This is a genomic window from Nocardia sp. NPDC051756 (genome assembly GCF_040681495.1).
Lineage (GTDB): Bacteria > Actinomycetota > Actinomycetes > Mycobacteriales > Mycobacteriaceae > Nocardia.
In genome coordinates, this window is sequence record NZ_JBFAYV010000001.1 from 510639 (window position 1) to 625981 (window position 115343).

Genomic DNA, 115343 nt, shown 5'->3' on the forward strand with positions numbered 1-115343 from the left:
CGCCGCGATCAGCGGCTATTGCCTCGGCGGTGGCCTCGAGCTCGCGCTCGGCGCGGATCGGCGGATCATCGGCGACAACGTCAAGCTCGGCCTGCCGCAGATCAAGGCCGGGCTCATCCCGCTGGCCGGGATCCGGCGGCTGTCGCTGCTGATCGGTCCGGGACCGGCCAGGGACCTCGTCTACAGCGGCCGCTTCGTCGAGGCCGAGGAGGCGCGCACGCTCGGTCTGGTCGACGAGGTCGTGCCGCCCGACGACGTGTACACCGCCGCGCTGAACTGGGCCCAGCAGTTCACCGACGGCCCCGCTCGCGCGCTCGCCGCCGCGAAGGCGGTGTTCGAGGCGGGCCCACACGGCCTCGACCGTGCGCAGACCGAATGGTCTGATCTGTTCGGCACCGAAGACCGCCGGATCGGCACCGAGTCCTACCTGGCCGACGGCCCCGGCTCGGCGGCTTTCGTCGGTCGCTGAGCGGTCCCGGCGGTGATCTTCGCGACCCGGTTTGTGCCGGTCTGAGCAGCGGTTTGTCGTAGATCACCTGATCGGAACAGGTTCCTATCTGGCCGGCGGTCCAGCTGTGACCGGAAACCATGGGCCGACAGCAGGCCGGATCAGCGGGTTTGGGTAGGCTTGGCCTCCATGACGGTACGTCCCGACGACCCCGCGCCTAACCCGCACGCCACCGAGGCAGAGGTCGAAGCAGCTCGCAAGGATACGAAGCTCGCCCAGGTGCTCTATCACGACTGGGAAGCCGAGACCTACGACGACAAATGGTCGATTTCCTATGACGAACGCTGCATCGAATACGCCCGCGGCCGGTTCGACGCGGCCGTCGGCCCGGCGCCGCTGCCCTACGATCGCGCCCTCGAACTCGGTTGCGGCACCGGCTTCTTCCTGCTGAACCTGATGCAGGGCGGCGTGGCCAAGTCCGGCTCGGTCACCGACCTGTCGCCCGGCATGGTGAAGGTCGCGCTGCGCAACGCCGAGCACCTCGGCCTGGATGTGGACGGCCGGGTCGCCGACGCCGAGACCATCCCGTACGAGGACGACACCTTCGACCTCGTCTGCGGACACGCGGTGCTGCACCACATCCCCGATGTCGAACTCGCGCTGAAGGAATGCCTGCGCGTGCTCAAGCCCGGCGGGCGCTTCGTCTTCGCCGGCGAGCCGACCACCGCGGGCAACTTCTACGCCCGCTGGCTCGGCCGGATCACCTGGAAGGCCACCACCACCGTCACCAAGCTGCCGCAGCTGGCCGGCTGGCGGCGCCCGCAGACCGAGCTGGACGAGTCCTCCCGGGCCGCCGCGCTCGAGGCGGTCGTCGACCTGCACACGTTCGATCCGAGCGAGCTGGAGCGGATGGCGAGTTCGGCCGGTGCGGTCGAGGTCAAGGCCTCCACCGAGGAGTTCGCGGCGGCGCTGTGGGGCTGGCCGGTGCGCACCTTCGAGGCGGCCGTGCCGGACGAGAAGCTGACCATGGGCTACCGGCTGGCCATGTACAAGGCGTGGCTGCGCCTGAGCTGGCTGGACGAGAACGTCATGCGCCGAGTGGTGCCGCGTCAGTTCTTCTACAATGCGATGATCACCGGCGTGAAGCCGGGCACGTCTGCCAAGTAGTGGGCTACGGCTTCAGTCGAGAGGATGTCGCCTACCTCGGCAGCTCGGCGGGTATTGCCGCGCTGACCGAGGTGGATCGGCTGGAGCTGACCCAGGCGTCGCACCTGCGTGATCTGGCGTGGGTGCGGCGTGCCTACGCCGACCGGGCCGCGGCGCTCGTCGAGACGGTGCGGTTGCGGCGTAAGGCGGGGGCGAAGCTCGTCGACGCGGGGGACTGGTTGTTCACCGACGACGCGTTGCAGCAGGCGACCCCGACGTTGGTCGCCCGGCAGCGGGCCGCTCGATTGGCCGGGCGGGCCGTGCACGATGTGACCTGCTCGATCGGGGCGGAACTCGCCGAACTCGCACGAGTGTGCCCGGCCGTCATCGGCAGCGACCTGGATGACGCGCGGTTGTCGATGGCCGCGCACAACCTGGCCGGCCGCCGAAGTGTGTTGCTCGCCAAGGCTGATGCGCTCGTGCCGGTGAGCAGGGACACCGTCGTCATCGCCGACCCGGCGCGGCGCGCGGACGGAAAGCGCACACACGACCCGGCCAAGCTACAGCCGCCGCTGCCGGACCTGCTCGCCGCCTATCCCGACCGGGAAATCGCCGTAAAGTGCGCGCCCGGACTGGATTTCGACCGGCTCGACTGGTCCGGGGAAATCGAAGTGGTCTCGTTGGACGGCGCGGTGCGCGAGGCGTGTCTGTGGTCGCCTGGTCTGTCGGAAGCCGAGGTCACTCGTCGCGCGACCGTATCGTCCTCGGCCGGAACGTCTTTCACCCTCACCGACGCAGACCCCGACGACATCCCCGAGCAGGAACCCGGCGACTGGATCATCGATCCCGACGGCGCCGTCGTCCGCGCCGGCCTGGTCCGGCACTATGCCGCGAAATACGGCCTCTGGCAACTGGATCCACGCATCGCCTACCTCACCGGCAACGCCGTGCCGCCGGGCATCCGCGGCTTCCGCGTCATCGATCGTCTCGACTACCGCGAGAAGAGCCTCCGCGCCGAACTCCGCCGCCACGACTGCGGCCCCTTGGAAATCCTGGTCCGCGGCGTAGACGTAGATCCCGACAAACTCCGCCGCACCCTCAAACCCCAAGGCGCCCAACCCTTCACCCTGGTGATCACCCGGATAGGCCGCACCCCGACGGCGTTCCTGTGTACCGCCGTCGCCGCGACCCGCTGACCGAGGTCAGCGCTCGGGCTTGAAGACGAACAGCTCGCCGATGCGGGTGGCGACGATGACCTCACCCTGGGCGCCGATCGACGTGCCGGTGGTGCTGCCCTGCGCGCCGGGGAGCACATCGGAGTCGATGGTCGTACCGGTCTTGGTGTCGAAGGTGATGAGGTTCAGGCCCTCGCCGATCGCCGCGGCGGTGTAACCGGTGCCGCCCGCGGTCTGCACCGGGGTACCGCGCAGATCGAGATCCTTGCGCTCCCAAGCGACCTCGGCCGCGTCACCCTTGTCCCGCAGCGCGAGCAGATAACCTTCGTCGCCGGACGGAATGATCAGGCCGTCGCTGGACACCGAAATGCCGCCGCGCGGCGTGAATTCCAGCGGCTGCACCCATTTGGTGCGGCCGTCCGCAGCATTGACCGCCATCAACCGGTTCGTGTTGTCGCCCACGTAGACGGTCTTGCCGTCGGGGGACAGCGTCGGGCTGGTGGCGCTGCCGCCGAACAGCAGGTCAGCGCTCCATTCCTGCTGGATCTTGTTGTCCGCGTACCGAAGCGCGACCAGCGCGGCGGTCGGCTGACCCGGCTTCCATACCGTGACGAAGAAGCGTCCGGTCGCGGTGTCGACCGCGGAGATGTTCGCGACCGGGCACTGCGGTTCGCCGACGTGGCATTCGTCGAGGCCCTGCCCGGCAGCGGGCCAGGTGAGGTTCGGGTTGTTCAGGAAGTCCGGCTGGCCGAGCAGTTGCACGGTGGAGACGACGCGCTGGCCGGTCTGCCGGGAGAGCACGTCGACCTGACCGGATTGGGTGACGGTCAACAGGTTTCCGTCGCCGGTGAACTGGGTCGAGACCGGCGCGCCTGCCACCGTGGTGCGCCACCGCGGCTGACCGAGGTAGTTGAACGAGATGACCGCGCCGACGTTGTCCTTGTCGTCGCCGACGTAGACGTTCGTCATGCCGTCCACCACCGACGGCGTCGCGATCGCGGTGGGACCGAGCCCGCTGCAGAAACGCTTACGCCCGGTGGCCATCTGGAAGGAGTAGAGGGTGCAGGTCGGCGTGTTCGTGGTCAGGAACAGCTGCCCGTCGGGGCCGATGGTGACCGGTTCGGCGACCGGGCCGCCGATCGGGCGCGTCCAGCTCAACGCGATCTTCTTGGCGCCGGTCACCGGGCTGCTGCCGCCGTTGCGGCCGTCGTGATACGCGGCGGGCCAGCCCTTACCTGGGCCGACCGCGATGTCGTCGACATCGGTACCGCAACCGGCTAGGGCCAGCGCACCTACCGCGGCCAGCGACGCGACTACCCGCACCCGGGACGGCCGCCACATGGAACTAGCCAGTACGCCGCTTCGCACCTGCTGCACTCCTGTCGTCGTTTCCGCTCGCACGAGACTAAAGCGTGCCGACCCACAACTCTGGAGCGACCCGGTTCGGGTGTACGCGTGTGGATTCGGGGGGCGCCGCCCTCGGCGCAGCAGTCACTGTACGGTAGCGGTCCGCGCGGGTGTTCCGAGTCCTGCCGTTGTGGTTCGCGCGGGTGCCCGGTCGGTGGCCGGATCGAGCCGGACCGCGCCCGTTATGCTCTACCCGTCGCCGCTGACGTGGCGACCAGCCGTTGGACCACGACAGGAGAGCCGTTCGTGACGAGCATGTGGGGCGCACCGTTGCGCTCGCGCTGGCGGGGATCGCGCCGCCGGGATCCGCAGCAGGCGCGCTTTCTGACCGCGGCGTCGCTGCGCTGGGTGCTCGCGAACCGGGCCTACACGCCCTGGTACCTGGTGCGCTACTACCGGCTGCTCAAGTTCCGGCTGGCCAACCCGCACATCGTGTTGCGCGGCATGGTCTTCCTCGGCAAGCGGGTCGAGATCCACGCGACGCCCGAGCTGGGCCGGATGGAGATCGGCCGCTGGGTGCACATCGGCGACGGCAACGCCATTCGCTGCCACGAGGGTTCGCTGCGCATCGGCGACAAGGTGGTGTTCGGCAAGGACAACGTCGTCAACACGTACCTCGACATCGAGATCGGCGAATCCACGCTGGTCGCCGACTGGTGCTACATCTGCGACTTCGACCACAAGATGGACGACATCACCCTGCCGATCAAGGTCCAGGGCATCGTGAAGAGCCCGGTCCGGATCGGCCCGGACACCTGGATCGCGGCCAAGGTGACGGTGCTGCGCGAGACGCGCGTCGGCCGTGGCTGCGTGCTCGGCGCGCACGCCGTGGTCAAGGGGGAGATTCCGGACTACAGCATCGCGGTCGGCGCGCCCGCCAAGGTGGTCAAGAATCGCAAGGCCGCCTGGGAGGCGAGCGCCGAGGAGCGCGCGCAATACCTTGCGGCACTGGAAGATATCGAGCGCAAGAAGAACGGCGCGAAGACGGCGTGAACCGTTACGCGGCGTTGTTGCGCGGGATCGGCCCGGGCAACCCGAACATGAGCAACGAGAAGTTGCGCGGCGTGTTCGACGGGCTCGGGTTCCAGAAGGTCGCGTCGGTGCTGTCGAGCGGCAATATCGTGTTCCAGAGTGCGGACACCGATGTCAGCGGGCTCGAGGAGCGGATCAAGCAGGCGCTCAATGCCGAACTCGGCATCGCCGGCGGCACGATCATCCGTACGCGCGACGAACTCCAGGCGTTGCTCGACACCGATCCGTTCCCCGGTCTCACCCACGAGCGCGGCACCTACCTCGTCGCCACGTTCGCCAAGGACCGCAAGATGAAGCCTGGCACGCTGCCCGGCCAGCTCGATCCGCTCACCCGAATCGTCGGTTACGACAAGCCGTGCAGCGCGTTCCTCGCGGTGATCGACAACCGCGAATCGGGCAAGACGCCGGAATACATGGGCTGGCTCGAGAAGACCTATGGCAAGAACATGACCACGCGCACGTGGCTCACCATCCAGCGCATCATCAAGAAGATGGACGCCTAGAGCGGCTTCGGATCCCGTTCGGGGAGTGGGCGTTCGACGATGCTCGGCCGGCCGAGGGGATTACGGACGCGGCGCTTGGCGGAGTGGTAGACCTGCGCGGTTTCGGCGGCGACGACGTCCCAGGCGAAATCCGCGGTGAGGCGTTCGCGGGCGGCGTAGGCCCGGTCCTGGGCGGCGACGGGATCGTCGAGGGTGGCGCGGGCCGCGTCGACCAGGCCGTCGACGTCGGCGGGGTCGAACGAGGCGCCGGTGACGCCGTCGATGACCGCCTCACCGAGTCCGCCCGCGGTGGAGGTGATCAACGGGGTGCCTGCGGCGGCGGCCTCGAGCGCGACGATGCCGAAGGGTTCGTAGCGGCTCGGCAGCACGATGGCGTCGGCGCCGTGCAGCCAGCCGAGGAGCTGGGCATGGTCGAGCTGGCCGGCGAAGTTCACCGCGCGGGCCACCCGGTGCACGCGGGCGCGCTCACGCAGCCACTCGAACTGGGTGCCGATGCCGGCGATGGTGAGCGTGGTGCCGGGGTGGGCGCGGCGGATGCGCGGCAACGCGGCGATCGCGTCCTGCACGCCTTTCTCGTATTCGAGCCGGCCGACATAGAGCAGCCGCGGCGGGCCGGTGCGCGGCGAGCGCGGCCGAAAGGTCCACGCGCCCACGTCGATTCCGTTGCGGATCACCGTCATCGGCACCCGCTCCGGGCCGTAGAGGCGTTCCACCTCGTCCTGCATCGAGGTCGAGCAGGTGATCAGCGCGTCGGACTCGTTGGCCAGCCACCACTCGACCGAATGCACCTGCCGGTTGACCTTGCCCGCGACCCAGCCGCTGTGCCGGCCGGCCTCGGTGGCGTGAATGGTCGACACCAGTGGGACGTCGTAGTACTCGGCCAGCGCGATGCCGGGGTGCGCGACCAGCCAGTCGTGCGCGTGCACCACGTCGGGCGCCCAGCCGTCACCGATGCCCGGCTTGCCCAGCGCGATGCCGGCCCGCACCATGGCGTGCCCCATGGCCAGCGTCCAGGCCAGCATGTCCTCGCCGAAATCGAAGACCGGCGGGTCCTCCGCGACCGCGACCACCAGCACACCCTCGGCGATGAAGGAGTGGGTGGGATGGGTCGAGGAGTCGGTGCCGGAGGGGCGCCGCGCCAGCACGACCACCTCGTGGCCCGCGACGGCCAGCTCGGTGGCCAGGTGATGCACATGCCTGCCCAACCCGCCGACCACGACCGGCGGGTACTCCCACGACACCATCAAGATCTTCATGCATGTCCTTCTGCGCTGGACGCGGCGTGCTCGGCAGCCGCGGCGAAGCTTCCTCCGGACCCGGCGCTCCCGAGTCGTCGCGCGTCCACACCGGGGAAGAGTCCGTCAGCCGACCCCCATCCTGCCGCCAACTGCTGTGCTTTCGCGAGTTGACCCGCTCCGACGGCGGCCGCGATCTCCCGCACGGCATGCGCGTGCCGGTGCGCGCGGTCGCGCGCGTAGCCCGCGGCGGAGTCCTTGCTGACCATGAACGCCCAGTCGCTGGACACGGTGAGGATGGCCTCGCGCAGCAACTGATCGGCGACGTTGTCGCGCAGCGCGAGCGCGCCGTCGGCCGGGCGCATCTTGTCGACCGTGTCCAGGGTGAGCCGCACGATGTCGTCGTTGAGTTCGACCAGGTCCTGCACCTGATCCCCGGCCCAGACCCGCCAGTCCTTGCCCGAACCCCAGGACGAATCGGCCAAAGGCACCGGCTCTCCGACGAATCCGCGTTCCCGCGCGTCGGCCAGCGTGCCGACGTCGACGCCCGCTTCGGGCAGTGCCCGCAACACCTGGGCCAACCACTGCGGGCCCTCGTGCCACCAGTGCCCGAACAGTTCGGTGTCGAACGCGGCCACCACCAGCGCGGGCCTGCCGATCCGCGCGGATTCGCTGATCAATCGCTCGCGCACGGTCTGGACGAAGTCGTCGACGTCGCGGCCGATCGCCGCGGCCGCGAGTTCCGGGTCGTACGGGGCCTTGTCCGGTCCGGCCACGGTCTTGCCGGTGACCCGGGACGGCTTGAGACCCGTCGCGTGGTCGTAGTGATGAAAGTCACGGTAGGCGCTCTGGCCCGGGTAGCCCGATTTCGGCGACCAGACCCGGTAGCTCACCTGCAGGTCGCGGCCGAACGCGACCACATCGGAGTCCCGCACCGGGCGGCCGAGGGTGGTGTCGCCGCGCAGCGCGGGTCCGTCGACCATGAAATGGGTCACACCGGCCTCGGCGTAACCGATCTCCATGCCCGGTGTGTAGCCGCATTCCGGCGCCCAGATGCCGGTCGGCGTGTGCCCCCAGCGATGTCGCGCGTCGCTCAGGCCCTCGGTGAGCTGGAACTGGCGCAGTCGCGGATCGAGCAGCGGCTGGAACGGATGCGCCAGCGGACCGCCGAGCAATTCGATGGTCTCGGCGTCGATCAGCTCGCGCCAGACCGGCGCGGCGCCGTGCCGCCAGCGTTGCTCGAAATCCGCCAAAGCCGCTGTGGCCAAACGATGTTCGTGCCGGCCGAGGGCGACGTTGCCGGCCATCGCCGCCTCGTCGGCACGCAGCTGCCAGTTGCCGAGCCAGTGGTGCATGCCGGCCAGGCAGTGCGGGTCGTCCAGCTGGGCCGCCAGCACCGGCGTGATGCCCAGGCTGAGCAGATGCGAACGTCCTTCGGCGGCAAGCGTTCTCAGCACCTCGGCGACCGGAAGGTAAGACGCCGCCCAGGATTGGTAGAGCCATTCCTCGCCGACCGGCCAGCGGCCGTGGTGGGCGAACCAGGGCAGATGGGAGTGCAGGACCAGGCTGAACTGGCCGGGAACCGCCGCCTTGCTCAAGGCTTCACCGCGATGGCGACCAGGTCCAGGCTCGCGTCGATGTCGTCGGCGATCAGGGCGAAATCGTCGATGGTGACGGCGGCGACGTCGGCGGTGAGGTCGGCCGGCCACGGTTCGCCGGCCAGCGCGCGCTCGATCTGCGCGTCGATGAACGAGCCACCGTGCTTGGCGTCCAACGCTTTCAGGCTCGCGCCGTGGTGCACGCCGGTCATCTGCGCGACCTCGAAGCCCGCGTCGACCAGCAGTTCGGTCAGCTCGGCGGCGTTCAGCTCGCGGGTGTGGAACGGGTTGAGCGGGGTGTCGCGGCCGGGGGAGAAGGTGATCCGATTGGGCGTGCTGATCAGCAGCTCGCCGCCGGGTCGCAGCACCCGCAGGCACTCGCGCAGGAACTGGCCCTGGTCCCAAAGGTGTTCGATCACTTGGAAATTCACCACGACGTCGACCGAGGCGTCGGGCAGCGGCAGCGCGGCCAGGTTGCCCTGGATCATCTCCACCCGCGGGTACCGCGCGCGCACGTGCTCGACCGCGCCGGTGTCGTAGTCCACGCCGGTGACCTTGGTAGCCACCGAGGCGATCATGTCCGCGCCGTAGCCTTCGCCGGACCCGGCCTCCAGCACGGTTTTTCCGGCGCAGCGGTCGAGCAGGCGGGCATAGGCGATCTCGTGTCTGCGGAACCAGTAGTTCTCCTCGGCAATGCCGGGGACGGTCCGTTCGCCGGTCAACGGCAGCGGTTCGACGGCGCCGATGGTCGTCGCCGGGGCGCCGGTCATGCCCGTCGGGTCGTCCACTGCGGCAGGGATCACAGCCTCGCTCATCATTCCGACGTTACTGGTACTGAGTGTTTGCGGGATACCCGCACCCGGTCACCGGGATGCCCGTACCCAGTGTGGATGGACCGTTCGGTGGGGGTGGCGTGGGTGGGCTCCAGCCCGGCACGATATCGCTGGGTCTGGCGTTGTGAGAGAGAAGCGGTTAAGTTACCCACGAGTAACTTAACGTAGGGTAGTGTCACGCCCTGAGCTACTCACACGGACGTACGGCGCCGCCTGTGCGACCACTCCATACGTGTAACCAGAACAGGAGGTCGACGAAGACCGATGCCGAACATCGTCGTACTCATCAAGCAGGTTCCCGACACCTGGTCCGAGCGCAAGCTGACCGATGGTGACTACACCCTCGATCGCGAAGCCGCCGACGCCGTCCTCGACGAGATCAACGAGCGCGCCGTCGAAGAAGCGCTGCTGATCAAGGAGGCGCAGGGCGGCGAGGTCACCGTCCTGGCCGCCGGTCCGGACCGGGCCACCGAGGCCATCCGCAAGGCGCTGTCCATGGGCGCCGACAAGGCCATCCACATCAACGACCCGGCGATCCACGGCTCCGACGCCGTGCAGACCGCCTGGGTGCTGGCGAGCGCGCTCGGCCAGGTCGAAGGTGTCGAGCTGGTCATCGCGGGCAACGAGGCGACCGACGGTCGCGCCGGTGCGGTCCCCGCGATCATCGCCGAATACCTCGGCCTGCCGCAGCTCACTCACCTGCGCAAGCTCACCATCGACGGCGACAAGGTCACCGGCGAGCGCGAGACCGATGATGGCGTCTTCAAGCTGGAGGCCACCCTCCCGGCCATCGTCAGCGTGACCGAGAAGATCAACGAGCCGCGCTTCCCCTCCTTCAAGGGCATCATGGCCGCGAAGAAGAAGGAAGTGCAGACCTTCACGCTGGCCGATCTGGGCGTCGACCCGTCGACCGTCGGTGTCGCGAACGCGGGCACCACCGTCACCGGAGCCACCCCGAAGCCGCCGCGTACCGCGGGCGAGAAGATCGCGGACGAGGGCGACGGCGGCACGAAGATCGCCCAGTACCTCGTCGGTCAGAAGATCATCTGATTTCGCCGGTCTGAGACTGCTTAGGAGAGAACACAAATGGCTGAAGTACTTGTGCTCATCGAGCACGCAGACGGTGCGATCAAGAAGGTCAGCACCGAGCTCCTGACCGCCGCCCGCAACCTGGGTGAGCCGGCCGCCGTGGTGCTCGGCACCGCGGGCACCGGCGAGAAGCTGGCCGAGGCGCTCGCCGCGGCCGGCGCGGCGAAGATCTACATCGCCGAGTCCGACGACGTGGAGAACTACCTGCTCACCCCGAAGATCGACGTGCTCGCCGCGCTGACCGAGCAGGTCTCCCCGGCCGCCGTCATCGTCGCCGCCTCGGCCGAAGGCAAGGAGGTGTCGGGCCGCCTCGCCGCCCGCATCGGCTCCGGCCTGCTGGTCGACGTCATCGACGTGAAGTCGGACGGCACCGCCGTGCACTCCATCTTCGGTGGCGCGTTCACCGTCGACGCGAAGGCCACCGGCGACGTGCCGGTGATCTCGGTGCGCCCGGGCGCCATCGAGGCCTCCGCGCAGGCCGGCGCCGGCGAGAAGGTCACCGTCGAGGTGCCCGCGCAGGAAGACGGCGTGGTCAAGGTGACCGCGCGCGAGCCGATCGTCGCGGGCGACCGTCCCGAGCTCACCGAGGCGAACATCGTCGTCTCCGGTGGTCGCGGTGTCGGTTCCGCCGAGAAGTTCTCGGTCGTCGAGGAACTGGCCGACTCGCTCGGTGCCGCCGTCGGCGCCTCGCGTGCCGCGGTCGACTCGGGCTACTACCCGGGTCAGTTCCAGGTCGGCCAGACCGGTAAGACGGTCTCGCCGCAGCTCTACATCGCCCTGGGCATCTCCGGCGCCATCCAGCACCGGGCAGGCATGCAGACCTCGAAGACCATCGTCGCGGTCAACAAGGACGAAGAGGCCCCGATCTTCGAGATCGCGGACTACGGCATCGTGGGCGACCTGTTCAACGTCGCACCGCAGCTGACCGAAGCGGTCAAGTCCCACAAGGGCTAGATCGCAGCAGCTTGATCGAACGGCCCCTGGCTTCGGCTCGGGGCCGTTCGTGTGTCCGGAACCTGCTGTGCGGGAAGGCGTTCCGATTCGCCGCCGCGGGTGCGATAGCCTGCGAGTATGGCTGTTCCTACCACCCGGATGCTGGTGCTCGCCATCGTCCGGCTGCTGCAACCGGTGCACGGGTACGACGTTCGGCGTGAGCTGCTGTCCTGGCATGCCGACGATTGGGCGAATGTGAAGCCGGGGTCGATCTACGGTGCGCTGAACACCTTGCAGCGCGACGGGCTCATCGCGGTGGAGGGTGTCACGCAGGACGGTGCTCGCCCTGAGCGCACCACCTATCGGCTCACCGGCGAGGGGGAGAAGGAGTTCGGCGAGATGTTGCGGGAGGCCTTGTTCTCCGCCGAGCAGCCGAAGAATCCGTATTTCGCGGCGGTAGCGCTGTTTCCGTCCGCGCCGCGCGAGGACGTGATCGCCGCCCTGCGCAGCCGGATTCTCAAGTTCGAAGCCGAACTCGTCTTCATCGATCGAGACGTGGCCCGGATCTTGGCGGGCAGCGGGAACCCCGCCGAGATCGAGCCACATCACGTAGCCGACGCGATGCGACTGTCCGCCGACCACATCCGCGCGGATCTGAACTGGTCCCGAAAGACGTTGGAGCGCATCGAAACCGGTGAACTCGATGCGTGGGGCGGGGTCAACGACGCGATGAACACCTGGGAACCACCGATGTCATGATCAAGCCTGAATAGTAAAGCTTGACTATTTGGTCGGTCGTTCCTACCGTGAGTGGTGTGGAAACGATCGACACCGTTCGTGGCCGCACGCGTACCGCGGTCATCGAGGTGCGTGGGCTCGCCCGAACCTTCAAAACCAGAACTGGTCCCGTCGAGGCGGTCAAGGGGGTCGATTTCGCCGTGCACGACGGCGAAATCCTCGGTCTCCTCGGCCCGAACGGCGCGGGCAAGACGACGACGCTGCGGATGATCAGCACGCTGATCGCGCCGACCGCCGGCGCGGCGATCATCGCCGGCGCGGATCTACGCACCGAGGCGCGACTCGTGCGCTCGCGCATCGGCTATGTCGCGCAGGGCAACATGACCAACGATCTCGAGCTCGTGATCGACGAATTGGTCCTACAGGCAAGGCTTTTCGGCCTGAGCAAGCCGCAGGCGACGCGCAACGCCGAGGAACTGCTCGCGGCACTCGACCTGGACGGGCTCGGTGGACGCAAGTGCGCCCAGCTGTCCGGCGGACAGCGCCGCCGGGTGGACATCGCGCTCGGTCTCGTGCACGGCCCGAAGCTGATCTATCTGGACGAGCCGACCAGCGGCCTGGATCCGCAGAGCCGGGCCAATCTGTGGGAACACATTCGGGGACTGCGGGATCGGGGCACCACCATCGTGCTCACGACGCACTATCTCGAGGAGGCCGACGCACTCTGCGACCGGCTGCTGGTGCTGGATCACGGCGACATCGTCGCCGAGGGCGCGCCCGACGAACTCAAGCGCCGCATCTCCGGCGACGTGGTCAGCCTCGAAATCGCCGACGAGCAAGCCGATCTCGCACTGCGGGTGGCCGAGGACGTGCTCGATGTGCGGTCGGGGGTGCGCGCCGAGGACGCGGGCGCGACGGTGGTGCACCTGACGGTCGAACGAGGAGACGCCGCCGTGGTGCCCTTGCTGCGGGCGCTGGGCGAGCGGGGGATCACGCCGGGCGCGATCACGGTCAAGCGGCCGAGCCTCGACGATGTCTTCCTCACCATCACCGGACGTTCACTGCGCGAAGGGAATCGGTCATGAGGTTCGCCCACGACACCGGACTGATCTTCTGGTCCCAACTGCGGAGCAATCTGCGCAACCCGATGTGGGTGATGATCGGCCTGTCGCAGCCGGTGCTGTATCTGGTGCTGTTCGGCCCGTTGATCAAGGGCATCGCGCCCTCGCTGGGCGATGTCGACCCGTGGAAGATCCTCACGCCCGCACTGGTTATCCAGACCGGCCTGCTGGGGTCGCTGTACGCCGGTTTCGCCATCATCTCCGAGCTGCGCGCGGGAGCCATAGAGCGGCAACGGGTTACGCCCGCCGATCGCGGCGCGCTGTTGCTCGGGCGGGTGCTCAAGGACATGGTGGTGCTGATCGTGCAGGCCTTGATCCTGGTCGGGGTCGCGGTCCTGGCCTTAGGATTGCGCCCGGACCCACTGGGTTTGGTGCTGTCGGTGCTGTTGATCGCGGTGATGTCGGCCGGTCTCGCGGCCGCGTCCTACGCGCTCGGGCTCTGGGCGAGGGAGGAGGGCACCCTGGCCTCCGTGCTGAACAGCGTGACCCTGCCGATCATGCTGCTGTCCGGAATCCTGCTGCCGATGGCCGTCGGGCCGACCTGGTTGCAGAACATCGCGAAGGCGAATCCGTTCTCGCACACCGTGGATGCTGCGCGGGCGCTGTTCCGGGGAGATTTCGGCAGCACCGATGTCTACCTCGGCACCGGTATCACCGTGGCGGTTGCGTTGGTACTCATGGTGATCGGCGCACGCAGCTTCGCCCGGGAGAATGCCTGAGTGAAACCGACTCCGACACTGCGTGATTCATAGCGAACCACCTCGAGTTCAGGCTCGGGGTGGTTCGCCGTCGCTCAAGGCCGATGCAGTCCGGCGAGCAACGTGGTGAGAATCGGTGACCGGCGCACATCGCTGCGCAGCACCGCGGACACCGGAATGCGCAGCTTCTGCTCGGCCAGCTTCAACACGACCAAACCCTCGGTGGAACTCTCCGCATAGAGCACGGTCCACGCGTCGGGCCGGTTGATCAGCTCCAATGTCGCGGTGTGATCGGGCGGAATCGGCGGACCGAACGTCGGCCCGGTGGGCAGCTCGGCGAACGCGGACCGAATCACGGTGTGCAGCAACACCTGTTCCTGCTCCGGCGGCAGCAGCAGCGGATACCTGCTCAGGTCCGACAGCGTCACCGTCTCCCTGGTGGCCAGCGGATGCGCGCTGGAGGTGGCGATCACCAGATCCTCCACCCACAGCTGTTCCACCTCCAGCCCCGGCTGATCGACGCTGCCGCGGATCAGCGCGAGATCGCAGTCGCCGTCGGCCACCGCGGTGATCCGCTGCCGGAACGGCTTGATCACGAACTCGATCTCCGCCTCGGGATGCGTCGCGCGGGCGCCGGCGATCGCGGACAGCGATCGGGTCGCGAAGGACATGTTGGCGGCGAGCCGGATCCGCGGGCCCGCGGTGCGCACCGCCGCCCGGATCGCGGACTCGAGGCTCAGCATCTGTTTCGCAAGGGGAAGTAGCCGTGCGGTGGCGTCGGTGGCCACCACCGATCTTGTCGAGCGCTCGAACAACTGCACGCCGAGATCGCGCTCGAGCCGGGAGATCTGATGGCTGATCGCGGACTGTGAGATAAAGCACCTCGCGGCCGCTCCGCTGAAGCTGAGCTCCTCGCAGACGGCCACGAAGTAGGTGAGCTGCCGAAGTTCCACAGCGCCTCCGATTAATGACGGATCGAGATAAGAGTCATCTGAATTATGCGCCCTAACTCCTGAAATATCTTCGTTCCCGATGACGGTTGGTAATGAGAGAAGGAGGCTGTCATGCAGTACGTGGATGCGGGAATCGAAACCGCGGGTGTCGTCATCGTCGGATCGGGGTTCGGCGGACTTTCCGCCGCCAAGCAACTTGCCAAGTCGGGTATCGATTACGTGCTGATCTCCAGCACGCCGGAGCACCTGTTCCAACCGTTGTTGTACCAGGTAGCGACCGGTGTGCTGGCATCGGAGGAGATCGCGCCGCCGATCGCCTCCATTCTGCGCCGCCACCGCGAGGCGGACGTGCGCCTCGGCAAAGTGGTCGCCATCGATCCGGACAAGGCGATCGTCACCTATGAGCACGACGGCGAACAGCGCCGGATCCGGTACGGCTCGCTGATCGCCGCCACCGGCGCCAGCCAGTCCTACTTCGGCCGTGACGATTTCGCCGAGAAGACCTTCTCGCTCAAGACCATCGACGACGCCAAACTCCTTCGCGCACAGATCCAGCGGGTCTTCGCCGAGGCCGCGGGCGCCGACGAGGAGACCAAGCGCAGGCTGCTGAGCTTCGTCGTGGTCGGGGCGGGCGCGACCGGCGTCGAGGTGGCCGGCCAGCTGAAGGAACTCGCGAAAAGGTACTACCACCAAGAAGTTTCGGTCACCCTGGTCGAGGGCGCGGGCGAGGTGCTGCCCCCGTTCGGCGGCGGGCTGTCCGAGTACGCGAAGAAGTCGTTGACCCGCACGGGCGTCGACGTGCTGCTCGGCACCTTCGTCACCGACATCGAAGAGGGCAAGGTCACCGTCAAGGACAAGAGCGGCGTCGAACGCGGCATCGCGGCCGAGACCATCGTCTGGTCGGCGGGCGTGCAGGTCGGCGGGTTCGCGAAGGTCCTCGCCGAGGCCACCGGCGTCGAAACCGACCGCGCCGGAAGGCTGTTGATCAATCCCGACCTGACCGTCGGCGGCTACGCCGACATCTATGCGATCGGCGACATGACCTCCTTGAACGGCTACCCGGGCCAGTCGCCGGTGGCCATGCAGGAGGGCAGGCACGCCGCGGACATCATTCGCCGAAAGAAGCAGGCGGGCACCGCGTTCAAGTACTGGGACAAGGGCAGCATGGCGGTGATCAGCCGGTTCAGCGCGGTGACCAAGCTGAACGACAAGATCACCTTCCGCGGCCTGATCGCCTGGTTCATGTGGCTCGCCGTGCACCTGTTCTACCTGGTCGGCTTCCGCAACCGGTTCGCCGCGGTGGCGTCCTGGCTGGTCGCCTTCATCGGCACCGGACGTCCCGGCTTCGCCGAGGTGACCAAGGCCGCCGAGAAACCACGCGTCTCCGAGAAAACGGCCGCTTAACCGCCGTGCACCCGCCGAAAGCCGCAGCGCGAGCAGCTCGCGCCGCGGCTTTCGCGGTGTCGGCGAGATGTCGAAATGCGTTCCCCGCGAGGCGTTAAACAGCCAAAAGACGCGGTTGCGGCGCGCGGGCGCGAACGGGGCGCGACGGTCCGGTGAACGCTCGGTGTGATCATCGTCTCGTTCACTAAACCGGCATCGGCGGGACACTTCGAGGTCGCTCCAGCGCAGTGTCCGGCTGGGTTCATTGACGATATGACTATTACGTCCGTGTTGACAGCCCCGGCGCGCTCGACGGACTCCGGGGTGGAACGGTCACGGTACTCGCTGGTCGTTTCGTCCGATGCAGACCACCGCGCGGCGGCGCAGCGACTGCGCTACGGCGTCTTCGCGAGCGAGCCCGGATTCCACATCCCCGACAACGGCACCGGCCTCGACGCCGACCGGTTCGACGAGCACTGCGACCACCTGCTGGTTCGTGACGACCTGACCGAAGACTTCGTCGGCTGCTACCGGATGCTGCCGCCGGACAAGGTCGCCGCAGCCGGCGGCTACTACACCGCCACGGAATTCGATCTGACCCAACTGGATCCGGCCGGCCGCCGGATCGTCGAGATGGGCCGCGCCTGCGTCGTACCCGACCACCGCAACGGCTCGGTGCTGACCCTGATGTGGGCGGGCATCCTGCACTACATCCAGCTCACCGGTTACGACTGGGTGATGGGCTGCGTCTCGGTGCCGATGCAGGACAGCCCGGCCGACGAGCCCGGCGTGAACGTGCGCGGCGTGCGCGACCTGCTGCTCGGCCGCCACGGCTCGGACCCGGAACAGCGGGTGCACCCGCTGCGCCCGGTGGTCGTCGACGGCAAGACGCTCGACGAGATGACCCCGCCCGCGCGGCCCAAGCTGCCGCCGCTGCTGCGCGGTTACCTGCGCCTCGGCGCGGAGATCTGCGGCGAGCCCGCGCACGACCCGGACTTCGGCGTCGCCGACTTCGTCGCCATTCTCGGCCTCGACACGATCAACACCCGCTACCTGAATCGGTTACAGGACGCGGCCGCGACCTTCGACGGGGGACGGTGAGGACCGTGGTGTTCGACGCGCCGCCCGCCCAGGCCACCGCACACGCGTGGATGCCGTCGAGCCCGTGTGGGCCCGGCTGCATCGAGTCGATCGACCAGGTCGGTACCGGCCGGGTCGTCGGCAGGCTGCTCGGCGTCGCCGGGCTGCTGATCAGCTTCCCGATGGTGAATCTGGTTACGCCACAGGGCAAGCGCGAACGCGTGCAGCGTGGTTACGCGCGCACGCTGCTGAGTTGTCTCGGCATGGAATTGCGGATCGTCGATCGCCGGATCGACCGGAACGGGCGCGGTGCTGTCGATGAGGGCAGCACCGCGCCCGCCGTTTACGCGCCGTCCGGCACCGGGGCCATGGTCGTCGTCGGGCACATCGGCTGGACCGACATCGTCGCGCTGGCCGCCGTGCAGCCGCTCGGCTTCGTCGCCCGCGCGGACATGGTCGACTGGCCGGTGCTCGGCAAGCTGGCGACGCTGATGCGGGTCATCCCGATCGAGCGGGAGAAGCTGCGCGCGCTGCCCGGGGTGATCGCGCAGATCAGCGCCAGGCTCACCGCAGGAGAGCGGATCGCGGTGTTCCCCGAGGGGACCACCTGGTGCGGTCGCGCATACGGCAGCATGCGGCCCGCGCTGTTCCAGGCGGCCGTCGACACCGCGACGCCGGTGCAGCCGGTGCGGCTGCGCTACCTGGACCGGCACGGCGTCCAGTGCACGGTGCCCGGCTTCGTCGGCGAGGACAGCTTCGGCTCGTCCGCCCGCCGGGTGCTGCGTTCGCGCGGCATGGTCGCCGAGGTGGTGCTGGAAACGGTCCAGCAGCCGGGCACGGATCGACGTGATCTGGCCCGCCGCTGCGAGGCCGCGATCCGCGGCGCGGAACAGTCGCGGCACGGTGCGTTCGACGCCACGGTGTGGATCGAGGCGGGCAAGACCCGGGTCCAGGACCCGTCGGTCGGCGCGGACGCCCCGGAGGTGCGCAGGCCGCCCCGGCGACTGCGACCCATCCTGCGCGGGCGTGGCCGTCGCGTCGAAGAGGTCAGCAGCTGACCAAGCACGAACGACAAAGCAGCCGCAGGCATTGGCCTGCGGCTGCTTTGTCGCATGTCCAGTCGTCGCTACCGAGCGAGTTGCAGCGCCAGGGTGGCGGCGGCCGGGACGAGGTACAGCACCGGGAAGATCGCGGTCTGGTACGAGCGTGCCCGGATGGCGGTCGCCGAGGCCAACAGGAAGTACGCGATCAAGCACACCGCCGCCGCGATGCCGATGGCCGGGATGAAAAAGCCGACGATCAAGCCGAGCGCGCCTGCCGACTTGGCCAGGGCCAACCAGTTCCACCACGCCCGCGGCACGCCGTACTGCTCGAGCGGCTCCACAACGAACTGCTTCTGCGCGGCCAGCGAGTATCCCGAGAACCCGATCCACAGGGCAGCGAGCACACCGACGATGTAGTAAGCGACGTTCATTGTTCGATCCTTTGTTCGTTCGGCAGCGTGTCTGCCTGGTTGCCTGGTAGACGACGCGGTCATCCCGGGTGTGACATCCGAGGCGCGTGGTCTGGCCGAACGAGATGCAGGTCTCAGTCGAGGAGATGCCGGTCAGGCGGACACCTGGGTCTGATCGCTGACGCGGCCCCGGGTGCGACCTGCCCGAAGCAAGGCTGATCCAGCCGAGACACACGGCGGCCCGGTGTCCGGACGCGCCGGTTCCGGGAATATCGGCGGCCGGTAGGCCGGTTGCGCATCGTGGGTGAATCGAAGACAAATCGAAGGCAGCGAGGGGACACCCCCAAGATGCGCAGGTCAACGCTGGGATAGGCTTTATCGGTCATGAAGGCGGGTTTCTCGGGTGCGGTCCACGGTGCGGCGGCCCATACGGTCTACCTCGATCATGCGGCCACCACACCGATGTTTCCGGCCGCGATCGAGGCGATGACGGCTGCGCTGGGCATCGTCGGCAACGCGTCGTCGCTGCACGGCTCCGGTCGCGCCGCCCGGCGGACGCTGGAGGAAGCGCGCGAATCGATCGCCGCCGATCTGGGCGCCCGGCCCTCGGAGGTCATCTTCACCTCCGGCGGGACCGAGAGCGACAATCTGGCGGTCAAGGGCATCTACTGGGCGCGTCGCGACGCCGACCCGCGCCGGACCCGGATCATCGTCAGCTCGGTCGAACATCACGCGGTGATCGATGCGGTCGAGTGGCTGGAACGGCACGAGGGCGCCCGGGTGACCTGGCTGCCGGTGGACGACGAGGGCATGGTCTCGCCGCGCACGCTGCGCGCCGCGCTGTCGGCGAACCCCGACGATGTCGCGCTGGTGAGCGTCATGTGGGCCAACAATGAGGTCGGCAGCATTCAGCCGATCGGTGAATTGGCCGCCGTGGCACAGGAATTCGGCGTGCCCATGCACAGCGACGCGGTGCAGGCCGCGGCCCAGCTGCCGATCGACTTCGCCGCGAGCGGGTTGTCCGCGGCCAGTTTCGCCGGGCACAAGGTCGGCGGGCCGCACGGTGTCGGCCTGCTGCTGCTCGGCAGGCAGGTGCCGTGTGTGCCGCTGCTGCACGGCGGCGGGCATGAACGCGACCTGCGTTCCGGCACCTCGGATACCGCGGCCGCGGTCGGCCTGGCCACCGCGCTGCACCAGACGGCAACCGAATTGACCACGCGCACCGCGGAATTGACCGCGTTGCGGGACGCGCTGATCGACGGCGTGCTCGCGATCGCGCCGGCGGCGGTGCTCAACGGCGCGCCCGGCGAGCGGCGGCTGCCCGGCAACGTGCACTTCACCTTCCCCGGCTGCGAAGGCGATTCGCTGCTGATGCTGCTGGACGCGGCGGGGATCGAGTGCTCGACCGGTTCGGCCTGCACCGCGGGTGTCGCGTCGCCGAGCCACGTGTTGATCGCGATGGGTGTCGAACCGTGGCAGGCCCGCGGTTCGCTGCGTTTTTCGTTGGGGCACACCTCGACTCGCGCCGATGTGGACGCGCTGTTGGCGGTGTTGCCCCAGGTGGTAGATCGGGCCAGGGCCGCGGGTCTGGCCGGTGCGAAGGGAGGTGTTTGATGCGAGTACTCGCCGCGATGAGTGGTGGTGTTGATTCGGCGGTGGCGGCGGCACGTGCTGTCGACGCTGGTCACGAGGTGGTGGGCGTGCATCTGGCGCTGTCCGCGTCGCCGGGCACATTGCGTACCGGGTCGCGTGGTTGCTGCTCCAAGGAGGACGCGGGCGACGCCAGGCGGGCCGCCGACGTGCTCGGCATCCCGTTCTACGTCTGGGATTTCGCCGACCGGTTCAAGGAAGACGTGATCGACGATTTCGTCGCCGCCTACGCGGCCGGCGAGACGCCGAACCCGTGCCTGCGCTGCAACGAGAAGATCAAGTTCTCCGCCCTGGCCGATCGCGCGCTCGCGCTCGGCTTCGACGCCGTGGTCACCGGGCATTACGCGCGGCTCGACGACGGCGTGCTGCGCCGGGCCGTCGACGCCGACAAGGACCAGTCCTACGTGCTCGCCGTGCTGAACGCGCAGCAGCTCGCGCGCGCCATGTTCCCGGTCGGCGACACCCCGAAGCCGCAGATCCGCGAAGAAGCCGCCGAGCGCGGGCTGGCCGTCGCGAACAAGCCGGACAGCCACGACATCTGCTTCATTCCGTCCGGCGACACCCAGGCGTTCCTCGGCGCGAAGATCGGGATCCGGCCGGGCGCCGTGGTCGACGCGGACGGGCAGAAGCTCGCGGATCACGAAGGCGTGCACGGGTTCACGATCGGTCAGCGCAAGGGGCTCGGGCTGCCGGGTCCGGCCGCCGACGGCAAGCCGCGCTACGTGACCGGGATCGATCCGGACTCCGGCACCGTCCGAGTGGGCTCGGTCGAGGACTTGCAGGTGTGGACCGTCGAGGCGGAGCGCGCGATCTGGACCTCCGGCGTCACGCCGGAGGGGCCGATCGAGTGTGTCGCGCAGGTGCGGGCGCACGGCGGCATGGCTTCGGCGGTGGCCGAGGCGGTCGGCGACGGGCTGATCGTCCGGCTGCGCGAGCCGTTGACCGGTGTCGCGCGCGGCCAGGCGGTGGTGCTGTATCGCCCGGATGAGCTGGGCGACTTGGTAATCGGCAGCGGGACCATTTCCGGGACCGGTGGGGTCGGCAACGCGGCCGTCGGCAGCGACGCGGAGTCCGCCGCCACGCGGTGAACCGACGGTCACGCCGGCTCGCGCCGGTCGGCGAATCCGCCTGCCGCGCACACTGATCAGACCGCAACCGGGCTCCGGGTGCGCGCACCACGATCGATCGACGGAAGCTGACCACGGGTGTATCAGAACGCGAAAGGCACAGACATCGACGCAGCGGACCAGCCGGTGAGCGGATTGCGCGGTGGCATCGCGACCGGCGTCGGCTCCTGGCCGGGCACCGATGCCCGCGAGGCCGCCACCACCGTGCTCGGCGAACTGCCGGATCTGCCGCACCTGGTGGAACTTCCGGGACGCGGGCCCGGTGCGGACATGATCGGGCGGATGTCGCCGCTGCTGGTCGACATGCGCTTCGACACCACCACCCGCGGCTACCGTCTCGCGCCCCGGCCGGGGGGACTGTCCCGACGTGCCCGCGATCTGCTCCGCGGCGATCTCGATGCGCTCGAAGAAGCCTGGGAGACAGCGGGTTCGACCGGCTCCGGCCGCCCGATCAAGGTGCAGGTGGCCGGGCCGCTGACGCTCGCCGCGCAGGTCGAACTGTCCAACGGACACCTGGCGCTCACCGATCCCGGTGCGCTGCGCGATCTTTCGGAATCCCTCGCCGAGGGGCTGGTGGCCCACGTTGCCGAGATCCGCAGGCGGCTCGGCGCGGAAGTCCTTCTGCAACTGGATGAACCGTCCCTCACCGCCGTCCTCGAAGGCTCGCTGAGCGCTGTCAGCATGCTCGACAGCGTCCGCGCGCTGCCCGAACCCGAAGCCCTCACCATCCTGGACCGGGTCATCGCCACCCAGTCCGCCCCGGTCCTGGTGCACAGCTGCGCCGAATCGCCCGCGCTGCCCTTCCTCCGCAAAAGCACCGCCGCCGCAATCGGTTTCGACCTCGCCACCATCGCCACCCGCGACCTCGACAGCATCGGCGAACTCCTCGACGCCGGCAAACACGTCCTCCTCGGCCTGGTCCCGACCACCGCCCCCGCCACCCCGCCGACTTGGCGCGACATCGCCGAACCCGGCGTGCGCCTCGTCGATCGCCTCGGCTTTCCCCGCCGCACCCTGGCCACCCAAATCCTGGTAACCCCCGCCTGTGGCCTAGGCACTACCTCCCTCCCGTGGGCCCGCAAAGCCGTGTCCCTCGCCTCCGAGGTAGCCCGCGCCTACGCCGAAGACCCCGATTCCCTCACCTTCGACGAGCCCTCGGGCCGCGCCTGAGCTTCGCCTCCCGCCGGTCGCCCGACCAGCTCGGCCGACCGCGCGATCAGTGCGGCGACGTGCGGTAACACTGCCGGGAGATGTCGGTGGGCTCGGCTAATGTGCGTTGGGTGAGTGACAGCGGTGCGGTGAACAATGAGGCGGGCGCGGTGGCGGCGGCTACGGCGGAACAGCGCGTCGAGTGGCAGCGGCTGGCGGACGAGGTGCGCGAGCATCAGTTCCGGTACTACGTGCGGGACGCACCGATCATCACCGACGGTGAGTTCGACGCGTTGCTGCGGCGGTTGCAGGCGCTGGAGGAGGCGCATCCCGATCTGCTCACGCCGGATTCGCCGACGCAGCTGGTCGGCGGCGGGTTCGCGACCGACTTCACCGCGGTCGACCATCTCGAGCGGATGCTGTCGCTGGACAACGTGTTCGACTTCGACGAGCTGCGCACCTGGGCGAGCCGGGTCGAGGTCGAGACCGGGTCCGACCTGCATTATCTGTGCGAGGTGAAGATCGACGGGGTCGCGCTGAACCTGGTGTACGAGAACGGGCGGCTGGTGCGCGGGGCCACCCGCGGCGACGGGCGCACCGGTGAGGACGTCACGCTCAACGCGCGCACCATCGACGACATCCCGGGCGAGCTGACGCCGACCGACGAATTCCCCATTCCGACGCTGCTCGAGGTGCGCGGCGAGGCGTATATGCGGCTGGAAGATTTCGAGACGCTCAACGCCTCGATCGTGGCCGAAGGCAAACCGCCGTACGCCAATCCGCGCAACACCGCGGCGGGCTCGCTGCGGCAGAAGGATCCGTCGGTCACCGCGCGCCGCCGGCTGCGGATGATCTGCCACGGATTCGGCCGGATCGAGGGGTACTCGCCGGCCTCGCAGCACGAGGCGTACCGCGCGCTCGCCGCCTGGGGTCTGCCGGTGTCCGAGCACACCAAGCTGGTGCGGGGCATCGACGCCGTTATCGAGCGCGTCGAGTACTGGGGTGTGCATCGCCACGACATCGAGCACGAGATCGACGGCCAGGTGATCAAGGTCGACGAGATGGCCTTGCAGCGTCGCCTCGGCTCCACCTCGCGGGCCCCGCGCTGGGCGATCGCCTACAAGTACCCGCCGGAGGAGGCGACCACCAAGCTGCTGAACATCGAGGTGAACGTCGGCCGCACCGGCCGGGTCACTCCGTTCGCGGTGATGGAACCGGTCACCATCGCCGGTTCGACGGTCTCGATGGCGACCCTGCACAACGCCTCCGAGGTCAAGCGCAAGGGCGTGCTGATCGGCGACACGGTCACCATCCGCAAGGCGGGCGACGTGATCCCGGAGGTGCTCGGCCCGGTGGTCGACGCCCGCACCGGCGAAGAGCGCGAATTCGTGATGCCGACGCACTGCCCGGAATGCGGCACCGAATTGGCGCCGCAGAAGGAGGGCGACGCCGACATCCGCTGCCCCAACCAGCAGTTCTGCCCGGCCCAGCTGCGGGAGCGGGTGTTCCACGTGGCCGGTCGCGGCGCGTTCGACATCGAATCGCTCGGCTACGAGGCCGCCAACGACCTGCTGAAGTCGAACGCGATCACCGACGAGGGCGACCTGTTCGACCTCGACGAGGCGACCCTGCTGACCACCACGCTGTTCGTCAACAAGGACGGCGAGCTGTCCGCCAACGGCAAGCGGCTGCTGGAGAACCTGGACACGGCCAAGAACAGGCCGCTGTGGCGGGTGCTGGTCGCGCTGTCCATCCGGCACGTCGGCCCCACCGCGGCCCGCGTGCTCGCCCGCGAATTCGGCAGCCTCGACCGGATCCAGAACGCCTCGGTCGAGGAACTCGCCGCGGCCGACGGCGTCGGCCCCACCATCGCGGCCGCGGTCGCGGAATGGTTCACCGTCAACTGGCATCACGAGATCGTGGACAAGTGGCGCGATGCCGGCGTGCGGATGGCCGACGAACGCGACGAGTCCATCGAGCGCACCCTCGAGGGCCTGTCCATCGTGGTGACCGGCTCGCTGGACGGATTCTCCCGCGACGGCGCCAAGGAGGCGATCCTGATCCGCGGCGGCAAGGCCGCGGGCTCGGTGTCGAAGAAGACGGCGTTCGTGGTGATCGGTGACTCGCCGGGCACGAAGGCCGCGAAGGCGGAGGAACTCGGCGTGCCGATCCTGGACGAAGACGGATTCCGGTTGCTGCTGGAATCCGGGCCGGAGGCGGTGACGCCCGCGACGGCGAGCGAGGATGCCGCGGCGGAAGAGTAAGCGAGCAGGCGGTATTCGCCCGTCGGCGAACAGTGCTTGACCTGAACTTCACTTCAGGTATGAGGATGGGCCGGTAGGCAACTACCAGGAGGTTCTCATGGCTCGTCCCACCGCACTGATCACCGGTGCGTCCGCCGGATTCGGGCTGGCGCTCAGTCGCGCACTCGTCCAACGCGGTTGGCGAGTGATCGGCACCGGCCGCCGCGCCGATCGGCTGGCGCGGGTGGCCGAGGAACTCGGCACCGCGTTCCTCGCGATCCCCGGCGACGTGACCGATCCGGCGCACCGCGCGCTGCTGGCCGAAACGGCAAGCAGCGCGGGGGAACTCGCGCTGGTCGTGAACAACGCGAGCCGGCTCGGCCCGAGCCCGCTCGTCCGCCTCGCCGACTATCCGCTCGACGAACTCGAACGGGTCTACCGGACGAACGTCCTCGCCCCGCTTGCGGTCTTGCAGTTCGCCCTGCCGCTGCTGGCGCCGGGCGGCAGCGTGGTGAACATCAGCTCCGACGCCGCGATCGAGCCGTATCCCGAATGGGGCGGCTACGGTTCGTCCAAGGCCGCGCTCGATCAGCTCACCGCGATCCTCGGCGCCGAGCATCCGGACCGGTCGATCTACGCCTTCGATCCCGGCGACATGCGCACCGAGATGCACCAGGCCGCGTTCCCCGGCGACGACATCTCCGACCGGCCCGAACCGGACACCGTCGTGCCCGCGCTGCTGCGGTTGCTCCAGGAGAAACCCAAGAACGCGCGCTATGCCGCAGCCGATTTCGCGGTGGGACACGTCGCATGACGGTCACGCTGGCGCAGCGCTCCTTCGTCCTGCCGCCCGAACGCAATGCCGTCGCCCCACCGGAGGCGCGCGGCTTGGCCCGGGACGAGGTCCGGTTGCTCGTCGCCGGAGATCACCTCACCCATGCGCGGTTCCGTGAACTTCCGGGGCAGCTGAGGCCGGGTGACCTTGTGGTGGTTAACAATTCGGCGACCCTCGCCGCCGCGGTCGACGGCAGGCTGGCCGGCACGCCGATCGCGCTGCACTTCGCGACGTGGCTGGACGACGGCGGCTGGGTGGTGGAGGTCCGTACGACCTCACGCACTCCCTATCCCGCGGAACAGCTTTCGGCCGGAATGGTCATCCAGCTGCCGGAAGGTGCACGTGCCACGCTCCGCGCGCCCTGGCTGACCGGAGCCCGTCGGCTGTGGATAGTCGACGTCACCGCCGACCCACGGTGCCTGCTGGACGTTTACGGCTACCCGATCACCTATTCGTATGTGCCGCAACGCTGGTCCGCGTCCTACTACTCGACGGTCTTCGGCCGCATCCCCGGCAGCGCGGAAATGCCCAGCGCGGCAAGGCCGTTCACCGAACGCCTGGTCCTGGATCTGATCGCCGCCGGCGTCGGGATCGCGCCGATCACCCTGCACACCGGCGTCTCCTCACCGGAGGCGGGCGAACCGCCGAGCCCGGAACGCTTCACGGTCTCGGAGTCGACCGCCCGCACAGTGAACGACGCGAAGGCGGCGGGCGGACGCGTCATCGCCGTCGGCACCACGGTCACCCGCGCACTGGAAACCGCCGCCGACGAGTCGGGGCGCGTTCATGCCGCGGACGGTTGGACCGAGCTGGTGCTCGGCGCCGAACGCCCGGCACACGTGGTCGACGGGCTGATCACCGGCTGGCACGCACCCGGTGCTTCTCATCTGGATCTGCTGGTCGCCGTGGCCGGCGAGGCCACCGTCCACGAGGCATACTCGGCCGCGCTGGACACCGGGTATCTCTGGCACGAGTTCGGCGACAGCGCATTGTTGCTGCGCGGGCGGTGAGCCGAGTAGGTCAGTTGGGGGTGACGGACACGGTGGCGCTCTGCTGCCCCGAGATGTCGAACCGCCCGCAGCTCCCGTTGCTCAGCTCGTGCCGGGTCGTGACGATCTGCTTCTTGTAGTTCAGGTAGCCGGCCTCGGCGACCACGTCGGCCCCGGTCATCGAGCACACCTTCGAGATCGTCTCGGCGCTGTAGGTCGCGGTCCCCGTCTGACAGCGGGGCTCGGCGTTGGAGAAGAAGATGCGCGCGGAGCCGTCGGCGCAGGTCTCGGCGGCGGCATGCGGTGCGACCGCGATGACCGACCCCAGGGCGATGGCCCCGGCGATGGAGCTTCGGATTACCAGACGACGAACCGTCATATCGTTACCCATCAGTTTCGAACGTTTGTAGCGAGAACGGCACACGAACAAGTCGTGGCGTCCAGCATGCTAACCCGTAACCAGCGTCTTTGTCGGACGATCTACCCGCACCACTCGTGCGCACTCGCGCTATGCATATCGGCTATCAATCCTCTTCGGGCCGGTCGGCGCGGCATTCGGCACGCCCTGCTGTCGCGGCGTGGCGGCCGGGACGAAAGGATGACGGGATGCTGCGCAGTTTTCAGGTGACGAATCACAGATCGCTGGCCGAGGAGCAGGAACTACGGCTGACCAAGGGCGGGGGACCGGTGGCGGTGCCGGTGACCGCGATCCACGGTTCGGCCGCGGCGGGCAAGACGAACCTGATCGATGCGCTCGCGCAGATGCGCGACGCGGTGCTGCATTCGGTGACCGGCTGGGATCCCTACGCCGGACCGGCCCGATCGCCACACCTCGGATTCCCGGACCGCCCTTCGGAATTCGTGGCCGGCTTCGTCGCCGAGGGCGTGCCCTACACCTACGGCTTCCGGCTCGACAACGCCGATGTGACCGCCGAGTGGCTCTACACCCAGCCTCGCTCGCGCAAGCGAATCGTGTTCGAGCGCAACGGCGAACAGATCAAGATCGGTCCGATGTTCGAGGCCGCGCGCTACGGGATCGCCGCGCTGGTGCCGCTGGTGCGCCCGAATGCGTTGCTGCTCAGCCTCGCCGGGCAGATGTACGCCGATGCGCTGGTGCCCGCCTACCGCTGGTTCGAGTCGAGGCTGGAGGTGCAGCTCGGTCCCGCCGATCCGGCCGCCATCGCGCACCGACTGGGCGGTCACATCTCCCGCTCGCCGGAGAACGCCGCGCGCCTGCTCATGCTGCTGCGCACTGCCGAACTCGGCATCACCGATCTGCTCATCGCCGAGAACGACCCGATGTACGCGGACTACCTGCGCGACCTGGACGCCGACATCGCCGCGCTGGGCAAGCAGATCGAACTGTGCGCCACCTCGCCCGACTTCGCCGACCGGATGTTGCAGGAGAACGGCTTCACCCCCGTGTTGCTCGAGCGCGAGCTGACCAACCTGAAGGCCGCCAGGGACGCCCTGTACACGCGGATGGTGGCCCGGCGCGGCGTCGGTCTGGGCTTGGTGCACGACGGCATCGCCAACCCGTTCGACATCGGCGACGAATCCACCGCGACCCAGTCGCTGCTGCGGGTGCTGCCGACCATGCTGGACGCGCTCGACTCCGGCCGCGTCCTGGCCATCGACGACATCGGCGCGCACCTGCCCGCCGAGGAGACCGATCGCCTGATCCAGCTGTTCCAGAACCCGGAAACCAATGCCCAAGGCGCCCAACTGATCTACACCACGAACAACCGCGCGCTGATCGATCGGGGCAACGGCCGCTCCTCGCGCACCCGCAGCGCGGTCTGGCAGGTTCGCCGCACCGAACACGGCACGAGCGAGCTCGCCACGGTGTAGCTGCGCGTTCGGCCCGGCCGGGCGCAATAGCATGGGGCCATGCTGGAGTTCGGAATGCTGCTGATCATGATCCTCGCCGTGGCCGGGGTGGTCGCGGTCTATCTGCGCGGCCGCGGCACCTTCCGCTCCGCGCCGGGCGAGACCGGCACGCTCTACGTCACCGGCGTGAGCCCGCGACCGGACGACGCGCTGGGCGAGCAGTTCGTGACCATCACCGGCAACGTGACCGGCCCGACCGTGCAGGGCGCGGTCGTCTACGGCCGCTTCGCCTGGGACGTCGACGCGTGGCCGTCGATCGGCGATCTGATCACCATCGCCTACCCGCCGGGCAAGCCGGAACGCTGGCAGATCGTGCATCCCGGCGCGCGCCCCGGTCTCGGCTCCTGACGAAGGCATGTGTGACGTAGACCGTTCTACGTCGAATGGCACGATGCCTGGTATGGATGCGAACGCTGGTGTCGGTGGCGAGAACGTGGGATTGATCATTCGGACGGCCGAGCCGGCCGAGTACCCGGCGGTCGCCGAGCTCACCGTGGAGGTCTACGTCGGCGAGGGCTTCGTCCGCGCGGACACCCCGTACGCGGCCGAACTCGCGGACACCGAACACCGCGGCGCGTCCGCGCAACTCCTGGTGGCCACGCACGCCGATCGAATTGTCGGATCGCTCACCGTCGCCCGCCCCGGCACGCCGTACGCGGAGATCGCGCTCCCCGGCGAACTGGAGTTCCGCATGCTCGCCGTCTCGAAGACCGCGCGCGGACTCGGCGCGGGAACTGCGTTGGTACGCACCGTGATCGACATCGCCAAGGCCGAAGGCTTCGGCGCGGTGGCGCTGACGACGATGCCCGCGATGACCGACGCCCGCCGCATCTACGACCGCTTCGGGTTCGTCCCGGCTCCGGAGCGTGACTGGCACACTCCCGCAGGCGAACTCCTCACCGTGCTGCGCCTGGATCTCCAGGCGTAGTGGGTTATCCCAGTACGGTGGCGACGATTCCGGCGAGGTAGCCGAGGCGGGCGACTTCCGACGGGCGGAAGTCGGGGCCGCCGGGGCGGCCGAGCAGCAGCACCTTGCCGGTGTTGCCGAGGGGCGCGGCGGCGAGCTTGGTGTCCATGTCGCGCCAGATCTCCGGCACCCATTCGGATTCGGGATCGAGGATCGCGGGCTTCTCCAGCGGCATCCACGGCGCCGAACCCGCTTGTGTCTCCGGCGCACTCGGGCTGCCGACCACCCGGTAGGCGCCCTGCGGGCCCATGTCGATGATGGTGCTCCAGCCGACGCGCAGCACCCGCGGCACGCCGTCGACGAGCACCTGTAATCGGTCGTCCTTCGCGCTGGCGACCTGGTCGATCAGTTCGAGTTCGCGATGGGTGTCCAGCACGCCGGAGTACGGGCGGATGGAGTCGACGCGCACATCGCCGATCGATTCGGCGGCGGTGATCAGCGTGTCGGGCAGCGCGCCCTGCGGCACCTCGACGACGAGGTCGTCGACGGCGAAGCCGGCGCCGCGTTCCACCACGTCCAACGAGAGGATGTCGGCGCCGACGGAGCCGAGGGCGAGCGCGAGAGCACCGAGGCTTCCCGGTCGATCCGGAAGTTGCACGCGGAGCAGATACGACACGTGCGTTCCTTTCCTAGGGCGGCCGAGGCTCTCAACGGATACCCGGGTCACGCAATACTTACACCCCCGCGCCCCAGTAATCGACTCGAAGTACGGCCAGTGATGTACGCCACGCGGCGATTTCGGGACAGTACGGCGTGTCGAGCTAGTTGGGAAACCGTGTCGTCGAACCGGATCTATCCGAATCGGCGTCGTGCGCGGCACGCTCAGCCTACCGCCGGGCTCCGACACGAGCGGCGGGTGTCGCGCGGTTGTGGCTGGGCTGCGCCCGATATGCGATGTTCGACCGAATCGGCGGTATTCCTTTGTGTCCCTACGGCACGATCACACTGAGCAGCGCGGGAGCGGCGGGTGTCGCCCTGCGGCGGACCGGCCGCGCGCGCCCGATCGGAAATCGGATCACCGGGATCGCATTTGCGCCCGGGGGCGAGATCCCGCTGGGCCGAGGCACGGGCGGTCGGTGTTGCGCGGTGGCCGATGGCTAGGCTGTACCGGTTGGATATGTCGTATCCCATCGGATGCCTCGTATCCCATTGCGTCCCTATGACGCGATCCCGACTGTTGAAACCGAAGCCGAAAGGGGTCCCGCGGTGCCCGCCATCTCCCGTGACGAGGTAGCACACCTCGCCCGGCTGTCCCGGCTCGCGCTGTCCGAAGCCGAACTGGATCAGTTCGCCGGTCAGCTGGATTCGATCCTGAGCCACGTGCGGACCATTTCCGAGGTCGCCGCCGCCGATGTCCCGGCCACCGCGTCGCCGAATCCGACGACGAACGTGACCCGGCCCGACGTGGTCGTGCCCTGCCTGACCCCGGAGCAGGCGCTGTCCGGCGCCCCGGCGGCCGAGGAGCAGAAGTTCGTGGTTCCGCAGATCCTGGGAGAGTCCCAATGACCGACCTGACTTCGCTGTCGGCAGCCGAACTGGCCGGCAAGATCCACGGCGGCGAGGTGTCCTCGGTGGAGGTCACCCGCGCGCATCTGGATCGGATCGCCGAGGTCGACGGCGAGTACCACGCGTTCCTGCACGTGTCGGGGGAGCAGGCGCTCGAGGCCGCGGCCGCGGTGGATGCCGCGCTCGGCTCCGGCGCCGCGCCCGCGTCGGCGCTGGCCGGAGTTCCGTTGGCGCTCAAGGACGTTTTCACCACCACGGACATGCCGACCACCTGTGGTTCGAAGATCCTCGAGGGCTGGGTCTCGCCCTACGACGCGACGCTGACCACCCGGTTGCGCGCGGCGGGCATCCCGATCCTGGGCAAGACCAACATGGACGAGTTCGCCATGGGTTCGTCCACCGAGAACTCGGCCTACGGCCCGACCCGCAACCCGTGGGACACCACCCGCATCCCGGGCGGTTCCGGCGGCGGTTCGGCGGCCGCGCTCGCCTCGAACCAGGCGCCGCTGGCCATCGGCACCGACACCGGCGGCTCCATCCGTCAGCCCGCCGCGGTGACCGCGACGGTCGGCACCAAGCCGACCTACGGCACGGTCTCGCGCTACGGCCTGGTCGCCTGCGCGTCCTCGCTGGATCAGGGCGGCCCCTGCGGGCGGACGGTGCTGGACACCGCGCTGCTGCACGAGGTGATCGCCGGGTACGACCCGCGCGACTCCACCTCGCGCAACGTGCCGGTGCCGCCGGTCGTCGCCGCGGCCCGCGAGGGCGCCAAGGGCGACCTGAGCGGCGTGAAAGTCGGTGTGGTGAAGGAACTTCACTCCGACAGCTACCAGCCGGGCGTGCTCGAATCCTTCGATGCCGCGGTCGCGGTGCTGAAGGAACTCGGCGCCGAGGTGATCGAAGTGTCTTGTCCGCACTTCGAATACGCGCTGGCCTCGTACTACTTGATCCTGCCCAGCGAGGTGTCGTCGAACCTGGCCCGGTTCGACGCGATGCGCTACGGCATGCGGATCGACGACGACGGGCAGCACAGCGCCGAGCAGGTCATGGCGGCCACCCGCGCCGCCGGATTCGGCCCGGAAGTCAAGCGCCGCATCATGATCGGCACCTACGCGCTGTCCGCCGGTTACTACGACGCGTACTACGGCCAGGCGCTGAAGGTCCGCACGCTCATCGCGCGCGACTTCGACAAGGCCTACGAGCAGGTCGACGTGCTGGTCTCGCCGACCAGCCCGTTCACCCCGTGGAAGCTGGGCGAGAAGGTCGACGACCCGCTGGCCATGTACCTGTCCGACCTCTGCACCCTGCCCACCAACCTGGCCGGTCACCCGGCGATGTCGGTCCCGTCCGGGCTGAGTAAGGACGACGGCATGCCGGTCGGCTTCCAGATCATGGCCCCGGCCCTCGCCGACGACCGCCTGTACCGCGTCGGCGCGGCCTACGAAGCCGCCCGCGGCGCTATCTCCTGACAGATAGACGAACTCCGCACCCCCGCTTGGACTTCGCACACCGGTCAGCCAACTGACTCGTGTGTGAGTCCAAACGGGGGTGTGCGAAGCCTCGGGGGTGACCCACCATCACGCGGTTGAGCCGCGCCTCGGGTGGAGCCGCGCCCAGAAGCTGAGCCGAACCGCTCATGGAACCGATCGGCGAGACAGTGCAACTTCGCAGACCACCTCGAGACCTCGCACAGCCCTTCACCTGTTGAGGGCTGTGTGAAAGGCGATGTAGGTCTGCGAAAGCGGTTTTCGAAACTGCCGGGCCTCCTGAAACTTCAGGCAGGCCAGGTGAATTCGGGGTCGGCCGCATAGTCCAGCCGGCGCTGGTCCAATGCCATCGAGACCATCTGATGCGCACCGGGCCCGATGATCTTGCGCACCGGCGGATTCGGCTCGTTCACCAGTGCGATGAGCCCGGCCGCGCCGACCTCGGGAGCGGCCTCCTTCCATTCGGATTCGTAGTCCGTCGCCGACGGCGGCGCGCTCGGGTCCGGGTAGTCCGGCATACCGAGGATTCCGGTGCGCACCTGCTCGTAGGCGGGTAGGCCTGCGCCGAATTTCATGCTGGTCTTCGCCCAGTCGGTGTCGAAGCCGCCCATCTGCGCGAGGGTGACCGCGATGCCGAACGGGCGCAGTTCGTCGGCGAGCGAGGTGCTGAAGCCCTCCAACGCCCACTTGCTCGCGTTGTACAGGCCGAACAGTGGGAGGCTGCCGACCGCGCCGACGGTCGAGATCTGCACGATGTGGCCGGAGCCCTGTGCGCGCAGGTGTGGCGCGGCCGCCTGGGAAACCCACAGGGCGCCATAAAAATTGGTGTCCATCTGGTCGCGGATCTGCGCTTCGGTGAGTTCCTCGATCGCGCCGACCAGGCCGTAGCCCGCGTTGTTCACGATCACATCGATGGTGCCGGTCAGTGCGAAAGCCTTGTCCACGGTGGCGATTACGCCGTCCCGGTCGCGAACGTCCAACGGCAGCACGGTGAGTCGTTCGTTGGTGAGGTCGGCCATGGTGTGCGGGTCGCGAGCGGTCGCGACGACCCGGTCACCCTCGGCGAGCGCGGCCAGCGTGAAGGCCCGGCCGAGTCCGCGGTTGGCGCCGGTGATGAACCAGGTTCTGGTCATGGGTGGATCCTTTCGTCGCGAGACGCTCCGTCTCGTTTCAAGAGAATGCCAAGCTGGTCGCCCTCTGTCAAGACGAGACGGTTCGTCTCGTTGGTGTTATTCTGGCCAGGTGCCCGACACCCCCAGCGCCCTGCGCCGCAGCGAACGCGCCCGCGCCGCGATCCTCGCCGCCACCGCCGAGCTGATCCGCGAACTGCCCTACGGAAAGCTGAGCGTCGAGGCGATCGCCGCCCGCGCAGGCGTCGGCAAGCAGACCATCTACCGCTGGTGGCCGTCCAAGGGCGCGGTCGTCTTCGACGCGATGCTCGAACTCGATTCCGGCCCAGACGGTCTCGCGCTGCCGGACACCGGCGATATCGCCGCCGACCTGCGCCCCCTGCTTCGCGGCTCGATCACGGCCCTCACCGACCCCGGCTTCGAATCGTTCCTCCGCGCGATCTACATCGAAATCCAGCAGGACCCCGAAATCGGCGCCGCCTACCGCGAGCGCCTCCTGCTCCCGCAACGCGCCGCCATCGCCGACCGCCTCAGTGCCGCAGTGCAATCCGGCGAACTCCGCCCCGACCTGGACCTCGAACTCGCCACCGACCTACTACTCGGCCCGATCCAAATGCGCTGGTCCCTCGGCCTCGGCGGCCTCACCGACGCCTACGCCGACGCGGCCCTCGACGCGGCCCTCGCTTACCTGCGCGCCTGACCTCGATCGGTCGGCCGAAGCCGACCGGGTCCGCCGACCCGGTCCTGAGGCGGGATGTCCAGCTCCTCGATACCGGCTCGGCCTCGCCTCTCTGTGCATGACCGGCGGCTGATCTCCGCCGTCGTCAGCCGGTTCAGGCGGTGCTGTCCTCGGCGGTCAGGCGGTGCTGTGGTCGGCGGTCGGACGGTGCTGTCGCCAGCGGTCAGGTGGTGCCGGTCGTTCCCGCTCGTGTCACGGTCAGCCGACGTGCAGTGACTCGGCCTGCTGCTTGACGCCCGCGGTCATGCCGGCGAAACCGCGCTGGAGGTGCTTGCCGAGCAGGGCAACCACTACGGGGCGCAGCCAGCCGTCGAGTTCGAAGTGGGATTCGTAGCGGGTGCGGTCGTCGCCGAGTGGGGTGAGGGTGTGTGAGCGCAGGCTGTGCAGGGTGCCGAGGGGGACCGGCTTCATCGAGTAGCTCAGTTCGTGGCCCGGTGTGTGCGAGCGGATGAATTCGCGTTGGCGGCGGGGGCGCGGGCCGAGGTTGACCACCATGTCGATCGGCTCGCCGGGGACCAGCGAGCTGCGGCATTCGCTCACGAAGGGGTTCCACTCGCCGTAGCGGGGGAAGTCGGTGATCACCTGCCAGACGAGGTCGGCGGGTGCGTCGATGTCCACGGTGGCGTCGATGACAAAGGCCATGCGCAATTAGAACATGTTCTATGTAGCGCCGCGCTCAGCACGTGCCCAGTGCGGTGCCCTGGTCGGTGCCGTAGCGGTGGCCGTGGCCCGCGGGGGCATTGAGGGCGGCGAGCAGATCGGCGGTCGTCTGCACGAAGCTGAGCACCGGAAGCCATTGCGGTAGTGGCGCGTCCAGGCGAGCGCCGGTCAGGTCGGGCGCCCGCCACAGCAGGGCGGGGGACCAGTGCACCACCGGGTCGGAGCTGTTGGCCAGCACGGTCGCGCCGGCGTGATGCACCTGACCGGCGGGCGGTCCGGCCCAGAGCGCGGCGCAGGTGCGGCGATCCTGATCCGCGTCGTCGGCGAAGACCGAACTGCCGCCGATCGCGCCGAGGCTCTGCCCGTAGAGGTAGAGCTTCGGCTTGTGCGCGAGGGTGCGGATCCGATTCTCGACGGCGGTGAACAGTGCGCGGGCGGCGTCGACCGCCTGGTCGCGGCCGAAGACGAAGGTCACCCAGCTCGGCGCGTAGGAGTACTGCACGCCGACGAGGGCGACGTCGCCGCCGAAGCGCTGGTCGAACCCGCGCACGGCATTGCTGTCGATCCACCCCGAACCCGTCGGCACCATCACCACGAGGTTCGACCGCTCGAAGGCGCCGGAGCGTTCCAGTTCCCGAACCGCCAGCGCGACTCGGGATTTCAGGTCCGGCGCCGAATCCACGCCGACATAGACCCGGGCCGGTCCCGCACCGCTGACGAACTTGCGCCCCTCCGCGCCGAGCGAGGACCAGCTCACCGCCGACTGCGTGCTACCCGACACGGCCGTCGAGTCCGGTTGCACCAGAGCCGGATCCATCGTCGCATTGGCACCGGCGTAGGTCGCCTGCCGCCACCCGACCACCGCGGGCGCGGCGACCAGGTACAGAAATCCGGTCATCGCGACGACCAGTGAAACCCCACGCACCCAACCCAACTTGCGCAGCGCCCAGCTCACCCCGCGGGTGATCCCCACGACCACACCGACGATCAGCACCGCTTCGATCAGCCACCGCAGCCAGTAGTCGGCCCCGATCGGCGCCATGCTCATCGCCGCCCGCACCGTGTTCTGCCAATGCCCGGCCAGCGCGGCCGCTCCGACGATCAATGCCGACATCCCGCCCAGTAACGGCAGCCGAACCCGCGGCAGCCGCCGATTGATGTCGAAACCCCAGCGCCGCAACACTAATCGAACAATTCCCGCAACGCCCAGTGCGAGCGCCACCAGCAATCCGGTCAGAATCGCTTGCGCTCCTGGCGTCCGCGGCAGCAGTCCCGGCGACAAGGACGCCAGCGTGCCGACCCCGATGGCCAGCGTCGTCCCGATGCGTGGTCGCGAGAGACGCTGCACCGCAGTCGATGCCACGGTGCGGATCTGTCCCGGGCGAGCCTCGCGCTCCCGCAGTGGAGTTCGCGACCGCAGATCGTCGAACCCGAACGATGCGCCGGCCTCGATCCGTCTCGGCAGTGTGCTGGTCATCGCGCAACCCCCAGTACCCCAGTCGAATTCACCCGCACCGCGCCGATGACCGGCTGGACGCGCTTCTTGTTCCGAACCGTCAGCACCGCACCGAGACCGGCCAGCCCCGCACCGAGCACCCCGAGCAGCTTCCAGCTGGTCGTCGAATCCGCCTCGGCCACACCGAAGCCCGACTCGACGACCGGCGCCCCGTAGCCCTGCCGCCGCGAATTCAGATCGACGAACGTGCTCGCGATGGCGGCCATGGCATTGCACCGGGCCCGGGAGAACGGATCGACCCGGCTGTCGCACGACTCGTGCATGTGCCGGTCGAGGGTGCTGTCCAGCGCCTGCCGCGCCCACGGCCCGAGCGGCTCGCCGCGCTGCTCGGCGTAGCGCAGCAGGTCGTAGCCCAGGTCGTGCGCCTTGCACGCGGTCTCGAACTCGACCGGCAGCGTCACCGGTGACGAGCAGTCGCCCTGCGGATTCACCACCAGGCCGTCGAGCGTGCTCGGCCGGTAGCCGAACTGCGCGGCGAAGTCGTCCGGGATGGCGGCCAGCGAACCGGGGCCGCCCGAGGTCAGGTCGGTGACCGCCACGCCGGCGACAGCGCTCTCGACCGGCGCGGGCGCGCTCGCGGCCGCGGCGTGCGGCGCGGGCGCCAAGAAAACGGTGGCCGCCATGGTGGTCAGCGCCGCCGCGGTCAGCGCGGCGGCCCGACGCGTCCCGGAACCGGCTGCGGCGGAAGGAGAAAGGGAGGCGCCTGCGGCCTGTGCGGACCGCGCCGGTGCGGGTCCTGCGTTGGTCGGTGTGCTCATGATCTAGACGCTAGGAACCCGCCCCGCTCCCGGGCCTCACGCCGGGGACCGGTTTCGGTGGCCATGCCGCCGGGGGAGCCCGGTCACGGCCTCGCACCTGGGTACGGGGTAGGAAATCACCCAGGGGTATGACGTGGCAGCACGCTGGACTTTCTAGGGTCGTAGGTATGAAGCAGCGAAGCCGTGCCCTGAGAAAGCGGATGAACGGGCGGATGTGGTTCGACGCGTTGACGGTGGCGGTCGCGCTCATCTTCTTCGCGGTGGCCTGGCCGACGCTGCACCTCACCCACGCGGTGCCGGGCGCGGTGCAGCCGTTCATCGCCGCGCTCGCCGCGTTCCCGGTGCTGCTGGTGCGGATCAATCCGGCGCTCGGCTGGGCGATCTCGGCGGGCTCGGGCCTGCTCATCTCGCTGGCGATCGCGCATCAGCCGAACAACGACATGCCGATCCAGGTCGTGCACATCCTGTCGCTGTTCGTGCTGTTGCTCGCGGTGGCGGTCCGGGGGACGGTGCCGATCATCGGCGTCGCCTGGGTCGCGACCTCGCTGCTGCTCGGCACCACGATGGTGAGCGAGGGCGCGGGCTCGGTGTGGGGCTGGCCGATCGCGCTCGGCGCGGTGGTGCTGTTCGGCCTGCTCGTGCGCTGGCTGGTGCAGTCGCGCAAGCAGTTGGTGCAGCAGGAAGAGGTGACCGAGGTCGAGCGGGCCCGCCGGGCGATCCTGGAGGAGAAGGCCCGCATCGCCCGCGACCTGCACGACGTGGTGGCCCACCACATGTCGCTGGTGGTGGTGCAGGCGCAGACCGCGCCCTACCGGGTCGAGGGCGTAACCCCCGCCGCCCGTGCGGAATTCGAGTCCATCGGGGCCACCGCCCGGGAGGCGCTCAACGAGATCCGCGGCATGCTCGGCGTGCTGCGCAGCGACGGTCAAGCGCCCGAGCACGCGCCGCAGCCCAAGGCCGCCGACGTGCCGACCCTGTTCGAGGGCGCGCTGCGCGCCGGCGTGCGGATCGCGTGGACGATCGACGGCCAGCTGGAGACCGTGCCAGACGCCGCGGGCCTGGCGTTGTTCCGGATCACCCAGGAGTCGCTGTCGAATGCGTCACGGCACGCGCCGGAGGCCCCGGTCCAGGTGGACCTGCGGGTCGGGCCGATCGTGGAGCTCATCGTCCGCAACGGCGCCACCGCCACGGTCGCGCGGCCGGTCGGCAACGGCGGGCACGGCATCGCGGGCATGCAGGCCAGGGCACTGGCCGTCGGCGGCGATCTGACCGCCGGCCCGAGCGCCGACGGCGGCTTCGAGGTGCACGCGCGGATTCCGCTGAGCCAGTCGGTGACCCTCGACCCGGCGCTGCTGGGTCAAGCCGGTAACTGAGCCGTCTCGCTGATCGGGCGTATGCCCCCTTAGGGTAGGTCCGTGGCAATAACCGTGTTGATCGCCGATGACCAGGCGATGGTGCGGCAGGGCTTCGGCGCCCTGCTCGCCGCCCAGCCCGACATCAGCGTGGTGGGGGACGCGCCGGACGGCAAGGCCGCGGTGGCCGAGGCCAAGCGGCTGCGTCCGGACGTGGTCCTGATGGACGTCCGGATGCCGGAGATGAACGGACTCGACGCGGCCCGGCTCATCCTGGCCGCCGGGTTCGACCCGCCGGTGCGGGTGCTCATGCTCACCACGTTCGACATCGACGATTACGTCTACGAGGCGCTGAGCCTGGGCGCGAGCGGCTTCCTGCTCAAGGACGCGCCCGCCGAGGAACTGGTGCGCGCGGTCCGCGTGGTCGCCGACGGGCAGGCCCTGCTCGCCCCGACGGTCACCCGCCGGCTCATCGCCGACGTCACCCGCCGCCGCTCCGCCGCCCGGGCCAAGCCAGCGCCCGCGCTGGCCACCCTGACCCCACGCGAGCGCGAGGTGCTGGAGCTGATCGCGAAGGGCATGTCCAACACCGAGATCGCGGAATCGCTGTTCGTCGCCGAGCAGACCGTGAAAACGCATGTCTCCAAGGTCTTTTCGAAGCTGAACCTGCGCGACCGCGCGCAAGCGGTGGTGCTGGCCTACGAGTCCGGGCTGGTCACGCCGGGCTGAAACCCGGTCAGTGCGCGCAGGTTCCGCCGCGCAGCTCGCCCAGATGCCGGCCGAGCAGAATGGCCATCCGGGTCAGGATGGCGGTGGCGTCGTCGTAGGTGCCCGAATCGGCCTGCGCGGCAAGGGCGACGGCGACCATGCCGGATTGGGTCGGCACCACGCCGAACTGGCGGACGGTGTAGATGCCGGTGTCGTCGTCCGGTCCCCAGCCGCCCTTGAACGCGGAGCCCGCCAACGTGCCCAATCCCCAGGACTGGTCGGGCGTGATCTCCGACATCAGCTCGGTGACCTTGAAAGTCTGTGGCAGGCAAGGCAGCCGGGAGGCGAAGCGCACCTGGTTGGCCAGGGTCCATTCGGTCTGCCCGAACGCCGTGTAGTCCAGCTTGGTTCGCGGACCGGCCACGCCGGTGGTCGAGTCACCGCCCTCGTCGAGCACGTCCTGCACCGCCTGCGCGGCCTCCAGGCCGTCGCCGAGCGACTGCCAGAGTTCTTCGGCCGCATCGTTGTCCGACACCGTGATCGCGGCCTCGGCGACCTCGAAGATGCTGGTGTCCGAATCGTGCCGCAGCGCCGCGATGGCCAGCGGGACCTTGATCGTGGACCAGGCGATGCCGCTGGTCCAGTCGCCGAAGATGGTCATCCGGCCGCCGCCGACCGGCATGATCGCCAGGCCGACCTGACCGGCCAGGGTGGGTTGCAGCTGGGTGAAGTCGGCGGCCAGCGAGTCGGGGATGGACACCGACAGGCCGGGACGGAACGAGCCCGCGGTGTCGACGACGACCGCCGGGCGCTCGGTCTTGCTGTGTTCGCCGGGGAGCAGAGCACACGAGGTCAGGCCGAGCATTGCGACCAGGGCCGTGCCGCGCAGCACACCGCGCAACGCAGAACCTGTTCCCGTCGACTTCACCACGCGTCCTCCCCACCACCATTGTGCGTGTCATCGCTGTCAGTCGGCGGTGCAAAATTTAGCTCATCGGGTCGACCCGATCGGTAACCGGGCGTAAGGCCATTATGAACGCGCCGTACTTCGATGACGTGACCATGATGTCTCCTCCATAGTTTCACCGATTTTCCTCGAGAATTCGAAACCGCGTGGCCACGGGGTTACCGGCTATGCTCCAAGCTCTGTATGACGCGCTCGGACGTGACATCCGGGGGCCGCGGTTGACCTGAAGGGATTGTGTTGCTGACCAGCGGTGCGGTTTTCGCCGGATTCACCATCGAGAAGCTGCTCGGTCAGGGTGGCATGGGTTCGGTCTATCTGGCTCGACATCCCAGATTGCCACGGCAAACCGCACTGAAACTGCTCAACCGGGAGCTGTTCACCGATACCGAGGTGCGGGCCCGGTTCGAGCGAGAGGCCGATCTGGCCGCGCAACTCGATCACCCGAACATCGTCGCGGTCTACGACCGCGGCACCGAGGACGACCAGCTGTGGATCTCCATGCAGTACGTCGACGGAGTGGACGCGGCCACAGTGAACCCGCACAACCTGCCGCCGGAGCGGGCGGTGCAGATCATCGAAGGCGTCGCCGGGGCATTGGATTACGCGCACGGCATGGGCGTGCTGCACCGGGATGTGAAGCCCGCCAACATCATGCTGGCCCGGTCCAGCGGTGGGCACAAGGAGCGGGTGTTCCTCACCGACTTCGGCATCGCCCGCCTGCGTGAGGATTCCACGCACCTGACCCAGACCGGCATGTTCACCGCGACGCTGGCCTACGCCTCGCCGGAGCAGATGACCGGTGCGCACCTGGATCACCGGTCCGATCAGTACTCGCTGGCGTGCGCGCTGTACTGGCTGCTGACCGGGATCGCGCCGTTCGACGCGCCCGCCCCGGCCGACATCATCCGCGGGCACTTACAGTTGCCGCCGCCGTCGGCGGCGGCTCGTCGAGCGGGTCTGCCGCCCGCGATGGACGCGGTGATCTCGGTGGCGATGGCGAAGCGGCCGGATCAGCGGTTCGAGACCTGCCTCGAATTCGCCGCCGCCGCACGGCAAGCGCTCTCCGGTACCGCCCCTTCATTGCCCGCGCCGCCGCCCTATACCGCGCCGCCTGCTCCGACAGTGCTCGCGCAGCCGCCCAGCCAGACTCAGTATCCGGCGTCGCCGCCCTCGTACGCCACGTCGACTCCGACCTACGCGCCGCCGCAGTACGCGTCGAACCCGGTTGCCGGACAGCAGTTCCCGGCCTACTCGGCGCCGCCGCAGAATTCCGTTGCCGGACAGTCGTTCCCGCAGGGCAACGGTGGTTACCCGCCCAACTCCGGTGCCGTGCAGGCCTTCCCGCCCCCTCCGATGGGTTACGGCCCGGCGAATCCGGGTTATCCACCGCCCGCGCGCCGCTCGAACACCGGCCTGATCGTGGTGATCGTGCTCATTGTCGTGGTCGTGCTGGTGGTGGCCGGCGTGGTAATCGCGAATCTGAGCAAGTCGGATCCGTCATCCCCGCTCGACTTCGGCAAGACACCCGCGTCGGACACCCCCGCGGACCCGACGACCGTGGCCAAGGCCTTCCCGAAGATCCTGCCGCAGGGCGTGGACACCCAGTTCGGCATCGGCAGCGGCAAGGGGTATCACGACAAGACCTGCTTCCTGGACACCGCCAAGGCGGGCGACAAGATCTCCAGCGACGACGACGTGCCGGACTTCCCGAAGTGGGCGACCGGCTGGAACTGCTGGGGTGTGCCGATCAACGAACCCGACTTCATCATGGTCGCGTTCAAGACGCCCGACGACGCCAAGGCGGCGGTGCGCGATCTGCCGTCGAACACCAAGTCGACCGAACGCAACGGCGGCAAGTCCTACACCACCTACCGCTGGCAGAAGTCCGACGGCGGGTTCCCGGACGGGTTCGTGGTGGTGAGTTTCGAATCCGACCCGGCGCGGTCGAGCTACCTGTTCTTCGCCAAGGTGACGCTCACCGACAGCCAACCGGACTCCGGCTTCGGCATGACCCAGTCGAAGTTCAAGGGGTGGTTCGCCGACTTGCCGCTGTAGCCAACGCGATTCAGTCGACGGCCAGCGCCGCCACGATCGGCATCCGGGCCGCCCGCAACGCCGGTGGGATCGAGCCGAGCAAGGCGAGCGCGAGCGCGGCCGTGCCGTAGACCAGCAGCATCGGGCTCGGCCGGTAGACGATGTCGATGGTGAGCGCGTGCGCCATGGCGACGGTGGCCAGGTATTGCACGGCGATGCCGACGACGAGACCCAGTGCGGCGCCGACCAATCCGATCCCGGCCGCCTCGGCGAGCACCGAGCGCATCAGGAACGCGCGGTTGGTGCCCATGGCGCGCAGCACGCCGAGTTCGCGGCGGCGTTCGAGCACCGACAGCATCAACGTGTTCAACAGGGCGACCGTGGCCACCAGCACGACGATCCAGAGGATGGCGTTGCTCATCGCCGAGCCCTGCCGAATGCTGGAGGCGGCCGCGGTGACCGTGTTGGCTCCGGTGTCCACGTGGATATCCGGCGGGACCAGTTGCCGGATCGCCGCCTGTACCGCAGCACGATCCGCGCCGGGCGCGAAGTTGACGGTCACGACCGTTTCGCCCGGGCGCTCATACCAGTGGCGCAGCAGGTCGAGGTCCATCATGACCACCCCGGAGACCGCGGAGAAGTACGGAATCACTTGCAGCACAGTCACGGTGTGTTCGCCGGTCGGCGTCGGCAGGGTCAGTTGGGCGCCGACTCCGACACCCAGGGATTTCGCGACATCCCGCGAGATCGCCACGCCCGCACCGGCGGACAGTCGCTCGGCCGCCGCGTCGTCCAGCGTGCCCATCTGGGTCCGGCGCGCGTTCGGTGGAAAGCCTTGCAGCATCACGCGTCCGGAGCCGAGGGTGGCGAAGGCCATCTGTCCCGGGCTGACCTCGGCGACGCCGGGGACCGCGGCGATCTGCTCCGCCAGTCCGGCGGGCAGCAACGGTCCGGTGGGGAACTGCGCCATCGAGGCCGGGCTCACGTACAGATCGGTCTCGGCCAGATCTTCGAATGTGGCCGTGGCGGAATCGATCATGTTCTTCGACGCGCCGCTCATGGCGACCGTCGCCGCCACACCGATCAGCACCGTCATCGCGGTCGCCCACACCCGGCGGGGCGCCCGTTCCAGCGTGGTCGCGCCGAGCGCACCCGGCGCACCGAAGGCGCGCGCGGTCGCCGCGGCGGCCCGGACCAGCGGCCCGGTCGCAGCGAAACACAGCGTGATGGCCGCGACGAACGCGGTCGAAATGGCGCCGAGCGAATAGCGGCCCAGGTCCAGCTCGGCGATCATCACCGCCAGCCCGGCCAGCCCGAGCCCCGCCACGATCGCCGCCCACCGCAGCAGCGGACCGGTCGCGTCGGTGCGGCCGACGCCGACCGGCACCAGCGCCTCGATGGGTTCCACCTGGTACACCTGGCGCGCGGCCAACCCGGCCGCGATCACGCTCGCGAGCACACATGCGCCGATGGCGACCGGAATCGCGTAGCCGGGCACCAGGTATTCGGTGCGCGCCTCCACCGACGACATGATCGCGGCGGGCAGCTGGCCGATCGCCATGCGCCCCATGAAGATTCCGAGCACCGCGCCGACGCCGCCACCCAGCACGCCGAGCAACGCCGCCTCGGCGAGCAGATCGCGCACCATCGGCCCGCGCTTGCCGCCGATCGCGCGCAACAGCGACAGCATCGGCCTGCGCTGTGCGATCGCCATGCTCATCGCGTTGTAGATGAGGAACGCCGAAACGATCAGTGCGGCAGCCGAAGCCATCATGGTGGAGTACCGCACCAGCTGCACCGCGCCGCCCGCCTGCGCGGTGCGCAGGCTCGGCTCGGCGACCACCGCGCGCCCGCCGACGACCGCGGTGAGTTCGGTGCGCAACGCGTCCACCGAGGTGCCCGGCGTCGGGATGACCTGAATCGAATCCAGCCGCCCGACCCGCCCGGTCACCTTCTGCGCGAGCCCGAGCGGCGCCGCGACGAGATGGCCGTCGTTGAGCTGCTTCGACGTCGCCGGGTCGAGAACGCCTGCCACGGTGACGGTTCCGGAGCCGAGGGTGAACTGCTCGCCCTCCGCGTGTCCCATCCCGGTCCCGACCAGCACCCCGTTCGGCACCGCGATCAGCTTGCCGACCTGCGCGGTCATCGGCCCGGCCAGCTCACCGCCCAGCGCGCCGATGGTCTGATCCGCGCCGATCAGCAACGCCCGATCGGACCCGCTGCCGAGCTGCGCGCGCAGCATCGGCACCGCCTTGTCGACCCCCGGCGCGACCGCGATCCGTTGCAGCAGTTGCTGATCGAAACCCGCATCGGTGACCCCCGTGACCTCCAGCGCGGCCCGGCCGCCGAGGCTGTGTGTCAGCCGGTCCACCGATCCGGTGACCGAACCGGAGATGCTCAGCACCGCGACCAGCAGGCCCGCCGATACCCCCATCACCACCAGCGACATCAGGGTCCGCCCGCGGTGCCCGAGGAGTTCGCCGATATTGAACAGCCGCAACCGATCCCATGCGGCGGCGATCACGCGTTGACCGACCGCTCGGCCTGGTCGTTCGCGCCGATCCGCCCGTCGCGCAACGTGATCACCCGGTCGCAGTAGGCCACCGCGCCCATATCGTGGGTCACCATCACCACCGAATTGCCGGAACCGGCGATCTCGCCGAGCAATTCGAGGATGGACGCACCGGTCTTGGAATCCAGGTTCCCGGTCGGCTCGTCGGCCAGGATCAGCGGCGGATCCATGATCATCGCCCGGGCCACCGCGACCCGCTGCATCTGACCGCCGGACAACTCGGCGGGCCGATGCCCGGCCCGGTCGCTCAGCCCGACCAGGTCGAGCAGCTCCAGCGCGCGCGGTTTGGCCTTGCGTAACCCGGTGCCGTCCAGCAGTTTCGGGACGGCCACGTTCTCCCACGCGGACAGCGTGGGCAGCAGGTTGAAGAACTGGAAGATGAAACCGACCCGGTGCCGGCGGAACTCGGATTGACGCTCGTCGTCCAGTGCGCCGATCTCGTTCCCCTGGAACCGGATCGAGCCCGCGTCCGGGGTGTCCAGCGCGCCGAGCAGGTGCAGCAGCGTGCTCTTGCCGGAACCGGACGGCCCGATGATCGAGGTGAATTCGCCCGGCTCGATGCGCAGGCTGATCCCGTCGAGCGCGCGCACCGTCTGCCCGCCGACCCGATATTCCTTGGTGACCCCGGACAATTCGAGCATCGCCGGCTCCGGCATCGTTGCCCCACCCTCTGTTCGGTCGATCAGCAGTTCCGTGTCGCGCACTACCGCGCCATGACTTCCGGCGCATGGTGGCGGCGACGATACTGAGCGTCGAGCACGGCGCGCAGCACCGGCTGCTCGGCGGCCAGCTCGAGGTAGGCCTCGAGCGCCGACTGTCCCTGTGCTATCGCCTGATCCAGCTTCGCGTCGAGGTGGATGTTCCAGCGATAACGCAGCGCGAGCAGCAACCCGTCCGCGTCGCCGAACAACCGCTCCAGCTCCGGGATCCCGGTGAACAACCGGGGATCGGCCGGATCGACGGCGGCGCGGGCTAGGACGGCGTGCACGATTTCGGTGCGGGCATGCTGATCTTTCCAGGACATGAGCCTCGCCTTTCCGTGTGACGCTGTGTCTCACGTTACGGACGAGTGGGTCCGGTTGTCTTCGTGCCAGGGACCCGAATCCTTGTCCGCCCACGGTAGGAGAACCGACCCGCTCCAGGAACGATGTACGGGCCGCGACCGGGCGGTTAGCCTTAGCTCATGGGTGTGACCGGCGTCTCCGCCCCGGCGCGCGAGCCGAGGCCGATGACCCGTGCGTACCGCCGCATGGCAGAGGGGCTGCGGCGCACCGGCAGCCGGATCGCCGACTTCACCAGACAGCCGGTGGCCTCGTTCCTGCGCCGGGTCGAGGAACTGCCGTTCGACTATCCGCCGTCGGTCATCATCGTGGTCGACGTGGCGCTGATGCTGGTCGCGGTCGCGTCGGCGGTCCAGCGGCACAGCTACTTTCCGACCGCCCTTCCGATTCTGGCGGTACTGCTGACCTCCGCGTTCGGTCCCATGTACGCGTTCCTCGGGGTGGTGCCGCGACCCGCGACGCTCGGGCTGTTCGCGATGGCGGCCGAGGCGTTGTTCCTGGTTCAGCCGGTCTCGCCGGATCTCGCGCCGTTCGTGCTGGTCGCCGCGGCGGGTGAGGTGTCGGCGATCGCGGGGATGCGGGTCAGCGTGCCGACCACCGTGGCGATGATGGTCGAACTGGTGCTGTTCGACATGTACGGCAATCTGTCTCAAGGTCTGCCGTCCTATCTGGTCAGCATCGCGTTCGGGTGGATGGCCGGGGTGCTGCTGCAATATCAGCGCCGATTCCTCTATCAGGAACGCGGTTATCAGGACATTCGCGCGGCGCAGGCGGCCGACGAGGAGCGCCGCCGGATCGCCCGCGAGGTGCACGACGTGATCGCGCACTCGTTGAGCATCACGCTGCTGCATCTCACCGCGGCCCGGCACGCGTTGCAGACCGATCGCGAGGTCGACGAGGCGGTGGACTCGCTCACCGAGGCCGAGCAGCTGGGCAGGCAAGCCATGGCCGACATCCGGCGCACCGTCGGGTTGCTCGACGCGCGACCGTCGAAACACATGCCGGAACCGGGCGTGGACGACATCGAGAGCCTGGTCGGCGACTTCGCCAGGGCCGGGCTCGACGTGCGCTACCTCGGTGTCGAGGATCTGCGCGCGGTTTCGCCCGCGGTCGGGCTGGCGCTGTATCGGATCGGGCAGGAGTCGCTGGCCAATGTGGTCAAGCACGCGCCGGGTGCGACCGCGCTGGTTCAGGTCGCGGTGGATGCCACGGCGGCGATATTGACCGTGGACAACACGTTGCCCGCCGGCCTGCCGGCTCAGCGGGGCGCGGGAATGGGTGTGTCGGGGATGGTGCAGCGGGCCGAACTGCTCGGCGGGCGGATGATCGCCGGCCCGTACGACGACGGCTGGTCGGTCCGGGTGGCCATCCCGCTGGCGCCGGTGCGGGCCGGATTCGTGTGCGCGTCCTGGGCCGGTGTGCCGCACGGTGGTCCGTCGGCGATACGGGAGGCGCAATGAGACACCGCAGCGAGCCAGGAGCGGCGCTGTGACGGCGGCAGCGCCCTCGGGGGCCGAGGACGCGGTCACCGTGCTGGTGGTGGACGACCAGGAGCTGGTCCGCGGCGGACTGCGCCGCATCCTGCGCCGCCGCGACGGGTTCGTGGTCAGCGAATGCGCCGACGGTGACGAGGTGCTCGCCGCGGTGGCGGCCGAGCGCCCCGACGTGGTGCTGATGGATCTGCGGATGAAACGGGTCGGCGGCATCGACGCCACCCGCATCCTGCGCTCACGCGAGGGCGCGCCGCCGGTGCTGGTGCTGACCACCTTCGACGACGATCAGCTGCTCTCCGGCGCGCTGCGCGCGGGCGCGGCCGGCTTCATCCTCAAGGATTCGCCCGCCGAGGACCTGATCCGCGCGGTGCGGATGGTCGCGGGCGGCGGGGCCTGGCTCGACCCGTCGGTCACCGAACGCGTGCTGTCCGCCTACCGGACCGTCCGGCCGAGCCCGACCCGCACCACCGCGCGGCTGTCGGAGCTGACCGCGCGCGAGTACGAGGTGCTCGAATTGATCGGACGCGGCCGGGTGAACGCGGAGATCGCCCGCGAACTCGGTATTTCCGAAGTCACGGTGAAAAGCCATGTCGGACACATATTCGGCAAGCTCGAGCTGCGGGATCGGGCCGCCGCGATCGTCTTTGCGTTTGACCACGGGGTGGTGACACCCGGAGAATCCACTCTTTGACGGGCAGGCGTCGTAAGAGTTATGCGTGCACTCCTGGCCCGGGATGTGGAGGATTGACGGGGTGGAGGCACCTGGGCCGAGAACCGGTACACGGTTCGGGCCGTACGAATTGCGATCGCTGCTGGGCAAGGGGGGCATGGGCGAGGTCTATGAGGCCTATGACACGGTGAAGGACCGGGTGGTGGCGGTCAAGCTGCTGCACGAGGAACTCGCCGGCGACCCCGCCTATCAGGTCCGGTTCCGGCGCGAATCGCAAGCGGCCGCGCGGGTTGCCGAACCGCACATCGTCCCCATTCACGACTGGGGCGTCATCGACGGCGTGTTGTTCATCGACATGCAGCTGGTGCCCGGCGTCGACCTGCGCACGCTGCTGCGCAAAGAGGGACCGCTGAGTCCTGAACGCGCGGTCGGCATCATCGAGCAGATCGCCGGCGCGCTGGACGCCGCGCACGCGGGCGGCCTGGTGCATCGCGACGTGAAACCGGCGAACATCCTGGTCACGGCTGCGGACTACGCCTACCTCGCCGATTTCGGCATCGCGCACACCGAGGGCGACAGCGCCGTCACGGTGGTCGGCATGGCCGTCGGCTCCTACATCTACATGGCGCCGGAACGTTTCGACGTCGCCCAGGTCACCGGCCGGGCGGACATCTACTCGCTGTCCTGCGTGCTGCACGAGTGCCTGACCGGCGCGTCGCCGTTCCCGGCGGCCAGCATGAATGTGCTGATCCGGTCGCATCTTTCCGAGACACCGCCACGGCCCAGCTCCCAGCAGGCGGGGATCCCGGCCGGGCTGGACGCGGTGATCAGCCGGGGCATGGCCAAGGATCCGGCCGATCGATGGCCGACCGCCGCCGCGATGGCGTTGGCCGCGCGGGCCGCGTTGTCGAGTGAGCCGTCGACCGGTACGGCCGAGATACCCGCGACCGACGTTCCCGCGGACGCACCTGCGGCCAACGTGCCGCCGCCGACCGGACCGATGCTGGTGGTTCGTGCGCCGGGGGCGGTGCCGCCGGAGTCGACGGGCGAGATCTCCGCGGTGATCCTGCCCGGCGCGCCGACCATGGTGCGGCCGACCGAGATCCAGTTCACCACCTTGTCGGGGCCGCAAGAGCCCGCGCCGCCGTTCGGGCCGCCCGCGCGGTGGACACCCGAGCAGGGGCTGCCGCCGGTGCGGCCGTTCCCGGACGCGCATCTGTACTCGGAACAGTCCGGCGGGCAGGCGTATCCGGAGCAATCCGGTGAGCAGCCGTTCCCGGATCGGCCGGTCGGCCAGCCTTATCCGGATCCGGTCCAGGGACAGCCGTTCTCGGATCAGCGCGGCGGTCAGCCGTATCCGGACCAGCCCGGCGAGCGGTATCCCGATCAGCCCGGCGGGCCGCGGTATCCGGAGGTGGACAAACCGTTCTCGGCGCAGTCCGGCCCGCCATACCCGGATCCGCGCGGGGGACGACCGTACTCGGACGAGCCTGGCGGCCAGCGGTACTCGGATCGGCCGGATGGACCGTACCCGGATGCGCGTGGCGGGCAGCCGCATTCGGATCAGCCGGGCGGACCGTACCCGGATCCGCGCGGCGGACAGCCGTATTCGGCGGAACCCGAACCGCCGTATCCGGGAAGCCCCGGGGAGCAGGCATATTCGGACCAGCCCACGGCGTATATCGAACACCCTGGCGCGCAGGCCTATTCGCAGAGTGAGCCGTATGCGGGCGGGCAAGCGTACTCGGATCCCCAGCAATACGAGACGACGCGATTCTCGGACCAGCCGGGTTTCCCGCCGCCCGCCGACGACTATCCGCCCGATCACTCGGCCACGCAGGCTTATTCGGCTCCGGGCGGCTACAACGCCCCGGAGGCGTATTCCGAGCCTGACGAGTATTACGGCGCCGGTGGCTATTCCGCCCACGGCAGCCACTCGCGCCCCGACTATCCGCCGCAGAGCAACTACGCCGCGCAGAGCGAGTACGCGGAGCCGGGCTACGCGGACGACTACGACGACTATGGGCCGGAAGAGGATCCGTACGCCTCGTCCGGCAAGCGCCGCTCCGTCGTGCTGCCGATCCTGATCGGCGTGGTGGTGATCGTGGTGATCGCCGTCGTCGGCGCGATCGGCTGGCAGGTGTTCACCTCCCGCAACGTCGCGCAACCGACCGACCAGCAAGCCGGTGCGCCGGTACCCACCGCGAGCGCGCAGGCCCCCGCGCCGGGCAGTTCGTCCGCCCCGCCGGTCGCGACCACCCCGGCCAAGCCGACCACGGTCACCCTGCCCGCCGGCGCCAAGCCGTGCAGTCAGGGCAGCTCGGCCGCGGGCTCGTTCACCAAGTCCGCCACCGGATCCGCCGCGACGACCTGTGCGTTCGCCGAGGAAGTCCGGCGCGTGTACGCCGAATCGAATACCGCGAGCACGGCGTCGCGGGAGGCGTCCCGCTCGGTCGTGGCGACCAGTCCGGTCACCGGCCGGACCTACACGATGAATTGCCTCAGCGAAGGCCAGCTCGTCACGTGCAGTGGCGGCGAAAATGCGGTGGTGTATGTATATTGATCGACCCCGGGTGGCTCGTGTGCGAAAAGCATTGGGCTGCGCGGTATTAGCCGTATTCCTGGTGGCCGGATGTGGATCCGGTGGCGATGGTTCGGACGCGGATGAGACGAGCATTACCGCCGCCGCGTCGCACGCGGACCAAAAGGGTTTGTCCATAACGGTTCCCGGCACCCTCGCCGCCGGCGTGGCCGAGCTACAGGCGAGTACCCGCGGACATCTCGGCCTGGCGATCATGCCGGTCGGCGGCGATCAGGTGGTCAGCTTCGGCGACTGGACCACCGGCCCCGCCTGGTCGACCATGAAGGTGCCGTTGACGATTGCCGCGCTGCGCCTCACCGGCGGCAGTCCGAGCTATGCCGCGTCGGCCGCGATCACCGCGTCGGACAACGCCGCCGCCGACACGCTGTGGCAATCGCTGGGCTCCAATCAGGAAGCGGCGCAGGCGGTCCAGTCGGTGCTGCGGGAGGGCGGCGACGCCAAGACCACCGTGCCCGCCACCCGGTCCAGGCCGGAGAACTCGGCCTTCGGCCAGGCGGATTGGTCCCTCGCCGACCAGGTTCGGTTCGCCTCCCGGCTGCCCTGCATGCCGCAGTCCGCGCCGGTGATCAATCTGATGGAACAGATCCAGGCGGCGCAACGCTGGGGTCTCGGCGCGTTCAACGGCGCCGAGTTCAAGGGCGGCTGGGGTCCGGACGCCTCGGGCGCGTATCTGGTCCGGCAGTTCGGGCTGATCTCGACGCCCACCGGACAGCTCGCCGTCGCGTTCGCCGCGCAGCCGGATTCCGGCGCGTTCTCCGACGGGATGACCATGCTGGACAAGCTCTCCACGGTTATTTCCCAGCACCTGAACGAGCTGGCCGGCGGCCGCTGCGCCGCCTGATCCGCCGAACTTGACCGGGTAACGGGGACCCCTGAGAATCCCGACGTACGGATGTAGGCCGCAGGGCCGACGGTGCGCCGGGTCGCGCACGTGAGTGGAGGTGACGGGGTGGACGGACCGCGGACGAGGATCGGGACTCGATTCGGTCCTTACGAGCTGCGCTCGCTGCTGGGTCGCGGTGGCATGGGCGAGGTCTACGAGGCCTACGACACGGTGAAGGACCGGGTCGTCGCGGTCAAACTGCTGCCGACCGCGCTCGCCAAAGACCCGATGTACCAGCAGCGATTCCGCCGCGAGTCGCAGGCGGCCGCGCGGGTCGGCGAACCGCACGTCATCCCGATCCACGACTGGGGCGAGATCGACGGCGTGCTCTACATCGACATGCGCCTGGTCCGCGGCCACGATCTGCGCTCGGTGCTGCGCGGCGAGGGACCGCTGACCCCGGCCCGCGCGATCGGCATCATCGAGCAGATCGGCGCCGCGCTGGACGCCGCGCACGCGGAAGGTCTGGTGCACCGCGACGTCAAGCCCGCCAACATCCTCGTCACCGCCTCGGACTTCGCCTACCTGGCCGACTTCGGCATCGCCAGGTCCGCCAAGGACCCCGACATGACCGGCACCGGCGCCGCCGCGGTCGGCTCCTACAGCTACATCGCGCCGGAGCGCTTCGAGAACGGCCCGATCACCGGCACCGCCGACGTCTACTCGCTGGCCTGCGTTCTGTTCGAATGCCTCACCGGCACACAGCCTTTCCGGGCCAACGAGATGAGTGTGCTGATCCGCTCGCATCTTTCGATGCCACCACCGCGGCCGAGCACCGTGCGGCCCGGCATACCAGCGGCTTTGGACGAGGTGGTCGCGCGCGGCATGGCCAAGCGGCCGACCGATCGCTACTCGACCGCGGGCGGGCTGGCTTCGGCGGCGAAGTCGGCGCTGACCGGGCGCGCGGTCGTCGCGGTGACCGAATTGCCCACCGATCGAATGCGATCGGTCCGGCCGAAGGCGCCGCCTACGGTGGTGTTCCCGAATGTCGGCTCGCAACCGGTGATCGCGAATTCGCTTCCGACCGACGCGATCCGACGTCCGTTATCGCCCAGTCAACCCGGGTCGAACCGGATTGTGCGGCCGCCGGAGCCGCGGCACGGCGAGGTTGCCCGGCGGGAACCGCACCGAGTCCAGGAGTCGGATCCGGGTCGCCCGGATACCGGCCCCGAACCGGCCGTGGCGGCACCGACCGGAGCGGAGCCGCCGAGCCCGGCGAAACGCCGGTCCCGGGGCAAGTGGGTCAAGGTGGCCGGCGCGCTCCTGGTCGTGCTCGCGCTCGCCGGCGCCATCGGCTGGCTGAAGCGCGACGCGATCTTCCCCGGCCCCGCCGCCCCGACCCTCGCGCCGGTGCCGGACAACGCCAAGGGATGCGCGACGAAGTACCCACCCGCTGGCCGCTTCACCTACTCGGCGATCGGCAACGTGTTCACCACCTGTGACTTCGCCGAGGAACTCCGCAAGGCCTACAGCGAGGGCTCCGACGCCGACGGCACCAGGCAGATCATCGCGTTCAGCCCGGCGACCCAGCAGAACTACACCATGGAATGCGTCACCCGCGACGGCCTGGTCACCTGCAACGGCGGCGAGCGCGCGATCGTCTATATCTACTGAGGGCAGTGAAAGATGGTTGGAAACCCAGGCTTCCCGGGGGTCGTCCTGCCGAGTGCGGCCCGGCGGGGCAAGATAGCGGCCATGCGCATCGGAGTCTTGACCGGAGGCGGAGACTGCCCTGGACTGAACGCGGTCATCCGTGCTGTCGTTCGCACCGCGAACGGCCGCTACGGCGACGCGATCGTCGGGTTCGAGGACGGTTGGCGCGGGTTATTGGAGGATCGAAAGATCCAGATCCACAATGACGACCGCACCGACCGGCTGCTCACCAAGGGCGGCACCATCCTCGGCACCGCCCGGACCAACCCCGACGTGCTGCGCGCCGGGCTCGGCCGGATCAAACGGACGCTGGACGACAACGGCATCGACGCGCTCATCCCGATCGGCGGCGAGGGCACGCTCACCGCGGCCAGCTGGCTGTCCGACGAGGGCGTGCCGGTGGTCGGCGTGCCCAAGACCATCGACAACGACATCGACTGCACCGACGTCACTTTCGGCCACGACACCGCGTTGAGCATCGCCAGCGAGGCGATCGACCGGCTGCACACCACCGCAGAATCGCATCAGCGGGTGATGCTGGTCGAGGTGATGGGCCGGCACGCGGGCTGGATCGCGATCAACGCGGGCATGGCGGCCGGCGCGCACCTGACCCTGGTGCCCGAGGTGCCGTTCGACGTCGACGAGGTGTGCGCGATGATCAAGCGCCGCTTCCAGCGCGGCGACAAGCACTTCATCTGTGTGGTCGCCGAGGGCTCGCATCCGGCGGAGGAATCCGGTTTCGCGTTGCGCGAGGGCGGGATCGACGAATTCGGCCACGAGCGGTTCACCGGCGTCGCCCAGCAGCTCGGCGCGGAGATCGAACGCCGCATCGGTAAAGAGGTCCGCACCACCGTGCTCGGCCACGTGCAGCGCGGCGGCAGCCCGACCCCGTACGACCGCGTCCTGGCCACCCGGTTCGGCTTGCACGCCGCCGAAGCGGTACATGCCGGGCAATTCGGTCAGATGGTCGCGTTGCACGGCAGCAATATCGACCTGGTCCCGCTGGCCGAGGCCACCAAACAGCTCAAGCGGGTGCCGGACGAGCGCTACCGCGAGGCCGAGGCGTTCTTCGGCTGAGCGCCGAATTGGCCAGGGCCACAGCCGATCAGCCCATCCCCGGCGGTGCGGCGATGGCCGCCGGGTTACGCTGGCGGTCATGGCCGACTTACACGTGAACGACCTGCCGGACGCCGATGTCGCCGTGCTGCGCCGTCGGGCCCGCGCCGCCGGAGTTCCGCTGCTGGGTTACGTGCGCGAGGAACTGATCGCGCTGGCCCGCCGGCGCAGCGCCGACGACACGATCGTGGAATTCCTGGAGTCCGAAGGCCGCGAACTGATCCCGGAGATCGATGCGGCCGCCGTCGCGCTCTTCGACATCTACGACCTGCCCGCCGACGCCCTCGCCGTCTTCGGCCGCCGGGCCTACGCCACCGGCCAGCCGCTGAGCGATTACGTCCGCCAGGCCCTGATCACCTCCGCGCGCCGCAGCACCTTCGACGACGTGATGCTCGAATTCCATGAGGCCCAAGCACTCGATCCGAGCTTGAACATCGACCTGGAATCGGTCGCGGCGTCGGTCCGCTACGCGCGGGGCGAATGATCGATTCCGTGCGAGACCGCTAGGTAGGACTCGCCGCGCACGGACTCGCCGGTCATCAGGACGCCTCGTTGATATCGCCGATCTCCGATGCCCTCGGCTGGACGGTGTTCGCCTACACCGCCCTCATCGGGGTCGGCCGGCTGCTCTTCACCAGGGAAACGCATTTCGATCAGCTGGCCAATCGGATGCTGCTGTGGTTCCTGATCGGTCTGGCGCTGTATCGGTGCACGCCGGCCGCGAGCGTGCGCAGCGTGCCGAACCAGCTCGCGCTGGGGTGCATCGCGATGATCGTCATGTACCTCTACGGTCTCGTCCGGTTGTGGGAAGCGGGCGCCGAATCCGAAGAGACTTGGCGGCGGCAGCGGATCTACTGTGCGGTCGCCGTGCTCTCGACGGTGGTCACCATGCTCGCCGGTCCGTTCGCGGGGAAGGCCGGGCGGCTGGTCGAGCACAACCTGAATTGGGGCGGGCTGGTCTTCTGGACCGCGAACAGTCTTCCGCTGGTGGCGTCCATGGTGGTGTTCACCCGGTTGTGTTTTCGCGAGCTGCGTAGGGAGCAGCGCAGGCCGCTGGTGCGGGCGCTGTGCGTGCTGATGCTGCTGTCCATCGTGCCGTTCTACGCCGATGTCGTGCTCGTCACGGGCGAAGTGTGCTGGGGATGGCAGCTGCCCTACCCGCACATCGTCCGGGTCGAAATCGCCTGCACCAGCATCGGTTTTTGTGCCACGACGCTGGTCGCGGCACCGGTGGTCGGGCACCTGCTCGAGCATGCCGGGCTGGATCGGGACGGACGAGTCTGCCGCCGGTTGCGACCGCTGTGGCGAGACGTCACCGCGGCGGTCCCGGAGATCGTGATGTCGCCCGACGACGGGCTGACCCGGCGCGATACGACCGCCCGTCTGCTGCGGATGACCGTCGAGATCCGGGACGCACTACTGCATCTCGGTCCGTACCTGCCCGCCGGCTCCGAGTCCGCGGCGGCCCATCCGGAGGCACAGCTGCGGGAGTACGCGGGCCGGCTGGCCGAGGCGGCCCGTTCGCGCCGGTCAGGTCGCATGCCGCCCGGCTCGGGGGCTGTGCCGCAACCGTTTCCGGCCGCACAGGACTTCGAGACCGAACTGCGGCAGTTGCTGGCGCTGGCGCGAGTCTGGCCTGCCGAACCGGCCAGGGTTGTCACCGGCGGTCGGTAGTGTTGGTGCATGCGCACTGGGCGACTGATCGCGTTGGTTCTGTTCGTTGTGGGCGTTCTCGTCGCGGGCTGCTCGTCGGACTCGAATCCGCCGGAACCGACGACCGGGGATTGGCACGGGGTGATCGCGATACCCGGTCAGCCGATCGCGGTCGGCGTGACGTTCACCGGCAAGGACACCGCCACCATCGACATCCCGTTGCAGGGGGTGGCCGGTAAGCAACTGAAGGACGTGCAATCCAGCCGCGACGGGGTGTCCTTCGCGATCGCCGATGTCCCCGGCGACCCGAAATTCCACGGCACCTACGACCAGGGCGCCGACCGGATCGCGGGCGACTTCGTCCAGGGCGGAAAGACCTTCGAGTTGTCGCTGGAGCGCGGCAAGGTCGCCCCGCTGAACCGTCCGCAGGAACCGAAGGCGCCGTTCCCGTACAAGGCCGAGGACGTCACCTACCGCAGCGGCGACCTCACCATCGCGGGCACGCTCACCAAACCCGAAGGCAACGGCCCGTTCCCGGCGGTCTTGCTGATCACCGGCAGCGGCCCGCAGGATCGCGACGAGGAATTGTTCGGCCACAAGCCTTTCCTGCTGGTGGCGGACACGCTGACTCGGGCGGGCTATGCCGTCCTGCGCACCGACGACCGCGGCATCGGCGGCACCGGCGGCAAGCTGGACGACGCGAACTACACCGACCTGGCCAACGACGCGGCGGCCGGTGTCGGGTTCCTGCGCGGACGCCCGGACATCGATCCGGCGCGCGTCGGCCTGTTCGGCCACAGCGAAGGCGGCTACCTTGCGCCGCTGGTGGCCGCGCGGCCCGACAGCGGCGTCGCGTTCGCCATCCTGATGGCCGGGCCGGGGGTACCGGGCGCGGATGTGCTCGTCGAGCAGACCCGGTTGATCGCCGCCGCCAACGGCGCTCCCGCCGAGCTGGTGGATCAGCAGGTGCGCGAAACCGCTGAGTTGGCAGCCCTGTTGAAGGTGGGCGACGTGGCGGGTGCGAGGGAACTCGTGCGCAAGCAGAACGCGGCCAAGCCCGCCGACCAGCGGGCCCCGGAGGCCGAGGTCACCGCGGGGATCACGCCATACCTGGCCGCCCTCGTCGCCTACGATCCGGCGCCGGCGCTGTCGGCCCTGCGCATTCCCGTGCTCGCGTTCTACGGAGGCAACGACCTACAGGTGCCGCCCGCCCAGAGCGAACAGCCGATGCGCGCCGGCCTCGCCGCCGACCCGGATGCGACCGTGCATGTCTTCCCCGGCCTGAACCACCTGATGCAACCCACCGAGACCGGCCTGCCCACCGAGTACGCCACCATCGAGACGACCATCTCGCCGGAGGTCCTCACCTTCGTCACCGGCTGGTTGACCCAGCGCGTCCAGCCGAAATAAGCGCCGAGGAGCCCGTGCGTCCGCGTCTTGGCGCTTACATAGAATGTTCCGCATGAGCGAGCGCAGCGAGCGGAAATTAGGCACAGCCACTTGTGGGGTCATGGCGGAGCCGAGCGTTAGCGAGGCGCAGGCATGAGCACACCCACACTCGACTTGATGGACTACTCGGACGTCATCGCCCGCTTCGAGCCGGTGCTCGGCCTGGAGGTCCACGTCGAGCTGAACACCGCGACCAAGATGTTCTGTGGCTGCCCGACCGAATTCGGTGCGGAGCCGAACACCCAGGTGTGCCCGGTCTGCCTCGGTCTGCCCGGCGCGCTGCCGGTGGTCAACGAGAAGGGTGTGGAGTCGGCGATCCGGATCGGGCTGGCGCTGAACTGTTCGATCACCCCGTGGGGACGCTTCGCCCGGAAGAACTACTTCTACCCGGACCAGCCGAAGAACTACCAGATCAGCCAGTACGACGAGCCGATCGCCACCGAGGGTCACCTCGACGTGCTGCTCGACGACGGCAGCACCTTCCGGGTGGAGATCGAGCGCGCGCACATGGAAGAGGACACCGGTAAGTCGACCCACGTCGGCGGCGCCACCGGCCGCATCCACGGTGCCAGCCACTCGCTGCTCGACTACAACCGGGCCGGCGTGCCGCTGGTCGAGATCGTCACCAAGCCGATCACCGGCGCGGGGGATCGCGCGCCGGAGGTGGCTCGCGCGTACGTGACCGCGCTGCGCGAGGTGCTCAAGTCGCTCAACGTCTCCGACGTCAAGATGGAGCAGGGCTCGCTGCGCTGCGACGCCAACGTGTCGCTGATGGAGATCGGCGCCAAGGAATTCGGTACCCGCACCGAGACCAAGAACGTGAACTCGCTCAAGAGCGTCGAGGTCGCCGTCCGCTACGAGATGCGCCGCCAGGGCGCCGTGCTCGCCGACGGCGGCACCATCGTCCAGGAGACCAGGCACTTCCACGAGACCGACGGCAGCACCTCGTCGGGCCGGATCAAGGAGACCTCCGAGGACTACCGCTACTTCCCCGAACCGGACCTGGAACCCGTTGCGCCGGAAGCGGACTGGATCGAGCAGCTGCGCGGCACCATTCCCGAGTACCCGTGGCTGCGCCGGGCCCGCATCCAGACCGACTGGAACCTGTCCGACGAGGTCATGCGCGACCTGGTCAACGCGGGCGCGCTCGACCTGATCATCGCCACCGTCGACGCGGGCGCCCCGGCCAACGAGGCCCGCTCCTGGTGGGTCGCCTACCTCACCGAAAAGGCCAAGGAGCGCGAGGTTTCGCTCGAAGACCTGCCGATCACCCCGGCCCAGGTGGCCGAGGTGATCAACCTGGTCGAGGCGAAGACGGTGAACAACAAGGTCGCCAAGCAGGTGGTCGACTTCGTGCTGGCCGGCGAGGGCGAGCCCGCGCAGATCGTCGAGTCCAAGGGGCTCGGCATGGTCAGCGACGACAGCGCGTTGCAGTCCGAGGTGGAGAAGGCGCTCGCGGCCAACCCGGACATCGCCGAGAAGATCCGCTCCGGCAAGGTGCAGGCCGCGGGCAAGATCGTCGGCGACGTCATGAAGGCCACCCGCGGGCAGGCCGACGCGGCCCGGGTCCGTGAGCTCGTGCTCGCCGCTTGCAGCTGAGTACGGCTCGTTCGCCGCAGGTTCGAAACCTGTTTGCGCACAACCGATAACGCGAAAGGCCGACTCCGCGGAGTCGGCCTTTCGCGTTTCACCCGGTGTCTAGTCCGGGCCGTTCCCACCGGCCTGCGGCGGCGGAATGCGTACTACCCGATCGTCGTTCGGCGTCGGCTGGCCGTCGGTCTTGTTGACCGTGCCCACCCAGATCGCGCCGTCCGCGCCGACCGTCGCGCCGCCGAGCTGACCGTACTTGTCCTGCGCGATCAGCGTCGGCGCCGAGGTGACCGCGTGGGTGGTGGCGTCGGCCGCCGCGATGGCGAGCGCCTTGGCCTTGGTGAGTGAGATGGCGACGCCGTCGGTCGCGGCCGCGCAGCCCGCGACGCCGGGCCGGTCCGGCCAGGTCCACGCGGTGGTGACCACGCCGTCGGCGCCGAGCCGCTGCAACCGGTCCTCGACCGCGGTGCGGTCGGTGATCCAGACGCTGTCCTTGCTGTCCCGGCAGACATCACCCGCGACGCCGATGCCCGACACCGCGACCTCGGCGGTGGCGCCCGGCGCGGGGGAGTTCACCCGCAGCAGCTTGCCGGCCAGCGAGGACGGGGAGTTCGCGGCGCCGGGATTGCCGGAGTCGCCGGTCAGCACCAGCATCTGGGACGGCGTGGCGAACTCGATGGCCCCGTGGTTTCCGCTGGGCCCCTTCGGGATTCCGGTCAGGATGTCCTTCGGCGCGCCGCCACCGCTCGCGATCCGGACCACCCGGTTGTCGCTGGGCGTGGTGATGTAGGCGTAGATCAGCCCGTCCTCCTGGAAGGTCGGGGAGAGCGCGATGTCGCTGAGCCCGCCGTCGCTGGAGCCGTCCACGTCCACCTGGGCGAACTCGCTCGGCGGGGTGTCCGGGGCCACCTTCAGGATGCGTCCGGTGCGTCGCTCGGCGACCAGCGCGCCGTCGCCGAGCGCGACCAGTCCGCCCGTGGTGTCCAGGCAGGTCGCCACCACCGCCGGGTCCGGGTCGATGCACGGCCCGCTGGGCTTGGTCGTCGACGTCGGCGGCTGCGAGGGTTTGTTCGGGTCGATGTTCGCTCCGTGCAGCGTCGGTTCCGGCGTGAACGGGCTCGACGCCGAATCATCGAACCGCGCGCATCCGGTCACCAGCACGGACCCGAGCGCCAAGCTCGCCGCAACGCGACCAACGACAACCAACCTCATAGCTCAGACGTTACGGAAAACCCTCCGTCCCCGCCCCTCCGGCCCACCGATGGGGCGCACATGATTTAAATGTCGATCACCACGCCGTGGTGTTAGGGGCCCGCTGTGCGGCGGCGCAGCATAGGGTATTGGCCGTGACCGAGAAGCCGAAAGACACATCCGACCCCTCGGCGGCCCAGCGTTCCGTGCCGTCCACGGCCGAGCAGTCGGCGGTGTCGTCCACCGGTCGAGGCGTGAGTTCTCCGTTCGATTCGCCGACCGAGCAGTTCCCCAAGTTGACCAAGGACGTGCCGCGCACGGACGACGAGCTCGGCTTGGATCCGCAGGTCCCGTCGGTCGGCGCGAGCGGCACCGCGCCCGATGAACCGCCCGCCTACGCCTACGCCAGCATCCCGCCCGCCGCGAACGCGCCGAACGACACCGGCCGGCTGCGCCGGCGCAACGGCGACAATCGCCGCGGCACACTGGATTTCGGCCTGTTCCTGCTGCGCCTGATCGTCGGCGGCGTGTTCATCTACCACGGTTTGCAGAAGCTGACCGGCTGGTTCAACGGCCCCGGCCTCGACGGCACCAGGGACATGATGGAGAACGGCGGCTGGGATCACCCGACGCTGGCCGCCATCCTGGTCACCATCGGCGAGGTCGGCGGCGGCGCGCTGCTGGTGCTCGGCCTGGCCACCCCGTTCGCCGCGGGCGCGGTGCTCGCGGTCATCCTGGACGCCTGGGCCTGGAAGCAGGGCATGATCGCCGGCTTCCAATTCAAGGCCGCCGTCCCCACCGGCGTCGAACTCGAAAGCATCCTCGCGGGCACCGCCGCCGTCATCATCCTCACCGGCCCCGGCCGCTGGGCCTTCGACCGCAACCGCGGCTGGGCCACCCGCCCCTTCGCCGGCTCGTTCGTCGTCCTGGTCCTGGCGATCGCCGCCGCCGTCGGCACCTACTGGTACCTGCACGGCGGCAACCCCTTCACCGGCATCGGCCCCTTCGACTAACCGCCCCACCGCCAAACCCCCGGCGTCCCTCGAACTTTCGAGGGACGCCGTTCGTCTGTCTACCGTCCGGTGGCTTGGTTCCAGTGATTGTGTTCGGGTGCTGGTGATTACGGGACGTGGCGGACGGCGCCCTTGTCGGCAGACGTGGCCAGGGCGGCGTAGGCGCGCAGGGCGGTGGTGACGGTGCGTTCGCGGTTGAGCGGCTGCCAAGGCCGTTCGGACGCTTCCATTTTCGCGCGGCGCTCGGCCAGGACGGCGTCGTCGACGAGGACCTCGAGCGCCCGGGTGCTGACGTCGATGCGGATCTGGTCGCCGGTTTCGATCAGGCCGATGGTGCCGCCGCTGGCCGCCTCCGGGGAGATGTGCCCGATGGACAGGCCCGAGGTGCCGCCGGAGAACCGGCCGTCGGTGATCAGCGCGCACTGCTTGCCGAGGCCCGCGCCCTTCAGGAAGGCGGTGGGGTGCAACATCTCCTGCATGCCCGGCCCGCCCGCGGGACCCTCGTAGCGGACGACGAGCACGTCGCCCGCCTTGATCTTCTTGCTGAGGATGGCCGACACCGCCTCCTCCTGGGATTCCACGACGAGCGCGGGCCCCTGGAAGGTGAACAGTTCTTCGTCGATGCCCGCGGTCTTGAGCACCGCGCCGTCCGGAGCGATGTTGCCGCGCAACACGACCAGCCCGCCCTCGCGGGTGTAGGCGTGCTCGAAGTCGCGGATGCAGCCGCCGGCCGCGTCCGTGTCGAGCGAGGACCAGCGGTTCTCGGTGGAGAACGGCTCGACCGTGCGCACGCCGCCCGGCGCGGCATGGAACAGCTCGAGCGCTTCCTCGGAAGCCTTGCCGGAGCGGATATCCCAGGTGTCGAGCCACTCGTCGAAGCTGCGCGTGTGCACGGTGCTCACGTCGGTCTCCAGCAGGCCCGCGCGGCGCAGCTCGCCGAGGATGGCGGGGATGCCGCCGGCCCGGTGCACGTCTTCCATGTGGTAGTCGGAGTTGGGCGACACCTTGGACAGGGTCGGCACCCGGCGGCTGGTCTCCTCGATGGTGTGCAGGTCGAAGTCGACCTCACCCTCCTGCGCGGCGGCGAGGGTGTGCAGCACGGTGTTGGTCGAGCCGCCCATCGCCACGTCCAGGGCCATCGCGTTGCGGAAAGCCTTGGCGTTGGCGACATTCCGGGGCAGCACGGACGCGTCGTCCTCGCGGTACCAGCGGTTGGCGATGTCGACCACCACGGTGCCCGCCCGCTCGAACAGCGACCGGCGTGCGGCATGGGTCGCCAGCGTGGATCCGTTGCCCGGCAACGCAAGTCCGAGCGCCTCGGTGAGGCAGTTCATCGAGTTCGCGGTGAACATGCCCGAGCACGACCCGCAGGTCGGACAGGCGGACCGCTCGACCTCGCTCAAACCCTCTTCGGACACCGCCTGATTCGCGCTCGCGGAGATCGCGGTGATCAGGTCGGTCGGCGCCTGCGCGACACCGCCGACGACCACGGCCTTGCCCGCCTCCATCGGCCCGCCGGAGACGAACACGGTCGGAATGTTCAGCCGCATAGCGGCATTGAGCATGCCCGGGGTGATCTTGTCGCAGTTGGAGATGCACACCAGCGCGTCGGCGGTGTGCGCGTTCACCATGTATTCCACCGAGTCGGCGATGATTTCGCGGGACGGCAGCGAGTAGAGCATGCCGCCGTGGCCCATCGCGATGCCGTCGTCGACCGCGATGGTGTGGAATTCCCGGGGTACGCCGCCCGCGGCGCGCACCGCCTCGGCCACGATCTCGCCGACGTTCTTCAAGTGCACGTGGCCCGGCACGAACTGGGTGTAGGAGTTCGAGATGGCGACGATCGGCTTGCCGAAGTCGGAGTCGGTCATGCCGGTGGCGCGCCAGAGTGCGCGGGCGCCTGCGGCATTGCGGCCGACGGTGGTGGTGCGTGAACGAAGCGGTGGCATTGATGGTCCTCGATCTGGGTCGCGGGGGCTGGGGTGCGACTGCGCAGAGTTGGCTCGGCGGCCGCTCCACGGTACTCCCGCGTGGGTGTCGGCCTACCTGCCGGTCAGGGCGGCTCGTGGCCGTCGTCCCGATCCGTTCTCGGTGTCAGTCCGTGCTGGTGTCGCCGCGAATGGTGGTCGTCGACGCTGACGGGGTCGCGGAGTTGCCGGTCCGTCGGGCAGCGGTGTGCGAGCCGGAGATCGGTCCTCCCGACACGGGCACTGCTTCGCCGACAACATCCTACCGTCGGTGATTGTTCCGGATCACGCTCGTCGCGGTGTCATCGCCGCGTCGAGCGCGCTCGTTCCCGCACACCTATTGATTTCCCGCATACGGAATCGCACGCGATTGCCTGTGCGGGAAATCACGAGGTGTGCGGCGGGGACTACTCGGAACTCTTGTCTTCGTCGCCTGAGCGGTCGGGCTCGACGGGGGTGGCTTGGCTGTCGGCCTCCGGGGTCGCGGGATCGGTGGGTTCCGCGGCCTCCTCCGCCTTCGGCGCGGTCGGCGGCACGGCGTATGGATCCGGGATCCGGCCCTGCGAGGCGAGCGCGAGATCACGCACCCGGTCGTAACTCACCGCGGGCAATTTCATCTCGGTGCCGTCGACCAGATCCGCGCGGACGTATCCACGTTTCGGGATACGCACACCCTTCAGCTGAGACCAGTCGAGATGCCGCGACCCGAAAACGGTCCGCAAATCGAGCCCGGATTCGGAGACCGTGGTCTGCGTCCGCAGCACCCACACAGTCACCGCCACGGGAATCAGCAGCAACCACCACAACCCGATCGGCCAGCCGACGAACATGAAGAACACGCACATGAACAGGATGAACACGCCTAGGAAGGCCAGGCGTGGGATGCGGATCACAGTGGCAGCCGACCCGCCACCCGTATCCGATCCCTCGGTGGCGGTGTGGGACGATTTAGCCGGTGGCACGGACTGATGCGGTGATGACACACCACCATCCTCGCATCCCTGGTGAAGGACCAAACAGCCGCACTATCCCACATAATGGGACCTGTTTGACTCTTCGGCTCACGCACACATACCGTCATGCGCGTGAATCGAAACGAGCTTCTCGTAATCGGCCGGCGCGTCCAGCGTTGAGCCTGACTATCTGAGTCGAATACGTCAGCTCGCGTTGCGACGCGCCACCCTCGAACAGCCATGCGCTGTCGGGGGCTTTTTTGTGTTCGGACGGTCTGTCCGGCGTGGCGAGTCGCAAGACACCGCATGTCAGACACAAATCCGGGGTCAGAACGACAAGCAGTTAGGAACGAAGACGGTGAGTGCACCAACCGCACGGCCCGGGCCCTCGGCCCGCAGGCCAGCGCCCTCGGCTAATCAGCCGAGCGCGCCCGCTGGCAGTTCGACGACGTCGGCCAACCGCCGCCAGCTCCCGCCCGAGCGGGTCACCGGCGCGCAGTCGGTCGTCCGCACGCTCGAGGAGCTCGGCGTCGACACCGTATTCGGCATTCCCGGTGGCGCGATTCTCCCGGTGTACGACCCGCTGTTCGACTCGACCAAGGTGCGGCACGTGCTGGTCCGGCACGAGCAGGGCGCGGGTCACGCCGCGACCGGCTATGCCCAGGCCACCGGCAAGGTCGGCGTCTGCATGGCGACCTCGGGTCCCGGCGCGACCAACCTGGTCACGCCGATCGCCGACGCGCAGATGGACTCGGTGCCGATCGTCGCGCTCACCGGCCAGGTCGGCCGCGGGCTGATCGGTACGGACGCCTTCCAGGAAGCCGACATCTCCGGCATCACCATGCCGATCACCAAGCACAACTTCCTCATCACCGAGGGCGTGGACATCCCGCGCATCATCGCCGAGGCGTTCTACCTGGCCTCCAGCGGTCGTCCGGGTGCGGTGCTGGTGGACATCCCGAAGGACGTGCTGCAGATGCAGACGACCTTCAGCTGGCCGCCGGAGATGCGCCTGCCCGGCTACCGTCCGGTGACCAAGCCGCACGGCAAGCAGGTGCGCGAGGCCGCGCGGATGATCTTGGAAGCCAAGTCGCCGGTGCTCTACGTCGGCGGCGGCGTGATCAAGGCGGACGCCTCGGCCGAGCTGCTGGAGCTGGCCGAGATGACCGGCATCCCGGTGGTCACCACGCTGATGGCGCGCGGCGCGTTCCCGGACAGCCACCAGCTCAACATGGGCATGCCCGGCATGCACGGCACCGTGGGCGCGGTTGCGGCGCTGCAACGTTCGGACCTGCTGATCACCCTCGGCGCCCGCTTCGACGACCGGGTCACCGGTCAGCTCGACTCGTTCGCGCCGGACGCCCGGGTGATCCACGCCGACATCGACCCGGCCGAGATCGGCAAGAACCGGCACGCGGACGTGCCGATCGTCGGCGACTGCCGCGAGGTGATCGTCGAACTGATCGAGACCCTCAAGGCCGATCCGGCGGCCAAGTCTCCGCTGCTCGACCTCACCGAATGGTGGAAGTACCTGGACGGCGTCCGCAAGAGCTACCCGCTCGGCTGGACCGCGCCGAGCGACGGCTCGCTCTCGCCCGAGTTCGTCATCGACGCGCTCGGCCGCCTGGCCGGACCCGACGCCATCTACTGTGCCGGCGTCGGCCAGCACCAGATGTGGGCCGCGCAGTTCATCAAGTACGAAAAGCCGCGCACCTGGCTGAATTCCGGCGGTCTCGGCACCATGGGTTACGCCGTTCCGGCGGCCATGGGCGCCAAGATGGGCATGCCGGACAAAGAGGTGTGGGCGGTCGACGGCGACGGTTGCTTCCAGATGACCAATCAGGAGCTGGCCACCTGCGCCGTCGAGGGCGTGCCGATCAAGGTCGCGCTGATCAACAACGGCAACCTGGGCATGGTCCGCCAGTGGCAGACGCTGTTCTACCAGGAGCGCTACTCCAACACCGATCTCGGCACGCACACCTTGCGCATCCCCGACTTCGTGAAGCTCGCCGAGGCCCTCGGCTGCGTCGGCATCCGGGTCGAGCGCGAGGAGGACGTGGAGGACGCGATCCGCCAGGCGCAGGCCATCAACGACCGTCCCGTGGTGATCGACTTCATCGTCGGCAAGGACGCCCAGGTGTGGCCGATGGTCGCCGCGGGCACCAGCAACGACGAGATCATGGCCGCCCACGGCATCCGCCCGCTGTTCGACGACGACGAGCAGGCTTCCGAGCCTGCCGTCATCCACGAGGCGATGTCGCATGAGAAGAACAAGGTGAGCGAATGAGCACTACGCACACGCTGAGCGTGCTTGTCGAGGACAAGCCGGGCGTGCTGGCGCGAGTCGCGGCGCTGTTCTCCCGCCGCGGCTTCAACATCGAATCGCTCGCGGTCGGCGGCACCGAGATCCCGGAGATCTCCCGGATGACCATCGTCGTCACCGTCGAGGACCTGCCGCTCGAGCAGGTCACCAAGCAGCTCAACAAGCTGATCAACGTCATCAAGATCGTGGAACAGGACTCCGACACCTCGGTGGCCCGCGAACTGATCCTGGTGAAGGTCCGCGCCGATGCCAGCGTGCGGACCCAGGTGATCGAGGCGGTTACGCTCTTCCGGGCGAAAGTGATCGACGTCTCGCCGGACGCGCTCACCGTCGAGGCGACCGGAACCCGGTCCAAGCTCGACGCGCTGCTGCGCATGCTGGAACCGTTCGGCATCCGGGAGATCGTGCAGTCCGGTGTGGTCGCCGTGGGCCGCGGCCCCAAGTCGATCACCGCGACGCGCTAGAAATCGCTTCCAACTAAACAACTTTCAGACCTAAGCACAGTATCCAGAAGGGAACCAACCAAGTGGCAGTCGAGATGTTCTACGACGACGACGCCGACCTGTCGATCATCCAGGGCCGCAAGGTCGCGGTGATCGGCTACGGCAGCCAGGGGCACGCGCACTCGCTGAGCCTGCGCGACTCCGGCGTCGAGGTCCGGGTCGGCCTCGCGGAGGGTTCGAAGTCGCGGCCGAAGGCCGAAGAGGCGGGCCTGACCGTCGGCACCCCGGCCGAGGTCTCGGCGTGGGCCGACGTGATCATGGTGCTCGCCCCCGACACCGCGCAGGCGTCGATCTTCACCAACGACATCGAGCCCAACCTCAAGGACGGCGACGCGCTGTTCTTCGGCCACGGCCTCAACATCCACTTCGACCTGATCAAGGCGCCGGAGTTCATCACCGTCGCGATGGTCGCCCCGAAGGGCCCCGGCCACCTGGTGCGTCGTCAGTTCGTCGACGGCAAGGGCGTCCCCGCGCTCATCGCCGTCGATCAGGACCCGAAGGGTGAGGGCCAGGCGCTCGCCCTGTCCTACGCGAAGGCGATCGGTGGCGCCCGCGCCGGCGTCATCAAGACCACCTTCAAGGAAGAGACCGAGACCGACCTGTTCGGCGAGCAGGCCGTGCTCTGCGGCGGCACCGAAGAGCTGGTCAAGACCGGCTTCGAGGTCATGGTCGAGGCGGGTTACGCGCCGGAGATGGCGTACTTCGAGGTGCTGCACGAGCTCAAGCTCATCGTCGACCTGATGTACGAGGGCGGCATCGCCCGGATGAACTACTCGGTCTCCGACACCGCCGAGTTCGGTGGCTACCTGTCCGGCCCGCGGGTCATCGACAAGGACACCAAGAAGCGGATGCAGGACATCCTCAAGGACATCCAGGACGGCACCTTCGTCAAGCGCCTCGTCGCCAACGTCGAGGGTGGCAACAAGGAGCTCGAGGGTCTGCGCAAGGCCAACGCCGAGCACCCGATCGAGGTCACCGGCGCCAAGCTGCGCGGCCTGATGAGCTGGGTCGACCGGCCGATCACCGAAACCGCCTGAGTTTCAGCTGATCAACGGCCCGGCACCGAGTGGTGCCGGGCCGTTGCTGTTCCCTGGGCAGCACTGAGGGGTGCGTGGCCGGTTCGACGCGGCGACTGCGGCCGGTACGGTCTGCGCGGACATTCTCGCCGCTGACGAGGCGAATACCGCCCATGCCGCGCCGAAATTGTCCGTCCAGAACAGGTGGCGTCGGTAGCCTTCGCCTATGACATCACTCGCCGCCGCCGAGGTCATCGCGTTCGCACCGTCGACGGACCTGGATCGGTCGCGCCGGTTCTTCGGCGAGGTGCTCGGACTGGAGATCGTCGACGTGACGCCGTTCGCGTGTGTGGTCCGCAACGGTGGCACCATGATTCGGGTCACCGCGATGGAGAAGCTTGTCCCGCAGCCGTTCACGGTGCTGGGATGGGCGGTCGCCGATATCGCGGGTACCGTCGCTGAACTTGCTTCGCGCGGTGTGGAATTCGTTCGGTACGAGGGAATAGACCAGGGCGACAACGGGGTATGGACCACACCGGGCGGCGACATGGTCGCGTGGTTCACCGACCCGGACGGAAACGTGTTGTCGCTGACCGAGTTCGTGCGCTGAGTCGCCTGTCGAAATGAACGGGAACGGCCCGGCTCCGTAATGGCGCCGGGCCGAAGTGTTCTAGCTGCTGCCGAACAGCCCGTGCGGACGGTTCTGGCGGAACTGCCAGAACGGATCCTGGTCGTGGCCGCGGTCGGAGAACGGGCCGTTGTTGCAGCGCCAGTTCTTGAACGGACCGAAGTCGCAGTTGGGATCGTGGCGCGGGTGGTGATGCCGGACCTCGGTGACGCCAGGGACGCCGATTTGCGCGTCGGCCGACGCGGGAATCGCCAACGCGGTCAACGGAATCGCGACGATCGCGCCGGCGACGGCCACTCGGGCCAGCATGCGGCGCGAATTCGTGGACTTGGTTGTGGAGAACAACATGGATCCTTTCACTCTGCGGTGAACTGTTCGTTCACCATCCCCCGCTGCGGTCTGCCCACGCGATGACGCACGGCGGTCGCCGGCGCGCATCCCGCGGACAGGTCGGGATCTACTGTGTCGCCGCCGCTTCGCGGGCGCCCCTGCATACCCGGCGCAGCACCGACTGCACGGTCTCACTCTCGCGCATTTCGACCGAAAGGTCACGGGTGTTGGCAGGTATGCGGAAACTTTCAACCTTGGGTAGTAGGGGTTAACCCTCAGTGCGGCAATGTGCCCCGAATATCGATGGCACCTACGTCAGGGGCACCCCTAGGACAGACCGGCGTTGCAGCGCGCGCGGTGATCACCAGCGACATCAGCAGGTCGGCGACCTCGGCACCGTCCAGCACCGCCGCGTCGAGCTTGCGATAGGTGCGGCCAGCGACGAATCCTGCGTCCGCTCAACGGCCGCCTCGTGCGTCGGCCCGACCGGGCGACGTTCCAGAAGAATGCCATATTGATCGGTACACCATGGCGGGGTCATCTCGGCGATTGCCGCCACCGTATGCCACTCGTCAGCTGACTTTGGTCGAGTGGACGTGCTGTGGACGTTCAGTCGTGCGCGGCGCCTATCGCGTTGTCGCGCCGCCGTTTTCCGAGGCGTTCGGCGACGAGCGGCGCACCGATTCCGTGCAGGACGACGCTGCCGACCACCACCACCAGCGTCACGCCGATCACGAGGAACGCGTCGTCATCCTTGTGCAGCCCGTTGAAAGCGAGCAGCGCGAACACGATCGACGCGACACCGCGCGGACCCAGTAGTCCGATCATGAGCCGCTCGCGTTGGGTGAACGCCGAGCCGAGCAACGACAGCGCGACCGGAACCAGCCGAACGACTGTCAACGCGAGCAGTCCGTAGACGACGACCTGCCAGCTGAGCCAGGTGAACGTTGCGGCCGCGACATTCCCGACCGCGAACCACATTGCCAGACCGGCGAACTCGGCCACGTCCTCGGTCGATTGCAGTGGCTCGCCCGGCAATTCGCGGCGCAGCGTGCTGTATGCGAGACCGGCGAGGAAGGCCGCCACGAAGCCGTTACCGTCCAACCACACCGCGACGCTGTAGGTCAGTACGGGAATCGCGATCGTCCCGATACGCACTGCCCGTGCGTCAGTCCAATGTTTGCGCGCCGCCGCCGACATGCAGTATCCGGCCAGCGCGCCGATCGGCAGTCCGATGAGCACCGACTTCACCACTGCGGGAACCGCTTCGCCGAGCGCATGCAGCGCCTGATCCGACTCCGCGCTCGCCTCCGCGGCGGCCAGCGCGAACAGGAAGATCGGCGCGACCAGTCCGTCGTTGAACCCGCTCTCCACATTCAACGCGTGCCGAACCCGTTCCGGCACACGCAGATCCCGCACGATCGCCTGTGCGGGCACCAGGTCGATGGGGACGACGATGCAGGCGATCAGCAGGATCACCGTCCACGAAATGCCCGGCAGGAGCGCGAATCCCAGCAGATAGGCGGCGGCGAGGCTCAGCGGGAAGGCGATGAACAGCAGCCGGAAGATGCCGGTGTGCCGACGACCGGACAGTCCCTTGCGTACCTCCGTCGCGTCGGTGAAAAGGAACAGCGCCAGGATGAATTCGACGACCCGCTGCGCCGAATCGGTGTTGACCGCGGTGGTCAGCCAATGATCGCTGCTCCAGCTCACCACCGCGCCGACCACCACCATGGCCAGCGGCGCGGTCACCTTCCAGCGAGCCATCGAGCGGGACAGGCAGGACCAGATGAGGATGACCGTCATCGTGGCCGCGATCGCGATGAACATCGGACTCCCGATCCGTCAGGGACGCAGGATGAGTCGGATCGGATCGCCCTCTTTGCGGACGAGCCGATCGACCACGGCAGGGGCTTCGGCCAGCGGGAACACACCGCTGATCGAACGCGAAAGGTCAAGGCGCCCACCGGCGGTCAGCCGAATCAGCTGCGGCACATGGGTGGGGCCCGAACCGTAGTGCCCGCGAATCTGTTGCTGGGCCACCACGAACGGCGCGCTGTACTTGATGGTCAAGGGCTCGTTGACGATGCCGACCAGCACGAGCCGCCCCTGGAGCGCCAGCACCCGCAGCGCCTGCTCGCGCACCGCGGCCACCCCGGCGAAGTCGAACGCGACATCGATGCCGGTGCCCCCGGTGGCCTGCTTGATCTTCTTCGCGAGCTCCGGGTCGGCCGAATCGAGCGCCAGATCCGCCCCGAACTCGACGGCCCGATCTCGCGCCGCGGCATTCGGATCGACCGCGATGATCGGATAGGCGCCGGCGATGCGCAGCAACTGCACCGCGTGCGCGCCGAGCCCGCCGATCCCCCACACCGCGACGGCCTGTGCTGGGCGCACGTCACCGGTCGCCGTGATCGCCGCCCACGGCGTCGAGACCGCGTCCGGGATGATCGCCGCCTGCTCGAACGGCAGGCTGTCCGGTATCCGGATCACCGACTCGGCGGTCGCGAGCGCGTATTCGGCCCAGCCGCCGTCGTAGTCGACGCCGCGCGTGTAGACCACGCCCTTACGCAGCTCGCCCGCCTGCAACGCGACGCGGTCGTCCACGGCGAGGCCCGTGACGTCCGGCCCTACTTCTGCGATCGTTCCGGCGACCTCGTGGCCGAGGGTGACCGTGTCGCCCTCGAGTAGTTGCGGTTGCAGGCCGCCGTCGATGAGGTGCACGTCCGAGAGGCAGACCCCGGCGGCCGCCACCTTGACCAGGACCTCACCCGCGCCGGGGACCGGCTTGGGGACCTGCTCCATGGACAAGGTGTGCGAGGGGAGATGCAGTCGGGCCGCCAGCATCGTTTCCATGCGAGTCCTCCGCGGATAGTGAAAGGCGAGGCTGACGACGCTATCAAACAAGATCAACGGGACATGGTGGTGGCGTTGTCGGCTATTCGACGTTGCGTGCACCGCCGTCGGGGTTGGCCGGGTCGATGTGCCAGCTACGGATACGGCGGGGGTGGATGCGGATGATGTCGTGGGAGAACCATTCGGGCGCGACCGGCGGGACGTCCACCGTCAGCGTCTCCACCACGCCGCGGACCTCGACGCCGCGTCCCCAGCCCGGCTTGACCGCGCCGGGTTCGTCCGGGGTCATGTCGTCGATCAGCAGGCTGACCTGCGGGTTGGCCAGGATGTTCCGATAGCGCTGGGTCGCAGCGTGATTCGGTCCACCCAGGTCGATGGTGTCGTCGTCGTTGAGCCGGAAGCCGAGCGGGATGATCTGCGGGGCGCCCTGGGCGGTTACGGTGGCGAGGCGGGCCAGTTTCTGGCCGGCGAGGTAGGCGCGTTCCACGTCGGTAAAACTCATATCGCGACCCTAGAACCTCAATCGCAGTTCAGATCAATACCTGCGCGGCGGCAATTCGCGGCTATCCGATCCGGGCGATCTAGACTCTTACTGATGAGTAAGTTCTTCGGCTCCGTCGACGAGGTGACCGGGCGGCTCACCGATGCCGGGTACCTCCCGTCCATCGATATCGCCACCGCCGTCTTCCTCGCCGACCACCTCGGCAAGCCCCTCCTGATCGAGGGGCCCGCCGGCGTGGGCAAAACGGAGCTGGCCAAGGCCGTCGCCACCGCGTCCACCGCCGACCTCATCCGTTTGCAGTGCTACGAAGGCATCGACGAGGCCCGTGCTCTGTACGAGTGGAATCACGCCAAGCAACTGCTGCGTATCACCTCCGAGCGTGAGGCGTGGGACAGCACTCGCGACCACGTCTTCACCGAGGAATTCCTGCTCGCGCGGCCGCTGCTGGCTGCCATCCGCAACCCGGATCCCACCGTTCTGCTGATCGATGAACTCGACAAGGCCGACGTGGAGCTGGAAGGTCTGCTGCTCGAGGTCCTCGGCGACTATCAGATCAGCATCCCCGAACTCGGCACCGTCACCGCCGTGCGCAAGCCCTTCGTCATCGTCACCTCCAATGCCAACCGAGACCTCTCCGAAGCGTTGAAGCGCCGTTGCCTCTACCTCCACATCGACTACCCCACAGCCGAATTGGAACGCGCGATCGTGCGGATGAAGGTTCCCGAGCTGGATGAAGCGTTGGGCGAACCAGTAGTCCGTGTCGTCGGTGCCTTGCGTGAACTTTCCCTCCGCAAGCCTCCGTCCATCGCTGAAACCATCGACTGGGCAAGAACTCTCGTCGCTCTCGGCACCCGCTCGCTGACCGGGGGAGTCGTCCGCTCCACCCTCGGCGTGCTGCTGAAATACCAAGCAGACCATCGCATTGCCGCCGAACGCCTGTCTCTGGACTCTGATGAGGGGACGGCGAAGTGAGTAGTTTTCTCACAGGGGCGGCGGCATGACGTCTACGGGCCGGCCGACGGCTCCGGATCAACCCTCCGACACGATGACCGACCGCCTCGTCGAGTTCGTCGGACTACTCCGTGATCACGGAATCAACGCGGGCCCTAGCGAAACCATCGACGCCGCAGAGGCAATGCTCGCGCTCGGATTGTCCGACCGGAATCGGCTGCGGTCGGGCATGGCCGCCTGCCTACTGCGCCGCAATGGTCAACGCGCAGTCTTCGACCAACTCTTCGATCTCTACTTCCTGACCACCGAGCTGCCGCGACCAACGCCGCCGGAATCCATTGAGTCGCTTCGTGATCGATTAGCCGCAGCACTCGCCGAGGACGACCCGGGCGCCGCCGCCGACCTCGCCCGCCAAGCCCTCACCCAACTCGGCGCCTACGGCGGAGCCGGCACCGGCCAGACCTCCGCCCCCGTCACCACCGCCTCCGGAGCGGGCTGGTCCTCCTACCTGACCATGCGAGCCCTCAACCCGGACGACCTCATCGCCCGCATCAGCGCAAACACAAGCGCCGCAACGGAACTCGACGCCGCCGTCCGCACCATCGAAGCCAACCGCCGCCTCGCAGAATTCCGCACCGCCCTCCAAACCGAGGCCCGCCTACGCTCCGCCCAACTCCGCGGCACCGAATACATCGCCCGCCGCGGCGTCGACACCAGCGCCGACCAGATCGACTTCCTCGGCGCCCGCGAACAAGACCTAGCCGAAATGCGCCGCCTGGTAACCCCTTTGGCCCGCAAACTAGCCACCCGCCTCTCCGTCCGCCGCCGCAAATCCGTCCGCGGCCACATCGACATGCGCCGCACCCTCCGCCGCTCCATGTCCACCGGCGGCGTCCCCATCACCCCCGTCCTCCGCTCCCGCAAACACGGCCGCCCCGACCTGATAGTCCTAGCCGACCTCTCCGGCTCCGTAACCGGCTTCGCCGAATTCACCCTCCACCTCATCCAGGCCCTACAAGACCAATTCACCAAGGTCCGCAGCTTCGGCTTCATAGACACCTGCGACGAAATAACCGACTTCTTCACCCCCGGCGAACCCCCATCCCCAGGTCTGGCCGCCCGAATCGCCCGCGAAGCCAACATCGCCCGCTACGGCAGCAGCAACTACGGCGAAGCCCTACAGGGTTTCGCCGACAACTACCTCGACGCCCTAGGCCCCCGAACCTCCCTCCTAATCCTCGGCGACGCCCGCACCAACCGCACCGACCCGAATCTCCTTGCCCTACAAGCAATGTGCGACCGAGCCAAACGCGCCTACTGGCTAAACCCAGAACCCTCCCGCTCCTGGTCCACCGGCGACTCCGCCGCCCACACCTACGCCGACCACATCACCATGCACGAGTGCCGCAACGTCAAACAGCTCGCCGAGGTCATCGGCCGATTGCTTCCGACCTGAAGCAAACGACGTCGCGCCTAGCGAAAATTGTCCGAGGTCGACGCTATCGTGATCCGCACTGAAGCGTCCCGGTCGGACCGGTATCGGTGCGGTCGGCGTCAGGCAGATAGTGGCGATAGGGGAGTCGTAGATGGCACGGATTCGTGAGGTCGTACCGAGCACGCAGAACATCCGACCGCACAAGGCGGAGGACGAGGTCAGCTGCCAGTACAAGGTGATCGAGGATACCGACGGCAGTCCCTTGGTCCACTTGTCCACGTTCGGCTCGAACCAGCGTGAATCACAGCCGAAGAGCAGTCAGTCGCTCCAACTCACGCTGGAAAACGCGGCCGATTTGATGGACGTCTTCAGGGATGCCTTCGGCATCACCTGGGGGCGCAAAGGTCGGCAGTCGTCCACGGACGACGTAGAGCCCGAATTTCCTGATGCGACTGAGGAACTCGCCGAGAAGCTGTACATGTCGAGGGAATGGTTGCAGCAGTGCATCGAGCTGCTCAGGGATCGACCACAGCTGATCTTCTATGGCCCGCCGGGCACCGGGAAGACCTACCTCGCCAAGGCGCTTGCCGAGCATCTGTCGAGCGCCGAGAACGTGCGGGTCGTCCAGTTTCATCCGTCGTATTCCTATGAGGACTTCTTCGAAGGCTTCCGACCAGGCCGATCGAGCAACGGTCAGGTGTCCTACCACTTGCATCACGGCCCCTTGCGATTGATTGCCGAAGACGCGCGCCAGAATCCAGACACGTTGTACCCCTTGATCATCGATGAGATCAATCGCGGCAACCTGTCGAAGATCTTCGGCGAGCTCTACTACCTGTTGGAATATCGGCGCGAAAGCATCAACCTCCTGTACTCCGAGAAGGTGGAGACGTTCTACCTGCCGAAGAACGTGGTCATCATCGGAACCATGAACACGGTCGATCGCTCGATTGCATCGATGGATTCCGCTATGCGACGGCGGTTTTCATTCGTGCACCTGCATCCGTCGGAAGAGCCGACCAACGGCATACTTCGCAGATGGCTGGCCGATCGTGGGTATCCCTTGGAGGCCGCCGAGCTCTTGGACGAGCTGAACAGGCTGATCGAAGGCAGAGACTTCAAGGTCGGTCCGTCCTACTTCATGCGACCTGCCGCGACGACACCGAAAGGCATCGACATTGCGTGGACTACGTCAGTGATGCCGCTGCTCGAGGAGTTCCATTTCCGGGATCCCGGCATCGACGTACACGAGCGGTACTCGTTGCGGAGGATCCGAGATCTGGTGAACAGTCGAAGTAGCAACGCGGAAGCGTAATCGTGCGGCCACCGATAGATCTGGTCGAGTTCGGCCCGTCGTACACTGCCGAACTCTCGGTGAGCGAGTACGAGGCGCTGTCCGAGCTCGGGATTGCCACAGTAAGGAAGGAACGGGCGGGTCGGTACTCCATCAAGCCTGGCAGCAAGGTCGGGTCGGTAACGTACGGCGACATTCAGATCAACGTACGGCCGAAGATCACCGAGCTGAACCGCCTGCTGTTCTTCGTCGGGTACTGCTCGAACCCGGCCATCTGGCGTGAAGAATTCGTCCACCTGGACCAGGCTCCCGGTCTGTATCCCGCTGTCGCGGAATCATTCTCGCGTCTGGCGTCCCGCGCAATCGAGGGCGGACTGTTACAGGGGTACCAGGCAAGATCGGATTCGCTGGCACTCGTCCGCGGCCGGGTCCAGTTCCGTGAGCAGGTCATGCGCAACTATGGTCTGCCACTGCCGATCGCGGTCGAGTACGACGACTTCACCACCGATATCGTCGAGAACCAGATCATCCTGTTGGCGACGTTGCGGCTGCTCAGCATTCCGGACATCGGAACCGAAGCACGGCAACAACTCAGCCGCCTTCGTTGGCTGCTCGACGAAATCACGATGCTGCCCAACCGGAGCAGGGCCCCCGAGTGTCATCTCGATCGGGTCAACGCCCGCTATCACGATCTACTCAGGCTGTCCGAGGTAGTCCTCGACAACAGTTCGTTCGATCAACGCAACGGATCGCTCGCGGTATCCGGCTTCATGTTCGACATGTGGCGCATCTACGAGGACTTCGTGACCGGCGCGATCGGGATGGCCATGCGCCAGTTCGGCGGGCACCCGAAGACGCAGTTCGAAGGCCCTCTGGACAAGGCGTCGAGGATCAAATTCAGGCCTGACCTGGTGTGTTTCGACGACAACGATGTTCCCATTGCTGTGGTCGATGCCAAGTACAAGGCGGCGAGCCGCAAAGGATTTCCCGAAGCCGACCTCTATCAGATGCTTGTCTACTGTGCGGTGTTGAAGTTGTCCGAGGGGCATCTGGTGTACGCCAAGGGCAATGAGCCGGCGCGGATCCACGAAATCAGGAACTGCGGTATCACCATCCACTGTCATGCTCTCGATCTGTCGCTGCCGCCGAATCAGTTACTGACCGAGATAGATTCGTTGGCTGCTGCGATTCTGCACAAGTGAGTGGCTGGGGATCCCGGTCTACACGGACAATCTCGAAGACACTGAGGCGGATATCCGCCTTCCGACTGCGAGATTGTCCGCCCAGACCGTCACCTGTTTCGCCGGCGGTCCCGAACGACGGCCACCACCTCGTCCGCGCATCTATCGATCGCGTTGTATACATCGGCAGCGGCATAACGAAGCACCAACCACCCGCGGAGCTGGAGCCAGTTCTGCCGTCGTCTATCGCGACGGAAAACCCCTGGTGCGCTGTGGAATTCACGCCCATCGACCTCCACAACGGTGCGCGAACGCTCGTCGACGAAGTCGCAGGTATACGGCCCGATCGGATGGTTCGCCAGCATGTGCAGTCGTCGCTTCGCCAGCGCCCGTGCGAACAACCGCTCCGGTTCCGACGCGGAGTAGAGCGCCGCTTCGCGGAGCTGTCTACGCAGTGCCGGCGCGCCCTGGGTGCCCATACTGCTCTGTCTCGCGAGTTCGGACGCAGTGACAGAACGATCCACCTGACTGTCCACCAGGCGACCAGCATCATCTTCGGACATGACCGAAATGCAGTCGATCAGGGTTCGCGCAGCATCGGTTACCGGCAGCCCCCACATATCCTCCACCGCCGCACCAGTTAAATCCCGGCGATACAGCGCCAACCATTTAGGACATCGCCGATGCACACCGGTCGGAACAGTCGCCTCGAAAACGGCCGGCTCCGGCAGCATATTGTGCAGCCACCCAGCCGTCCGATGACTCAACACGGCCGCCGGAATCCACGTAACGATGGCCGCACACCGCGCCAGCCCAGTGGGATCACCAAGCAAGTACGTGCGAGGCAGAAGCCGTGAATAAGTTCCCCGACGACATCGGTCGTCGATCGTTGTCGCCGGTACGCCATCGGCGATCAGCTGTGCGCGCGACCGCACGCCGTAGAGGTCCACAGTCGGAGCCTCCGCCGGCGGCGCTACCCGGTAGACCAGCTGTGCTGGGCAAACTGTCGGCCTGTGGATAGGGGTCGAGTTGTGAGTGGCCGCCTCGGCGAGCCAGCTGACACGAGCGGTAGAGGTCGCCGAACTTGTCTGACTGCGAAGCTATCCTGATTCACATCGTGTCCGATCTGGATGGATGAGTATCAAAGATAGTTGATAGTGGCAGGAGTTCTTTCGATGGCTCGCATTCTCAAGGTGACTCCAAGCACGCAGGAGAAGATCAAGCCGCATAAGATCGACGAGGGTGTGGAGTGTGAGTACAAAGTCCTTCCAGCTGAGGACGGACCGCTTGTGCATCTATCGACTTTCGGCTCCCAAAAGCGCGCGTCACACCGCAAGAGCAGTCAGTCGATGCAGTTCAACGAAGGCACTGCGAAGGACCTCACCGGCGTTTTCCATGAAACATTCGGTGATAGTTGCGCTACCGACTTAGATTTGGAGGAAGGGCGACTGGTCGCGGCCTATCGAAAGGATCCGCAGCGGTTTCGGCAGCTCATCACTGACGACGAAACTGCCCGTGACGTCGTAGCCCTGGCGCATCGCCGGAAACAGGTCACACGTTTTCGTCGTCTGTTGAACGATGATGCGTATTTTGCCGAGGAGGCTCAGACCTGTACAAAAACGGGGACAGAGCCAGTTTGGCAGCGCTTCTTTGAGGAGAACCCCTGGATCTTCGGCGTGTCTCTTGCTGGACAGTTATTGACCTCCTGGAGTCGTGAACAGCTCGAACAGATTGTTGCGGGGTCATCCATTTCTGGAGTCGGAAAGCGTACTGACGCTTTGCTGCGGACAGCGGGTCGTGTCAGGTCGCTGGTGTTCGTAGAATTCAAGACTCATAAGAAGGACCTCCTTGTCAAGGAGTACCGCTCAGGATGTTGGGTACCTTCGCCTGAGCTATCCGGAGGTGTCGTGCAGGCTCAGGGGACCGTCTATCGGGCAATAGTCGGCATCGGGGAGCAGTTGCAGAGTAAAGATGCTGACGGCAGCAATATTTCGGGGGACATCACGTATCTGTTGCGCCCCCGTACCTATCTGGTTATCGGGAACCTCGAGAGTCTGCGCGGCGAGGGCGGCGGCGATCATGAAGACAAGATCCGTTCGTTCGAACTGTATCGACGTCAACTGGTCGAGCCTGAAATACTCACCTTCGATGAGTTGCTCGCCCGGGCCGAATGGTTAGTGACTTCTGCGGTCAGCCCGAGCGATGCCTCCGAGTGAGTTCTCGAAGAGCGGTGGCCTGATCAGCGGCGGACTTCGGTGATCTCGACGGGGCGTTGTTCGCGGCGGGAGAGTTCACAGGCTTCGGCTACGTAGAAAGCTTCTAGGGCATCGGTTGGGTTGCACGGGTTTTCGAGGTTGCCGTTGATTACCGAGATGAAGGCAGCCAGTTCTTCGGTGTAGGCGTTGCGGAAGCGGTCCATGAAGCCGGGGTATGGGGGGAGGGGGGAGGGGGTGTAGTCGGGTTCGACTGAGGTCAAGGGGGAGCGGTCGTCTAGGCCGACGATTGCGTTGGATTTGGAGCCTAGGGCTTCCAGGCGGACGTCGTAGCCTGCGCCGTTGTAGCGGGTTAGGGAGACGGTGGCGAGGGATTGGTTGTCCAGGTGCAGCAGCACCGCGGCGGTGTCTACGTCGCCGGAGTCGGTGAAGACCTGGTCGCCTTGGTTGGTGCCGGTGGCGTAGACCTGGGTGATTTCTTGGCCGGTCACCCAGCGGATGATGTCGAAGTCGTGGACGCCGCAGTCGCGGAAGATGCCGCCGGAGTGGGGGATGTAGGCGGCGGGTGGGGGTGTGGGGTCGAGGGTGGTGGCGCGGAGGGTGTGCAGCCAGCCGAGGGAGCCGGAGGTGATGGCGGCTCGGGCGGCTCGGTAGCCGGCGTCGAAGCGGCGTTGGAAGCCGATTTGTACTGGGACGGTGGTGTTTTGGAGGTGGTCGAGCACGGCCAGGGTGCCTTCGATGTCGGCGGCGACGGGCTTTTCGCAGAAGACGGGGAGGCCGGCGTCGACTGCCCTGAGGATCAGTTCGGGGTGGGAGGAGGTGGCGGTGGTGATGATGAGGCCGTCGAGGTCGCTGGCGAAGAGGGCGTCGAGGTCGGGGGCGAATTCGAGGTCGAGCTTGGTGGCGGTGGTGCGGGCTCGTTCGGGGTCGGCGTCGGCGACGACGACGTTGGCTACGTTGGGGAAGTTCTTGAGGGTCTCGGCGTGGGAGGTGCCGATGCGGCCGGTACCGGCGAGGCCGAGGGTGACGGCTTTGTGGGATGTCATCGACTTTCCTCCTGGTGAAATCGCAACGTGCGGTAGGGAACTGCCGTGGGCAGGCGAGGGTTCAGTTGCTCGGGGGGCTGGTCGTCGAGCGGACGACGAGGGATGGCTGTAGGCGGCGACGGACCGGATCGGTGCGGTCGGCGCGGAGGCGTTCGACGAGCGCTTCGATGGCGAGCCGGCCCATTTGGACGCGGGGCTGGTCGATCGTCGTCAGCGAGACGTGGCGGAGTGCGGCCAGGGACGTGTTGTCGTAGCCGACGATGGAGACGTCGTCCGGCACCCGCAAACCGGCCTCTTCCAGGGCGGACATGGCGCCGACGGCGTTGAAGTCGTTGCCGCAGACCAGGGCGGTGGGGAAGTTGTCGCGGGTGAAGAGGTTCAGCAGCTTCTGTACCGCGGCGATACCCGCGGAGTCGGTGTGCTCGCTGGGGATGACCATCGGCTCGAGGCCGTGCCGTTCCATCGCGGCCTGGTAGCCCTTGCGACGTGGTGACGCGGTGAACGCGTTGCCGCCGTCGAGGTGCACGATGCGCCGATGTCCCAGGGAGGCAAGGTGATCCACGGCTAGTCCGGCGCCGACCTCGCCGTCGTCGTTGACGGTGTCGACGTCGGCGATGGTCGAGCTGCGCGACACCAGAACCAGCGGAGCCTGTTGTGCCGCATCGCGAATGGCGGCGGCGGGCAGGATGGGGGAGAGCAGGATGATGCCGCCGGGGCGGAACGCGAGCAGGCTTTCCAGCGCGGTGCGCTCGCGGGCGGCGCTGCGGCGGCCGGTGTTGAGGATCAGCTCCAGGCCGGATTCCTGTGCGGCGGTGTCCATTCCCTCGACGACGTCGGCGAAAAAGGCGTTGTGCAGGTCGGAGACCATGACGCCGACGATGTTCGACGTCCGGCTGGCCAGCGAGCGCGCCATGATGTCGGGCTGATAGCCGAGGTCTTTCGCGGCCTCCAGCACGGCGCGGCGACGGTGCTCGCTGACCTTCGGGGAGTTGCGCATGACGAGCGAAACCAGGGCGCGCGAGACGCCCGCGCGTTCGGCGACGTCCTCCATGGTGGGTCGCGCCATGTCGCCTCCGTTCCGCGTTCGGTGATCCGTGCCGTGTCGGACGTTACAAGGTCAGCGCGTCCGAATCAATAGAGCGCTCTAATCGGACTTTCTGCTCAACGAAATCTCCGACATTTCCGCTGGAAGCGCGGATATTACCTGGTGGTAGCGCTATTCTGAGGGCCGTGCAACCTCTTGACACACTATGACCCACGTTACATAGTTGGAGCGCTCCAATCGCTTGGGGCGCTTCAACTCGACATCGAAGGTCGGAGAAGTCCTGATGACCGAACCGCTCTACCCGCTGCGCATCGCGGCCGCCCCCATCTCCTGGGGAGTGTGCGAAGTTCCCGGCTGGGGTCACGTGCTCGACGCGCAGACCGTGCTCGCGGAGATGGCCGAACTCGGCCTGTCCGCGACCGAACTCGGCCCGCCGGGCTATCTTCCGCCGGACCCGGACGAATTGCGTTCGCTGCTGGCGACATTCGGGATCTCCGCGGTCGGCGGATTCCTGGCGCTGGTGCTGCACGAGGAACCGGAGAGCGCGCTCGTCGCGGCGAAGGAGGCCGCCGAGCTGTTCGCCGCGACCGGCGCCGAGGTGATCGTCCTGGCCGCCGCGACCGGGCTGGGCGGGTACGACGCCCGCCCGCAGCTCACCGCGGACGAATGGCGCACGCTCATCGAGACTTCCGCCGCGATCCGCGACCTCGCCGCCGAGCACGGGCTGCGCACGGTGCTGCATCCGCACGTCGGCACGCATGTGGAGACCGAGCCCGAAGTCGAACGCTTCCTTGCCGATTCGGACCTCGACATCTGCCTGGACACCGGGCATCTGCTGATCGGCGGCACCGATCCGGTACTGCTCGCGCAGCGACATGCCGCCCGGATCGGGCACCTTCACCTGAAGGACGTCCGTAGCGCGCTGGCCGACGAAGTACGCGGCGGCGCACTGGAATACAGCGAGGCCGTGCGCCGTGGGTTGTATGTCCCACTGGGCGAAGGGGATGTCGACATCGCCGCCCTGGTGCAGACCATGCAGGCCGCAGGCTACCGCGGCTGGTACGTGATGGAGCAGGACACCGCCCTGCGGCCCACCGACTCGGCGGAGCTGCCGAGCCGGGACACCGAACGCAGCCTGCGCCACCTCGCCGGCCTCGCGACTTCCGCCGCACGAATCTAGTTGGGAAGTGATGACAACGATGTCTCTTCGAGTTCGCCGAGGGTGGCAACGATCGCGCCGCCTGGTGCCGTGGCTGGCCGTGGCCGCGGTACTGGCCGCGTGTAGCGGGCCGGGCACCGACGCGGTCGCGCCGACCAATTCCCCGGTCGCCGCCGGCAAGTTGAACTCCGTCGCGGTGGTCACGCACGGCAGCCCCGGCGACGCGTTCTGGAACGTGGTCAAGAACGGTGCGGAGGCGGCGGGCAAAGACCTCGGCGTCCGGGTCGAATACAACTCGGCCGGCGATCCCGGCCAGCAGGCGAAGCTGATCGACAACGCGGTCGCGCAGGGCGTGGACGGGCTCGTCGTCTCGATGGCGAATCCCGACGCGCTGCGCCCCTCGATCGAAAAGGCCATCACCGCGGGCATTCCCGTGGTGACGATCAACTCGGGGGAAGGCGAGAGCGTCAAGTACGGCGCGATCGGCCATGTGGGACAAAGCGAGTCGCTGGCGGGGCAGGCGGCGGGCAAGCGCCTCGCCGACGCCAAGAAGACCAAGCTGCTCTGCGTGATTCACGAGGCCGGCAATATCGGCGCCAACCAGCGGTGCGAGGGCGCGACCAAGGCCTTCGGCAACGGGACGACGCTCCAGGTGGACATCAACAACCCGACCGACGCGCAGTCCCGGATCAAGGGCGCGCTGGAGGCGGACAAGTCGATCGACGCGGTGCTGACCCTCAATTCGCAGGTAGCCGCGCGTGCGGTGGACGGGGTGAGGGAAGCGCAGTCCACCGCGACGGTCGCGACGTTCGACCTCAATACCGATGTGGTCGAGGCCATCCGCGCGGGCAAGCTGCTGTTCGCCGTCGACCAGCAGCAGTACGAGCAGGGCTACCTGCCCGTGGTGCTGTTGCAGGCCTACCGGACCAATCTGAACACCGTCGGTGGTGGCACACCGGTGCAGACGGGTCCGGCCTTCGTCGACAAGAACAACGTCGATGCCGTCGCCGCGCTGGTGGCGCAGGGCACGCGCTGAGGTCAGGGAGTAGATGAAATGACTGTTGCGACAAAAGCATCCGCGGCGGAACCGGCCGCCGAGCCGAAGGGGCCGACGCTGATGCAGCGGATGGTCGTCCGGCCGGAGATCGGTGCCGCGCTCGGCGCGCTACTCGTGTTCGTGTTCTTCTCGATCATCACCGATCGCTTCCTGAGCCCGCTGGGCGTGGCGACCTGGCTGGACGACTCGTCCACGCTCGGCATCATGGCGGTCGCGGTGGCGCTGTTGATGATCGGCGGTGAGTTCGACCTCTCGGCCGGCGTGATGACGGCGTCCACGGCGTTGGTCACCGCACTGCTCGCGGTGCACGCGGGCTGGAACGTCTGGTTCGCGCTGCTGGCCTCGCTGGTGCTCGCGCTGCTGGTCGGCGCGTTCAACGGGTGGCTCGTGATGCGCACCGGCTTGCCGAGTTTCATCGTCACGCTCGGCACTTTCCTTGCGCTGCAAGGGCTGAACCTCGGCGTGACCAGGATGGTCACCGGAACCGTTCAGGTGTCGGGGATTCGGAGCGCGGACGGGTACAACTCGGCCGGTTGGGTCTTCGCCTCGACGCTGAACATCGGCGACGCGCGCATCCAAGCGTCGGTCATCTGGTGGATCGTGCTGACCGTGATCGCCTCGATCGTGTTGGTGCGCACCAGGTTCGGCAACTGGATCTTCGCGGTCGGCGGTGCGTTGCAGAATGCGCGCGCGGTCGGCGTGCCGGCCAATCGGACGAAGATCGTGCTGTTCATGACCACGGCGTTCGCCGGTTGGGTGGTCGGCTCGTGCAGCATCCTGCGGTTCGCCAGCGTGCAGGCGAACCAGGGTGTCGGCTTGGAGCTGCACTACATCATCGCCGCGGTCGTCGGCGGCTGCCTGCTGACCGGCGGCTTCGGGTCGGCCGTTGGCGCCGCGATCGGCGCGCTCATCTTCGGCATGGCACGTCAGGGAATTGTGTTCGCGCGCTGGGACAGTGACTGGTTCATGCTGTTCCTCGGCGTGCTGCTGCTGGCGGCGGTGCTGGTCAACAACAGATTCCAGAAGCGAGCCGAAAGGGTACGGCGATGACGACTCCTTTGATCGAGGCCGTTGGTATCGGTAAGAGTTACGGTGGTGTCGTCGCCCTGGAAGACGTGTCCACGGTGGTGAACGCGGGCCAGGTCACCTGCATCCTCGGTGACAACGGCGCGGGTAAGTCGACGCTGATCAAGATCCTGGCCGGCGTGCACCAGCACGACCGGGGCGAGTTGCGCATCGACGGCCAGCCGGTCCGATTGTCCTCGCCGCGTGCGGCTTTGGACCACGGCATCGCGACCGTCTATCAGGATCTGGCGGTGGTGCCGCTGATGAGCGTCTGGCGCAACTTCGTGCTCGGCTCGGAGCCGACCTCCGGCCCGTTCCGGCTGCTCGACCGGCGCAAGGGGCGGGAGATCGCCCGTAAAGGGCTGGCGGACATGGGTATCGAGATCCGCGATATGGAGCAGCCGGTCGGCACGCTGTCCGGCGGGCAACGGCAATGTGTCGCGATCGCGCGGGCCGTGCACTATGGCGCGAAGGTGCTGATCCTGGACGAGCCGACCGCCGCGCTCGGCGTGAAGCAGGCCGGGGTGGTGCTGAAATACGTTGTCCAGGCCAGGGATCGCGGGCTCGGGGTCATTCTGATCACGCACAACCCGCATCACGCCTTCCCGGTCGGCGACCGATTCCTGTTGCTGAAACGCGGCGCGATGCTCGGGTCGTACGAGAAGGACGAGATCGACCTGTCGGAGCTCACGCGGCAGATGGCGGGCGGCGCCGAGCTGGACGCGTTGCAGCACGAATTGCAGCGGGTCGTGTCGTCGTGACCGGTCTGGAAGCGTTGACCATCGGCCGCGTCGGCGTCGACCTGTACCCGCAGCAGAGCGGTGTCGGTCTCGCCGAGGTGGAGTCGTTCGCGAAGTTCCTGGGCGGCACCGCGACCAACGTCGCGGTCGCCGCCGCGCGACTCGGCCGCCGAAGCGCGGTGCTGACCAAGGTCGGCAAGGACGGCTTCGGTGACTACGTGCGAACGGCGTTGGCGGACTTCGGCGTATCGCCCGACTACGTCGGGACCGCGCCGGAACTCCTGACGCCGGTGGTCTTTTGCGAGTTGAAGCCGCCCGCCGACCCGCCGCTGCTGTTCTACCGCGCGCCCATCGCGCCGGATCTCACCCTCACCGAGGACGAGGTGCCGTGGGACGTGGTGGATTCGGTTCCGCTGCTGTGGGTTACCGGCACCGGCGTGAGCGCCGAACCCGGGCGCAGCACCCAGCGCCGGATCCTCGAGCGGCGTAACCGGCGCGGCCACACCGTGCTCGACCTCGACTACCGGCCGATGTTCTGGCCGGATGTCGAGACCGCCCGCTCGGAGATCGGCTGGATGGTCGACCACGTCAACGTCGTCGTCGGCAACCGCACCGAGGTCCAAGTCGCCGTGGGCACAGCCGATCCCGACGAGGCGGCCGACCGGCTGCTGGCTCGCGGCGTCCGGCTCGCGGTGATCAAACGCGGCGCCGAGGGGGTGCTGGTCGCCACCGAGTACGAACGGTGGACGGTGCCGCCGTGCCGGGTCGAGGTGGTCTGTGGGCTCGGGGCGGGAGATGGTTTCGGCGGCGCGCTGATTCACGGCCTGCTCTCGGACTGGGACCCGCATCGCATCGCCACCTACGCCAATGCCGCGGGCGCGCTCGTGGCGTCCCGGTTGGCGTGCGCCGATGCCATGCCGACGGACTCGGAAATCGAAGAACTACTGTGCCGCTGAACGCGGTGCGCCCATTCGAAATTGGAGGAACTACGGTGCATTTGACCGACGAACGCTGGCGTGAGCTGCTGCGCGTCCGCGCGACGGACCCGGCGGCGGTCGAGCGGGCATATGCGAAACGGGTCCGTCGCCCGAACCTGCTGGCGGACAAGGACACCCTGTTCCTGATCGCCGCGGACCACCCGGCCCGCGGCGCCCTCGGCGTCGGCTCGGACCTGACCGCGATGGCGGATCGGCGCGCGCTGCTGGAGCGGTTGCTGATCGCCCTGGCCCACCCGGATGTCGACGGCGTGCTCGGCTCCCCGGACGTGGTCGAGGAACTGCTGCTGCTGGATGCGCTGGACGACAAGGTCGTCATCGGCTCGATGAACCGCGGCGGACTGGCCGGCGCGGAGTGGGAGATCGACGACCGCTTCACCGGGTACGACGCGGACTCGCTCGCCCGATTCCGGCTCGACGGCGGCAAAATGCTGCTGCGCCTGGTGGATTCCGACGCGGGCACGGTGCCGACCTTGCAGGCGTGCGCGCAAGCGGTGTCCGAACTGGCGGCGAACGGGCTCATGGCGATGGTCGAGCCGCTGCCGTACCATCGCGACGAATCCGGTGTCCTGGTGATGAGCAGGGACGCGGCTGCCCTCGCTCGGGCCATCACGGTCGCCTCGGGGCTCGGCGTCACCTCCGCCTACACCTGGTTGAAGATCCCTGCGCCGGAAGACATTTCCGTGCTCGACGCGACGACCCTGCCGGTCGTCGTGCTCGGCGGCGCTCCCTCCGGCGACCAGGTCGCCGACATCGCGTACTGGGACGGGGCGCTCGGCCACGATGTCGTCCGCGGTCTGGTTGTCGGCCGGACGCTGCTCTACCCGCACGACGGTGACGTCGGCGCGGCAGTCGATGCAGCCGCCAAGATGCTGAAGGAGACCCGATGAGCCGCTGCTCCTTCTGGCCAGCCGGACCGGACTGCACACTGCTACCGACGAGTGCCGCGCACAATCTGTCACCGCGCGCACGTACTCGCCGGCGAATCCTGGCGCGGCGCAACACGATGCGCGCGCCGCTTACGCGCGGCCGGGCTCGCCCGGCACCGGACCGGCAGCGGGGTGGGCGGCTGCTGCGCACGAATCGTTCGGCCGCGCGCGTGTTCGCTGGTGGTTCTGTGCGCGGGGCGCGAGTTCGTGCGCAGCGGCTGGGTACTACGCGCGTAGCGGTGGTGCGGAGCGGGGGAGCGCGGTGAAGCTGCATCGACCTGCCGGGACGTTGCGGGAGGGTAGCGATCCGATCCGCCTGGTCCCGGAAGACGCCGGATGGACCTATACCGGATTGCGCGTACTTGCCCTCCGTCCCGGCGAAACCAGAAACCTCGAGACCGGTGAGTTCGAAGCATTCGTCCTGCCGCTGGCCGGTTCGTGCACCGTCCGCGTCGACGGCATGACCTTCGAATTGTCCGGCCGCGACTCGGTTTTCACCCGTGTGACGGACTTTGCCTACATTCCGCGAGACGCGGACGTCGAGCTGACCGCGCAAGGCAATCTGGAACTCGCCCTCCCCATGGCCCGCTGCACGAACCGCCTCGACCCGAAATACGGCCCCGCGGAACAGGTCCCGATCGATATCCGCGGCGCGGGCCAAGCCACCCGCCAGGTCACCAACTTCGGCGTCCCCGGCGTCTGGGATCACGCCGACAAACTCAACGCCTGCGAACTGATCACCCCTGACGGCAACTGGTCCTCCTACCCGCCGCACAAGCACGACGAGGCGAGCGACTGCGAGGTCGTCAACGAGGAGATCTACTACTTCCGCATCGCCGGACGAGACGGGGTCACTCCGTCACGTGACGGATTCGGCATGCATCGCACCTACACCGCCGATGGCGCACTCGACGAAAACGTCGCGGTACGGGACGGCGACGTTTTCCTGGTCCCGCAGGGCTATCACGGCCCGTGCATCGCCGCCCCGGGCTACCCGATGTACTACCTCAACGTGCTCGCGGGCCCCGCCCCGGAACGTTCGATGGCCTTCTGCGACGACCCGGCGCACAGCTGGGTGCGCGGCGCCTGGGACGACGAACCGCGCGATCCCCGCTGCCCGGTCACCAACCATGAAGGACGGCTCCGATGAAACTGACCGCGGCGCAGGCGCTGGTGGCCTGGCTGGTCGCCCAACGCTCGGAAACCCTGGACGGCCGCGAAGTACCGTTGTTCCCTGCGGTTTTCGGCATCTTCGGGCACGGCAACGTGCTCGGCCTCGGCACCGCGCTGCACGAGCGGCGCGACGAGATCCCGGTCTGGCGTGGACAGACCGAGCAGGGCATGGCCCTGGCCGCCGTCGGCTACGCCAAAGCGACCCACCGTCGGCAGATCGGTGTCGCCACCTCGTCGATCGGCCCCGGCGCGCTGAACATGGTGACCGCCGCCGGCGTCGCCCACGCGAATCGCCTTCCGCTGCTGCTGCTTCCGGGCGACACCTTCACCACCCGGGCCCCGGACCCGGTGCTGCAACAGGTCGAGCATTTCGGCGACGCCACCGCCACGGTCAACGACGCGTTCCGCGCGGTGAGCCGCTACTTCGACCGGATCACCCGCCCCGAGCAGCTGATTTCCACACTGCCCCAGGCGGTTCGGGTGCTCACGGACCCGGCCGAGGCCGGTCCGGTCACGCTCGCCCTGCCGCAAGACATCCAGGCCGAGACCTACGACTTCCCCGACGCCCTGTTCGAGCCGGTCGTCCACCGCATCCTGCGCCCGCGCGCCGACGAGCGCTCCTTGGCCGACGCCGAAGCGGCGCTGCGCAACTCGGCCCGGCCGCTGCTGGTCCTCGGCGGCGGCGTCCGCTACTCGGGCGCGGGCCGAACTGCGCTCGAATTCGCTGAGCGACATGGCATTCCGATCGTCGAAACGACCGCGGGCCGCACCCTCGTGCCCCACGTGCATCCCCTCTACGCCGGTCCGCTCGGCGTCACCGGCTCGACCTCGGCCAACGCACTGGCCGCCGAAGCCGACCTCGTCCTCGCCGTCGGCACCCGCTTGCAGGACTTCACCACCGCCTCATGGACCGTCTTCGCGCCGGAGGTCCGCCTCGTCACGATCAACGCGGCCCGCTTCGACGCGGTCAAGCACGGCGCCCTCGCGATCGTCGGCGACGCCGACGCAACGGTCCGTGACCTGGCCGAACGCACCCAGCAATGGCAGGTCGACCCCGAATGGACCGCCCGCGCTGCCGCCGAACGCAGCACCTGGGACGCCCACGTCGACAAGCTGCGCGCCCATACCCTGGGCACCCCCAGCTATGCCCAGGTGGTCGGCCTCGTCAACGAACTCAGCGGCCCGAACGACTACGTGATGACCGCGTCGGGCGGCATGCCCGGCGAACTCGTCGGCGGTTGGCGCGCGACCGGCGGCGCACCGACCATGGACGTCGAGTACGGATTCTCTTGCATGGGTTACGAACTCGCGGGCGCCTGGGGCGCTGCCATGGCCCACACCGACGGCCTGGTCACCACCATGCTCGGCGACGGCTCCTACCTGATGCTGAATTCCGAACTGTTCTCCGCCGCCTTCGCCGGTCACCCGCTGGTCGCGGTCGTCTGCGACAACGACGGCTACGCGGTGATCGCCCGCCTGCAAGAAGGCCAGGGCGGCGCACCGTTCAACAACTTCTACGCCGACTGCCGCACCACCCACGACGAACCGCCGCGCGTGGACTTCGCCGGACACGCCCGCGCCCTGGGTTGTGCCGTCTTCACCGCCACTGACCTGGCCGAATTCCGCGACGCCTACGCCGAGGCACGGGCCACCGCGGTCCGTGAATCCCGCCCGGCCGTGCTGGTGATCCGCACCCAGCCGTCGTCCTGGACCGAGGCGGGCGCCTGGTGGGAGGTCGGCGTTCCCGAGCATCTGTCCGGGAGTGCCGCCTACGCCGAAGCGAAACCACGCCAGTTGCGCTATTTGCAACATTGAACTCGAGGTGAAACAAGGTGCTGCGCGACTCGATGGAAAGTCGTAGGATGACTTAACGGCGCATCGGGGCGCTGGTAGCGATGGCCCTTGCGGCACAAGATAACTGGGACATCACCGAGTATCGGTGACCGGTTGCGTCGAGAAGGGGAAGGCCTGTGCGGACCGAGGCGAGCAGAGCGGGCCGGTGACCCTCAACCGGGTCGACCACACCGCGTTGGCGCTGTGGGCGGCGGATTGCGCCGAACATGTGCTGCCGCTGTTCGAGCGCGCGCGACCGGATGACCTACGACCGGCCGCGGCGATCGAGGCCGCCCGCGCCTGGGTGCGCGGCGACCTGACGATGCCCGAGGCGCGCCGGGCCGCGTTCGCCGCCCACGACTCCGCTCGCGAGACCGTCGGCGCGGCCACTTTCGCCGCGCGATCGGCCGGGCACGCCGCCGCGACCGCCCATGTGGCCGGTCACGCGGTGCACGCCGCGAACTATGCGATGCAGGCGGTACAGGCGGATTCGTCGGAGGGGGACGACGAGCGCGCCTGGCAAGAAGCTCAGGTACCTGAACGACTGTTCCGGGTGGTTTTCCCGGATCGGGGCCTGTCAGAGCGGGGGAGGTGAAGGCAACAACCCCCTAGTCAGCGTTGTTTTGCTCACAGTTGACCGGGGAAGAAGTGGAGAAATTCGTCGGATCATGGCATCGTTGATCTCGAGACCAGGCCATTCCATTTGGCAGAATCTGGCTCGTCTACAGAAAGTATGAAATGGCTCAGGGCATTGTGAAGTGGTTCAACAGCGAGAAGGGCTTCGGCTTCATCGCGCAAGACGGCGGAGGCCCCGACGTCTTCGTGCATTACTCGGCCGTCAGCGGCGCGGGTTTCCGGTCCCTCGATGAGGGGCAGCGCGTGGAGTTCGAGATCGGCCAGGGCCAGAAGGGCCCGCAGGCGCAGGACGTTCGCGTCCTCTGATCTGATCGCTCCTAAGCTTTCGAAAGGCCCCACACCGGCATGGTGCGGGGCCTTTCCCCATTTCCGGGGATGCTTATGCCCTGGTGAAGGTCACATGGGTGACCGCAGGAGAGCGGACCACCGAGCCGATCGTGTAACCGGGCAGCGCGCCGAGATCGTCGTAGAGACGCTCGCCGCCGCCGAGCAGAATCGGCACGACGGCCAGATGCATCTCGTCGACCAGTCCTGCCTGAAGGAACTGACGCACGATCGATGAGCCGCCGCCCAATCGCACGTCCTTGCCGTCGGCGGCTTTGAACGCCTTCCGCAGCACCTCCTCCGGGGTGTCGTCGACGAAGTGGAACGTGGTGCCGCCGTCCATCGGCAGCGACTGCCGCGGGTGATGGGTCAGCACGAAGGTGTCGTGGTGGTACGGCGGGTTGTCGCCCCACCAGCCCTTCCACTCCGCGTCCTGCCACTCGCCGCGAATCGGCCCGAACATGTTGCGGCCCATGATGGTTGCGCCGATGCCGACATCGCCGGCCTTGACGAAATCGTCGTCGATACCGGTCTCGCCGCCCTCGCTGCCGGACCGGTCGTTGCCGGTGCGCGTGGCGAAGACCCACTCGTGCAGGCGCATGCCGCCTTCGTCGAGCGGGTTGTCCTGGCTCTGGTTCGGGCCGGCGACATAGCTGTCCAGTGAGATGGCCAGGTTGCGTACGAAGAGCTTCGCCATGGTCTTGTCTTTCGCTAGACTGATTGCAGTTTGCAATCGCTTGGGTGCAGATTAGGGGCGACTGGTTGTATATTGCAAGCAGACGTTCGAAGTTATTTGCGGAGCAAGGAGCGGTGGATGCGTGACGAGGGACGCTCGGGCTGCCCGATCAACGCGACGATCGAGGTGATCGGCGATCGGTGGACCCTGCTGGTGCTGCGCGACGTGATGTTCGGCAACCGGCGCTATTTCCGCGAATTGCTCGCCGCGTCGGAGGAGGGCATCGCCTCGAATATCCTGTCCGACCGGCTGAAACGGCTGGTCGCGGCGGGTCTGCTCAGCCGCGAGGACAGCAGGCCCGGGCAGAAGGCGGAGTACCGGCTGACCGAGCCTGCCATCCAGTTGGTGCCGATCATGGCGCAACTCGGGTCGTGGGGACTGCGGCACCGGCCGACCACCCGGCAGTTGCGGGTGCGGGCGGAGCTGCTCGAGCAGGGTGGCCCCGAGCTGTGGGCGGAGTTCATGGACGAACTCCGGGAGGCACACCTCGGGATTCCCCGACCCGACCCGGACCGGCCGACCGCGACGGACCGGCTGGCCCAGGCGTACGCGGCGGCCGTCGCCGAAGCGTGAGCGCTACGACGGTCCGGCGGCCTCGGCGCGGAAGAACTCCGCGGTGAGCTTCCTGGCCCGGTCGAGATCCGGGTCCACCGTCTTCGGGAAAGCGTCTGCGGCCAGCTCGAATTCGGCCTCGATGAACGCGGCGATCGGGACCGGCACTGTGCCACTGCCCATTTCGCGGGTCCGGGACTTGAGCTCGGTCAACTCCGCCACTGCCGCAACGAGATCCGCGGCCAGGTCGCACTCGTCCATCAGCGTCGGCAGGTGCATCGGCGCCACCGCCACACCGGAGTGCTCGCGCAGCCAGCGCAAAGCCATTGCCGGACGCAGTGAATAGAACACCTTCTTCAGTGATCGGTTGCGGTCGAACAACTCCCACTGCTTCTCGCCCAGGTGCAGGTAGTGCCGGGCCACCCGGTTGCGGTCGGCGACCTCGTCGGCCAGGGCGCGCAGCTCGTCGCGGAACCGGCTGTCGCCGCGGTACACGATCGGCGACATCAGCCATTCGATGAGCACGGCATTGCCCGCGACCAGCAGGCGCAGCGCCTTGGCCAGGTCCCAGCCGTTCACGTCGAGCAGCCCGGCCAGCGGCGTCTCGATCACGTCGCGGGTGCGCCACGGGGACAGGTAGGTATCGAGGTTCGCGACATAGACGAACCGGCAGTCGTAATCGGAGTCGGGCGACGGGAAACCCCAAGCCCGGCTGCCGCTTTCGATGGCGAGCCGGACCGAGACGCGGTGTTCGCGCTCGACCCGGTCCAGCTCGAAGTCGATGGACCCGACCACCGTCGGGTCCATCGAAGCAGGGATCGCGCGTAGGGCCATGCCGTTGATGCTATGTGCTGGTTACCTTGAAACGCAGTTCATTTTCCGGCCATCGGCGCTGTTCAGGCCCGCTCGGGGGTGCGCCCGAAGGCGGCGATCAGCAGCGCGACGAACACCAGCGCGCCGCCTAGCCACATCGCCGAGGTGACGCCGAACGCGTCCGCCATGCGCCCACCGGCCAGCGCGCCGAGGGCGATGGCGGCGTTGAAGACGCACGCGTTCAACGAGGACGCGGCCTCGCGTGCGCGAGGTGCCGCGGCGAAGGCCCAGTTCTGCGTGGTAACCGACACGCCGCCGTAGGACAGGCCCCACGCCACCATCAGCGCGACGGCGAGCCACAGCGATCCGCCGAGCATCGGAATCAGCAGTACGGTGCCGGCCAACGGGACGGTGATCGTCATCAGCATCCGGCGCGGATTGCGGACACCGGCGGCGCCCGAGCCGAAATTGCCGATGACACCGGCGATTCCGTACACCAGCAGCAGGGTGCCGATGGTGCTCGCGCTGACGCAGGTCACCTTCTCCAGCAATGGGCGGATGTAGGTGTAGGCGGCGAAGTGGCCGGTGACCAGGAACGCGACGACCAGCAGCGCGGTGCGTAATTGTGGTTCGCGGGTCAGCCCCAGCGCCTCGCGCAATGGGACCGACTGCGCGACAGTCGATCTCGGCAGCATTGCGGCGAGCGCGAGCAGCACGACCAGCGCGAGCGCGGCGATGACGAGGAAGGCCGCGCGCCACCCGGCGAGTGCGCCGATGTAGGTCCCGGCGGGCACGCCGATCACCGAGGCCACCGCGACCCCGCTGTAGACCAGCGCGGTGGCGGCGCCGATCGACTCGGCCGGCACCAGCCGCGCCGCGAGGCTCGCCGCGAGCGCCCACACCCCGCCGATCCCGATGCCGACCAGCACTCTGGCCGCCATCATGACGGTGAAGTTCGGCGACCAGGCCGCGCCGACATTGCCGATGGTCAGCACCGCGAGCAGCACGCAGAGCACGAGCCTGCGGTCGGTGCGGCCGAGCACGCCGGTGATCAGTGGCGCGGACAGGGCGGCGACCAGGCCGGTGGCCGTCAGGGACAACCCCGCCGCGCCCTCGGAGACCCGCAACGCGCCGCTGATCGGGGTGAGCAACCCGACCGGCAGCATCTCCGAGGTGACGACCGTGAAGGTGGCCCCGGTCACGGCGCCGACGCCGAGCCAGCCGCGCAGGGCCGAATCATGCGCCGCGGGTGCCGGACTCGCGCTGTCTTGAACCTGTGTCATGCCTCCAGCCAACCGATCGGCCGGGGCGGAAACAACGGCGAAGATCTCATCGTTCTATGAGCTGAGCTCATCGACGCTGGAGAGGACGCCCATGACCGGCCTGGAGGTACGCGAACTGGAGGCCTTCCTCGTGCTCGCCGAGGAACTGCACTTCGGGCGGGCGGGGGAGCGGCTCTACGTCTCGCAGAGCCGGGTGAGTCAGCTGCTGCGCGCGTTGGAGCAGCGGGTCGGTGCGCGACTGATCGAGCGCACCAGCCGCAAGGTCACGCTCACGCCGCTCGGCGCGGACTTCCTGGCCCAGCTGGAACCCGCCTACGCGGCGCTGCGGGCGACGGTGGACAGCGTCCGGGCGACCGCCCGCGGGACCGAAGGCGTGCTGCGCATCGGCATTCAGGGCTCGGGCAGCGAATACCTCACGGAGGCAATCGAACTGTTCCGGCACCGCTTCCCCGCCTGTGTCACCGAGGTGGTCGAGATTCCGCTGGCCGACCCGTTCGGTCCGGTGCAGCGCAGCGAGGTCGATATCGCGGCTGTGCTGCTGCCGATGGGGGAGAGCGATCTCGTTCTCGGGCAGGTCTTTTCGGAGAAGCCGCAGATGCTGGCCATGCATACGGGGCACCCGCTGGCGGCCCGGACCAGTCTGTCGCCGGAGGATCTCGCCGAGTTCTCTTTGATCGGGGTGCGCGGGCCCGCGCCGCACTACTGGCGCCGCGCGCAGTCGGTGGACGTGACCCCGGGCGGGCGGCCCGTTCCGGCCGGACCCGGCGTCGGCACGTTACGGGAGGGGATCGAGTTGGTGGCGGCGGGTCAGGGCGCGATGCTGCTGTGCCATCCGACCGCGGTGTTCCACGATCGGCCGGAGGTCAACTACGTGCCGGTGACCGGGCTGGCGCATTCGCGGCTGGGGTTGGTGTGGCATCGCAACCGCGAGACCACGCGGGTGCGCGCCTTTTCGCGGGCGGTCGCCGCGGTGAGCTGAGCGGTATTGCGGGTCGGCGAGATATATTGCGCGACACGTTTATCCGATGCGGATATGAGGGATCCGTAGGTGCGCCGAATGTGTGGTCCGGCGATGCGCACACGACTCCTTCTATGAAGGACAATCGGCGAATTCGTGTGCTTGTTACAGAGTTTCGCCGAGCCGCCGGAAATGTCCGGGTTCAAGGAGTGTGTATAGCCCTCTTATTGGGGTGCTATTGCTTTCTTAGAAGATCTTTATGTTTACCGCCGTGCCGAACTGGTCAAGTGACCTGCTGCGCATACATAGTGGTCAAGCCCATGGTTCTCGGGGCGCAGACTCATGTTGGTCACTTGACCAGGGGTTCTTCGTGATGTGACTGTAACCTACATCACTAAATGGCAGAATTTCGTAACCGTCTTTGTTCGGACGCCGATGTGCCTTGTGTCAGCCAGTACGACTGGATTGTCTTTCAATGAAGAGGTATTTAAATGATCCCCGTTATCATCGACACCGGTAGCGCTGCCCTCGGCGGTTTCCTGGACACCTTCGGTGCCGCTTTCCACGGAATCATCGACACCCTGTGGACGGGCTCCTTCGGCGGCCGCTGATCTAACGTGATGGTCGATTGATCGACCGGGTCTCGCGCCCATCGAGCGCGATTCCGGAGAGGGCCCCGCACCCGAGTGGTGCGGGGCCCTCCGCGTTATCGGGCCGGTACGCCGGCCCCGACTCGGGCGATCTCGGCGGCGACCTGTGCGGGGTGGGTCAGCTGCGGGTAGTGGCCGGTGCCCTCGATCACGGTCAGCTCGTGCGATGTGGCCGTCGAGAGTGGATCGTCCGCACCGGCGATGAGCCGCACCGGCACCTGTACCCGGGCGAGCAGCCCGGCCAACTCGGTTCGCCGAGCGGGCGCACTCGCGCGCCGCAATGCGGCGACGGTACGTGCCGCGACGCCGGGCCTGCGCAGGTTGGCTGACGCACTGTCCACCGCCGGGCCCGCGGGGAGGCCGAGCTGTGTTGCCAAGGTGGCGGCCGTCATTCGCTTCAAGGCCGGCGCAACCAGTGGCGAACGCAGGAGCCGGCCGGCCCGTGACTGTAGGAACGCGGGCGACACCAATGCGACACCGGAGATCCGATCCGGGTGCGCTGCGGCGTATCTCAGCACCGGGCCGCAGCCGAGCGAATGTCCGACCAGCACAGGGCGACTGCGCACAGTCCGCATCAATCGCGGTAGTACGTCATCGATTTCGCCGGGTGCGGAGCGTCCCAGCCCGGGCAGGTCGACGGCCAGGCTGGGACCCGCGAGGGCGGCCCGCACCTCGGTCCAGGAGTCGCTGTCGACGGGCAGGCCGTGCAGGAGGACATAGTCCGGATGCACCCGGTCCCCGGAAACCCAAGTGCCGTCGACGAACCCGGCGGCGGGATCCTCCTCGACCGCGCCGAATCGGCTCGACACCAGGTGATCGGCCCAAGTACGCAAGACGGACCCGGCATCCGGCATGGCCAGGCCGGCCGCACGCGCGACCTCGTCCGCCGCCGAGGTGTCGTACCTGTCGTCGGCAATGAACGGCAGTGTCTCGGGATCGGCACCGGTCAACGCCCGCGGCAACCTCTCGATCACGCTGACCGGAACCGTGAACCGCGGCGCTCGCACGCCCAAATGCCCGGCGAGCAGGCGAATCAACTCCGGCAACACCGGCGTTCGCGGATCGAGCACGGTCAGCGACCGCCCGGCCGTGTCCTCCTGACTCGGCAGGCTGATCAGGAACCGCGCGAAGTAGTCCAGATCGACTATCGGAACGAAGGTTTCGCGTCCACCCGGGATCGCCGCGAGCCTGCCGTGCCACAGATCTTCGACAATGCTTGCGAGCCCGACGTATTGGCCGGGGCCGAGCACGCTGCTCGGGTTGGTGATCGTGAGCGGAATCCCGCGCTCGGCCGCGCGCCGGCGCAGCAGCGGATCGGACTCGAACTTGGACGCGCCGTAAGCCCCTCTGTCGTAATGCTGTTCGTCCGAATCCTCGACGGTGATCCGGTAGCCGGTGATGTGGACGACGCGACGCAGGTCGGGCAGCGTCGCGGACCAGTCGAGGACGTTGAGCGCGCCGGTCACGTTCACCGCGTAGGCGTCGTCCTTGCCGAGCCCGAAGGCGAAGCGCGCCGCGCAGTTGTAGACGTCGCGGATGTCGGTCACATCGAGGTCGGCGGGCAGGCCGAGATTCTTCGCGGTGATATCGCAGGCGACAACGCGGAGCCGGGTCTGATCGACGGCGCTCGTGCGCAACCACGCGCCGAGTCGGTCCGCGCCGCCCGGCCGGACCGCGGCGACAACGGATTCGCCCTGCTCGAGCAGCTGCGCGACCACCGCGCGGCCGATGAACCCGGCGGCGCCGAGCACGATGCTGTGGGACATGAAATCTCCTTTATAGACCGGTCTACATATTCTATAGACCTGCGAAAACTATTGGCAGAACAACTGACTCGGGTCAGAGCAGCGCGCGAATCGTGCGCGCCACGCGCTCCAGCGGCGCACGGCTGCGCTGCGCCCGCGCCAAGAGCAAGCCGCCTTCGATCATCGCGAGAATCGCGGCGGCCAAATCCTCTGCATCCGAACGCCCGTCGGCCCGCAGTCGAATCCGCAGCGCCTCTTCCCAACTCGCGTACGCGGCCGCGCATTCGGCCTGGATCACGTCGTTCGCCGCCGAAACGTCAAGGGTGACAGTGGCGACCGGGCAGCCTTGGCTCCACTCGGACGCTTCCAGTCGATCGCCGAAAGTGTTGAGCAGACCGATCGCCGCCCCGGCGGTATCGCCGGGCTCGATCGCGTCGATCAGCGCGGAGATCTCGTTGCCCGCCTGCGCGACGGCCTCCGCGACGAGCTGGTCCTTGCCGCCGGGGAAGTGGAAGTACAGCGACCCCCGCGGCGCGCCACTGGTCTCGATGATCTGGTTGAGGCCGGCGCCGAAGTACCCGTGCTTCTCCACCAGCTGACGGGTCGCGCCGATCAATCGGCAGCGCGTCTCGGTTCCTTTGGCACCCATGCGATAACTGTAGACCGGTCTTCATATTTTGACCAATGCGGCCTCCGATGGGTCATACTGACGACGGCCGCCTTACCAGGGGGTAGCACATGCCGAAACGACGCCCACTAAGCTGATCGGCGGTAATTGCCGACCCCTTTCCCCAGGAGTACTCCACCGTGAGCCAAGCAGGCCGTCCTGTTGTCCTGATCGCCGACAAGCTTGCCCAGTCGACCGTCGACGCGCTCGGTGACGGAGTCGAGGTCCGGTGGGTCGACGGCCCCGACCGCCCGGCTCTACTCGCCGCGGTCCCCGAGGCCGACGCGCTACTCGTGCGCTCCGCGACCACGGTGGACGCCGAGGTGCTCGAGGCGGGTAAGAACCTGAAGATCGTCGCCCGGGCCGGCGTCGGCCTCGACAATGTCGACGTGCCCGCGGCCACCGAACGCGGCGTCATGGTCGTCAACGCGCCGACCTCGAACATCCACACCGCCGCCGAACACGCGGTCACCCTGCTGCTCTCGGCCGCGCGCCAGATCCCGGCCGCCGATGCCACGCTGCGCGAGCACACCTGGCAGCGCAGCAAGTTCAACGGCGTCGAGATCTTCGACAAGACCGTCGGCGTGGTCGGCCTCGGCCGGATCGGGCAGCTGTTCGCCGCCCGGCTCGCCGCCTTCGAGACCAAGATCGTCGCGTACGACCCCTACGTGTCCCCGGCCCGCGCCGCCCAGCTGGGCATCGAGCTGCTGAGCCTGGACGAGCTGCTCGAGCGCGCCGACCTGATCTCGGTGCACCTGCCGAAGACCCCGGAGACCAAGGGCATCATCGGCAAGGAAGCCATCGCCAAGACCAAGCCGGGCGTCATCATCGTCAACGCCGCGCGCGGTGGCCTGGTCGACGAGCAGGCGCTGGCCGACGCGATCAAGTCCGGGCATGTGCGGGCCGCCGGCCTGGACGTGTACGAGACCGAGCCGTGCACTGATAGCCCGCTGTTCGAGCTGCCGCAGGTCGTGGTGACCCCGCACCTCGGCGCGTCCACCTCCGAGGCGCAGGACCGGGCGGGCACCGACGTGGCCAAGTCCGTATTGCTCGCGCTCGCCGGTGAATTCGTGCCCGGCGCGGTGAACGTCACCGGCGGCAGCGTCGACGACGATGTCGCGCCGTGGCTGGACATCGTGCGCAAGCAGGGTGCGCTGCTCGGCGCGCTGTCCGACGAACTGCCGGTCAGCGTCGAGGTGCAGGTCCGTGGCGAGCTCGCCGCGCACGACGTTGCGGTGCTGGAACTTTCGGCGCTGCGCGGCATCTTCTCCGCGCTGGTCGAGGACCAGGTCACCTTCGTCAACGCGCCGGCCCTGGCCAAGGAGCGCGGCATCACCGCACAGGTGAACACCGTGCCGGACAGCCCGAGCCACCGCAGCGTCGTCGACCTGCGCGCCGTGTTCGGCGACGGCCGCACGCTGAACGTGGCGGGCACGCTGACCGAGCCGCAGCAGGTGCAGAAGATCGTCAATATCAACGGCCGCAACTACGACATGCGCGCCGAGGGCATCAACATGGCCGTGCTGAACTACGAGGACAAGCCGGGCGCGCTCGGCAAGATCGGCACCAAGCTCGGCGAGGCAGGCATCGACATCCTCGCCGCGCAGCTGAGCCAGGACGTCGACAAGGAAGGCGCCACGGTGATCCTGCGGGTCAACCGCGAGGTGCCCGACGCCGTCGAGGCCGCGATCGCCGAATCCGTCGGCGCCGCAAAGGTCGTCGTCGTCGACCTGTTCTGATCGCGTGCGGGGGCGCGCCCACGGCTGGGCGCGCCCCCGATTAACAACGGAGCGTTGCAATGAAGCTTGCTGTCATCCCCGGCGACGGCATCGGACCCGAGGTCATCGCCGAGGCGCTGAAGGTGCTCGACGTGGTCCAGCCCGGCGTCGCGAAGACCGAGTACGACCTCGGCGCCAAGCGCTACCACGCGACCGGTGAGATCCTGCCGGAATCCGTGCTGCCGGAGCTGAAGCAGCACGACGCGATCCTGCTCGGCGCGATCGGCGATCCGTCGGTGCCCAGCGGCGTGCTCGAGCGCGGGCTGCTGCTGCGCACCCGGTTCGCGCTGGATCATCACGTGAACCTGCGGCCGTCCAAGCTGTTTCCCGGGGTGACCAGCCCGCTGGCCGGCACTCCCGACATCGATTTCGTGGTCGTCCGCGAGGGCACCGAGGGTCCGTACACCGGCACCGGCGGCGCGATTCGGGTCGAGACCCCGCACGAGGTGGCGACCGAGGTCAGCACCAACACCCGGTTCGGCATCGAGCGCGTGGTGCGCTACGCCTTCGCCAAGGCGCAGGCCCGGCGCAAGCACCTCACGCTGGTGCACAAGACCAACGTGCTCGCCTTCGCCGGCTCGCTGTGGCAGCGCACCGTCGACGAGGTCGCGGCCGAATTCCCGGATGTCGCAACGGCTTACCAGCACATCGACGCCGCGACCATCCACATGGTGAACGATCCGGGCCGGTTCGACGTGATCGTCACCGACAACCTGTTCGGCGACATCATCACCGACCTCGCGGCCGCCGTCAGCGGTGGCATCGGGCTGGCCGCCAGCGGCAACATCGATGCGTCGGGCGTCAATCCGAGCATGTTCGAGCCGGTGCACGGCAGCGCCCCCGACATCGCGGGCCAGTCCAAGGCCGATCCCACCGCCGCGATCCTGTCGGTGTCGCTGCTGCTCAACCATCTCGGCAACACCGAGGCCGCGGCGCGCATCGAGTCCGCCGTCGCCAAGGATCTGGCGTCGCGCTCGGGCGCGGCGTCGACGGTCGAGGTCGGCGACCGCATCGCCGCGATCGTCTGAGCGAAGCACGACCCAGGGGTCCTGCGCCGGAACACCTCCGGCGCGGGACCTTTCGGCTACGTGTGAAACCGACGTCTGGTGGTATGCCCTCATCGATGAACTGACCTGGTGAGACGGAGGATCGGTGAGCGAGCGGCGCGGGAATCGCAGGGCGCAGGTCGGTCCGTATGCCGGGCTGGACCTGCGCGATGTCCCAGGTGGCGGCAAGGGTTTCGAGCTCGAGGACGGCTGGCTGGTCGAGGTCGCCTGTGGCGCTCGGCACAATCACGTGACGCAACGGCTCGGCCGGTTCATCGACGCCGGAGCGGTCGGGGCCGCTGTGCACCTGTGTGTCGGGAGCGGCTGGGAGGTCAGCACCCGCAGCGGGGTACGCAAACCGGACATCATCGTGATTCCGCGTGAGGTCGCCCGCGCGGCCGTGGTTGCAGAGGTGCCCAAGCGGATTCCCGGATCCGAGGTGCGGCTCGCGGTCGAGGTGATCGCGCCGGGGAGCGGGACCGAGCGCACCGATCGGGTGCGGAAGGTGCGCGAGTACGCGGCGGTCGGTATTCCGCAGTATTGGATCGTCGAACATCAGCCGGAGGTCGAGGTGCATCGGATGGTGTTGGGGGACGGCGGTTATGGGGCCGATCCGGTGGTCTGCTCCGGCAGTGTGTTCGATGCGGTGGTGGACGCCGACATACCGTTCCACGTCACGTTCGATCCCGCTGCGCTGCTTGCGGTTTGAGCCGGGCGCGCGTCATCCCTTGTGGTGGTGGCGATTCGGGCGATGGTTGATGCCGACCGCGCGGCGGACGAACGCGACTGTCTCCGGGACGATCTCGTTGTGGTCGCGGCCGCCATCGATGCGCTCGATGGCGCGGGCGAGCGCACCGTCGACCAGGTCGGCGGTCAGCTCGGGGTTCGGGTTGTCCAAGGCGGTGAGCGCCGCGCGCAACGGGGTGGCCACCTCGTAATGCGCGTCGGCGAGGTCGCGCCGGGCCGTCTCGTCGCGGGGGAGGGTGCTGCCGAGGACGGCGATGCGGTGCGCGCCGGAGGCGGCCAGGGCCAAGGTGGTTCGGACATAGGCCTCGACCTGGCCCTCGGGGGTCTCGGCGCGGTCGACCGTATCGCGCACGCGCTCACCCCATTCCAGCAGCGCGTCCGCCACGATCCGGAACAGGATCTCGTCGCCGGAGCGGAAATACTTGTAGACGCTGCTCCGGGCGAGGCCTGCGGCCGCACCGACCATGGCGGGGGATACCGCCTGCGGGCCGTTCTGTAGCAAAACCGCGCGGGCGGCGTCGAGCAGCGCGCGTTCCTGGTTCGCCCGGTGTTCGGCGACGGTCGGTGCGTCGATCTTCGGCATCGCACTCCTGGGGTTGGCGACGGAATGTTTCCATCGTACCTGTTGGCGACGTGGTGTCACGAAAAGCGACATCGGGAGATGTGAGAGATGACACGGCCGTGCTTCGGTTCGATTGCGCTCGGCGGCAGCGGGATCCGATCGTGTCCAGTGGGCTGAATGGCGCTATCGTACCAAAAGTGTTGTGGGCTAGTCGTTCCCGGTGCATCGAGGTGACGGCCGTCGCATCAGACTTGGTGTGACTTCACATGTCGTGAGGGACACATGACCGCAGCGACGCCTGCTCCGGCGTGCAGAGCAGGCGTCAATCCCCCTGGGCCGAACGGTTATTGGCGGCGGTCCGTCGGAACCAGCGGAACGGCGGCCACCGCCAGCGCGGCCGCCAGGAGATAGGCGGCGGCGAAACCGCTTGTCGTGATGAGCGCGCCGAACACCGGCGGCACCGCCGCCATGGCCAGATTCTGGCCGGTGTTCTGGATGCCGAGGCCGCGGCCACTCCAATAGGGACCGGCGATTTCGGCCACCGCGGTGAACGCGAGCCCGTTGTCGGAGACGGTGATCACCGACGCGACGACCAGCAACGGGATTGCGGCCCACCACATGTGGGTCCAGGCCGCCAAGGCCAGCGCGGCCATGGACAGCACCGCCGCGACGGCGACGGTGCGCAACGGACCCAGCCGGCTGCCGACCCGGTCGGACCACGCGCCCGCGCCGATTCGGCCTGCGGCGCCCAGGATTTGGGTGACCGTGACCAGGATTCCGGCCGCCGCCAACGACCAGCCGACGTCGCGGTGCAGCCACAGCAGTGCGAAAGTCCACACCGTGGCCTGCGGTATGACCAGCAACACAGACACGCCGTGGATGCGCCACAGCGTCGAATCGCCGCGATAAGGATTGGCGCGCAACGCCACATCGGCCGAGCGTTCGGGGCGCGGCGGATCGACGATGCCGATCAGGCTGCCCATCGCGGCAAGGCCGGCCATCGCCGCGGGCACCAGAATCGCCGCGGGCACACCGTAAGTCGCGGCGACGGCGGGCACGGCCAGCGCGCCGATGCCGACGCCCAGCGGCTGCGCGGTCTGCCGGATGCCCATCGCCAGCCCGCGCCGGTGCGGCGGGAACCAGCCGACGATCAGCCGGCCGCTGGCGCCGTTGGTGCTCGCCGCGCCGACGCCACCCAGGAACAACAGTGCGCCCAAAGCGATGTCGTTCGGGCTGGCCGCCGCGGCGCCGCCGGCGACCAGCATCAGCAGCGGCCCGCCGATCAGCACCTTGCGCTCGCCGATCCGGTCGACCACGTACCCCCACGCGATCAGGGTGCAGACCAGTCCGAGGGTCGGCATCGCCACCAGCAATCCCGCAGTGGCCAATCGCATACCGCGGTCGGTCAGCGCGGGCAGCAGGAACGCGACGCCGTTGACGAAGACCGCGCTCGCGGCCTGTGCGAAGACGCCGAGACCGAGCATGGACCACCGTCGAGTCTCCTTGATCTGCGTCACGGTAGCCATCGGTCTCACCTCTGAATCTCATTATTTGGGATATAGTTCCCATTGGTTGAACAATGAGGCTCACGTTACACCGCGTGCGCAAGTGGATTCCGGCGGTTCGGTGTCAGACTGCTCACAACCGGCGGAATTCGGGCTCGCGCCGCCGCGCGTACCGCTCGGTTGGGCGCGTTCGAGCAGGTGGAAGCCGGTCGATAGACTGCCCGGCATGCGTCTAGGTCGAGTAGCCAGTCCCGATGGGGTCGCGTTCGTCAGCATCGAGGGGGACGGAAGCGACACCATCGCGAAGGAAATCGCGGAACACCCGTTCGGTACGCCGACGTTCACCGGGCGGAGCTGGCCGCTGGCCGATGTACGCCTGCTCGCGCCTATCCTGGCGAGCAAGGTCGTCTGCATCGGCAAGAACTACGCGGCCCACGCGGCCGAAATGGGCGGTCCCGCACCGGAAGACCCGGTGATCTTCCTCAAGCCGAACACCGCGATCATCGGGCCGAACGCCCCGATCATCCTGCCGCCCAGTTCCTCTCAGGTCGACTACGAGGGCGAGCTCGCCGTGGTCATCGGCCGTCCGTGCAAGGACGTGCCCGCCGCCCGCGCGCTGGACGTGGTGCTCGGCTACACCGTCGCCAACGATGTGACCGCGCGGGATCAGCAACGCCACGACGGGCAGTGGACCAGGGGCAAGGGGTACGACACCTTCTGCCCGCTCGGCCCGTGGATCGAAACCTCCTTGGATCCTTCGGATCTGGAGATCGTCACCGAGCTCGACGGCGAAGAGCGCCAGCGCAGCCGTACTTCGCTTCTACTGCACGACATTCCGAAGCTCATCGAATGGGTCAGCACCGTGATGACGCTGCTCCCAGGCGATGTCATCCTCACCGGTACGCCCGAGGGCGTCGGTCCGGTGCAGGCCGGACAGCAGGTGTCCGTGACCGTGGAGGGCATCGGAACCCTCATCAATCCTGTTGCCGCCAAACCTCGCTAGTCGAAAGAGAGCCATGACTGAAGTACGGGTCCGCTTCTGCCCGTCACCGACCGGGACGCCGCACGTCGGCCTGATCCGGACGGCGCTGTTCAACTGGGCCTACGCCCGGCATCACGGTGGAAAGTTCGTGTTCCGCATCGAAGACACCGATGCGGCACGGGATTCCGAGGACTCCTACCGCGCGCTGCTGGACGCGCTGCGCTGGCTCGGCCTCACCTGGGACGAGGGCCCGGAGGTCGGCGGTCCCTACGAGCCGTACCGCCAGTCGCTGCGCAAGGATCTGCACCGCGACGCGGTCCGGCGTTTGCTGGAGGCCGGCGAGGCCTACGAATCCTTCTCCACGCCTGAGGAAGTCGAGGCCCGTCATCGCGCCGCCGGGCGCGACCCGAAGCTCGGCTACGACAACTACGATCGCGAGCTCACCGCCCAGCAGATCGAGGCGTACCGAGATGCCGGGCGCCCCGCGGTGATTCGGCTCCGGATGCCCGACGAGGACATCACCTGGCACGATCTGGTGCGCGGCGAGACCACCTTCAAGGCGGGCAGCGTGCCGGACTTCGCGCTCACCCGCGGCACCGGTGATCCGCTGTACACCCTGGTCAACCCGGTCGACGACGCGTTGATGAAGATCACCCACGTGTTGCGCGGCGAGGATCTGCTGTCCTCCACGCCGCGCCAGATCGCGCTCTACGGCGCCTTGCGCCGCGTCGGCCTCACCGACTTCACCCCGGAGTTCGGCCACCTGCCGTTCGTCCTGGGACAGGGCAACAAGAAGTTGTCCAAGCGCGATCCGGAGTCGAATCTGTTCGTCCATCGGGACCGCGGATTCATCCCGGAAGGTTTGCTGAATTACCTGGCACTACTCGGTTGGAGCATCGCCGACGACCACGACGTGTTCACCATGGCGGAGATGGTTGCCGCGTTCGACATATCGAAAGTGAATTCGAATCCGGCCCGATTCGATCAGAAGAAGGCGGACGCGCTCAACGCCGAGCACATCCGATTGCTGGAACCGGGCGATTTCAGCAACCGACTGCGCGAGTACCTGACCCGGCACGGTCATATCGGCGCCGAAATCGATGAGAAGATGTTCGCCGTCGCGGCCGAACTGGTGCAGACCCGGATCATCGTCTTGTCGGACGCTTGGGAACTGTTGCGTTTCCTGTTGGCGCCCGCCGAACAATTTGCGATCGACCCCACTGCGGGAGCCAAGAATCTCGGCGCCGACGCAAATCAGGTATTGCAATCCGCTATTGCCGCGCTGGAGCCGCTGACGCAGTGGTCGACCGCCGCTATCGAAGAGGCGCTGAAAACCGCGCTGATCGACGATCTGGGCCTCAAACCACGCAAGGCATTCGCGCCCGTGCGCGTCGCGGTCACCGGCTCGCACATCAGCCCGCCGCTGTACGAGTCGCTCGAACTGCTCGGCCGCGACACCACTTTGGACCGGCTACGGTCCGCGCAGGAGTGGTCGGCCACCTCCTGAAACTCCGGAAACGGCCGAAAACATGGCTTTGACCAGGCGATTTGTAGTTAACCCATAACGGTTTGGTACTCTTCTTCTCGGCTCGGAACAAGGCCTCGCAGTCACCCAGACGCGAGGCTGAAACGCCTGGTCATTGGGGTATGGTGTAATTGGCAACACAGCTGATTCTGGTTCAGCCATTCTAGGTTCGAGTCCTGGTACCCCAGCGGAGAGATTGCTTGTCGAGATCGGTGCGCGGCCGAAATCAACACAGCAGCTGGCGATTTGGTCGCCACGCTCCGGCCAGCTAAGCTAGCCGAGCCTCCTGATCGAAAGATCAACCAAAGGTGCTCCTCGTGCAAACGAGAAGCAGTCCTGGCCCCGTCGTCTAGCGGCCTAGGACGCCGCCCTCTCAAGGCGGTAGCGCGGGTTCGAATCCCGTCGGGGCTACACAGTTGCAAGGCCCAGGCCCATGCCCATGGGGCATGGGCCTTTACTGTTTCGCAATTCTTTTTGGGGGTGCAACCCCCAAACCCCGCCCGGCGGGCTGCGCCCCCGGACCCCCGGGCCGGGAGGCTTCGCCCCCGGCGCTCGTGGGGACAGGTGGTCGGTCGATGGGACTCATCGTTCACGCTTTGTCGGTGTCGTGGGCCTCGGGTCGACGGTGGTTGCTGCGGGGGTTGTCCTGGCAAAAACGAAGGCCCCCCGGTCTGTGACCGGGGGGCCTTTCTCGTCTCTTCCCTATCCGCTCTTGCGGCGGAATTCGCGCTTGGTGCTGGCGTTGCCGTGGGTGGCGTTGGCGCCCTTGGAGCGGCCGTCTAGGTGGTCGGCGGTGCGGGCGTTGTGCTGGTTTTTGCGGTCGAGGGCCTCTTTGAACTTGCGCTTTACTTCTTCGGCGCTGGTGGCCTCGGGGGTGCCTGAGCCGGTGGAACTATCAGATTCCGTCATCGCCGTCGTCTCCTCGTGGTGGCGGTCGGGGGTGCGCGCGCTGGGAAGGTGCGGTGCCCGGCCGATTCGTGTCGAACGGTTCGACGTTAGTCGGGGGAGGGGGGTGATGTCAGTTCGATATCGGGGCGCGTCGGGGCGGCTGTGTCGCAACGCATAGGCAGGTCAGTCGAGGGGTTGGGCGGTGGTGCCGCCTAGGGGGAGCTGGGGGAGGCCGAGCTTGCGGTGGTCCCAGCTGCGGATGCGGGTGGGGACTACGCGGATGGCGGAACGCTTGTGCAGCATGGTTTCGACCATGGGGCGGACGTCTTCGCTGTAGGGGCCGGTGTAGCGCTCCCAGACGCTGACGCCGACGGCGAACAGTTTGTCGGGGTCGTCGATGATCTCGGCGTGGCCTTCGATGGCGACGCCGCGCAGCTGGTCGTAGGTCTGGCCGGCCTCGATCATGCAGGTGATACGGGGGTCTCGGCGCAGGTTGACGGCTTTTTGCGATTTGGTTTTGGTCTCGAACCAGAGTTCGCCGTCGAGGACGGCGTACCACATGGCGGTCAGGTGGGGGGTGCCGCTGGGGCCGATGGTCGCCAAGGTGGCGATGCGGCTGCGCTCCAGGAACTCGCTGATCTCGGTGTCGGACATGACGATCTGTGCCCGTTGGTTGACTCCCATGGGCTCACTCTAGAACGTCATTTCTGTAACGTGTTATAGGCGCTTGTGTAGGGCCTCGGCGGCGGCGACGAGGTCTGCGGCCCAGCGTGCGCCGGGGCGGCGGCCCATGCGGTCGATGGGTCCGGACACCGAGACCGCGGCGATGACGGTGCCGCCGGCGTCGCGGACGGGGGCGGAGACGCTGGCTACGCCGGAGGCGCGTTCGGCGGCGCTCTGGGCCCAGCCGCGCTTGCGGACCTCGGTGAGGGCGCGTTCGCCGAAGACGGCGTCGGCGAGGATGGTGCGTTGCAGGTCGGCGTCGGACCAGGCGAGCAGGACCTTGGCGGCGGAACCGGCGGTCAGGGGGAGGCGGGCGCCGACGGGGACGGTGTCGCGCAGGCCGACCGGCGGCTCCAGGGCCGCGACGCAGATGCGCGCATTGCCGTCCAGGCGATACAGCTGGACGCTTTCGCCGGTGATCTCGCGCAACCGGGGCAGGATGGCCGACGCGGCCTCCAGCAGCGGATCGGTGGCCCCGGCGGCCAACTCGGCGAGGGCGGGGCCGGGGCGCCACATTCCGGTGTTGTCGCGGGCCAGCAGGCGATGCACTTCGAGGCCGACGGCGAGGCGATGGGCGGTGGCGCGGGGCAGGCCGGTGCGGGCGCAGAGCTCGTTGAGACCGCAGGGGTGCTCGGCGACGGCGTACAACACCGCCACTGCTTTGTCGAGGACGCCGATGCCGCTATGCTGTCTCATAGAACGATACTAGCGTCTCGGATGTTGGGAAATCCACTGCCACGGTCATAGCGGCGACGAATCTCCCAGGGGGCATCCGACCTCGCACATAGCCGAAAACTTGTGCAGCCGCCGCCGCGCTCCCAGCCCGGACCGCGACCGGATGCTTGTCGAAAGGTGATCCAGAAATGGCAGAGCCACGCACCATGGCCGAAAAGGTGTGGGAGCAGCACGTCGTCGCCCACGGTTCCGGTGAGGGCGTCGGGCGCGAACCCGACCTGATCTACATCGATCTGCATCTCGTGCACGAGGTGACCAGCCCGCAGGCGTTCGACGGGCTGCGCGCGGCGGGCCGGCCGGTGCGCCGGCCGGATCTCACGATCGCGACCGAGGACCACAATGTCCCGACCGCGGACATCGATAAGCCGATCGCGGACCCGATTTCGCGTACCCAGGTGGACACCCTGCGCCGCAACTGCGCGGAATTCGGTGTGCGCCTGCATCCGATGGGCGATCTGGACCAGGGCATCGTGCACGTGGTCGGCCCGCAGCTGGGCCTGACCCAGCCGGGCATGACGGTGGTGTGCGGGGACAGCCACACCTCGACGCACGGCGCGTTCGGCGCGCTGGCGATGGGCATCGGCACCTCCGAGGTGGAGCATGTCCTTGCCACCCAGACACTCTCGCTGCGCCCGTTCAAGACGATGGCGATCACGGTGGACGGCCGGTTGGCGCCGGGCGTGACGAGCAAGGACCTGATCCTGGCCGTGATCGCGAAAATCGGCACCGGCGGCGGCCAGGGCTATGTGCTGGAGTACCGCGGCGAGGCGATTCGCGCGATGTCGATGGAAGCGCGAATGACGATCTGCAACATGTCCATCGAGGCGGGCGCCAGGGCGGGCATGATCGCGCCGGACGAAACCACCTATGAATTCCTCGAAGGACGCCCGCACGCCCCGCAGGGAGCCGACTGGACGGCCGCAGTGGCCGCCTGGGAAGCGCTGAAGACCGACGAGGGCGCGACTTTCGACGCCGAGGTGCACATCGACGCGGCCGAGCTGACCCCGTTCGTCACCTGGGGCACGAACCCGGGGCAGGGCGCGCCGCTCGGCGAATCGGTGCCGGACCCCGCCCAGATCGCGGACGAGACGGCACGCGAGTCGGCGGCGAAAGCGCTGCGGTACATGGATTTGGAGCCGGGCACTCCGCTTCGCGATGTGGCGGTCGACACGGTATTCGTCGGTTCGTGCACCAACGGACGCATCGAAGATTTGCGTGCGGTCGCCGAGGTTTTAAAAGGACGCCGGGTCGCGGAGTCGGTGCGAATGTTGGTTGTACCGGGCTCTATGCGGGTACGCGCACAGGCCGAATTAGAAGGACTGGGTGAGATTTTCACCGCAGCGGGCGCCGAATGGCGGCAGGCGGGCTGCTCAATGTGCCTGGGAATGAATCCGGATCAGCTCGAGCCGGGCCAGCGTTGCGCCTCGACGTCGAACCGCAACTTCGAGGGCCGACAGGGCAAAGGTGGCCGTACGCACCTGGTTTCGCCGCTCGTCGCGGCCGCCACGGCGGTGCGCGGAACCCTGTCCTCACCTGCGGATCTGGACTGACCGGACGCGATACCCCAACCGACTCAGGAGAATCAATGGAAGCCTTCACCGTGCACAAGGGGATCGGCGTGCCGTTCCGCCGTTCCAATGTCGATACCGATCAGATCATCCCGGCTGTGTACCTGAAGCGGGTGACCCGCACGGGATTCGAGGACGGACTGTTCGCCGCGTGGCGTAACGATTCGGACTTCATTCTGAACAACGAGCCGTACAACCGGGGCAGTGTGCTGGTAGCGGGACCGGATTTCGGCACGGGATCCTCTCGTGAGCACGCCGTATGGGCGCTGTCGGACTACGGCTTTCGGGTGGTGATCTCCTCGCGCTTCGCCGACATCTTCCGCGGCAATGCCGGTAAGGGCGGCCTGTTGGCCGCTCAGATGTCACAGAACGATGTCGAAATGCTCTGGAAGTTGCTCGAGGAACAGCCCGGACTCGAATTGGTTGTGGACCTCGAGGCGCGCACCGTGACCGCCGGAACCGCCGTGTTGCCGTTCGATATTGATGACTACACACGGTGGCGTCTGCTCGAAGGATTGGACGACATCGGGCTCACGCTGCGCCGCAGTGACACCATCGCCGAGTTCGAAAACGCAAGGCCAGCATGGAAACCCACTACCCTCCCAGCACGTATTTCGCAGTCCTAAACACCCTTGGGTGTTAGCTGGATGGCACCGGGGCCGATAGCTGGACGTGTGCTAAACCACATGAATTTTGGCGTGGCACATAGACTCTTGCCCATTGTGGGTTTACCGTGGTACCTAGTCGGTCCGACGACGGGCCATTAGTCTGCGGAGGATTCAATGAACAAGGCGGAACTGATCGACGTTCTGACCGAAAAGTTGGGTACTGATAGGCGCACGGCCACCGCGGCAGTCGAGCATGTGGTCGACACCATCGTGCGCGCGGTGCACAAGGGGCAGAGCGTCACAATCACCGGATTCGGTGTGTTCGAACAGCGCAAGCGTGCGGCTCGAGTTGCCAGGAACCCGCGCACCGGCGAAACCGTCAAGGTGAAGCCCACTTCGGTGCCTGCGTTCCGTCCGGGCGCTCAGTTCAAGGCCGTGATCGCGGGTAAGCAGAAGCTCGCCCAGAGCGGTCCCGCTGTCAAGCGCGGCGTGAATGCCCCGGTGGCAGCGAAGAAGGCAGCCGCCAAGAAGACGGCGGCCAAGAAGACCGCCGCCAAGAAGGCCACCCCCACGAAGGGCCCGGCCAAGACCACGGCGAAGAAGGCTGCCAAGAAGGCACCCGCAAAGACCGCTGCTCGCAAGACGACTGCGGCCAAGGCGCCCGCCAAGAAGACGGCCGCCAAGTCCGCTGTGAAGAAGGCGCCGGCCAAGAAGGTCACCGCCGCCAAGAAGACGGTGGCCAAGAAGACCGCCGCCAAGAAGACGGTCGCCAAGAAGGCTCCGGCCAAGAAGACGGCTGCCAAGAAGGCTCCCGCTCGCGGTCGCCGCTAGATACTGCGCCAGTACGGTATTGGCGCCGGATGACCGGCCGTAAGGCCGAATCATCCGCTGTACCGATCGAACACGGCCCCGGAAGCAAGCTTCCGGGGCCGTTTCGTTTGTCCGGACCCATCTTTCGGAGGCGGGTCAGGCCCCGTCAGGCTCGTGCTTTTGGGGGCCGTTTCGTTTGTCTGTCCTCAGCTTTCAGCCGAGACGGTCAGGGCTTCACGAAGTCCGCGTTGAGCGACCGGTCCAGATGATCGGCGGCGACCAGCCGGCCGTCGACGAACGACAGCACCCACACGCTGCCCTTGCGGTTACGCGCGGACGGCAAGGTGATGCCGTCGCGCTCGGCCCACCAGTCCAGCAGATCGGGAATCACCTTGCCCTGACTACAGATAACGGGCACCCCGGTATCCGGCACCAGTTCGACGATCCGCTTGCGCGTCGCGTCCTGCGCTGCGGCATAACCGGTTTCGGACAGCAGCGGCTCCAGGACGATCTCCACCCCGAGCTTCTCCGCCAGCGGCGTCACCGTCTGTACACAGCGCACCGGATCGGCCGAATGGATCCGAGATGCCCCGAACGCCAGCAGATTCGGCACCAGGGCCTGTGCTTGGGCCTGTCCGGACCGATCCAGCGGACGCAGCGGGTCGGGACCGGAGAAGCGGTCGCGCCGACCAGCTTTCGCGTGCCGGACCAACAGCATCGTGCGGGTGTTGGCGGGCAGCCGGGTGAACGCGCGCAGCACCTGGCGATCCATCGGGTAGGACAACTGCTCCATCACCCGATCCAGCGGATACCAATTCAGCACGTCCACTTCGTCATTCGCGATGAACTCACCCCCGGCCACCTCGGCCGCCCAGTAGTCCACCCGCTTCAGCTTGCGGTGTCCCGGAACGGGATAGGTGACGTGGCCGAGGTAGCGGCCGAGCTTGCAGTCCAGCCCGGTCTCCTCGCGGACCTCGCGGACCGCGGCGAGCACCGGCGTCTCACCGGGATCGAGCTTGCCCTTGGGCAGCGACCAATCCTGGTACTTGGGGCGATGCACGACCGCGATCTCCAGCGCGCCGTTCGCCGCCCGCCGCCACACCACCGCGCCCGCGGCGTGAATGTTGGCGGTAATACGGGGATCCCAGAAGGGTCCCCCTTCCATCTCGTACCCCGTAGCACCACTCACGGCTGTTCGGGCCTCCGCAGGCGCATCAGGAACTCTTGGTGGTCACGGACTTTGACGTCGTCGTCGCCCGCGTGCTCGGGCCGGGCCAGCCAATTGCCATCCGAGGTGAGTACCCAGCAGCGGGTGTCGGGATGCAACGCGGAGTCGAATACTTGGCCCAGTTGCTCGGTCAGCCGCGGATCCTTCACCTGCGCCATGACTTCCACGCGCCGGTCGAGATTGCGGTGCATCATGTCGGCGCTGCCGATCCAGTACTGATCCTGGGCCTGGAAGTGCATCACCCGCGAGTGCTCGAGGAAGCGGCCGAGGATCGACCGGACTTCGATGTTCTCGCTCATCCCCGGCACGCCGGGGCGCAGCCCGCAGATGCCGCGCACCACGATCTGCACCGGCACACCGGCCAGCGAGGCCCGGTACAGCGCGTCGATGATTTCCTCGTCGACGATCGCATTGGCCTTCAACCGGATTCGGGCGTCCTTGCCCTGCGCCGCCAGTTCGGTCTCGCGCTGGATCCGCTCGATGATGCCGGCCCGCACGCCGTGCGGCGCGACAAGCAGGTTGCGGTAGTTCTCTTTTCGCGAGTAACCGGTCAGCGAATTGAACAGGTCGGTCAGGTCCGCGCCGATTTCCGGTGCGGCGGTGAGCAATCCGACGTCCTCGTAGAGCCGCGCGGTCTTCGGGTTGTAGTTGCCGGTGCCGATGTGGCAGTAGCGGCGAATGGTCGCGCCCTCGCGGCGCACCACCAGGCAGGTCTTGCAGTGTGTCTTGAGACCGATCAGGCCGTAGACCACGTGCACGCCCGCCTGTTCCAGCGCGCGAGCCCATTTGATGTTGGCCTGCTCGTCGAAGCGGGCCTTGATCTCGACCAGCGCGACGACCTGCTTGCCCGCCTCGGCGGCGTCGATGAGCGCGTTGACGATCGGCGAGTCACCGGAGGTGCGGTAGAGCGTCTGCTTGATCGCGAGCACCTGCGGGTCGGCGGCGGCCTGTTCGATGAACCGCTGCACGCTGGTGGAGAACGAGTCGTACGGGTGGTGCACCAGCACGTCGCCCTCGCGCAGCGCGGCGAACACGTTGCGTGGGGTCTCCCGTTCGCCGAACGCGGGCGGGGTGGCGGGCACGTAGGGCGCGTCCTTGAGGTTCGGCCGGTCCACCCCGTACACCTGCCACAGGCAGGACAGGTCGAGCAGGCCGGGAACCTGGATGACGTCGCCGGGATCGACATCGAGTTCGCGCAACAACAATTCGAGCATGTGCTCGGTCATGTCGTCGGAAACCTCCAGGCGCACCGGCGATCCGAAGCGGCGGCGCGCGAGTTCGCGCTCCAGGGCCTGCAACAGGTCCTCGTCGCGATCCTCGTCGACCTCGAAGTCGGCGTTGCGGGTGATCCGGAACGAGTGCTGCTCAACCACTTCCATGCCGGGGAAGAGCAGATCGAGGTGCGCCGCGATCAGTTCCTCCATCGGCAGGAACGCGGCGATGGTCGACCCGGCGTCGGTGCGGCGCACCCGGACGAACCGATCGACGTTGTCCGGCACCTTGACTCGGGCGAAGTGCTCGCCGCCGGTGGCGGAATCCTTCACCGTCACCGCGAGATTGAGGCTCAGGCCGCTGATGTAGGGGAACGGATGCGCCGGATCC

General features: G+C 67.9%; 106 protein-coding genes and 2 tRNA genes (2 of these 108 cut by a window edge). 70 read left to right on the plus strand and 38 right to left on the minus strand.

The genetic code is table 11. The features are described 5' to 3' along the window. The 3 genes from AB0M22_RS02450 to AB0M22_RS02460 all read left to right on the plus strand — a co-directional run. A protein-coding gene (locus AB0M22_RS02450) for an enoyl-CoA hydratase-related protein (RefSeq protein WP_364720069.1) crosses the window boundary here: on the plus strand, positions 1–469 show its 3' portion. 308 nt of this gene lie to the left of the window's left edge; only the last 469 of its 777 coding nucleotides appear in the window; its start codon lies beyond the left edge, outside the window; the stop codon is at positions 467–469. 168 nt (positions 470–637) lie between these two features. Further along, positions 638–1615: a class I SAM-dependent methyltransferase gene (locus tag AB0M22_RS02455; RefSeq protein WP_364720072.1), complete on the plus strand. Its 978-nt coding sequence runs from the start codon at positions 638–640 to the stop codon at positions 1613–1615. After that, positions 1615–2790, plus strand: a complete 1176-nt coding sequence (locus AB0M22_RS02460; protein ID WP_364720074.1) for a class I SAM-dependent methyltransferase — start codon at positions 1615–1617, stop codon at positions 2788–2790. Before AB0M22_RS02455 ends, AB0M22_RS02460 begins: the two co-directional genes overlap by 1 nt. A gap of 6 nt (positions 2791–2796) precedes the next feature. On the opposite strand, the gene AB0M22_RS02465 is transcribed toward AB0M22_RS02460, so the two are convergent. Further along, the gene (locus AB0M22_RS02465; protein WP_364721610.1) at positions 2797–4110 is read right to left on the minus strand and encodes a PQQ-binding-like beta-propeller repeat protein; all 1314 of its coding nucleotides are present in this window, start codon (positions 4108–4110) and stop codon (positions 2797–2799) included. A 312-nt stretch (positions 4111–4422) separates the two neighbouring features. Between AB0M22_RS02465 and AB0M22_RS02470 the strand changes: the two genes are divergently transcribed. After that, the gene (locus tag AB0M22_RS02470) at positions 4423–5169 is read left to right on the plus strand and encodes an acyltransferase (RefSeq protein WP_364720076.1); all 747 of its coding nucleotides are present in this window, start codon (positions 4423–4425) and stop codon (positions 5167–5169) included. Further along, positions 5166–5711, plus strand: coding sequence for a DUF1697 domain-containing protein (locus AB0M22_RS02475; RefSeq protein ID WP_364720078.1), 546 nt, complete (start codon positions 5166–5168; stop codon positions 5709–5711). Before AB0M22_RS02470 ends, AB0M22_RS02475 begins: the two co-directional genes overlap by 4 nt. Here AB0M22_RS02475 and AB0M22_RS02480 read toward each other — a convergent pair. Genes AB0M22_RS02480 through AB0M22_RS02490 form a run of 3 tightly spaced genes read right to left on the minus strand, consistent with a single transcriptional unit; the run spans position 5708 to position 9314 of the window. After that, on the minus strand, positions 5708–6967 hold the full coding sequence (locus AB0M22_RS02480; protein WP_364720080.1) for a glycosyltransferase family 4 protein: 1260 nt from the start codon (positions 6965–6967) through the stop codon (positions 5708–5710). The two genes, AB0M22_RS02475 and AB0M22_RS02480, sit on opposite strands and share 4 nt — an antisense overlap. Further along, positions 6964–8544, minus strand: coding sequence for a glycoside hydrolase family 57 protein (locus AB0M22_RS02485; protein ID WP_364720082.1), 1581 nt, complete (start codon positions 8542–8544; stop codon positions 6964–6966). Before AB0M22_RS02485 ends, AB0M22_RS02480 begins: the two co-directional genes overlap by 4 nt. Further along, positions 8541–9314: a methyltransferase domain-containing protein gene (locus AB0M22_RS02490; RefSeq protein ID WP_364721612.1), complete on the minus strand. Its 774-nt coding sequence runs from the start codon at positions 9312–9314 to the stop codon at positions 8541–8543. The genes AB0M22_RS02485 and AB0M22_RS02490 overlap by 4 nt, the downstream gene beginning before the upstream one ends. A 327-nt stretch (positions 9315–9641) precedes the next feature. Between AB0M22_RS02490 and AB0M22_RS02495 the strand changes: the two genes are divergently transcribed. The 5 genes from AB0M22_RS02495 (at position 9642) to AB0M22_RS02515 (ending at position 13977) form a co-directional block, all read left to right on the plus strand. Continuing rightward, positions 9642–10427: an electron transfer flavoprotein subunit beta/FixA family protein gene (locus tag AB0M22_RS02495; protein ID WP_150405401.1), complete on the plus strand. Its 786-nt coding sequence runs from the start codon at positions 9642–9644 to the stop codon at positions 10425–10427. Between the two features lie 36 nt (positions 10428–10463). After that, complete coding sequence (locus AB0M22_RS02500; RefSeq protein ID WP_150405402.1) at positions 10464–11420, plus strand: electron transfer flavoprotein subunit alpha/FixB family protein; 957 nt, start codon at positions 10464–10466, stop codon at positions 11418–11420. A gap of 117 nt (positions 11421–11537) precedes the next feature. Then, entirely contained in the window at positions 11538–12158 is a 621-nt protein-coding gene (locus tag AB0M22_RS02505; protein WP_364720086.1) for a PadR family transcriptional regulator, read from the plus strand. A gap of 56 nt (positions 12159–12214) precedes the next feature. Next, positions 12215–13222, plus strand: coding sequence for an ATP-binding cassette domain-containing protein (locus tag AB0M22_RS02510; protein ID WP_364720089.1), 1008 nt, complete (start codon positions 12215–12217; stop codon positions 13220–13222). Continuing rightward, positions 13219–13977 carry an ABC transporter permease gene (locus tag AB0M22_RS02515; protein WP_364720091.1) on the plus strand — a complete coding sequence of 253 codons (759 nt, stop codon included), beginning with the start codon at positions 13219–13221 and terminating at the stop codon, positions 13975–13977. Before AB0M22_RS02510 ends, AB0M22_RS02515 begins: the two co-directional genes overlap by 4 nt. A 74-nt stretch (positions 13978–14051) precedes the next feature. Here the strand turns inward: AB0M22_RS02515 and AB0M22_RS02520 are convergent, their stop codons facing one another. After that, positions 14052–14909: a LysR family transcriptional regulator gene (locus AB0M22_RS02520; protein ID WP_364720093.1), complete on the minus strand. Its 858-nt coding sequence runs from the start codon at positions 14907–14909 to the stop codon at positions 14052–14054. Between the two features lie 111 nt (positions 14910–15020). Here AB0M22_RS02520 and AB0M22_RS02525 point away from each other — a divergent pair, with 111 nt between their 5' ends. The 3 genes from AB0M22_RS02525 (at position 15021) to AB0M22_RS02535 (ending at position 18430) form a co-directional block, all read left to right on the plus strand. After that, entirely contained in the window at positions 15021–16313 is a 1293-nt protein-coding gene (locus tag AB0M22_RS02525) for an NAD(P)/FAD-dependent oxidoreductase (protein WP_364720096.1), read from the plus strand. A 252-nt stretch (positions 16314–16565) separates the two neighbouring features. Then, a complete protein-coding gene (locus AB0M22_RS02530) occupies positions 16566–17393 on the plus strand; it encodes a GNAT family N-acyltransferase (RefSeq protein WP_364720099.1) in 828 nt (275 codons plus the stop codon). Beyond that, complete coding sequence (locus tag AB0M22_RS02535; RefSeq protein WP_364720102.1) at positions 17390–18430, plus strand: lysophospholipid acyltransferase family protein; 1041 nt, start codon at positions 17390–17392, stop codon at positions 18428–18430. The genes AB0M22_RS02530 and AB0M22_RS02535 overlap by 4 nt, the downstream gene beginning before the upstream one ends. A gap of 68 nt (positions 18431–18498) precedes the next feature. Here AB0M22_RS02535 and AB0M22_RS02540 read toward each other — a convergent pair whose 3' ends face one another. Then, positions 18499–18846 (minus strand): DoxX family protein, encoded by a 348-nt coding sequence (locus tag AB0M22_RS02540; RefSeq protein WP_364720105.1) that lies wholly within the window; start codon positions 18844–18846, stop codon positions 18499–18501. Positions 18847–19209: 363 nt separating this feature from the next. On the opposite strand from AB0M22_RS02540, the gene AB0M22_RS02545 reads away from it, so the two are divergent. The 6 genes from AB0M22_RS02545 (at position 19210) to AB0M22_RS02570 (ending at position 26839) form a co-directional block, all read left to right on the plus strand. After that, complete coding sequence (locus tag AB0M22_RS02545; protein ID WP_364720108.1) at positions 19210–20439, plus strand: cysteine desulfurase family protein; 1230 nt, start codon at positions 19210–19212, stop codon at positions 20437–20439. Continuing rightward, complete coding sequence (gene mnmA, locus AB0M22_RS02550; protein WP_364720110.1) at positions 20439–21563, plus strand: tRNA 2-thiouridine(34) synthase MnmA; 1125 nt, start codon at positions 20439–20441, stop codon at positions 21561–21563. The genes AB0M22_RS02545 and mnmA overlap by 1 nt, the downstream gene beginning before the upstream one ends. 165 nt (positions 21564–21728) lie before the next feature. Then, positions 21729–22772: a methionine synthase gene (locus tag AB0M22_RS02555; protein WP_364721614.1), complete on the plus strand. Its 1044-nt coding sequence runs from the start codon at positions 21729–21731 to the stop codon at positions 22770–22772. A gap of 149 nt (positions 22773–22921) precedes the next feature. Continuing rightward, positions 22922–25015, plus strand: a complete 2094-nt coding sequence (gene ligA, locus AB0M22_RS02560; protein WP_364721616.1) for an NAD-dependent DNA ligase LigA — start codon at positions 22922–22924, stop codon at positions 25013–25015. Positions 25016–25112: 97 nt separating this feature from the next. Next, a complete protein-coding gene (locus AB0M22_RS02565) occupies positions 25113–25808 on the plus strand; it encodes an SDR family oxidoreductase (RefSeq protein ID WP_364720112.1) in 696 nt (231 codons plus the stop codon). Next, positions 25805–26839 (plus strand): S-adenosylmethionine:tRNA ribosyltransferase-isomerase, encoded by a 1035-nt coding sequence (locus AB0M22_RS02570; RefSeq protein WP_364720115.1) that lies wholly within the window; start codon positions 25805–25807, stop codon positions 26837–26839. The genes AB0M22_RS02565 and AB0M22_RS02570 overlap by 4 nt, the downstream gene beginning before the upstream one ends. A 10-nt stretch (positions 26840–26849) precedes the next feature. Here AB0M22_RS02570 and AB0M22_RS02575 read toward each other — a convergent pair whose 3' ends face one another. After that, on the minus strand, positions 26850–27197 hold the full coding sequence (locus AB0M22_RS02575) for a hypothetical protein (protein WP_364720117.1): 348 nt from the start codon (positions 27195–27197) through the stop codon (positions 26850–26852). 227 nt (positions 27198–27424) lie between these two features. On the opposite strand from AB0M22_RS02575, the gene AB0M22_RS02580 reads away from it, so the two are divergent. The 3 genes from AB0M22_RS02580 to AB0M22_RS02590 are packed head-to-tail and all read left to right on the plus strand — an operon-like array spanning position 27425 to position 29636. Next, positions 27425–28669, plus strand: a complete 1245-nt coding sequence (locus AB0M22_RS02580; protein WP_364720119.1) for an ATP-binding protein — start codon at positions 27425–27427, stop codon at positions 28667–28669. Positions 28670–28708: 39 nt separating this feature from the next. Continuing rightward, complete coding sequence (locus AB0M22_RS02585; RefSeq protein ID WP_364720122.1) at positions 28709–29056, plus strand: hypothetical protein; 348 nt, start codon at positions 28709–28711, stop codon at positions 29054–29056. Between the two features lie 52 nt (positions 29057–29108). Beyond that, positions 29109–29636 carry a GNAT family N-acetyltransferase gene (locus AB0M22_RS02590; protein ID WP_364720124.1) on the plus strand — a complete coding sequence of 176 codons (528 nt, stop codon included), beginning with the start codon at positions 29109–29111 and terminating at the stop codon, positions 29634–29636. Positions 29637–29640: 4 nt separating this feature from the next. Here the strand turns inward: AB0M22_RS02590 and AB0M22_RS02595 are convergent, their stop codons facing one another. After that, positions 29641–30291 (minus strand): amino acid-binding protein, encoded by a 651-nt coding sequence (locus AB0M22_RS02595; RefSeq protein ID WP_014987212.1) that lies wholly within the window; start codon positions 30289–30291, stop codon positions 29641–29643. 590 nt (positions 30292–30881) lie between these two features. On the opposite strand from AB0M22_RS02595, the gene gatC reads away from it, so the two are divergent. Further along, positions 30882–31181 carry an Asp-tRNA(Asn)/Glu-tRNA(Gln) amidotransferase subunit GatC gene (gene gatC, locus AB0M22_RS02600; RefSeq protein WP_364720128.1) on the plus strand — a complete coding sequence of 100 codons (300 nt, stop codon included), beginning with the start codon at positions 30882–30884 and terminating at the stop codon, positions 31179–31181. After that, the gene (gene gatA, locus AB0M22_RS02605; protein ID WP_364720130.1) at positions 31178–32650 is read left to right on the plus strand and encodes an Asp-tRNA(Asn)/Glu-tRNA(Gln) amidotransferase subunit GatA; all 1473 of its coding nucleotides are present in this window, start codon (positions 31178–31180) and stop codon (positions 32648–32650) included. The genes gatC and gatA overlap by 4 nt, the downstream gene beginning before the upstream one ends. Positions 32651–32955: 305 nt before the next feature. On the opposite strand, the gene AB0M22_RS02610 is transcribed toward gatA, so the two are convergent. Further along, a complete protein-coding gene (locus AB0M22_RS02610) occupies positions 32956–33801 on the minus strand; it encodes an SDR family NAD(P)-dependent oxidoreductase (protein WP_364720133.1) in 846 nt (281 codons plus the stop codon). 109 nt (positions 33802–33910) lie between these two features. On the opposite strand from AB0M22_RS02610, the gene AB0M22_RS02615 reads away from it, so the two are divergent. Continuing rightward, positions 33911–34498: a TetR/AcrR family transcriptional regulator gene (locus AB0M22_RS02615; protein WP_364720135.1), complete on the plus strand. Its 588-nt coding sequence runs from the start codon at positions 33911–33913 to the stop codon at positions 34496–34498. A gap of 237 nt (positions 34499–34735) precedes the next feature. On the opposite strand, the gene AB0M22_RS02620 is transcribed toward AB0M22_RS02615, so the two are convergent. From AB0M22_RS02620 to AB0M22_RS02630, 3 genes are read right to left on the minus strand one after another with little or no spacing between them, the layout of a single operon-like run. Next, positions 34736–35179 (minus strand): SRPBCC domain-containing protein, encoded by a 444-nt coding sequence (locus AB0M22_RS02620; RefSeq protein WP_364720137.1) that lies wholly within the window; start codon positions 35177–35179, stop codon positions 34736–34738. Between the two features lie 34 nt (positions 35180–35213). Next, positions 35214–36674 carry an alpha/beta-hydrolase family protein gene (locus AB0M22_RS02625; protein WP_364720139.1) on the minus strand — a complete coding sequence of 487 codons (1461 nt, stop codon included), beginning with the start codon at positions 36672–36674 and terminating at the stop codon, positions 35214–35216. After that, complete coding sequence (locus tag AB0M22_RS02630; protein ID WP_364720141.1) at positions 36671–37471, minus strand: hypothetical protein; 801 nt, start codon at positions 37469–37471, stop codon at positions 36671–36673. The genes AB0M22_RS02625 and AB0M22_RS02630 overlap by 4 nt, the downstream gene beginning before the upstream one ends. Before the next feature lie 167 nt (positions 37472–37638). On the opposite strand from AB0M22_RS02630, the gene AB0M22_RS02635 reads away from it, so the two are divergent. Further along, the gene (locus tag AB0M22_RS02635) at positions 37639–38844 is read left to right on the plus strand and encodes a histidine kinase (protein ID WP_364720143.1); all 1206 of its coding nucleotides are present in this window, start codon (positions 37639–37641) and stop codon (positions 38842–38844) included. 42 nt (positions 38845–38886) lie between these two features. Continuing rightward, positions 38887–39552, plus strand: coding sequence for a response regulator transcription factor (locus tag AB0M22_RS02640; RefSeq protein WP_150405426.1), 666 nt, complete (start codon positions 38887–38889; stop codon positions 39550–39552). A gap of 7 nt (positions 39553–39559) precedes the next feature. Here AB0M22_RS02640 and AB0M22_RS02645 read toward each other — a convergent pair whose 3' ends face one another. Then, positions 39560–40462 (minus strand): hypothetical protein, encoded by a 903-nt coding sequence (locus AB0M22_RS02645; protein WP_364720146.1) that lies wholly within the window; start codon positions 40460–40462, stop codon positions 39560–39562. A gap of 273 nt (positions 40463–40735) precedes the next feature. Here AB0M22_RS02645 and AB0M22_RS02650 point away from each other — a divergent pair, with 273 nt between their 5' ends. Then, a complete protein-coding gene (locus AB0M22_RS02650; protein ID WP_364720148.1) occupies positions 40736–42553 on the plus strand; it encodes a protein kinase in 1818 nt (605 codons plus the stop codon). Positions 42554–42563: 10 nt separating this feature from the next. On the opposite strand, the gene AB0M22_RS02655 is transcribed toward AB0M22_RS02650, so the two are convergent. Genes AB0M22_RS02655 through AB0M22_RS02665 form a run of 3 tightly spaced genes read right to left on the minus strand, consistent with a single transcriptional unit; the run spans position 42564 to position 46128 of the window. Further along, the gene (locus AB0M22_RS02655) at positions 42564–45056 is read right to left on the minus strand and encodes an FtsX-like permease family protein (RefSeq protein ID WP_364720151.1); all 2493 of its coding nucleotides are present in this window, start codon (positions 45054–45056) and stop codon (positions 42564–42566) included. Further along, entirely contained in the window at positions 45053–45760 is a 708-nt protein-coding gene (locus AB0M22_RS02660; protein ID WP_364721618.1) for an ABC transporter ATP-binding protein, read from the minus strand. Before AB0M22_RS02660 ends, AB0M22_RS02655 begins: the two co-directional genes overlap by 4 nt. A gap of 47 nt (positions 45761–45807) precedes the next feature. Then, entirely contained in the window at positions 45808–46128 is a 321-nt protein-coding gene (locus AB0M22_RS02665) for a hypothetical protein (RefSeq protein ID WP_364720154.1), read from the minus strand. Between the two features lie 159 nt (positions 46129–46287). Here AB0M22_RS02665 and AB0M22_RS02670 point away from each other — a divergent pair, with 159 nt between their 5' ends. The 10 genes from AB0M22_RS02670 to gatB all read left to right on the plus strand — a co-directional run bounded on the left by AB0M22_RS02670 (position 46288) and on the right by gatB (position 59283). Further along, positions 46288–47625 carry a histidine kinase gene (locus tag AB0M22_RS02670; protein ID WP_364720157.1) on the plus strand — a complete coding sequence of 446 codons (1338 nt, stop codon included), beginning with the start codon at positions 46288–46290 and terminating at the stop codon, positions 47623–47625. A 28-nt stretch (positions 47626–47653) separates the two neighbouring features. Next, positions 47654–48349, plus strand: a complete 696-nt coding sequence (locus AB0M22_RS02675; protein ID WP_364720160.1) for a response regulator transcription factor — start codon at positions 47654–47656, stop codon at positions 48347–48349. 43 nt (positions 48350–48392) lie between these two features. Further along, positions 48393–50891 carry a protein kinase gene (locus tag AB0M22_RS02680; RefSeq protein ID WP_364720163.1) on the plus strand — a complete coding sequence of 833 codons (2499 nt, stop codon included), beginning with the start codon at positions 48393–48395 and terminating at the stop codon, positions 50889–50891. Positions 50892–51039: 148 nt separating this feature from the next. After that, complete coding sequence (locus AB0M22_RS02685) at positions 51040–51771, plus strand: hypothetical protein (RefSeq protein WP_364720166.1); 732 nt, start codon at positions 51040–51042, stop codon at positions 51769–51771. 108 nt (positions 51772–51879) lie between these two features. Then, the gene (locus AB0M22_RS02690) at positions 51880–53427 is read left to right on the plus strand and encodes a protein kinase (RefSeq protein ID WP_364720169.1); all 1548 of its coding nucleotides are present in this window, start codon (positions 51880–51882) and stop codon (positions 53425–53427) included. An 81-nt stretch (positions 53428–53508) separates the two neighbouring features. Then, entirely contained in the window at positions 53509–54543 is a 1035-nt protein-coding gene (locus tag AB0M22_RS02695; protein WP_364720172.1) for an ATP-dependent 6-phosphofructokinase, read from the plus strand. Positions 54544–54622: 79 nt separating this feature from the next. Then, a complete protein-coding gene (locus tag AB0M22_RS02700; RefSeq protein WP_364720175.1) occupies positions 54623–55066 on the plus strand; it encodes a hypothetical protein in 444 nt (147 codons plus the stop codon). Positions 55067–55134: 68 nt separating this feature from the next. Next, on the plus strand, positions 55135–56256 hold the full coding sequence (locus tag AB0M22_RS02705) for an MAB_1171c family putative transporter (protein WP_364720178.1): 1122 nt from the start codon (positions 55135–55137) through the stop codon (positions 56254–56256). Positions 56257–56265: 9 nt separating this feature from the next. Then, complete coding sequence (locus AB0M22_RS02710; protein WP_364720181.1) at positions 56266–57645, plus strand: alpha/beta fold hydrolase; 1380 nt, start codon at positions 56266–56268, stop codon at positions 57643–57645. Between the two features lie 132 nt (positions 57646–57777). Beyond that, the gene (gatB, locus tag AB0M22_RS02715; protein ID WP_364720184.1) at positions 57778–59283 is read left to right on the plus strand and encodes an Asp-tRNA(Asn)/Glu-tRNA(Gln) amidotransferase subunit GatB; all 1506 of its coding nucleotides are present in this window, start codon (positions 57778–57780) and stop codon (positions 59281–59283) included. A 99-nt stretch (positions 59284–59382) separates the two neighbouring features. Here the strand turns inward: gatB and AB0M22_RS02720 are convergent, their stop codons facing one another. Beyond that, positions 59383–60486 carry a PQQ-dependent sugar dehydrogenase gene (locus tag AB0M22_RS02720; RefSeq protein ID WP_364720187.1) on the minus strand — a complete coding sequence of 368 codons (1104 nt, stop codon included), beginning with the start codon at positions 60484–60486 and terminating at the stop codon, positions 59383–59385. A gap of 134 nt (positions 60487–60620) precedes the next feature. On the opposite strand from AB0M22_RS02720, the gene AB0M22_RS02725 reads away from it, so the two are divergent. Next, positions 60621–61478 carry a DoxX family protein gene (locus tag AB0M22_RS02725; RefSeq protein ID WP_364720190.1) on the plus strand — a complete coding sequence of 286 codons (858 nt, stop codon included), beginning with the start codon at positions 60621–60623 and terminating at the stop codon, positions 61476–61478. 107 nt (positions 61479–61585) lie between these two features. Here AB0M22_RS02725 and ilvD read toward each other — a convergent pair whose 3' ends face one another. Together ilvD and AB0M22_RS02735 are read right to left on the minus strand one after the other, a co-directional pair. Next, positions 61586–63427, minus strand: coding sequence for a dihydroxy-acid dehydratase (gene ilvD / locus AB0M22_RS02730; protein ID WP_364720193.1), 1842 nt, complete (start codon positions 63425–63427; stop codon positions 61586–61588). Positions 63428–63852: 425 nt separating this feature from the next. Beyond that, the gene (locus AB0M22_RS02735; RefSeq protein ID WP_364720195.1) at positions 63853–64338 is read right to left on the minus strand and encodes a PH domain-containing protein; all 486 of its coding nucleotides are present in this window, start codon (positions 64336–64338) and stop codon (positions 63853–63855) included. A 418-nt stretch (positions 64339–64756) separates the two neighbouring features. Here AB0M22_RS02735 and AB0M22_RS02740 point away from each other — a divergent pair, with 418 nt between their 5' ends. From AB0M22_RS02740 to AB0M22_RS02755, 4 genes are all read left to right on the plus strand, one after another. Then, positions 64757–66685, plus strand: a complete 1929-nt coding sequence (locus tag AB0M22_RS02740; protein WP_364720197.1) for an acetolactate synthase large subunit — start codon at positions 64757–64759, stop codon at positions 66683–66685. After that, positions 66682–67185: an acetolactate synthase small subunit gene (ilvN, locus tag AB0M22_RS02745; RefSeq protein ID WP_150405443.1), complete on the plus strand. Its 504-nt coding sequence runs from the start codon at positions 66682–66684 to the stop codon at positions 67183–67185. Before AB0M22_RS02740 ends, ilvN begins: the two co-directional genes overlap by 4 nt. A 74-nt stretch (positions 67186–67259) precedes the next feature. Then, the gene (gene ilvC, locus AB0M22_RS02750) at positions 67260–68261 is read left to right on the plus strand and encodes a ketol-acid reductoisomerase (protein ID WP_364721620.1); all 1002 of its coding nucleotides are present in this window, start codon (positions 67260–67262) and stop codon (positions 68259–68261) included. A 205-nt stretch (positions 68262–68466) separates the two neighbouring features. Further along, positions 68467–68850 carry a VOC family protein gene (locus AB0M22_RS02755; protein ID WP_364720201.1) on the plus strand — a complete coding sequence of 128 codons (384 nt, stop codon included), beginning with the start codon at positions 68467–68469 and terminating at the stop codon, positions 68848–68850. Between the two features lie 60 nt (positions 68851–68910). Here the strand turns inward: AB0M22_RS02755 and AB0M22_RS02760 are convergent, their stop codons facing one another. The 4 genes from AB0M22_RS02760 to AB0M22_RS02775 form a co-directional block, all read right to left on the minus strand. Further along, positions 68911–69216 carry a hypothetical protein gene (locus AB0M22_RS02760; RefSeq protein WP_364720203.1) on the minus strand — a complete coding sequence of 102 codons (306 nt, stop codon included), beginning with the start codon at positions 69214–69216 and terminating at the stop codon, positions 68911–68913. Positions 69217–69807: 591 nt separating this feature from the next. Next, the gene (locus AB0M22_RS02765) at positions 69808–71028 is read right to left on the minus strand and encodes a cation:proton antiporter (RefSeq protein WP_364720206.1); all 1221 of its coding nucleotides are present in this window, start codon (positions 71026–71028) and stop codon (positions 69808–69810) included. 15 nt (positions 71029–71043) lie between these two features. Next, entirely contained in the window at positions 71044–72054 is a 1011-nt protein-coding gene (locus tag AB0M22_RS02770) for a zinc-binding dehydrogenase (protein WP_364720208.1), read from the minus strand. An 82-nt stretch (positions 72055–72136) separates the two neighbouring features. Further along, complete coding sequence (locus AB0M22_RS02775) at positions 72137–72556, minus strand: PPOX class F420-dependent oxidoreductase (RefSeq protein WP_364720210.1); 420 nt, start codon at positions 72554–72556, stop codon at positions 72137–72139. 93 nt (positions 72557–72649) lie between these two features. Here AB0M22_RS02775 and AB0M22_RS02780 point away from each other — a divergent pair, with 93 nt between their 5' ends. The 4 genes from AB0M22_RS02780 to AB0M22_RS02795 all read left to right on the plus strand — a co-directional run bounded on the left by AB0M22_RS02780 (position 72650) and on the right by AB0M22_RS02795 (position 77438). Then, positions 72650–73528: a MoxR family ATPase gene (locus tag AB0M22_RS02780; protein WP_364720212.1), complete on the plus strand. Its 879-nt coding sequence runs from the start codon at positions 72650–72652 to the stop codon at positions 73526–73528. A gap of 73 nt (positions 73529–73601) precedes the next feature. Then, positions 73602–74963 (plus strand): VWA domain-containing protein, encoded by a 1362-nt coding sequence (locus AB0M22_RS02785; RefSeq protein WP_364720215.1) that lies wholly within the window; start codon positions 73602–73604, stop codon positions 74961–74963. A gap of 130 nt (positions 74964–75093) precedes the next feature. Further along, on the plus strand, positions 75094–76257 hold the full coding sequence (locus tag AB0M22_RS02790) for an AAA family ATPase (protein WP_364720218.1): 1164 nt from the start codon (positions 75094–75096) through the stop codon (positions 76255–76257). 59 nt (positions 76258–76316) lie between these two features. After that, entirely contained in the window at positions 76317–77438 is a 1122-nt protein-coding gene (locus AB0M22_RS02795) for a restriction endonuclease (RefSeq protein WP_364720221.1), read from the plus strand. A gap of 89 nt (positions 77439–77527) precedes the next feature. Here the strand turns inward: AB0M22_RS02795 and AB0M22_RS02800 are convergent, their stop codons facing one another. Further along, positions 77528–78367, minus strand: coding sequence for a DUF559 domain-containing protein (locus AB0M22_RS02800; RefSeq protein ID WP_364720223.1), 840 nt, complete (start codon positions 78365–78367; stop codon positions 77528–77530). A gap of 225 nt (positions 78368–78592) precedes the next feature. On the opposite strand from AB0M22_RS02800, the gene AB0M22_RS02805 reads away from it, so the two are divergent. Continuing rightward, a complete protein-coding gene (locus AB0M22_RS02805) occupies positions 78593–79633 on the plus strand; it encodes a Shedu immune nuclease family protein (protein ID WP_364720226.1) in 1041 nt (346 codons plus the stop codon). 23 nt (positions 79634–79656) lie between these two features. On the opposite strand, the gene AB0M22_RS02810 is transcribed toward AB0M22_RS02805, so the two are convergent. Together AB0M22_RS02810 and AB0M22_RS02815 are read right to left on the minus strand one after the other, a co-directional pair. Further along, positions 79657–80676, minus strand: coding sequence for a Gfo/Idh/MocA family oxidoreductase (locus tag AB0M22_RS02810; RefSeq protein WP_364720229.1), 1020 nt, complete (start codon positions 80674–80676; stop codon positions 79657–79659). Between the two features lie 61 nt (positions 80677–80737). Beyond that, positions 80738–81742 carry a LacI family DNA-binding transcriptional regulator gene (locus AB0M22_RS02815; RefSeq protein ID WP_364720233.1) on the minus strand — a complete coding sequence of 335 codons (1005 nt, stop codon included), beginning with the start codon at positions 81740–81742 and terminating at the stop codon, positions 80738–80740. Positions 81743–82004: 262 nt separating this feature from the next. Here AB0M22_RS02815 and AB0M22_RS02820 point away from each other — a divergent pair, with 262 nt between their 5' ends. The 10 genes from AB0M22_RS02820 to AB0M22_RS02865 all read left to right on the plus strand — a co-directional run bounded on the left by AB0M22_RS02820 (position 82005) and on the right by AB0M22_RS02865 (position 91614). Beyond that, a complete protein-coding gene (locus tag AB0M22_RS02820) occupies positions 82005–82901 on the plus strand; it encodes a sugar phosphate isomerase/epimerase (protein WP_364720236.1) in 897 nt (298 codons plus the stop codon). Between the two features lie 19 nt (positions 82902–82920). Next, the gene (locus AB0M22_RS02825) at positions 82921–83916 is read left to right on the plus strand and encodes a sugar ABC transporter substrate-binding protein (protein WP_364720239.1); all 996 of its coding nucleotides are present in this window, start codon (positions 82921–82923) and stop codon (positions 83914–83916) included. Between the two features lie 18 nt (positions 83917–83934). Beyond that, a complete protein-coding gene (locus tag AB0M22_RS02830; protein ID WP_364720241.1) occupies positions 83935–84987 on the plus strand; it encodes an ABC transporter permease in 1053 nt (350 codons plus the stop codon). Next, entirely contained in the window at positions 84984–85763 is a 780-nt protein-coding gene (locus AB0M22_RS02835; protein ID WP_364720244.1) for an ATP-binding cassette domain-containing protein, read from the plus strand. Before AB0M22_RS02830 ends, AB0M22_RS02835 begins: the two co-directional genes overlap by 4 nt. Next, positions 85760–86698 carry a 5-dehydro-2-deoxygluconokinase gene (gene iolC / locus AB0M22_RS02840; protein WP_364720248.1) on the plus strand — a complete coding sequence of 313 codons (939 nt, stop codon included), beginning with the start codon at positions 85760–85762 and terminating at the stop codon, positions 86696–86698. The genes AB0M22_RS02835 and iolC overlap by 4 nt, the downstream gene beginning before the upstream one ends. A 35-nt stretch (positions 86699–86733) precedes the next feature. Beyond that, complete coding sequence (locus AB0M22_RS02845; protein WP_364720250.1) at positions 86734–87627, plus strand: aldolase; 894 nt, start codon at positions 86734–86736, stop codon at positions 87625–87627. A 301-nt stretch (positions 87628–87928) separates the two neighbouring features. Next, positions 87929–88816 (plus strand): 5-deoxy-glucuronate isomerase, encoded by an 888-nt coding sequence (iolB, locus tag AB0M22_RS02850; protein WP_364720252.1) that lies wholly within the window; start codon positions 87929–87931, stop codon positions 88814–88816. Then, on the plus strand, positions 88813–90654 hold the full coding sequence (gene iolD / locus AB0M22_RS02855) for a 3D-(3,5/4)-trihydroxycyclohexane-1,2-dione acylhydrolase (decyclizing) (protein WP_364720254.1): 1842 nt from the start codon (positions 88813–88815) through the stop codon (positions 90652–90654). Before iolB ends, iolD begins: the two co-directional genes overlap by 4 nt. A gap of 124 nt (positions 90655–90778) precedes the next feature. Then, on the plus strand, positions 90779–91267 hold the full coding sequence (locus tag AB0M22_RS02860; protein WP_364720257.1) for a putative immunity protein: 489 nt from the start codon (positions 90779–90781) through the stop codon (positions 91265–91267). Between the two features lie 143 nt (positions 91268–91410). Then, positions 91411–91614 (plus strand): cold-shock protein, encoded by a 204-nt coding sequence (locus AB0M22_RS02865; protein WP_054814460.1) that lies wholly within the window; start codon positions 91411–91413, stop codon positions 91612–91614. Positions 91615–91687: 73 nt separating this feature from the next. Here AB0M22_RS02865 and AB0M22_RS02870 read toward each other — a convergent pair whose 3' ends face one another. Then, entirely contained in the window at positions 91688–92329 is a 642-nt protein-coding gene (locus AB0M22_RS02870) for a dihydrofolate reductase family protein (protein ID WP_364720260.1), read from the minus strand. Between the two features lie 117 nt (positions 92330–92446). On the opposite strand from AB0M22_RS02870, the gene AB0M22_RS02875 reads away from it, so the two are divergent. Beyond that, entirely contained in the window at positions 92447–92941 is a 495-nt protein-coding gene (locus tag AB0M22_RS02875) for a helix-turn-helix domain-containing protein (RefSeq protein ID WP_364720262.1), read from the plus strand. 3 nt (positions 92942–92944) lie between these two features. Here AB0M22_RS02875 and AB0M22_RS02880 read toward each other — a convergent pair whose 3' ends face one another. Next, positions 92945–93754, minus strand: a complete 810-nt coding sequence (locus AB0M22_RS02880; protein WP_364720264.1) for a nucleotidyltransferase domain-containing protein — start codon at positions 93752–93754, stop codon at positions 92945–92947. Between the two features lie 62 nt (positions 93755–93816). Next, complete coding sequence (locus AB0M22_RS02885) at positions 93817–95016, minus strand: MFS transporter (RefSeq protein WP_364720266.1); 1200 nt, start codon at positions 95014–95016, stop codon at positions 93817–93819. Between the two features lie 91 nt (positions 95017–95107). On the opposite strand from AB0M22_RS02885, the gene AB0M22_RS02890 reads away from it, so the two are divergent. Then, positions 95108–95995, plus strand: a complete 888-nt coding sequence (locus AB0M22_RS02890) for a LysR family transcriptional regulator (RefSeq protein WP_364720268.1) — start codon at positions 95108–95110, stop codon at positions 95993–95995. A 685-nt stretch (positions 95996–96680) separates the two neighbouring features. Here AB0M22_RS02890 and AB0M22_RS02895 read toward each other — a convergent pair. Beyond that, complete coding sequence (locus tag AB0M22_RS02895) at positions 96681–98390, minus strand: alpha/beta fold hydrolase (RefSeq protein WP_364720271.1); 1710 nt, start codon at positions 98388–98390, stop codon at positions 96681–96683. Positions 98391–98463: 73 nt separating this feature from the next. After that, a complete protein-coding gene (locus AB0M22_RS02900) occupies positions 98464–99018 on the minus strand; it encodes a TetR/AcrR family transcriptional regulator (RefSeq protein ID WP_364720273.1) in 555 nt (184 codons plus the stop codon). A 158-nt stretch (positions 99019–99176) separates the two neighbouring features. Between AB0M22_RS02900 and serA the strand changes: the two genes are divergently transcribed. From serA to AB0M22_RS02915, 3 genes are all read left to right on the plus strand, one after another. Beyond that, positions 99177–100775 carry a phosphoglycerate dehydrogenase gene (serA, locus tag AB0M22_RS02905; RefSeq protein WP_150405474.1) on the plus strand — a complete coding sequence of 533 codons (1599 nt, stop codon included), beginning with the start codon at positions 99177–99179 and terminating at the stop codon, positions 100773–100775. Between the two features lie 59 nt (positions 100776–100834). Beyond that, a complete protein-coding gene (locus AB0M22_RS02910; protein WP_364720277.1) occupies positions 100835–101842 on the plus strand; it encodes a 3-isopropylmalate dehydrogenase in 1008 nt (335 codons plus the stop codon). A gap of 124 nt (positions 101843–101966) precedes the next feature. Continuing rightward, positions 101967–102569, plus strand: coding sequence for a Uma2 family endonuclease (locus AB0M22_RS02915; protein WP_364720281.1), 603 nt, complete (start codon positions 101967–101969; stop codon positions 102567–102569). Between the two features lie 12 nt (positions 102570–102581). Here the strand turns inward: AB0M22_RS02915 and AB0M22_RS02920 are convergent, their stop codons facing one another. After that, positions 102582–103190 carry a helix-turn-helix domain-containing protein gene (locus AB0M22_RS02920; RefSeq protein ID WP_364720283.1) on the minus strand — a complete coding sequence of 203 codons (609 nt, stop codon included), beginning with the start codon at positions 103188–103190 and terminating at the stop codon, positions 102582–102584. A 323-nt stretch (positions 103191–103513) separates the two neighbouring features. Further along, positions 103514–104695, minus strand: coding sequence for an MFS transporter (locus tag AB0M22_RS02925; protein WP_364720286.1), 1182 nt, complete (start codon positions 104693–104695; stop codon positions 103514–103516). Between the two features lie 205 nt (positions 104696–104900). Here AB0M22_RS02925 and AB0M22_RS02930 point away from each other — a divergent pair, with 205 nt between their 5' ends. The 4 genes from AB0M22_RS02930 (at position 104901) to AB0M22_RS02945 (ending at position 107592) form a co-directional block, all read left to right on the plus strand. Further along, positions 104901–105677 (plus strand): fumarylacetoacetate hydrolase family protein, encoded by a 777-nt coding sequence (locus AB0M22_RS02930; RefSeq protein WP_364720289.1) that lies wholly within the window; start codon positions 104901–104903, stop codon positions 105675–105677. Between the two features lie 13 nt (positions 105678–105690). Beyond that, a complete protein-coding gene (gltX, locus tag AB0M22_RS02935; protein ID WP_364720291.1) occupies positions 105691–107163 on the plus strand; it encodes a glutamate--tRNA ligase in 1473 nt (490 codons plus the stop codon). Between the two features lie 134 nt (positions 107164–107297). Continuing rightward, positions 107298–107369 (plus strand) — tRNA-Gln (locus tag AB0M22_RS02940). Between the two features lie 150 nt (positions 107370–107519). Next, positions 107520–107592 (plus strand) — tRNA-Glu (locus AB0M22_RS02945). Between the two features lie 291 nt (positions 107593–107883). Here AB0M22_RS02945 and AB0M22_RS02950 read toward each other — a convergent pair. From AB0M22_RS02950 to AB0M22_RS02960, 3 genes are all read right to left on the minus strand, one after another. Next, positions 107884–108090: a DUF5302 domain-containing protein gene (locus AB0M22_RS02950; protein ID WP_150405480.1), complete on the minus strand. Its 207-nt coding sequence runs from the start codon at positions 108088–108090 to the stop codon at positions 107884–107886. Between the two features lie 162 nt (positions 108091–108252). Next, on the minus strand, positions 108253–108753 hold the full coding sequence (locus tag AB0M22_RS02955; RefSeq protein WP_364720294.1) for a PPOX class F420-dependent oxidoreductase: 501 nt from the start codon (positions 108751–108753) through the stop codon (positions 108253–108255). A gap of 33 nt (positions 108754–108786) precedes the next feature. Beyond that, a complete protein-coding gene (locus tag AB0M22_RS02960) occupies positions 108787–109488 on the minus strand; it encodes an IclR family transcriptional regulator (RefSeq protein ID WP_364720296.1) in 702 nt (233 codons plus the stop codon). Between the two features lie 167 nt (positions 109489–109655). On the opposite strand from AB0M22_RS02960, the gene leuC reads away from it, so the two are divergent. The 3 genes from leuC (at position 109656) to AB0M22_RS02975 (ending at position 112534) form a co-directional block, all read left to right on the plus strand. Then, positions 109656–111077, plus strand: coding sequence for a 3-isopropylmalate dehydratase large subunit (gene leuC / locus AB0M22_RS02965; protein WP_364720298.1), 1422 nt, complete (start codon positions 109656–109658; stop codon positions 111075–111077). Positions 111078–111112: 35 nt separating this feature from the next. After that, positions 111113–111721, plus strand: a complete 609-nt coding sequence (leuD, locus tag AB0M22_RS02970; protein ID WP_150405484.1) for a 3-isopropylmalate dehydratase small subunit — start codon at positions 111113–111115, stop codon at positions 111719–111721. A gap of 156 nt (positions 111722–111877) precedes the next feature. Then, a complete protein-coding gene (locus AB0M22_RS02975; protein WP_364720301.1) occupies positions 111878–112534 on the plus strand; it encodes an HU family DNA-binding protein in 657 nt (218 codons plus the stop codon). Positions 112535–112739: 205 nt separating this feature from the next. On the opposite strand, the gene AB0M22_RS02980 is transcribed toward AB0M22_RS02975, so the two are convergent. Both AB0M22_RS02980 and AB0M22_RS02985 read right to left on the minus strand, forming a co-directional pair. Continuing rightward, positions 112740–113678: an NUDIX hydrolase gene (locus AB0M22_RS02980; protein WP_364720304.1), complete on the minus strand. Its 939-nt coding sequence runs from the start codon at positions 113676–113678 to the stop codon at positions 112740–112742. Positions 113679–113698: 20 nt separating this feature from the next. After that, positions 113699–115343, minus strand: partial view of an RNA degradosome polyphosphate kinase gene (locus tag AB0M22_RS02985; RefSeq protein WP_364720306.1) — the 3' portion only. 515 nt of this gene lie beyond the right edge of the window; 1645 of the gene's 2160 nt are visible here — the last part of the coding sequence; its start codon lies beyond the right edge, outside the window — the gene reads right to left on this strand; it ends in the stop codon at positions 113699–113701.

Excerpts from the sequence above, each read along its gene's own strand:
- AB0M22_RS02455 (WP_364720072.1), top strand. The coding sequence starts at position 638 with ATGACGGTACGTCCCGACGACCCCGCGCCTAACCCGCACGCCACCGAG.
- AB0M22_RS02465 (WP_364721610.1), bottom strand. The coding sequence starts at position 4,110 with ATGTGGCGGCCGTCCCGGGTGCGGGTAGTCGCGTCGCTGGCCGCGGTA.
- AB0M22_RS02480 (WP_364720080.1), bottom strand. The coding sequence starts at position 6,967 with ATGAAGATCTTGATGGTGTCGTGGGAGTACCCGCCGGTCGTGGTCGGC.
- AB0M22_RS02490 (WP_364721612.1), bottom strand. The coding sequence starts at position 9,314 with ATGACCGGCGCCCCGGCGACGACCATCGGCGCCGTCGAACCGCTGCCG.
- AB0M22_RS02495 (WP_150405401.1), top strand. The coding sequence starts at position 9,642 with ATGCCGAACATCGTCGTACTCATCAAGCAGGTTCCCGACACCTGGTCC.
- AB0M22_RS02500 (WP_150405402.1), top strand. The coding sequence starts at position 10,464 with ATGGCTGAAGTACTTGTGCTCATCGAGCACGCAGACGGTGCGATCAAG.
- AB0M22_RS02505 (WP_364720086.1), top strand. The coding sequence starts at position 11,538 with ATGGCTGTTCCTACCACCCGGATGCTGGTGCTCGCCATCGTCCGGCTG.
- AB0M22_RS02515 (WP_364720091.1), top strand. The coding sequence starts at position 13,219 with ATGAGGTTCGCCCACGACACCGGACTGATCTTCTGGTCCCAACTGCGG.
- AB0M22_RS02525 (WP_364720096.1), top strand. The coding sequence starts at position 15,021 with ATGCAGTACGTGGATGCGGGAATCGAAACCGCGGGTGTCGTCATCGTC.
- AB0M22_RS02530 (WP_364720099.1), top strand. The coding sequence starts at position 16,566 with ATGACTATTACGTCCGTGTTGACAGCCCCGGCGCGCTCGACGGACTCC.
- AB0M22_RS02540 (WP_364720105.1), bottom strand. The coding sequence starts at position 18,846 with ATGAACGTCGCTTACTACATCGTCGGTGTGCTCGCTGCCCTGTGGATC.
- AB0M22_RS02545 (WP_364720108.1), top strand. The coding sequence starts at position 19,210 with ATGAAGGCGGGTTTCTCGGGTGCGGTCCACGGTGCGGCGGCCCATACG.
- mnmA (WP_364720110.1), top strand. The coding sequence starts at position 20,439 with ATGCGAGTACTCGCCGCGATGAGTGGTGGTGTTGATTCGGCGGTGGCG.
- AB0M22_RS02565 (WP_364720112.1), top strand. The coding sequence starts at position 25,113 with ATGGCTCGTCCCACCGCACTGATCACCGGTGCGTCCGCCGGATTCGGG.
- AB0M22_RS02570 (WP_364720115.1), top strand. The coding sequence starts at position 25,805 with ATGACGGTCACGCTGGCGCAGCGCTCCTTCGTCCTGCCGCCCGAACGC.
- AB0M22_RS02575 (WP_364720117.1), bottom strand. The coding sequence starts at position 27,197 with ATGACGGTTCGTCGTCTGGTAATCCGAAGCTCCATCGCCGGGGCCATC.
- AB0M22_RS02580 (WP_364720119.1), top strand. The coding sequence starts at position 27,425 with ATGCTGCGCAGTTTTCAGGTGACGAATCACAGATCGCTGGCCGAGGAG.
- AB0M22_RS02585 (WP_364720122.1), top strand. The coding sequence starts at position 28,709 with ATGCTGGAGTTCGGAATGCTGCTGATCATGATCCTCGCCGTGGCCGGG.
- AB0M22_RS02590 (WP_364720124.1), top strand. The coding sequence starts at position 29,109 with ATGGATGCGAACGCTGGTGTCGGTGGCGAGAACGTGGGATTGATCATT.
- gatA (WP_364720130.1), top strand. The coding sequence starts at position 31,178 with ATGACCGACCTGACTTCGCTGTCGGCAGCCGAACTGGCCGGCAAGATC.
- AB0M22_RS02610 (WP_364720133.1), bottom strand. The coding sequence starts at position 33,801 with ATGACCAGAACCTGGTTCATCACCGGCGCCAACCGCGGACTCGGCCGG.
- AB0M22_RS02620 (WP_364720137.1), bottom strand. The coding sequence starts at position 35,179 with ATGGCCTTTGTCATCGACGCCACCGTGGACATCGACGCACCCGCCGAC.
- AB0M22_RS02625 (WP_364720139.1), bottom strand. The coding sequence starts at position 36,674 with ATGACCAGCACACTGCCGAGACGGATCGAGGCCGGCGCATCGTTCGGG.
- AB0M22_RS02630 (WP_364720141.1), bottom strand. The coding sequence starts at position 37,471 with ATGAGCACACCGACCAACGCAGGACCCGCACCGGCGCGGTCCGCACAG.
- AB0M22_RS02635 (WP_364720143.1), top strand. The coding sequence starts at position 37,639 with ATGAAGCAGCGAAGCCGTGCCCTGAGAAAGCGGATGAACGGGCGGATG.
- AB0M22_RS02660 (WP_364721618.1), bottom strand. The coding sequence starts at position 45,760 with ATGCCGGAGCCGGCGATGCTCGAATTGTCCGGGGTCACCAAGGAATAT.
- AB0M22_RS02665 (WP_364720154.1), bottom strand. The coding sequence starts at position 46,128 with ATGTCCTGGAAAGATCAGCATGCCCGCACCGAAATCGTGCACGCCGTC.
- AB0M22_RS02670 (WP_364720157.1), top strand. The coding sequence starts at position 46,288 with ATGGGTGTGACCGGCGTCTCCGCCCCGGCGCGCGAGCCGAGGCCGATG.
- AB0M22_RS02680 (WP_364720163.1), top strand. The coding sequence starts at position 48,393 with ATGTGGAGGATTGACGGGGTGGAGGCACCTGGGCCGAGAACCGGTACA.
- AB0M22_RS02695 (WP_364720172.1), top strand. The coding sequence starts at position 53,509 with ATGCGCATCGGAGTCTTGACCGGAGGCGGAGACTGCCCTGGACTGAAC.
- AB0M22_RS02700 (WP_364720175.1), top strand. The coding sequence starts at position 54,623 with ATGGCCGACTTACACGTGAACGACCTGCCGGACGCCGATGTCGCCGTG.
- AB0M22_RS02710 (WP_364720181.1), top strand. The coding sequence starts at position 56,266 with ATGCGCACTGGGCGACTGATCGCGTTGGTTCTGTTCGTTGTGGGCGTT.
- gatB (WP_364720184.1), top strand. The coding sequence starts at position 57,778 with ATGAGCACACCCACACTCGACTTGATGGACTACTCGGACGTCATCGCC.
- AB0M22_RS02720 (WP_364720187.1), bottom strand. The coding sequence starts at position 60,486 with ATGAGGTTGGTTGTCGTTGGTCGCGTTGCGGCGAGCTTGGCGCTCGGG.
- ilvD (WP_364720193.1), bottom strand. The coding sequence starts at position 63,427 with ATGCCACCGCTTCGTTCACGCACCACCACCGTCGGCCGCAATGCCGCA.
- ilvN (WP_150405443.1), top strand. The coding sequence starts at position 66,682 with ATGAGCACTACGCACACGCTGAGCGTGCTTGTCGAGGACAAGCCGGGC.
- ilvC (WP_364721620.1), top strand. The coding sequence starts at position 67,260 with ATGTTCTACGACGACGACGCCGACCTGTCGATCATCCAGGGCCGCAAG.
- AB0M22_RS02755 (WP_364720201.1), top strand. The coding sequence starts at position 68,467 with ATGACATCACTCGCCGCCGCCGAGGTCATCGCGTTCGCACCGTCGACG.
- AB0M22_RS02760 (WP_364720203.1), bottom strand. The coding sequence starts at position 69,216 with ATGTTGTTCTCCACAACCAAGTCCACGAATTCGCGCCGCATGCTGGCC.
- AB0M22_RS02765 (WP_364720206.1), bottom strand. The coding sequence starts at position 71,028 with ATGTTCATCGCGATCGCGGCCACGATGACGGTCATCCTCATCTGGTCC.
- AB0M22_RS02770 (WP_364720208.1), bottom strand. The coding sequence starts at position 72,054 with ATGGAAACGATGCTGGCGGCCCGACTGCATCTCCCCTCGCACACCTTG.
- AB0M22_RS02775 (WP_364720210.1), bottom strand. The coding sequence starts at position 72,556 with ATGAGTTTTACCGACGTGGAACGCGCCTACCTCGCCGGCCAGAAACTG.
- AB0M22_RS02780 (WP_364720212.1), top strand. The coding sequence starts at position 72,650 with ATGAGTAAGTTCTTCGGCTCCGTCGACGAGGTGACCGGGCGGCTCACC.
- AB0M22_RS02785 (WP_364720215.1), top strand. The coding sequence starts at position 73,602 with ATGACCGACCGCCTCGTCGAGTTCGTCGGACTACTCCGTGATCACGGA.
- AB0M22_RS02790 (WP_364720218.1), top strand. The coding sequence starts at position 75,094 with ATGGCACGGATTCGTGAGGTCGTACCGAGCACGCAGAACATCCGACCG.
- AB0M22_RS02805 (WP_364720226.1), top strand. The coding sequence starts at position 78,593 with ATGGCTCGCATTCTCAAGGTGACTCCAAGCACGCAGGAGAAGATCAAG.
- AB0M22_RS02810 (WP_364720229.1), bottom strand. The coding sequence starts at position 80,676 with ATGACATCCCACAAAGCCGTCACCCTCGGCCTCGCCGGTACCGGCCGC.
- AB0M22_RS02815 (WP_364720233.1), bottom strand. The coding sequence starts at position 81,742 with ATGGCGCGACCCACCATGGAGGACGTCGCCGAACGCGCGGGCGTCTCG.
- AB0M22_RS02820 (WP_364720236.1), top strand. The coding sequence starts at position 82,005 with ATGACCGAACCGCTCTACCCGCTGCGCATCGCGGCCGCCCCCATCTCC.
- AB0M22_RS02825 (WP_364720239.1), top strand. The coding sequence starts at position 82,921 with ATGTCTCTTCGAGTTCGCCGAGGGTGGCAACGATCGCGCCGCCTGGTG.
- AB0M22_RS02830 (WP_364720241.1), top strand. The coding sequence starts at position 83,935 with ATGACTGTTGCGACAAAAGCATCCGCGGCGGAACCGGCCGCCGAGCCG.
- AB0M22_RS02835 (WP_364720244.1), top strand. The coding sequence starts at position 84,984 with ATGACGACTCCTTTGATCGAGGCCGTTGGTATCGGTAAGAGTTACGGT.
- iolD (WP_364720254.1), top strand. The coding sequence starts at position 88,813 with ATGAAACTGACCGCGGCGCAGGCGCTGGTGGCCTGGCTGGTCGCCCAA.
- AB0M22_RS02865 (WP_054814460.1), top strand. The coding sequence starts at position 91,411 with ATGGCTCAGGGCATTGTGAAGTGGTTCAACAGCGAGAAGGGCTTCGGC.
- AB0M22_RS02870 (WP_364720260.1), bottom strand. The coding sequence starts at position 92,329 with ATGGCGAAGCTCTTCGTACGCAACCTGGCCATCTCACTGGACAGCTAT.
- AB0M22_RS02875 (WP_364720262.1), top strand. The coding sequence starts at position 92,447 with ATGCGTGACGAGGGACGCTCGGGCTGCCCGATCAACGCGACGATCGAG.
- AB0M22_RS02880 (WP_364720264.1), bottom strand. The coding sequence starts at position 93,754 with ATGGCCCTACGCGCGATCCCTGCTTCGATGGACCCGACGGTGGTCGGG.
- AB0M22_RS02885 (WP_364720266.1), bottom strand. The coding sequence starts at position 95,016 with ATGACACAGGTTCAAGACAGCGCGAGTCCGGCACCCGCGGCGCATGAT.
- AB0M22_RS02890 (WP_364720268.1), top strand. The coding sequence starts at position 95,108 with ATGACCGGCCTGGAGGTACGCGAACTGGAGGCCTTCCTCGTGCTCGCC.
- AB0M22_RS02895 (WP_364720271.1), bottom strand. The coding sequence starts at position 98,390 with ATGTCCCACAGCATCGTGCTCGGCGCCGCCGGGTTCATCGGCCGCGCG.
- AB0M22_RS02900 (WP_364720273.1), bottom strand. The coding sequence starts at position 99,018 with ATGGGTGCCAAAGGAACCGAGACGCGCTGCCGATTGATCGGCGCGACC.
- AB0M22_RS02910 (WP_364720277.1), top strand. The coding sequence starts at position 100,835 with ATGAAGCTTGCTGTCATCCCCGGCGACGGCATCGGACCCGAGGTCATC.
- AB0M22_RS02920 (WP_364720283.1), bottom strand. The coding sequence starts at position 103,190 with ATGCCGAAGATCGACGCACCGACCGTCGCCGAACACCGGGCGAACCAG.
- AB0M22_RS02925 (WP_364720286.1), bottom strand. The coding sequence starts at position 104,695 with ATGGCTACCGTGACGCAGATCAAGGAGACTCGACGGTGGTCCATGCTC.
- AB0M22_RS02930 (WP_364720289.1), top strand. The coding sequence starts at position 104,901 with ATGCGTCTAGGTCGAGTAGCCAGTCCCGATGGGGTCGCGTTCGTCAGC.
- gltX (WP_364720291.1), top strand. The coding sequence starts at position 105,691 with ATGACTGAAGTACGGGTCCGCTTCTGCCCGTCACCGACCGGGACGCCG.
- AB0M22_RS02950 (WP_150405480.1), bottom strand. The coding sequence starts at position 108,090 with ATGACGGAATCTGATAGTTCCACCGGCTCAGGCACCCCCGAGGCCACC.
- AB0M22_RS02955 (WP_364720294.1), bottom strand. The coding sequence starts at position 108,753 with ATGGGAGTCAACCAACGGGCACAGATCGTCATGTCCGACACCGAGATC.
- AB0M22_RS02960 (WP_364720296.1), bottom strand. The coding sequence starts at position 109,488 with ATGAGACAGCATAGCGGCATCGGCGTCCTCGACAAAGCAGTGGCGGTG.
- leuC (WP_364720298.1), top strand. The coding sequence starts at position 109,656 with ATGGCAGAGCCACGCACCATGGCCGAAAAGGTGTGGGAGCAGCACGTC.
- leuD (WP_150405484.1), top strand. The coding sequence starts at position 111,113 with ATGGAAGCCTTCACCGTGCACAAGGGGATCGGCGTGCCGTTCCGCCGT.
- AB0M22_RS02975 (WP_364720301.1), top strand. The coding sequence starts at position 111,878 with ATGAACAAGGCGGAACTGATCGACGTTCTGACCGAAAAGTTGGGTACT.
- AB0M22_RS02980 (WP_364720304.1), bottom strand. The coding sequence starts at position 113,678 with ATGGAAGGGGGACCCTTCTGGGATCCCCGTATTACCGCCAACATTCAC.